Consider the following 91445-nt stretch of genomic DNA (forward strand, 5'->3'; position numbering starts at 1 on the left):
TCACTTGCTCGCCATTGGGGAGCCGGTTGGCCACGATTCTTTGCGCTTCGACGGAGACCAGCGACTCCGCACTGGCCGTGCAGACGCGAATGGGCGTGTGAATGGCTTCGGGAAACCCCGGGGCGTGAATCGTTTCCATGGAGATGATCCCCTGTCTCGCCCAGCCGAACGTTGGGGCGCCGAGCTCGAGCTGGGGTTGCGCTTTGACCTGGGCCACGAAACGGGCAAAGCGCTCGGGGTCGTGGGTGAGTACGTTGCCTTCAAATTTGCGATCGGATTCGCTGTAGTCCCCGCCGCCCGGAATGTACGAAGTGCCCAGCCGAAGCACGTTTGTGGCCCCCCCGACCAGGCGCAGGAGTTTGGGTGTCCGAGCGAACTTGCCGATCCCCCACATGGGTGCCGAAAAAACCGCCGATTCACAGGAATCGGGAAATTCGCCCAGGTAGCGCATGCCGATGTTGCCTCCCATCGAATGACACAAGAGGCGATAGGGTGCGGGGCAGTTGGGTTCGACAAACTCAACCATCGTCTGACGAAGGTCTGAAACGTAAAGGTCGAAGTCTTCAACGTGACCCTTGTGACGAGACGCGAGCGGGCGATCCGACATCCCCTGACCTCGCCAATCGAGAGTTGCGACGGTGTAGTCGCGCTCGTGCAGGTTGCGAATGACTTCGAAGTACTTCTCGATGAACTCGGTGCGGCCGTTCAGTACGACGACGGTTCCGCGACTGGTGTTCGGGGGGGCAAAGCGAGCGACGCGGAACCGCGTTCGATCCGCAGCGGTGAGCCATTCTGAAACCGCACCATTCGGTACGGGATCTTCATTGGTGATCACGAATGTCATGTCTCTTGTATAGCGAACAGGAGCCTGCGCCCCCTACCAGACGAAGGGAATCAAGATCTTTCGTTGCCGCGGGTAATCGGGAAACGTCTCTTGGTACCAGGCGTGAGTGGATACGGCTCGCGGGATCAAGTTCGCCATGGTGATCGCCAGGACGTAGACCCCGGCCAGGCTCCAGGTGAAGACAGAGAAACCGACCCAGAACAAGATCTCGGTGAGATAGCTGGGATTGCTCACGTAGCGAAACAGCCCGCCGTTGGGAATGCGATAACGCTTGATTCCCCGGGCGATTTCCTCTTGGGTTCGCAGTTGGCGCACGATGTAGTCCGAGTGAAGATTGGCGAGAAACGCCGCGTAGTAGAGTGCAATGCCGAAGATGAAGCGGGGGTCGGCAAACCAGGCAAAGCCCAGGTGTCCCGCATGGTTCGATGCCCAGGTCGCGTTCAGGTAGCCGTGGATGCTGGTCACGACCCAACCGATGACGACCAGCATCAGGCTGAAACTGCTTTTCTGGCCGACCGGAACCCGCATCAGTGCGGGCATGATGAACCCTCGGTTTGCGTAGTGGACGAGCCAGACGAAGAGCACGCAGAGTGCAAAGGGCGTGGCGGCGTTGGGTCCCTGCAGAAAAAAGTAGACGAAGCTCAGCGAGGCGGGCAGTTCCATCAAGAACCAGCCGAGCCGGGGGTCGAGGCTCACTCCGAAACTCTCGTCGGCGAAGCGACCGTAGGGGGTGCGGACGAATATCGCCGAAATCGCCGTGAGCGCGACAATTGCAAACCCGATCGTCAGGGTCGTATCGTAGGCGGTGTCTCCAGTGTATTCGATCAAGCTTCGCAACCCTCTCGCGATGGATGATTCATCGACGCTGTGGCCGGTGAGTTCCGCCAATGCTTCGATTTCTGAATCGCTGACCCAGACATTCCCCGGGCCTCGATCGGTCTGTTCGCTGCTGACGCGAAGTTCCCGACCTTCGGCTGGCTTGTCAAATCAGCCAGCGTCACACCATTCAGCTATTTCCAGCGAGCCGTGCGCGGGTCTATAATCGAGCATCATCCATTCATTCATTCGATCTGCCCAGGGAGGAGCCACCGTGAAGCTTTCAGACTATGGCCGAGACATGGCCCATGTGAACCTTTCCGAGTCCAGTTGGGAAATGCGACCGACTCCCGAAGAATGGACCCAGAAATACATCGGCGCCCGGGGGCTGGGGGTGCGCTACGTGCTCGAAGCGGGGCCCGAGGTCGACCCCTTGTCTCCCGAGAACCGGCTGTGCTTTCTCAACGGTCCAGTCTCCGGATCAGAAATCAACATGAGTGGCCGCTGGGCCTGCGTGACGAAATCTCCTCTCACCGGAACCGTCACCGACAGCCATATGGGAGGATGGACCGCCGCGCGAGTTCGCTGGGCGGGTTTCGACGGGATCATCGTCGAAGGCAAGGCGGAACGGCCGGTGTATCTCTTTGTCGAAGACGGACAGATCGAGATCTGCGACGCCGCGGACGTCTGGGGCAAGGACATCCACGCGACCGTCGAACACTTCGAACAGCAGTATGGTGCGAAGAACTTGAGCGTCTGTGCGATCGGCCGCGCGGGTGAAAACCAATCGCGGTTCGCGGCCTGGGTGAACGAAGACGACCGCGCCTTTGGCCGCGGCGGGACCGGAGCCGTCGGCGGCTCGAAGAACCTCAAGGCGATCGTGATCCGCGCCTCGCGCAAGAAGAGCGAGGTCGAAGATGTTGATGCCTATCGCGCTGCGCGTACTCGTGGACTGGACGCCATTCGCGACGAAGCCAATATTACGAGTCCCAAAAAGGGTGGCCTCTCAGTCTACGGCACCAATGTGATTACCAACATCACCAATACAATCGGCGCCCTGGGTACCCGCAATTCTCAGCTGACTTCCTTTGGCGAGCGCGCAGAAGGATTGAGTGGCGAGTATGTGAAGGAACATCTGCTCACCGGCGATCCCACCTGCCACGCGTGTCCGGTTGCGTGCAAGAAAGAAGTCGAGATCAAGGACGGACCCTACGCTGGACTGAAAATGGAGAGCCTCGAATACGAGCCCGCGTGGTCCCTGGGCGCGAATTGCGACAATGGTGACATCCGAGTCGTCGCCAAGTTGATCGACCAGTGCAACGACTACGGTCTCGATCCGATCGAACTCGGCAATTTGTTCGCCATGACCATGGAAGCCACGGAACGGGGCTTCATCAAGGACAGCGACGGCGAGGGATTGGCCTGGGGAGACGGCGAAGCCATGGTGGCGATGACCGAAATGCTCGCCAATCGTGAGGGACTGGGAGCGGTGCTCGCCGACGGGACGGCCCGAGCGGCTGAACACTTCGGACATCCCGAGATTGCCATGGTGGTCAAGGGGCAGTCCGTTGCGGCCTATGACCCTCGCGGAATGAAGGGCATGGGGTTGGGTTACGCCACCAGCAACCGCGGAGCTTGCCACTTGCGCGGCTACGTTGCCGCGAGTGAGTTGGGCGTCATTCCCGGAGTGTCGGATCCACTGGACTGGAAGGGCAAGGCCGAACTCGTAAAGGTGTTCCAGGATCTGCACGCTTTTTCCGACAGCATGGATCTGTGCAAGTTTTCGGCATTTGCCATGGGCGCCGATCACTATGCAGAGCAGTACGCAACGGCCATGGGGATCGACTTCAGCGCCGACGACGTCATGCTCGCGGGCGAACGCATCTACAACCTCGAGCGCTACTACAACAACCTGGCGGGGTTTCGCGAAGGTTCGGACCAGTTGCCCGATCGTTTTACGCGCGAACCCTCAACCCACGGTGGTTCAAAGGGACACGTCTGCGAACTCGACTTGATGTTGCCGGAGTACTACCAGCTGCGAGGTTGGGACGAGGGTGTGGCGGGCGAAAGCAAACTCAAGGAACTCGGCATCCTCTAACCTCCCGCCACGGCCGGAAAGAAGTCGATGCGATCGTCGCGCGCCGAAAGCTGCGTCTCGAGTCCGCGATCGAGAAATACGCAGCCTCGCCCGTTGACAAAGATGTGGACGTGTTTTGATAGCGCTCCGTCTGTGTCGAGCATTTCGCTGCGCAAGCCCGGATGATCGACCAGCACCCGATCCAACAGGCGCTGTACGGTGGTTCCATCTGCCAGTTCGAGGTCGATGTGCTTGCAACCGACGATATCTCGAAATGTCGCGTAGAAGTACACGCGCATGGGTGGCCTCCGGCAGGTCGCGCTGATCACGCGATCGAAGCGCTTCCCCAGTAGTTGAACCCTGCGAACCTCGGCGTTGACGGCAGATACATCGTCTCCATCTTCGCAATGGAAAAGCCCGCGTCCTCGAGGCAAGTCGGTATCGGTCGATTCAAATTGCAGCCACCTGCGATCCGCTTCCAGACGGGATTGATCCGCGCTTGCCAGCGACGCACCGATTCGTCGGGCGCTTCACCATGTTCGCTGAAAAGCAGGGTACCGCCGGGCTTGAGCACCCGGCGCATCTGGGCGAGGGCCGCTCGGAAGTCGGAGATGGTGCAAAGGGTGTAGGTGAGGACCACGGTGTCGACGCTGTTGTCGTCGAGCGGGACTTCTTCGCCGGGTAGATCCAGCCAACGCACTTCGACAGGCGAGGCGTCGAGGTTCTCTTGCGCCTTGCGGCGCATTCCTTGACTGGGTTCGAGTCCGAAGACGAGTTCGACCTTGCTCGGATCGTAGAATTGAAGGTTGAGGCCGGTGCCCATCCCAATCTCGAGCACGCGGCCCCGTGCGTGGGGGACGACCTTCTCGCGCTGTTTGCAAATGGGAGCCGTGCCGCAGGCAATGCCGATGAAGTGGGGCAGAACACGGTCTTGGTAAAATCCCATGCAGATCTCCTTCGGGCGCTCGGTCGGAAGGATATCGCAGATTCTCCAGTGCGAATTGGGCACGGAACCAACTAAAAAATGTGAAGTTTTAATTTCGCTCCGCATCGCGGTAGAATCGCGACCTCGACCCAAAACCAGCGCCCATCAAACCCCCAACGCGTCGAAAGTCCTTAGGAGGAACCATCATGCCCACCCTACATGGAGTCGCTGGATCGCCATATGTACGCAAGGTGATCGTCGCACTCGCTGAAAAGGGAATTGAATACGAGCACGTCAACGTCATGCCATTTGGTCAGTCCGAGGAATACTTCGCCATCAGTCCATTGGGCAAGATTCCGTGTTACGAAGACCAGGGAGCCGCAATTCCCGATTCGTCGGTGATCATCGGTTACCTCGAACAAGTACATCCGACGCCGGCTCTTTATCCAGCGGATCCGATCGAACGCGCCCAGGCGCTGTTTTTCGAGGAGTATGCGGACACGAAGCTCGTCGAAGTTTTGCTCACGGTGTTTCGCCAGCGCTTCATAAACCCAAACTTCTTCCAGCAGGATCCGGATGAAGAAATCGTCAAGGAAGCTCTCGAGGTGAAGATTCCACCGGTTCTCGATTATCTCGAAGCGCAAATCGCCGACAAACCGTTCCTGGTCGGAGGGCACTTTTCGGTGGCGGACATTGCGGTCGCCAGTCCATTCGTGAACTTCGCCATAGCCAAAGAGACGGTGGATGCGAGCCGCTGGCCGCAGCTCGCCGACTATGTCGAGCGCATACACGCCCGTCCGGCGTACAAGACGGCAATCGAGGCGTAGGATCGACGGGGCGCGCAGCGGGATCCAGGTCGGTTGACTTCGGGGTACTGGTTCGCCTCCAGTATCCGTCAGTCTCCCTTGAAATCCGGTGTTCGCTTTTCGACAAACGCCTTCATTGCCTCCTTGAGATCGTTCGAACCCAGGTTGGCGACCATCGTCCAGAGTCCATTGAGCAGCAGACTCTGGTCGGTGGTCAGGTTCTCTCCCTGCTGCAGCATGAACTTGGTCCCGCGCACTGCCAGCGGTGGGTTTTCTGCAATTTCATTCGCCAGCTTGTGAGCGGCTTCGACAACGGCCTGCTGGTCGGCAAACACTTCGTTGACGAGCCCGATTTTTTCGGCCCGAGCGGCGTCGATGTCTCTGCCGGTATAGGCGAGTTCCGCGACGTGTCCCTTGCTGATGATTCCCGGGAGTCGCTGCAAGGTTCCGACATCGGCGGTAATGCCGATCTTGGTTTCGCGGATGCCGAAGAGCGCGTCCGCCGAAGCGAGTCGAATATCACAGGCGGTCACGAGATCGATTCCGCCGCCGATGCAATGGCTGTGAATCGCAGCGATGACCGGAACGGGACAGTTGGCCACTGAAGTAATGGCGGCCTGAAAGGACCGCGTGACTTTAATCTGGCGCATGTTGGCTGTCGCCTGAGAGGTAGGTTTCTCACTGTCGATCCCGACGCCGCCACCGTTGATGGCGGTGAGGTCGAGTCCGACGCAGAAGCTCTTGCCTCGGGCAGCCATTACGATCGCGCGCACATCGGGGTCATCGCCCAACTCCGCCATGGCGAGGGGAAGATCGTGCCAGAACTCGTAAGCCATGGCGTTGCGCTTCTCGGGTCGATCGAGCCACAAGGTGGCGACGTGGCCGCTGCGTTCGATCGAAAAAACGTCGGAAGAAAAATTCATTCGGGCTCCTGGAGGCTCTCGGGTCAACGAACCAGAGCCGAACCATAGCTCGGCCAGATGCTCTCAGAGAAGAACCTCGGGGAGTTCCTGTTCCCGCGCACCTCTGCGCGTCTGCAGGTCTCCTTGCCGGCGAAACCGCGCGCCACGCCGCCAATTCTGTCATGCTTGCCAGATGACAGAGCAACCGGTGCAGGCATCGTTCAATTCCGACGCTGAGAATTCGATCCATTCCAGCAAAGCCAAGGACGCAGCGCCGAGCAGCCGGTCCCAGGCGTTGGTCTGGTTCAAGAAAATCGCCCCCTGGGCGATTGCCGCGGCGATTCTGTATGCGCTGTTCAGCGGCGTCCCGATGGCAGATACCTGGCAGGCGATGCGCTCCGCGCGCCTCGAAGTGTTCATTCCGGCGATGATGCTCGCGGTACTGCTTTGGTTTCTCATCGACTCCGCAGCGTTCGCGTTCTTGTTCACCCGGTTCAATGAGAAGCTCGATTGGAGCGAAGCCCGATCGTTGCGGGGCATGACCTATCTCTTGACCCCGATCAATTGGAATCTCGGCACCGCAGCGGTGATCCTTCACTTGCGCAGTTCGAAGCGGATTGGCGCCCTCGCTTCGACCAGTTCGATGGCCTTCTATCAGTTGATCGACGGTGTGGTTTTGGCCAGCTACGTGGGCCTCGGCGCGATGCTGCTGCCTGCGTCTCCCGAGGCCGAGTCGTTGCGAAGAATTTCGCTCGGCATTGTGATCTTTCTGGCCGGGTCGATGTGGATCTCCATGGGGTCTCGTCCTCGCTGGGGATGGCTTACGCGCTTTCGCAATTTCGGTTTCTTCCGCTCCCACCAGGCGGCGACTCTTCGGGACCTGGCCGTGTTGAGCCTGATGAAAGGCGTCTATTTTGCGGTATTCATCGGCGTCTACTGGTTGGGCTGCCTGTCGTTCGACATCGATCTGCCGCTGCAAATCGCAGTGGCGGCGACGCCGGCCATTCTGATCGCGGGTTCGCTGCCGATCACTCCGGCGGGCCTGGGTACCCAACAAGCGGCCATGCTCTACTTCTTTGCGCCGTACGGGGACGAGGCGTCGATTCTCGCGTTCGGTCTCACGTTTCCGGTGGCGTTGATTCTGTTCCGCCTGCTGGTGGGTCTTCCGTATCTCAAGGATTTGCCGAAGTTGCGCAAGGCGATGGCCGAACGAAACGCTCAGTCTTGAACTATTCGTGGAGCTTCGAGAGCGGGTTTTCGGCGAAGCGGGGAAAGCGGTTTTTGTATTCGGTGTGGACCCAGAAGTCGAACGCGTCGGAGACATCGCAGGTTCGGAGACCCGGGTAAGTGCCTTCGAGACCGGCTGCGCCGATCGCGCGTCCCTGGGACATGACGCGAAAACTGGTTTCGAGGACCAGATCCGGGCGGGCGAAGTAGACGATGGATTCACCGCGGGCGAGGTTTGAGAGTTTGTCTTTGACCTCGTTCTCAAGACATGCTGGGGCACAGAGATGAATTTCGTGAGGTCGTTGATCTTGCGGCAACAGGGCGGCCGCTTCGATGACCTGACGGCAGCCGAGCGAGTGGGCGACGACTCGTACCCGGCGGTTGTCTGATGCCAGCGATGCGAGGCACTTGGCAAGATCATCGGCGCGGGTGCTGGCTTGTAGGCTTGCCTGCAGAAACTGTGCGACGAAGCGGGCGCTGAGTACGGCGGCCTGTTCCGCCAGGAACCATCCCGCAGTGGAGAGCGGCGAAATGCGCCGTGCGTGACGGATCATTCGGTAGATGTCCCAGGCCGTCTTGGCGCCGCTGGCCAGGGGCACGGCAACGCCCCCGAGATTGCCCGAATCCCAGTGGTAGCCGAGTGCTGCCGTCGCCCAATGATGCGTCTCCACCAGCGCGCGATGCCCGACCAGCCAGTGATCGAAGCGCTCGGGGTTTTCGCCTCGTGCGAGGAACCCCTTCACGTAAACCGTAACCTCCCGGCCGTCTGCTGCGTTCGGGGTGAGGGGAATTAGATGTTCGATCACGAACGTTCTACCTTGCGCCGAAGCGGCGGCAACTCGTGTTCGTTGTGCATGGGCATAAGGGTAGGGTACCTTCGAGACGCATCGTGAATACACAGCATGGCTTGATCACAATCATTCATACGAGTTTTGTGGCCGTCGAGGGGCTTACCGAGTTGTTCGCCGAACTCGCACCGCAAGTGACCCTGCGACACATCGTTGACGATAGCCTGTTGGAGGAAGTGCTGAGCAACGGTTGCGTGACGCCCGGGGTGAGAAAGCGACTCGGCGCCTACCTCGCAGCCGCCGAGCAGATGGGCAGCGACCTCATCTTCAGCCAGTGCTCCTCCGTAGGGGAGGCGGTCGACGAAGCGTCGGGCGAAATCGCGATTCCGGTCGTCCGGATCGACACCAGGATGGCAGAACTCGCATGCGAAGCGGGTACGCGTATTGGTGTTGTCGCCACCCTGGGAACGACCTTGGAACCGACATCAGCGTTGATCGAAAAGACGGCCGCCACGATGTCACGTTCCGTCGTGCTGGAGCGAGTGCTGGTCGAGGGGGCGTTCGACGATCTCCGAGCGGGTGATCTCGAGCAACACAACGCCAAGATAGTCGACGCGGTGCGCGCACTTGCGAAACGGGTCGACGTGGTGGTGTGCGCCCAAGGAAGCATGGCGGCGATCGTGCCCTTGCTCGGAGAGACTCCGGTTGCAGTTCTGACGAGCCCGCGAACCGGCGTGGCCCACGCGATCGAGGTGTTGAACGATCGACTCGCCTCCCGGCGGGCGGCGGAATCCTGACGCTCTAGAGGGTCGCTTGCTCGAGTCCGAATCAATGCAAGAAGCCATCGGGTGGGCGAGGCGGGGGCGGTTTCGTCCGGGACCCAACGAAGTGCGGCAACTTCGGGACGCCTGAAGCGCGATTTGACGTGAGCGGTCGTTTTGAGGGAGAATGTTTTCGCGTCCTTCCGATCGGAGTCCCTCCCCGTGCAAATCACGATGGTCAAAAAGCGCCTTGCGAACGGCAACCCTTGCGACAAGTGCGCGCAGACCGAAGAGATGTTGCGAAGGCGGGGGTTCTGGGATCGGATCGACGAGGTGGTCTGGGTCATCGAGGGAGACGACCAGTCCGAGGGCGCGAAGCTGGGCAAGACTCATGGCGTCGAGGTCGCTCCATTCTTCATTCTGAATCACGAGGACGGCAGCGTTGCGGTCTATACAAGTCCCCTGCGCTTGATTCGGGACCATTTCTCGGCGCCGGCCCCCGAGTCCGTGGCCCCCCCGGAGATCGTCGCTTCGCCCTCGATGAACGCCGATGAAATTTCCGAACTCAACCAGCGATTTTCACAAGCCGCCAACGCCGCCGACCTGGTTCGGTTCGCACTCGAGCGTTTCAAAGATCGATGCGCGATCCCATTGACGGGCGCCGAAGACGTGGTTCTGCTCGACATGGCGTCCAAGACAGGCCTCCCCTTTCGCGCCTTCTTCGTCGATTCGGGGCGCCAGCACAACGAGACCTACGCGCTGATCGACAAACTGCGGCAGCACTACGGAATTGAAATCGCCTGTACGCTCCCCAACCCTGAAAAGCTCGTCGCGCTACTCAATGAGAAGGGGCAGAACAGCTTCTTGCGGGACGGCCACCGGGAGTGTTGTGAAATTCGCCGGGCAGAACCGCTTTCGCGCGCGTTGCAGGACTGCGATGCGTGGATCGGACTGCAAACGATCGGCCGCGAGCTTTCTGCACCGCCCGCGTCGGAAGTCGCCGCGCTGGATTTGCTGCATCGCGGGGCGAGGGGCCCGCTCATTCGATTCAGTCCCCTTGCGAATTGGGATTCCAACAAAATTTGGAGCTATGTTCGCAAGCACGAAGTTCCCCACAACGAATTGTACGCGGCGGGCTATCGGCTGATCGGTTGTCAACCGTGCACACGCCCGGTTCGTCCCGATCAGGCAGATCGCGAAGGGCTTTGGTGGTGGGAAGACGAACCCGATACACCCGAGAGTCGGCGACAAACTGGTGATGGGATCTAACAAAATAATTCCGAATCGGATCGACTAGCTCTCTTCGATACTGATCTCAGTACCGAGGGTATGTCGCGACCCAGGTGCCACATCGATTTGATCATCAAAGGCATTGGCAGCTTCGATACAGAGCATGCTCTGGTAACCCTCGTCATCGAAGTCCGACATGGCTCGCGCCTTGTCCGCGCCCGGGTTCCACAGCACTGTGGTTCGGCTGCCGCGCTTTGCTACCCGTAGCCGCCGCTTCAGCACCGGATCCACGAGTACGAGCGAGTCTTCTGTCTCGATATAGACGCGATCGGTTTCGCCGCTGATTTCGGCGGCTCCCTCTTGAAGCTTGCGCACGAAGCCGTCGACCTTGTCGAGGTAGACGGCCTTTGCGAGTCCCTCGACCTTCACCTGCTCGATGTCTCCAACCCGCAGGTAGCTGTGCAGTGCGGCTCCGTAGGTGGCTTCGACCTTTGATGTGTTGTGCATCGTGAGTTGAACGCTGAGCGATTTGCCCATCTCCACCGTGAGCGAAAGCGAAAAGGCTTCGGGCCAAAGGGCGCTGGTTGCGGTTGCATTGCCCAGGCCGAATTCGATGCCACAGCCTCCATCGACCAACTGGTAGGTTCGTTCTACAGAAAACAGGCTGATCCGCGCGAAGCCGTGGGCCGGTTTTTCCGGGTCGCTCGAGTGGTCCCCAAACCAGGGCCAACAAATTGGGATCCCACCTCGGATCGCCTTGTCGTCGCGAAAGTGGCTCGATTCGCTCATCCAGAGAACCGGTTCTTGACCACTGGGTGTCCACGAAAGCACATGGCCCCCGTGCAACGTGATCTCCCCAGACGACTCCTCGGTCTCGATGCGCGCGGTAATGAGTCCGCCAGGCCCGCTGTGAAATTTGAGCCGCTCCCCAATGGCGTGTTGCGCGTTCAGTTTCTCTATCACATCGCTTCCTTTTCTATTTCCATGGGGGACAGGGTGGATGAATATTGCCGTGTGCATTCTAGCCGTTTCAGAGTAGCCGATGCTCTCGGTAAATCAGCCGAGGCAGACTGGTGTGTCGCCGTTGATCGCATTTAGCAATGCTAGTGCGAAGACTTCGCCTGATGGGTAGTCTTCCTCGATCCTTTCCCGGTCGGACCGGATTTGGCGTCGGAGCACCTGAAAACCCGTGGATTGTTCGCTGAGCGAAATCGATAAACCCCTCTACCGGGTCTGGCTTCACTCCCCGAGTGTCTTTGGGACCGAAACCGAAACCATTCTTGCGTACAAGATCGCGAAGGAAATTCAGGGGATTCCTTCGCGGGTATTGAAGGCCCTGCGTGCACAGCCGGGGGTCGATCCGGATTTGCGGCGGCGGGTAGAAGAGTTCGTCGAGAACGACGACAGTCTGACCTTCATAGAAGACGGCGCGGTGCGGAGTATCGCGCTGCTTGCGACGAAGGTCAGGCTGTCGGATTGAGGGAGCAACGCTTCGATGGATCGCAGTGGAAATGCAAGGTTCGCGACCCTTCGCGACGCCCTGGAACGTCAAGTCGAGAATCGAAGATTGTGGCTGAGCGTCGCAGTGCTGTTGTGTCTCGCTCACTTTGCGCGCTTGTATGACCCCAATCAGGCGCTGCTAACCGACACCCGCTACTTCACCTTCTTCGGAATGGAAGTTGCGAAGGGTGCGGTTCCTCACCTCGATTTCTTTGACAACAAGACCCAGCTTGCGAGTCTGGTGGCGGGTGGGTTCGTGTGGTTCGGCGACGTTTTGGGCCGGGGGGCCGTCGAATCCATTCGCCTCGGCAACCTTGGCCTCGCCGCCTTTGGGGGTGTGCTGCTGTTCCTGCTTCACCGCATTTTTGCGGCGGGGCGCTCGATTCCTGGCCTGCTCGGACTGTTGCCGTACCTGGGCCTTACCTACATCGGAACCCTGGCGGCCACCGGGTCCATTCCCAAATTGATCATGGCAGTGAGTGCAACCGCGGCCGCCCTTGCGGTCGCGCGAGGCCGATGGTTTGTCGCCGGGCTGGTTTCGGCAATTGCACCACTCGATTGGCAGATCGGATTATTCGCTTGCGTCGGAGTGGCGGCGGCCGCCGCGATTGATGCGAACCCACGGCGAGCGCTGATGCAAAGTGCGCTTGGGATTGCAGCCGTGGCGGCGATCTTCATCGGCTACTTCGCGCTCAACGGTGCGCTCGAATTGATGCTCGCCCACACCGTGGGGGCATCGTTTGCGCGGGGTGCCGAGGCTGGAGGACCGTTCTTCAAATTCGCAGCAATTCAACGGGGGTTGCTGTGGCATTGCGCCGGCGAATTCTGGTTGATCGGTCTGGGCATGATCGGCACAGTGATCCTTCCGTTCTGGTTTCGCAGCGAGCGCTTTCGCAGCATGCGCAAGCCGCTGCTGGTGGTCGCCGTCTTTCACTATGGCATTGTGGCCTTCAGCTGCATCGACTTCCAGGGGTCGGGAGACACCATGCTCTTGCTGCACAGTGTGGCGTTCTTTGCTGGAGTTACGCTCGTGTCGCTGTACCTGGGCCTTGACGAATACCAGCAGCGACAGACCGGCATGACGAACCCATGGCTCGGTGCCATGGTGGTTGCGATCGTGCTCGTGTTGACGCGTCCAGTTTTTTCCGAGCCCGCCAAATTGTGGACGCCCGATTCGCCGGTCAGCGTCACGCTCCAGGATCAATTGACCATGGCGCGGAGGCTCGCTCCGATACTCAAAGATCGAAGTCTGCTGGTACTCGGTCCAGCCGAGATGTTGGTCTTGGGTGGTTTCTCGCACGAATCCATCTATGTCTTCTGGAACGACGCCACAAAATTCGAGTATGCGCGAACGCATCCGGACAAGTCTTCGAATCTCCTCGCCGACCTGGTGGCAGAGTTGAAACCCGGCGTGATTCTCGCGAGCCGGTACCAGAGCCTGCCCCCCGACATTCCCTATCGAGGAGTCGATCTAGGCACGCCCGGTGGTTACGCGGTCAGGGTCTTTGTCCGCCTGGCGGCTTCCGATGAATCCCCAGGTGACGCCACGGGGAATTTGTCTCCTTCTCTTGCGCCCACCCCCCGCGCCACACGCGTGGTACTCATCACACTCGATACCCTGAGACGCGACAGCTTCGAACCCAATGCTGAAATCGGCGAAGCCGGGTCGAGTGCCATGCCCCTCACCCGGGACTGGGCGCACAATGGAGTCGTCTTCGACCGCCACTACGCGGCGAGTTCCACTACCCAACCCACCCACGCGAGCCTGCTGACGGGGCTGCATCCCTGGCAGCACGGAGTCTCTCGCAATGGACAGGCCCTCGCCGCCGAGCACACCACCTTGGCAGAAGTCTTTTCCCAACACGGATTTCATACGGGAGCCGTCGTCTCGTCTTTTCCGCTGCACCGAAGCTTCGGGTTCGATCAAGGGTTCGATCGCTTCGACGATTCTTTTGAGATCCCGGTCACCATGGAATGGTCGGGACGTGCGGTACCCAATGGCGCCTTTTACTCACTCGGGAGCTCCATCACCGCAAAGGCATTGGCGATGCTGGACCAGCTCGAAGGGCCGCAGCAATTTTTCTGGTTTCACTACTTTGATCTTCACGAACCGTATGGCGATGCAGATGCAGAGGGCAGGGACGATGTCGTGAAGCTCGCAGAAATCTATGCGCGTCTCGAGAGCGGCGACCCCAATGTAGTCTCAATGGTGGAGCATGCAAAGCGGCGTTACGAAGACGACGCCCGAGTTCTCGACCGTGAACTCGATCAATTGATTCGCCGCTTGTATCGCGACGCCGAAACGGTCGACACCCATCTGCTGGTCGTTTCCGATCATGGCGAAAGCTTCGGAGAGTTGGGCTCCCTGGGACACGGAAAGCGCCTGAGCGACGAGTTGATCCATGTCCCGTGTTTCATGATTTCGCCCAGGCTCGATCCAGGACGCATCGACGTACCGGTCGGCTCGATCGATGTCCCTGTCACCCTGCTGTCTCTTGCGGGGTTCTCCGATGATTCGGGTCTGACGAGTTCCGGGCGAGACATGACCAGGGCTTTGCCGAGCACGCGCAGCGTCTTCGGCATGCGGAGGACATTCGCCGAGCCCTTCCATGAGTTGCGTCTCGACGGTCGGCGACACTTGCTTCTGGATCCCGTCTTCTTCGTTGCGAATTCTGGGGGAGTCACGATCGGAAACGCCGAACAGATCATCAGAGGGCCGGACCTGGAAGACTCGAACGTTCGCTCACTGTTCAAAGTGTTCGCGCAGGAACACGCCAACGCTGGTTCCGGTTCGGTATTGAGCGAGGAGTCGAGAGCGGCGCTAGAAGCACTGGGCTACGTGCAATAACGAATCGAGAACGTTCGAGTCAGGGTCTTGCGAGTAGACGTGGGAGTTGTCGTTCAGCCGTTGACTCACTGCAGATAACCCAGGGCTTCGAGGGTGGCGCGCAACTCGTCGTTGATCAGCTCCACGTTGGCGTGGCGTTGGGGATGGGCAGTTGACCACGCTTCCAACTGCTCGCGCAGTTCGAGGACCACGCTGCGGTTCTCCGTCGCTACGTTTCGGGTCTCAGCCGGGTCACTCGGCAAGTGGTAGAGCTCTTCGTGGCTACCGCGTAGCAAATACTTCCAGACACTTGTGCGCAGGCCGATCAACTCTTCGGCAATCAAGAGGTCGCGAGTCGCGGTTCCCATCACGCTGTGGAGTCGTCGAACCCTGCGATTTTTCGCTCCGCTATTCGAGTACAGCGGATGCTGGAGGAAAGCCGCGTCCCGCGCCGGGTCCCCTTTGTCAAAGAGTTTGCGGCCCAGGAATTCGGCTGGGACCGGCAGGTCGGCCAAGGCCAGCAGCGTAGGGGCCACGTCGAGGATTTCGACAACCTCGCTGCGGCGAACGCCGGCGGCAACGCGACCCTTGGCGCGAAAGATCAGCGGGATGCGCGCTGCCCCTTCGTATAGACAGTCGGAGTGCTCGAAGAAGATTCCCTTCTCGAAGCACTCCCCGTGGTCGGCCGTCAAGGCCATTGCCGTGCGTTCAGCCGAAGCCGAGGCATCGAGAGCCTTCATCAGTCTTCCGATCCAATGATCCGTGTATTCAATCTCTCCCTGGTAGAGCGAGATGGCGCGTTCCACCGCCTCCTCGGGCAAATCTCCGCCGTGTTGCTCCGCAAGGGCCATCAAGTTTTCAATGCTGGCTTCTTGCAGTGTCCTGGCGATGGGTCCGTCCGCCACGGGTGCGAATTCGGCGGGTGGTGCGTACGGCGTATGGGGGTCAAAGAAATGGACCCAGATAAAAAATGGTTTATCTCGGGGCCGCTCGCCGAGCCAATTTACCGCCGCGCTGACCACATGTTCCGCAGATCGAGTTCTCGCGGTGCGTGGGAAATCAAAATGTTCAAAGCCGCGTTCCGCCCCGGAGTCGGGGCCGAGCAGCGTGACGCTAACAAAGGCCGCCGTGGCATAGCCGTGTTCGCGGAACACTTCGGCCAGGGTACGAAAGCTCTGTTCCAGCGAAATCTTGTTGTTCACCACGCCGTGATCCCGCGGATAGAGCGAAGTGAAGAGCGAGTAGTGGGAGGGGCGGGTCATCTGCATTGGGCTGATCGCAGCCTCGAACAGGGTTCCCTGGCTGGCGAGCTTCGCAATGTTTGGAGTCGCCTTGGACTTTTCGCGATAAGGTCCAGTACGGTCGGCACGCAGGGTGTCGACGGTGATCAACACCACGTTGGTCGCGCTGGATTCGACGAGTGGAGTTGACTCTGAACACGCGCAAAGAGAACTCATGAGTCCAAGGACGAGGGCGGTGGTCAGTGCGGACTTGGTCTCCGCACGTCGGCGCATCCAGAAGACGTAGACGATCCCCAGGAGCGTGAGCACGCTCATGGCCGCGCCCACAAAGAAGGCCCGCGGGCGGTAGGCGAGTTCCACGGTCTCACGCGCGATGGGAAGATTGATCCCGATCACGCCGTCGAATTCGGCAAGCGAGAGCGGTTCGCCTCCCACGACCTGCCAGCCCGGGTCATAGTTGATGTTCAGCTTCAGCAACCCGCCGCCGCCGTCGGTCGAAACCCGAACTCGATTGGGCGTCAAAGAGAGTCCAGTGATGGTTCCATTTCCGCTCGCAATCGCCGCTTCGCCCCAATAGCCGGGATCCTCCGCCGACAGCGCGGCAGAGGGAAAGGGAAGGGTCTTGAACGCCCAGCGCATGCCGCGGTTTTCGAGAACCGCCGGATAACTGCCACTCGGCCAATTGGGATGCACGTCGTAGAGCGCCGCTTTGCGATAACGCTCGATGAACGGCGAGTAACTGTAGTGCTGGCGGAAGTCTCCACGGGTTTCGAGTTCGAGGGGTGGAATCGAGAACGCCACCTTGAAGATCGCACCGTTCACAAAAATGAGATTGGCCGCGACGGCAATGCAGATGATCAGGGAGGCGATGCGCGCTCGAGTTGGATTGGCCAGTTTTTCGCGCAGCACCCCGAGCCCCACCCCGGCAAGCAGTGCAATACAGAGCAGCGCGTAGACGTTGAATCGGCTCGGAACCCGCAGCATCGAGAGTCCCGGTAGCTGATGAAGGAAGTGCCAAAGATCGATCGGTGCCGCGGGCCCCAGGCTGACCCACAGTGCAAAGAAGCCGCTCAAAATCCACGATACATGCTTGCGCGGTACTGCATAGATCGCGAGACCGACCAGCAGCAGAGGGACGATGCCGACGTAGCTGCCCACGTTCAGGACATAGGGCATCCACAGTTGGGGATCATGGGCCTGGGCTCGAGACAAGAACATCTGAAAGAACGAATCGAGGGCGCCGGGAGTAAAGGGCGCGCCGTAGAACGGGTCTTCGTTGGTCTCGCGTGGATATCGCCCGACCAGTTCGAAGACTGGAATCAGCTTGATTGCCGCGAGGCCCACCGCCACACCCCCAATGGAGACGAGCCCGACGAGCGGGCGCAAGCCTCGCATTTCGACGGACCGAGCGATTGCGTACACGGCGAGAAAAACTCCAAAGAAGGCAAACTGGTACGGCCCGCCGTCGAGCACGATCAGACTGTAGAAGATGCCTCCGCAACACGCGGCGCGCGCACTCGGCTGTTCGATAAAACGATCGATGGCGACCAGCACGAAGGGAACCCAGGCGATGGCGATCCATTCGAACTGACCGTGAGTGAGTCGCTGGGCGTAGACCGCAGCAAATGAGAACACGATTGCCGAGAGACAGGCTTCAATTTCTCCCAGTCCGCGGCTTCGGGCGAGCCTGAACATGCCGAGTTGCGCGATGGCCAGATAAATGAAGATGCAGAGCTTGATTCCGACCAGGGTTCCAAACAGGAGGATCGGCAAAAAACTCGGAGACCAGACGTGATTGAGGGTGTTGCCCGCGAGGCTGATGCCACCGCCCAGATAGGGATTCCAGAGTGGGATCTGGCCGTAGTCTACGAGAGTCGTGCGCGCGACTTCGAGCAGGGTTTGCTGGTAGTCCCAATCCCAGAAACCCCAGTTGTGAAAGTGCGCGATCACCCAGCGCAGGAAAACGGCGTCCAGCACCAGGAAGATCAGCGAGAGTTTGAGGGCGCGTTGCCGTTCCACGGTCAGGGGGTATCCCGAGTGGTGTCGGTTGATTTGGCTTTGGCGGAATTGGATTCGGGCGGCAGATAGCCGAGGGCTTCGAGCGCGCGGCGCGATTCATCGTCGAGGAGAAGCTGGACTTCCTCGACCGCCGGGAGCGCCGGCAGTTCCAGCATGAATTCGCGGTAGCGATCGATCATCGCCTGCACGCGTTCGGTTTGTTGCTCGGCGAGATTGCGTAGCTCCCCAGGATCTTCCCGGAGGTCATAGAGCTCTGGGCCGGAACGCGGGATCACCAGCCGGTAGCGCCCGTCCGTCACGCCGAACCAGCGCAGGGGACTATCCGCCTTGTGGAGCGAATGGGGGAAGATCCTTTCATCGGGCAAGGAGCGGGAAATCAAGCTAATCCCGCGAGCCGCGACGGCAGGCAAGCCAAAGGCGTCGAGCACACTCGGCAAGAAGTCGAGGTGGCCCACCAGGCTTTGGGTCGACGGCTTCGGCATGTCCATCGGGTAGCGGATGACGAGGGGAACGCGCACTTCTTCGTCGTATAAATTTGCCTCGTGGGTGAACCAGTAATTGTGTTCGCCGAGAGACTCTCCGTGATCGGAGGTAAAGACGACAAGGCTGTCGTCAAAGACGTCGTGCGCTGCGAGCCAGTCGAGCAGCCTCCCCACTTCGTTGTCGAAAAAACGAATCTCTTCGTCGTAGCGATCACGATAGAAGCCAGGGCGGCGCTCGCCGTCGAGGATTTGATAGTGCGGGATCTGGCCGTACCCGTGCTGGGTCTGACCGAGTTGGGGCAACAAGCCGCCGGTCCCCTTGCTCTCGAAGATTCCGCGGTACCGATCGGGTGGGGTGTAGGGGCCGTGGGGATCCTGGTAGTGGACCCACAGAAAAAAGCGTTCCGGCGCTTGCTGGTTTTGTTCGAGCCAGGCGATCGCCGCGTCCGTGGTGGCATCGGCAGGTCGCTCGAAGTGCCCCTTGCGCAAACCCGCACTGCTGCCCATTTGATCGTCGTAGTGTCCAAAGCCCTGGGCAATGCCCACGTCGCCTAGCAGTTTGTCCGCGCGGCGCAGGGCCCAGTTCGAAACGATCGCGGCGCTCTTGATGTTGGCATTGCCGAGAATCTCGGCCAACGTGGTCACGCTTTGCGGCATCAGCGTGCGGTTGCCTCCGGCCACCCCCAGTTCATCAGGCATGCGACTGGTGAGCAGGCTGCTGAGCGCGGGGTTGGTATGGGGAGCCGTGGCGTAGGCCCGCTCGAATACGACGGAGTTCTGGGCGAATGCGTCGAGGTTCGGGCTGACGTCGCGATCGTATCCGTACATCCCGAGGTGATCTGCACGCAAGGTGTCGCAGCTGATCAGGATGACGGCGCGAACCGGTTCGTGAGTTGCTTCGGCGCAGGCCAGCGGTCCCAGCATCGCATTCGCGCAGAGGCCAACCGTCGCAACGCGCCTGGCGTCGAAACACGGCACGACGGAGTAGCAGATGCTCGCGAATCGAATTGCCGCTCTGATCAATTGGCTTTCCATTTCTAGACGAACCGACGGGGCGATGATAGCTCGGAGTTGGGTCGAGGACTCGACCCCGTCCCGCTCCATTCCCCATTTGCCATACCCGAAACTCCAGGATCTGGCATGCTTGTGTAGTTTCCCAAACCGCGACTGGATGAGATGGCCAAACCCTGGAAGACCCTCGATCGCGAAGACACGCCCCACGGTGTCCTCGAATTGCGAAAGCGGGACGAACACGAGTTCTTGATTACGATCGCCGGGCGCGTGCTGATGAACAGTCACGCCAACCGCTCGGAATTGACCCTCGCAACGTGTGTATGTGAGAAACTCGAGGGTTGCGCCGCACCCAGACTCCTGCTCGGAGGGCTGGGTATGGGGTGCACACTGTTGGCGGCGGTCGAGGGACTTCCCGACCAAGCATCGATCGAGGTCAGTGAAATCACACCCATCGTGGCGCGTTGGTGCGCCGGTCCCCTCGCCGGAATCAATCACAGCGCGCTCGACGATCCGCGGGTGCGGCTCAAGATCGAGGATGTGTCTCGAACCATCGCCAAACGCGCCGACGATCGGAACGAACCCCGGTTCGACGCCATCGTGCTCGATTTGTACGAGGGCCCTCACGCGAACACCAATGCCAAGCGCGATCCCTTCTATGGAGCCATCGCCCTCGACGCCACCCGGCGGGCTCTCGCCGTCGGCGGGCTTTTTGCAATCTGGTCCGAAGCGCCCGATGTGGCCTTCGAAAAACGGGTCAAGACGATCGGCTTCGAACTCGAGTTGATCCGTTCGGGAAAGGGTGGCCGCCGGCACACGGTATACCTGGCCCAGCGCAGTCGCTGAAACTCGGGAACGCCTGGCAGCTTGCTAGGGAACCGAAATTGGTGCGCGGATGACTCGGTCTCCGGCGAACGAGCCGATCACCAACTCGCCTCCGACATCGATGGCAACGGTTCCGCCACCCATCGGCGCACCGCGGTTCGCAAAGATCACATCGCCTTCCAGGCTGACCGGATCGAGGGCCCGGATTTCGAAGGCCATCGGGCAGGCACCCGCTGCGAGATTCATGCACGGTTCATATTCCGAAAAACCGCCGACGTGGGAGGCGACCAGCAGGCGGCCGTCCTTTGCCCAGCTGAGATTGTCCGGAGACTCGACTTCGGCGCTCGCGAGGGTCTCGCCCGAAGCCCGCGAGATGCGTCGAACCTCGTTTCCCATGTAGAGATTGAGGTAGATCTCGCTGCCGTCCGCCGACACCTCGATGCCGTTGGGGAAGGGCCCTTCGGTGCCCGAAACGATTTCGAATCCGGTGCTCTGCTGCCATTCGTATACGACTCCGGTGTCGCCGCCCATCAGGGCGCGGATCGTTCCCCAGATCAAGCTGTGTCGTTCCATCATGTGAGTGGCGAGGAACCCGCCGTCGGGCAGATTGACGACGTCGTTGAAGTAGGCACCCCTGGGCGGAATCGCGCAGCCCCGCCAGATGACGAGGACGTTGACGCTTTCTGGAAGTACTTCGAAAAATTCGATTGATTCGCGATCTCCGTGGTTCACGACCAACAGCTGAAGTCGTCCGTCACCGCGCGGGGCCATGTCGATACCGTGGGGATTGAATGGACGCGGGGGGCCCGGGCAGGTGGGATCGCCCCAGCCCGTGGCGGGTTTTGCTTCCGCGTTGCTCGTGGCGAGGGGGGCAAGGGGATAGACGAGCTGAATCTGCTCATCTTCGAGATCCAGCACCACGAGGCTGCCTCTGACCTCGGGGTCGGTCATCGAACCAAACTGACTCACCACCAGCCTGTGACCATCTTCGAGCAAGCTCAGGTCTTCGGGGTTGTGAAACCCGCAAATCGGATGGATCCCGCGTTCGTCCCGACAGCTGAGAATCGGTTCAGCACCCTCCGAGCAACCACTGGAACCCAGGGCCGCGGAGAAAAGAACGACAAGAAGCAGAACCTGGGGCAAAGCTCGCGTCATTTCGGAGTGGCCTCAGTGAGCTCGGGCTCAGCCAATGCCCAGTTTAAAAGGGGACGTCGTCAAAGCCCGGCGGCGGTTCGTCGGGCAAGGGCGGTTCGTCACCACCGGGTCCGCCAGCCGCACTGGCGCGGTCGATGGTCCAGACGTCGAGACTGTTGAAGTACTTGATCTCGCCCTGCGGACTGTTCCATTCTCGGCCGCGCAGACTGAATTCGAGGCGCACATCGTCCCCCAGACCGAATGCGTCGAGGTTTTCGCAGCGGTCTCCCGTCAGCTGAAACAAGACGAGTTGCGGGTATTTGGGGTTGTCGGCGAGTTCGATCACGAATTCGCGCTTGCGGAAGCGTTCCGTGATCTGTTTGGCTTCGAAGATGGCGTGTAGTTTGCCGCGGATTTCAATTCCCATGATCCGGAGCATAAGCGGATCTCGAATCGAATCCCAGTCCAGCGATGGGATTGTGGGCAAGCAAACGCAAAATCACGCAGGCACGACGAAGCCCAGGACTGCGCCGAAGTGGAATGCGCTCCCCGCAAGAACGAATCCGTGCCAGATCGCATGGTTGAAGGGCAGGCTGTCCCAGAGGTAGAAGGCGATGCCCACCGTGTAGGACACCCCTCCCAGCACCAGCAGGATCGCACCGCCGGTTTCGACGCTCCCCAACAAGGGGCCCCCGGCGAAGACCATCATCCAGGCCATCAGGTTGTAGATCACCAGGGCCCCGAAGCGTCCCTCGCTTTTCTGAACGAATTCGTACGCGATTCCGATCGCCGCCAAGGTCCATTCTGCGGTCAACAGGTACAACCCATCGGGCCACTGCATCTTGGCCAGGGTGAACGGGGTGTAGGTTCCGGCGATCAGGAAGTAGATCGCAAGGTGATCCATTCGCTGGAAGATTCGTTTGCGCGCGGGTTGGTGGGAGCCGTGGTACAGGGTGGAGGCCGCATAGACGAGCACCAGGGATGCACTGAAGACGGTGCATCCAATGCCGTGCCACACATCACCTCGAGTCCATGCGGCAGACACCAGGATCGCGGATCCGATCATACTGGCGATGAGCCCGAAACCGTGGGTCAGCGCGTGCACAAACTCTTCGCGTTCCTCGAGATCGATGATCTCCTGTGCCAGATCTACTGCACCACTCAATGCGAGAAACCTCCAGACGTTGCTGTCTGATCGGTAGAACTGCGGTGAAACTGTCGAAGGGAACGAAGGGAGTGTCGTCGCCAGGGAGAATCACTTTGCCGGCGATGGGAAACGAGAATCCGTACTGGGGCTCAACGGCTGCGGTCGCGGGCGCGAACGGAACACAGAAGGTGGAAGAATGGCCCGGGAAAAAGTTTTTCTTGATCGAGTCGAAGTCCGCCCGTTACCCGGGCATCGGGGCGATCAGCGGGTCATCGCCGTTTCGATCAGGATCTCCGCGATGGCACTGCCCACCCAGGCCAGCGGTGGAATGACGACGTAGATCGCCATCCGGGAAAACGCAGTGGTATCGAGGGGCCACTCGCGCGAGCGTTCAATCGACTTCCGTTGGCGCAACAGGTCGCTCAGATAGTGCAGTGAATCTGCTTTGAGTTCGCGGTCTGCCGCCGCGATGGCCGCATTCAGTTTCTCGAGCGCCCGTTTCTTGGCTGCACGCACGTTCTGCCGGATTCCGAGCATGGGCAGCAACAGCAGTACGAACGCCGCTGGCAGGCCCACCGCAAAGGCGTTGCGATAGTTGACCCAGCGTAACTCGGCGTCGAGAGATTGGAACACCGTAAAGGTCAAGGTGATGGTGACGATCGCCAGGCTGAGCGTGCCGATCCGACCAAAAGGAAGCAGCGAGTCGGGACGCAGGAGGTCAACCTTTGCATGCTGTCGGCCAAGTTGACCCAGTGAGTTCGAATTGAGAATATTGCGTACCAAGACGTGGGCCACTACCAACCATACGGCGAGGTTCCCGATGACGATGCTGAGCGAAGCAAACATCGTCGGCTGTCCGAGGTCGTTCACGATCGGATTCCACGGAATGTTAAAACAGCCAAAGACCACGCCCAGGATCGACACCGCAATGTTCTGAGAGGAACTCAGCGAGAAAACCTTCATTCGCAAGGGTGCGGTCGTTTCTCGGGACAGCGTGCCGGATTCAATCAACTGGTCCAAGGTGACGTGAGTCTGGCGTTTCGCGTAGCGCGAGGCTGCGAACAGGAACGCAATCGTCGTCGAAAGAGCGAGGACGGTTCCGGTCGCTCGAATGGGGTCCATCCAAAAACCCGCGGACTCTTCAAGAGACAATGTTCCGGACAGCCAGAAAAAGACGAGCAGCAGTGAGAGCGAAAGCATCCCCAGGGCGAGCGGCGACAGCGAGTCGGCTGTGCGCTTCACGGATTGGGCTGCGGTTGTCGTCTCGGCCATTTCGGAATTAGAGTTCGAGCCCGATCACCATCAGCCCAGACGCCGCAACGGCGGCGCCGGCCATGGCGTGGGCGTAGCGTTCTGCGGCGCCGAACCGGATTTTTCGCGCACCCAGCAGGCCCACGGTCGTGACGACCAACATGGTCGCGACCGTGACGATTCCAAATACCAGAATGGTGGCCAGGGCGATGTCCCAGCGACCACGGCTGGCCGGCAGCATGAACATCGGGATCAGCGGCTCGCAGGGCCCCAGCACGAAGAGCAAGAAGAGCGCCCAAAAAGTTCTGGGTTGCGCGGGATCGTCGTTGCTGTGATCGTGGGGTGTCGTTCCGTGGCGATGCAGGTGAACCTGGTCACCGTGGGCATGGGGGAGGTAGCCCGACGATTTGACCAGTGCGCGCCGCAAACCCCAGGCAAGATAGGCGAGGCCGAAGAGGACCATCGCCCAGGCCGCAAAGTTCCCGCGACTCGATTCCAGGGCTTCGATGTTTCCAATCGCCGCACCGGCCGCAAGTCCGAGTGTTCCGAGCAGCGCCGAGCCCATCACATGGGCGACGCCGCACGCCGCGACGGTCGCGAGGGTTCGACGCAGGCTCCAGTTCTGGACTCTCGCCAAGGTGACGAAGGGTACCCAGTGGTCGGGACCGAGCAGGGTGTGGACGAATCCGATCGCGGCCGCGGCCGTGAGCACACTGATCGCGAGGCCGTCGGAGAGGTCCATCACGCGAAGTTGAGTCCGCAGTCTGGACACTCGAGTGCGTCGATCTGGAGTGGGCTCTCACACGCGGGACAGACTTCATCGGCAGTCGCATCGGGCGCGGCTTCCTCTGCTGCTTCTCCGCGAATGTGCGCGAAAACAGCAGTGTCGATCGCCATTGCCTTCTCGAGAGTGTTTGGGAGTACCCAGGTCCCGAAGACATCGACGCCGTCAAATTTTCCCCGGGCGATTCCTCCGTCGGCTTCGCTGCGCGTGTCGGGCTCTACCCGATGGCGAATCTCCACTTCTTCGAGTGCCGCCGACAGTGCGCGGGTCCAAGGAAGCGGGCCGACACGCACGCATTCGAGTTCCGCTGTGGGCGGAAACTCTGCTGGAGCCGTTGGGATTTCAAGTTCGTCGGGGAACACCAGCGGCACCCTGCAGTCGACGCATTCGCTCGGGACGAGAGTGTATTCCTCCCCGCATTCTGGACAGATCTTGACCTGATGAGACATTCCCGGCTCCAGCTCGTTTCAATAAACATGCAAAGCTTACGAGATTGCGCAGCGAGATGCAGCGCAACCCGCACCAGCCTTACTCAAGGGTCGGTTCCAATTCCATCAGCTCGAGGCCTGTGTTCGGATTCGAGTGACGATCATCACAGTCTATTTGGAAGAATCCGACGAGAAGGGTGATCTCGACACCGGGCCAGGGCCAGCAGGACGTCGATTCGCCGGATCGCTGCGACTTTTGTCCCGAGCGGACTCAACCCAATCGCGCAGCCGGTCGATCTCTATGCCGAGACCCCCTGTGTTGGAAACCAACTTGAGAACCATGTTGAGAAAGGGAGTACGAAGATGAAGTTTTTTCCCGTGGCAAGCCGACTCGCTTTGCTCGTCGGTCTCTTCACTGTCTTGCTTCCTCAGCTCGCAGCCGCTGGCGGCGTCGGGGCGTATTTCGATTTTTCACGCGGAGACCAGACGGTCAAACTGTCGTTCGGCGATCAGAGCTTCAATAACGACCGGTTCGGAGTTGGGGTTGTGCTCGATACGAACGTGGCGCGCAACGAACTGCTCAACGTGCGCGTGAGTCTCGGGTATGTGTACACCGATAATACGGTCGGCGACAAAGCACACGGGGGCGCGTTCGACCTCGGGATCGGTGCGGGTTTCTGGCGTACTCCCAAGTTCCGTCTCTGGGCGGCTCCCATCGCTCATATTGGGGTCGACTATTACGATAGTTCGGGGGCGCAGATATTGGATCTCGGGTTCGGTGGGGGACTGCGAATCGGGCTCAACTGGCACGTCAGTCCTCGCGTTTCGGTATCGCCCTCGATTGCGTATCAGTATCTATACATTCGCGAGACCTTCACCGACGATTTTGGCAAGAATCAAGATAACGGTAGTGAGCAACTCATCACTGCACGCTTCACGTTCTTGTTCCGCGATCTCCGTGATGTGTACCGGACTCGGCCACGCTCCCGATCCCGGTGAAAGCAGATCTACGCGTCGGCAGCCGCCCCTTCCGCCCGACAGCGAGAGCATCTGAATTTCACATAGTACACATAGTCGATTGACTTCAATTCGCAGTGTGATTTATCATCGGCTTCCCGACGGACACGGAGCGGAGGAAGACTTTGATGCGAATGAAGACGAGTCCCTTGTGGCGATTTGCGCTTTGTCTGGCGTTGCTGGGGCTGGGGTTGCAGCCGGGGACGGCCCGTGCCGGTGGCTACGGGGGTTACCTGGAGGGCGATCTTACGTTCGCCAAGCTCAAGGACGGCGACCTTCACCGGGACTTCGATGCCATGATGGGCGGTCTGGGTTTGCTCTACGACGGCAACATCGCCGGGAATGAACTGCTCAACTATCGACTCGCCTTCGGCTATCGGCTGGGACGTCGCATCATCGATGGACAGCGCAACGAAACGGTAAACGGCCTTACCTTCGATCAAACCCTCGGATTCGGGCTGTTGCGCAATTCGCGGATCCGAATCTGGGGCGGACCTTCTCTGCGCATCGATGTCGATTGGTATTCCAGCTCGGGAGACCGCGACATTGTGGACGCCTCGATCGGCGTGGGGCCGCGAGTCGGGATCAACTATCACCTGAATGACCGGATCTCGCTCACGACCTCGATCGCTTATCACTTCATGTACTTGTCCGAGAACATCGAATCGAATGGAGCCAACGAGACGTTCGACGGCCCCCAACACATCGTCGGCTTGCGAGTGGGTGTGCTCTGGCGAGGCGAAGACGATCTTTGGAAATAGACGATCTCTGGGGCGAGTAGAAGTGCGGGTTCAGTCGCGCGACGACATGAAGATCCGCAACACGTACCAGAACATCATGGCCACCGAAGCGAATAGCCGAAGCGCCGCGCCGACGTAGCGATCTTCTGGGTACTCGCGCAGGATGTTCGACGTGTCGTACAAGATCGAAGCACCCGCCAGGCCCACCATCGCTACTGAAAAGAACGTTCCCAATTCGAACCCGAACAACACCGAACTCACGATGGCGACCATCGCGATGATGCCGCCAAACATCATCGCGCTGCGCAGGAACGAAAAATCCTTGCGGGTGATGAATGCCACTGCGGTCAAGCCGGCAAAGCCTGCCATCGTGACGAAAGCGGCATTCTGGATCACGCCCGGGAAACTCGTGTTGGCGATGTAGAGCATTGGAACGAAGATGATCCCTTCGAAGACCACGAACCCCGCGAGGGCTGCGTACTGCGCGCCAATGCTTTTGGAGGTATGGGCCACTCGGGTGGCGACCCAACTCACGAGGATGAAGCCACCCAGTACGATCAACCACGATCCACCGAGCAAAGTCTGGGCGATCGGTTCCGCCAGACCGGATGAAAACAGCCAGACCTCAAACAGGGTAAAAGCGACGATGGCGCCCATCAGGTGGTTGTAGGTCTTGCTGATGAATGCAGCTCGAGTGGCCGTGTCGCGCTGGCCGATCGGGATGGGTTGGCTGTAAACGTCGAAGCTATTGCTCATGGATGCGTCCTCGTTGCGTGAGAGCCGCTGCTCTTGCCTCCAGCATACTTTAGCTTGCGCTGCTCTACGACTTTCTGATCGGTTGGAGGTCGCCCGAAGTAAAGCCCCCTGCGCAGGGTCAAAACTATGCGAAACTGGGCGGCGCACAGAAGATCGGAAAATCTAAAGATCGAAAGGAGAGCAGGATGTCGGATCGCGACCCGAAAACCGCGAAAGCGCTCGAAGAACATTGGTCCGCGACCAAGACCAGCAACAACGAAATGTGGCAAGAGAAGCGCCGTCTCGCGGCGGCGATGAGGCTCGTGATCGAGCGACTGGTTCCCAGCAATGCGCCCACCGAAGAGCTGAGGACGGCCGCCGACGGTCTCGAACGCTATGCCGAGGCCTTGCGCGCGCACCCGCGCCTGGAAACGGGGATGGGGCATTCTGAATCTGCAACCGCCGGAAACATCGGAGCGTTCTTCGACCAAAGTCCGATGATCGGGCTTGCGAATCCGCTGGCGCCGCCAATCACCATTGGCAGATCGGGTGAACGAACTGCATTTGCCACAGTCCGCTTCGGTTCGGCCTACGAGGGACCTCCCGGAACGGTGCACGGTGGATACGTGGCGGCTGCCTTCGACGAAGTGCTCGGATTCGTGCAATCGCTGTCGGGTAATCCGGGAATGACCGGGACGCTGACCGTTCGCTATCGCAAGCCGACGCCACTGCACGAAGAGCTGAAATTTGAGGCCGAGTGGGTTCGTAGCGAGGGGCGCAAGATCTTTTGCGAAGGCAAAGTTTTCGCGGATGGTGTGCTGACGGCCGAAGCTGAGGCCATCTTTGTAAGCATCCCGGTAGAACGCATGAAGGAGCTGATGAAGCAACGTCAGGCACGGGAACAGGAACGCTTGGGCTGAGTTCCAGCGCGACGGCGAGGGATCGTCGACAGACTGCTAGACTGCGCGGCGGAGGAATTGCGAGGTGTCGAAACCCAACGAGTCGGCCGCCGATCTGGATCTGGTGCGAGGTGAATTGATCGCCCTGCAGGAACGGATTTGCGATGCGCTCGAAGCCGAAGACGGAGCCGCCCGATTTGGGCGCGAAGAACTGCCGAGGCCGGGGGGCGGATTGTCCAGGCCCTGGGTCCTGTCGGACGGCGAGGTGATCGAGCGCGCGGCCGTCAACTTTACCCACACGACCGGCTCGCAAATGCCGGCTGCCGCCACCGAGCGCCGTCCGGAACTCGCAGGATGCGACTATCACGCGGTCTCGATCTCGCTGATCGTGCATCCCCGCAACCCCTATGCTCCGACCAGCCACGCAAACTTCCGCTTCTTTATCGCAGAGAGCCCAGCGGCAGGCGAGAGCGGCGCAGGCTCGGACCCGATCTGGTGGTTCGGTGGTGGCTACGACCTCACGCCGTACTACGGGTTTGCAGAGGACGCGGTTCATTGGCATCGCAGCGCCCGGGATGCCTGTGCTCCCCACGGTTCGGATCTCTACGCGAAGCTGAAGAAAGATTGCGACACCTACTTCTATCTGCCCCACCGCGGAGAAGCCCGGGGAATTGGCGGGCTGTTCTTTGACGATCTGGCCGATGGCGGGTTCGAGCGCTGCCATGCACTCTGGTACGGGATTGCCGATTCGTTTCTGGACGCCTATCGACCCATTTTGGCAGCTCGCAAGAACACTCCCTACGGCGATCGCGAACGGGACTTCCAGCAAATTCGCCGCGGCCGCTACGTCGAGTTCAATCTGCTCTACGATCGAGGTACACGCTTCGGACTCGAGGCGGGTGCCCGACCCGAATCCGTGCTCGCCTCGCTCCCACCGACCGTGCAATGGCGTTACGACTTCAAACCCGAACCCGGAAGCCCCGAGGCAGCGCTCTGCGAAGAGTTCCTGGCGCCGAAAGACTGGTTGTCGGACGAAAGGGAGGCTTGACGCCGAAATGTCTCGCGTGAAGGATTCGACCGTTGTACGTACAAGTGGCATCGTCCTCTGCCTGATCGGCTGCGCGACGTTTGGCGTGGTCGAGCTCTGGAACCGGAGCGGCGACTATCCCCCAGAAGCGATTCTCGAGCGTGTTTCTGGCACAGTGGTACTGGGGCAGCTGAGAACGATCACAACGCGAACGTCGATGGAGAAGTGGGTCGTGATCGATCTCTACTCCGACCAGAAGCAAAAGCATGAAGAAGAGCGCTGGGTACTTCCCCGGCATACGCCCGAATGGGTCGAAGTCGTCTCATCCCTGGAAGCGGGTGTGAAGGTGAGCGGCCGCGCCCTGGCCGCGCCCGAAAGACTGCGCTGGAGCGACATGCCTGTTCGCGTGATCTGGTCTCTCTCGAGAGAAGGCTCCAGCGAAGAGTCGGGCGCAGATGTCGAGCTCGTGACCTACGCGGAGGTCATCGCAGTCGAAGAGGCGTTGCGATACCAGTCGCCGATCGTCGGTTGGTTGATGATCGCTCTGGGCGGCGCGCTGCTGTTGGGTTCCCGCCTGGGCGTAGGAGCAGGTCGAGATCTGACTACCGCGTCGTAGTGGCTCCTGCGCGATCGAAGATCGCAAGGTTTTCCACGTGTTCGCTGTGCCGCACCAGCGCATAGCTCGACAGCGCAGCCAGACGCAGCTCGCTTGTATCGAGCAACGTCGCGCAATCGTGCAGGAACGATTTCAACCCACAGCTCAGGTAGATGAAGCGCTCCGGTGGGTTCTTGCACAGCGTGCTGAGGAGTTCCGAGTCGAGTCCCTTGCGCGGAGGATCTGCGATCACGACGTTCGCGCTTTCGAGCAGCGAGGTCGCGTCGCCGGCGGCACCTGAATGGAGTTGGATGCGCGACTGCATGTCTGCGTCCAATTGATCGATCCCCAGCGATAAGCCGTACCGCGCATGATCTCCAATCTCGTTGAAGGCGATGTGTTGGCAGTGTGCAACCAAGCCGAGCCCGATCGCGCCGCAGCCGGCGTAGAACTCGGCGATGCGCGCGTTTTCGGGGATCGCGCGGTGTATGTCTTCGACCACTGTATCTGCGAGATCGAGATTGCTCTGGCCGAACGCGCCCGGCGGAAAGAACACCGAGGCTCCGCCAATTTGTTCGCGCACCGCGGACGGTCCGGAGAGTTGTTCCCAGTGCGGCCCCAGGATCGTGTTGGTCCGCTCGGGGTTGCCGTTCCACCAAAGGCTGTGGAGGACACTATCGAGTTCGCGCTGGAGATGCTGTAACAGGGGTTGCAGTGGAGTTGCGTCGGTGTGGTTGCCCACCAGAGTGAGCTGGGCCAGTTGACTCGCCCGTTCGACCACAATCTGGACACTTCGCAACTCACCTGCGTGGGGCAGGTCGGCGTAGGGTTGGGTGCCGGTTGTTTTGATGCCGCGCTTGACCGCGGCCGCGATCTGATTGATCAGCGGGTGATGTACGAGACAGCCGGGAATATCGACAATACGGTGTGAGTCCGCCTGAAAGATGCCGATCTTGGGTGACTTCGAGCGTCCGCGTACGGCGAGTCTTGCCCGGTACCGAAAGCCCGTCGAGGCGCCCAGGGCCAGTTCCGGAATGGGAATGCCAGCCCGAGCTGCCAGTTCTCGCAGGCCACTCTCGGCGCGCTGGGGGAACCCGTCTTCAAACAGGCGCGGACACCCGGGACAGGGCGGTCGATGAGTGCAAGCGGTGAGTTCAATAGACATCTATTATCTCGTGGCGCCGATCTTACAGTGTTTCGTTGCGACGAGTCTTGGGTCAGGCTCCTAGCTTCCGCAATGCGTCAATGAACGCATTCAAGGTCTTTGTGCGCGACAGCCCCTGCGAATCCGGGAGTCTATATTTTGAGCACCGCCGCGCTGTATCGCGAAGGCGAGCGTTTCTTGCCAACCACGCGAGAAGAGATGGACGCCCTCGGTTGGGATCAGCCCGACGTTGTCTTCGTCTCCGGGGACGCCTATGTCGACCATCCGTCGTTCGCAGCTTCGATTCTCGGGCGCTGGCTCGAACACCACGACTTCAAGGTGGCGATCCTCGCACAACCGGACTGGAAGAGCGCGGATGCCTGGCGCGTGATGGGCGCCCCCAAGTTGTTTTACGCGGTCAGCGCGGGTGCGATGGATTCGATGATCAACCACTACACGGCCAATCGGAAGCGCCGCAATGCAGATGCCTATTCTCCGGGAGGGGCCATCGAGTGTCGCCCGGACCGGGCGAACGCAGTCTACGCCCAACGCTGCCGCGAGGCATTCAAAGGGGTTCCGGTGGTGGCCGGGGGAGTGGAAGCTTCCCTGCGTCGAGTGTCTCACTACGACTATTGGTCAGACAAGGTAATGCCCAGCAGTCTGGTGTCGTCGAAGGCCGATCTCGTGGCCTATGGAAACGGCGAAGCGTCCATTCTCGAGATTGCGACGCGTTTGCGAGATGGCGAATCGATTCGAGATCTGCGGAACATGCGCGGCGTGGCCTACCTGCTGGGCAAGAACGAAACATTGCAAGACCATCAATGGCACGATGCCGCTTGTGACAACAAGACGGTGGTGCTCCCAAGCCACGAAGATATCGTGCGCGACGACGAACTCTTCGCTCGGGCAACGCGTATCCTGCACCGGGAAACGAATCCGCTGAACGCGCGGCGCCTGGTACAGGCCCATGGAGATCGCCGAGTCGTGATCAATCCGCCTCCGCTGCCGCTCGACCAGGACGGCATGGATGCCGTTTACGATCTTCCTTACGTGCGCAAGCCCCATCCCCTCTACGCCAGCGCAGGGCCGATTCCCGCCTGGCAGACCATCGCCGACTCGGTGCAGATCATGCGTGGTTGTTTCGGGGGCTGCACCTTCTGCTCCATCACGCTGCATCAAGGTCGAACGATTCAGAGTCGAAGTCGAGCTTCGGTATTGAAGGAGATTGAGGGCATTGCGGCGAATCCCGACTTCAAGGGACACATCAGCGATCTCGGGGGGCCTACTGCGAACATGTATCGCATGCGCTGTTCGAAACCCGAAGTCGAAGCGAAATGTCGACGGCTGTCGTGCGTGAGCCCGAAGGTGTGCAAACTGCTCGACACGGATCACGCTCCCCTGGTCGATCTCATGCGACGGAGTCGTGAGGTTTCCGGGGTGAAGAAGGTGCACATCGCATCGGGAATTCGCATGGATCTGGCGCGCAACGAGCCGCAGTACTTGGACGATCTGGTAAAACATCACGTCGGCGGCCACCTCAAGGTTGCGCCCGAGCACGTGAGCGATCGCGTGTTGGCCATGATGAAAAAACCGCCGCAGCGCACCTTCGAAGAGTTTGCCGAGCGTTTTCAGAAAGCCTCGCAGAAGGCGGGCAAGGATCAGTACCTGGTGCCGTACTTCATCGCCAGCCACCCTGGCAGTGGCATCCTGGAGATGGTCGAGTTGGCATTGTTTCTGAAACGAAACGGCTATCGTCCGCGACAGGTACAAGATTTCATTCCGGCGCCGATGGACATCGCCACGTGCATGTATCACACCGGGATCAACCCGGAGTCGATGGAGCGGGTGAGCGTGGCCAAGGGAGACAAGCAGCGCGCCCTACAGCGTGCATTGTTGCAGTACTTCAAGCCGGAGAACTACGATCTGGTAAAGCGTGCATTGGTCGAGGTGGGGCGCGAGGACTTGATCGGCGACGAGCCCGATTGTCTGATCCCGACTCGCCGGCCCCGGGGTGCCGACGCGGCAGCCTCGAGCCCCAGGGCGAATCGGGAGCGCAAGCGCGACGGCTACCGATGGGCCGCCCGAAAAGGCCAGAAGCGATAACAACTCGACGAATCGAACGCGCTCACCTCAGGCCGGACTCCGGCGGGCTGGGGACAAAAAGAAGAGGGAAGAAAATAGTCCATGGCCATGAAGCAGGAACAGGAACCCGCAAAGAGCGAAATCACCGAGGTCGCAGAAAATGTGCTGCGGCTCGAACTCGACATCTCGCTGCCCGGACTCGGGCACGTCAACTGCTACGCATTGGTAGACAAGGACGGCGTGGCGCTTGTCGACCCGGGGCTGCCGGGGCCCGCGACGTACGAAACGCTCGTCTCGCGTCTCAAGCAGGCGCAGTTGGCAGTCAAAGACATCCACACGGTCATCGTCACCCATTCGCATCCCGATCATTTTGGTGGCGCCGCCCGCCTGGCCGAGGAGTCGGGGGCAAGGGTGGTTGGCCACGAAGACTTCAGCTTTGGTCCGGCACCACACGATCATTCAGATGTTTCGGTCGACGATCTGGCCGCCCATGAGGACGCCGGCCACTCCGAAGAGGCCGACGACGCAGACGAAGAAGCGATCCGCGAAGTCAAGAAAATGGAGGTCTCGACTTACGAGGCTGCGACGATTGCACACCGGAGCAAGGGCACGCCCTGGGGCGGCGCGAGCGCGAGGCCTCCGTTCGGCATGCTGCTCAAGTGGAAATTCTTTCAGCTGATCGGAAAGTCGAAGTGGTATCCGACCATTTCACATCACGTCAAAGACCGCGATGTGTTGAAGCTGGCCGGACGCGATTGGTTCGTGGTCCACACCCCGGGCCACACCGCGGATCACATTTGCCTCCACGATCCGGAGAACCGGCTGTTCCTCGCCGGCGATCACATCCTGCCTACCATCACCCCGCACATCTCAGGCGTGACCCAGCGCGCAGATCCGTTGAATGCGTTCTTCGAGTCCCTCGATCTCGTGGCGGACACCCCCGACGTCGAAAATGTCTTTCCCGCCCACGGTCATCCTTTCGACGATCTGGCTCTGCGCGCCAAGGCCATCAAACAACATCACTACGAGCGCCTCGACAAGCTCAAGAGCATTGGTGCTGAAATTGGGCCCTCAACAGTCACGGACTACATGCAGGAGCTGTTCAGGAAGCGCAGCTGGGGTGCGATGGCGGAGAGTGAAACTTACGCCCACCTCGAACACCTGCGGCTGATCGGTGATGCCGAGTGTCACGAGAGCGACGATCACAAGCTCATCTATTCGACCGGTTAGTCGATACGCAGGGGCGAGGAAGCAGCGACACACGAGGGCACAGCCAAAGATCTTCGCAAATGCGCATTCCGACGGCAGTGCGAAGCTACCAGGCTCGAATAAGCGTGCTTCTGTGTGAGTTTACGGTTCTTTCCTGATCTGATTTGTGAGACACTGGGAACCCAGTTGCATATTTGAATTTGGCCTGAGTGAAACATTGATGCGAGCTCCGCGAACAAATTTCGGCCATCTCATCTGGCTGGTTTCAGGACTGATGGTCGCGTTGGCGCCCGCAGCGCAAGCGAGTCCTGCGGCCGACGATCCGAGAACCCAGGCGTTGAGAGAAGCGCTAGCTCAGCAAATCCCCAGCGAAGGAATTCGTATTTCGGTCGTGATGCGGGAACCCGATGCCGGGATTTCCAGGGCCCAGCGCCGCGAAACCATTCGTGCCAGACGAGAGCGGGTACTCGCGCGGTTGAACCGGGGCTTCTTCAGCGTCGGCCATCGGTACCAATGGCTCAGTGGATTCAGCGGTTGGGCGGACGTTCGGGCGATCGAATCGCTGGTGCTCGATGCCGAAGTGGTATCCATCGATATCGACCGCATCGCCTACGCGGCACTCGCCCAGGGCAGGGTGCTGGTCGGCGCGGACATCGCCGAGGCTCTCGGCGTGACCGGCAGTGGGGTGACGGTGGCGGTGATCGACTCGGGCATCGATACCGATCATCCCGATTTGTCCTCGAGTCTGATCGCCGAAGCTTGTTTCTGTGACGACGCGATTGGGGCTTTTGGTTGCTGCCCCAACGGAAAAGATACACAAACCGGAACGGGTGCGGCCGAAGACGACTACGGACACGGCACGGGGGTTTGCGGGGTCATCGTTTCGAGTTCGGTCAGTAATCCCGGCGTTGCCACGGACGCATCGATCGCTGCCATCAAGGTGCTCGGTGCCAACGGATCGGGCAATTTTTCAGATATCGCAAGTGGCCTCGACTGGGTGATCAGCAACCGCGTTACCTATGGCATCAAGATCGTCAATCTCAGCGTGAGCGATTCGGGACAGTACGACAACGCGACAGTGTCCCCGTGTACTGGAAGCAATACGGCCAACGCCATCGTCCAGCTCAAAGGCCTCGGGGTGTCGGTATTCGCCGCTTCGGGAAACAACGGCCACGACAATGGCATTTCATTTCCGGCCTGCGCCCCCGCTGCATTTTCGGTGGGGGGTGTCTACGACGCAACGTTTTCCTCGGTGAATTGGGGTGCCTGCTCCGATGTCCCCGCCCCCGTGGACTCCTTCGTTTGCCACACCAATAGCGGTTCGCTGCTCGACATTTTGGCGCCTTCATACAGGGCGACAATTCCAGCTATTGGAGGTGGAACGCAAAACATCGGCGGCACATCGATTGCCTCGCCCTATGCCGTTGGACAGGCTGCTCTGCTACTGGACGCGGATGCGAGCCTGACGCCGGACCAGATCCTGAGTTCGCTCGAGATCGGCGCTCCGCTGGTGACGAACCCGGACAACGGCCTGTCCTTCCCCCGCACCCGAGTCGATCTCGCCGTGGCGCAGATCCTGGGCGTGTGCGGCAACGGAATCCTCGAAGCTGGCGAAGCTTGTGATGACGGCAACACCATCCCGGGTGACTGTTGCGACGGCATTTGCCAGATTGAGGCGATGGGAAGTTCGTGTGACGATGCCGACGTCTGCACGGACGGCGACATCTGCGTCGGGGCTATCTGCACTTCTGGTCCAGTCCTCGATTGCGACGATCTGAACGAATGCACTGCCGACGGTTGCGACGAAGTGACGGGGTGCTTCCATGAAGCGATCGAAGGTTGTGAGCCGCCGCTGGTTCCCGGACTCTCACCTTCGGGTCTCTTACTGCTCGTCGGTTTCATGTTCGCTACCGCGCTTTGGGCCTTTCGCATTCGCGAACACGGCTGACCGCTGGATCAATCGGTCCATACTCAATGCGAGTTTGATCCCTGAACCCCGGAGGGAGAGGTTTTTCGTCCTTTAACCTGGGAGGCGGTAGACTTGCCCGCGGCGACTTTGATGTTGCTGCAGCTCGCGGTCTCCCGGACTCCCATCCTATCAAGGACTCCAGCATGAGCGAACACCAGGGCTTCGACCACAGTGTAGATCTCGTCATCGTCGGCAGTGGTGCCGGTGCCATGACCGCTGCGATTCGCGCGAAGGATCTCGGCGGTGACGTCTTGTTGATCGAGAAGACCGAACTCTACGGTGGCTCGTCCGCGATGAGCGGTGGTTCCCTGTGGATTCCCTGCAATCACCTGATGCTCGAGGACGGCATCGTCGACGATACACCCGAAGAAGCCCTCGAGTACCTGGTAAACACCACCGAGGGACAGGTGTCAAAGCACAAGCTCGAGGTCTATGTCGAGCAGTCGGCCCTGATGTTCGAGTATTTGCACGACCACGCGCGGCTCAACATGTTTTCAATGCCGGGTTATGTCGACTACTACCCCGAAGTTCCGGGCGGCAAGCCGGGGGGTCGGGCGTGCGAACCCCATCGTTTTGACGCGCGCCTGCTCGGCGATGAGTTCTACAATATGCGCGAGCCCGCGCTTCAGGAATTGATCATGGGCCGCGTCGCGATGTCCGCCACCGAAGCCCACGACATCCTGACCAGTGCTCCGGGCTACATCAAAATGCTCTTGAAGATCGTATTTCGATATTGCCTCGACATTGTCGGACGCTTCAAGAGTTCGCGCGATCGTTCACTCGCCCTGGGCAACGCGCTGATGGGGCAACTCCGGCTCTCGCTACTGGACCGCAACGTGCCGATCTGGCTCGAGTGCGCCTTCGAGGAGTTCATCCTCGAAAATGGCAAGGTAGTGGGGGTGATCGCGAACAAGCAGGGCAAACGAATTCGCATCGAAGGCAAGCACGGTGTGCTGCTCGCCGCCGGTGGTTTTGAAAGCAATGACGCAATGCGGAAGCAGTATCTGCCCAGTCCCACCAAGGCCGAATGGACCTGTGCGAACCCGGGCAATACCGGTGAAGTGATTCAACGGGGCCAGGAGTTGGGGGCGGCCGTGGGCTTCATGGACGGCGCGTGGTGGGGCCCTGTGACGGTGGTCCCCGGTGAAGAACGAGCGCGCATGCTGGTCGTCGAAAAGGGACTGCCCGGCTCAATGATGGTCAATTCGAAGGGCGAGCGCTTCCTCAACGAATCGGCGCCCTATGACGACATCTGCAAGGACGCCTATAGCAGGGATACTCCCGACGCCGTCACCGTGCCGTGTTGGTTCGTATTCCACGATCCGTTCCGAAAGAAGTACCCGGTGGGTCCCCTGATCCCCGGCATGCCGATCCCGAAAGCGTTCTTGCGGTCGAGGTACATCTTGAAGTCGGATACGATCGCAGGTCTGGCGGCCGAGATGGGTGTGGATGCAGCCGGACTCGAGGCCAGCGTCGAAAAGATCAACGCCTACTCGCACAACGGGAAGGACCCCGAGTTTGGCCGGGGAGACAGCGCCTACGATCGGTACTACGGAGATTCGACGGTCACCCCCAACCCGTGTCTGGGCCCGATCGACCATGCACCGTATTACGCAATCGAAATATACCCGGGAGATCTCGGAACCCGGGGCGGCCTGCGGGTCGATGCGGAAGCGCGGGTGCTCACGGAGTCCGGTGAACCTATCGAAGGTCTCTACGCAGTCGGGAACTGTTCTGCAGCGGTGATGGGTCCGACTTACCCGGGTGCCGGTGGGACCCTGGGACCGACCATGACCTTTGGCTATGTCGTCGCGGAGAAGCTGTTCGGCAAAAATTGATCGTCCGGTGTTGATCGACGTATTGAACGACTCACTAATTGGTCGTCGAAAATCCGCCGTCCACCGGCAACACGTTGCCGGTCACGTAGGCGCCGGCCTTTGAGGCCAGGTAGATCGCAACCCCCGCCATGTCGTCAGGTTCGCCAATCCGCTTCATCGGACACTGGTCGGCGATCGCCTCTCCGAAGGACTCGAGGGTCGCCGCCATCATCTTGCTCTGGAAGGGCCCCGGGGCCACGGCGTTCACGGTGATCTTGGGTGCGAGTTTGCGCGCCAGTACCCGAGTCAGGTGGTGAATGGCCGCTTTGCTGGCCGAATACGAGTAGGTGTCCATTTGCGAGACTCTGAGGCCATCGATCGATCCGATGTTGATCACCCGGCTCGGGTCGCCTTCACTGGCTGCGGCCTCGAGCATCGGTGTGAGGGCCTGGGTGAGGAAGAAGGGAGCCTTGAGGTTGAGGTCGAGGACTTTGTCCCAGCCGGACGCCGGAAATTCGCTGTAGGGGGCTCCCCAGTTGGCTCCCGCGTTGTTGACCAGGATGTCGAGATTGCTTTCCCGCTCCTTGATCTCGTCGGCGAGGGCCTGGCAACCTTCCTGGGTGGACAAGTTGGCGGGGATCGCGACACAAGTCCCGAGCTTCGAAAGTTCTTTCTGGGTTTCCGCACAGGCGGATTCAGAACGCGATGCAACGTAGACCCGAACCCCGGCTTCGATGTAGCCCTGGGCAATCATCAAGCCGATGCCTCGGGTTCCGCCGGTGACGAGTGCGGTCTTGCCTTCGATTGAAAAGAGTTGGTTCACGTTGGCACTCCAGTCCTTGTCGAGTTGTTTTGTATGGCGGAGAAGATAGATCGTCAACGGATGGCTGGCAGCCAGGCGATTGCCCACGCGAGGGCAAGGGTAGCCGTGCTCAACAAGCCAGTGAGGAGCTGAACGAGAACACGCGGAGGCTCCGGACTCAGCATCGGTGCAAATAAAACCCCCAAGCCCATTCCGCAGAGCAGGCCGTAGACGTGAGCGCCGAAGTCTACTTCGCTGCCTCCGGAGCCGAGCATTGCGAGCAAGCCGATGCCTGCGCCGATGGGCACCCAGGCCCCTCGCCAGGGCAGGGCCAGGCGCTGGCGGCGCCAGGCCTCGATGCCACACAAGAGCCCCACGACCCCAAATACTGCAGTGGATGCGCCGATCGAGTTGTGTCCCGTCTGGTGGTGAATTGCGTCGGCGAGGTTTCCGAGCGCGCCGGAGGCCAGGGCTCCGGCCAGGGCCACGCCGGCCCCAACCCGTCCCGCGAGCGAGGCGAGGAAAAGTCCACCGATCAACGTGTTGCCGAGGGCGTGGGCGAGGTCTTTGTGCAGTGTCAGGGCGGTGAAAATGCGCCACAGTTCGCCGCGCAGAATGTAGTACGCGTTCGCGCTGCCGACCCGGTGCGCCAATGCCTCGTCGCCATGACGCTCGAGGAGCAAGTAGAGCGCCAGCACGAGTAGCGCCAAAGCATAGGCGACGGCGATGTCGCCCGGGCGCCGGGTATTGGGCAGTTGCGCCTCCGGCGGAGTGGGACGGGGTCGATTTTCGTTGACCCACAGCGCGATGATCTCCCGGGCAGTCTGGCTGTCTTCGCTGGCTACGACTACCGCGTAGCCCGAATCCGTGCGCAGGACCTGAGCGGAAATGCCTTGGGACTTGAGCACCAGGGCCCAGGTATCGGCCCGGCTGCGCGTCGTCGCAAGCGGGAAGCCGTCTGCCTCTGGCGTGGCGGGAGTCGCGGTCAAATTCGCTTCGGGGTCACTCACCCGGCGAGTATAACCGCGTGTTGAATCTGTCGATTGGAACTGGAGCGATGCTTGCGGTCTCCGACTTCTGTCTGATAGCGTTTCAATGACGAGAGGTTCCGCTCTTCCTTGCGGATTCTCATTTGGGGGCAACATGAATAGACTACTCAGCACCGTGGCGCTGGCACTCGCTTGCCAGTTTTTGATGACTTCAATCGTGAGCGCGCAAGCGGTTCCGGCGAATCCCGCAAGCCCCGCCAGATCCGCCGACCCCGTGAAACTCTGGTCCTTTCGCGGGGGACTCGGCTTTACCGCGGACCCGGACTCGTTTTTGATCAACTTCGAAGCCGACCGTCTCATGCGCGATGAGGTCGCGGTCGGGTTTGCGATTCAACTCGGTTTAGATGACAACCTCATGCTCGTCTCCCCCATGGTGTTCACTCGCTATCTGTTCGACTGGTCGGGTCAAACAAGCGAATTCGCCAGGAAGGTCAAACCCTACGCCCAAGCTGGGATGGGGCTTACACACCTCGATAAGGACAAGGGCAGCAAAAGCGGGACTGATACTGAGTTCTTGATGAGTTTTGGGGCCGGGTTGGATTATCCGCTGAACGATTCAATCGATATCGGCAGCCGGATGTTGCTCAACATCATTCCGTCCAAGGTCGGGGGCGACCGAATCTACTTCAGCTGGGAGATGATATCGGTTCGCTATAGGTGGTAACCCCGAGTCGCGCCAAGACGGCGTCGTCATGACTTTGACTCTGCTAGTAATAATGTCAGTAATAATGCTAGCTACATGAATAGGTGTCGTGTTAGCCTGCGACCGGCCGGACAGAGCCTGGAGAGACCGGCCCGGATGGCTCATGGCGCAAGGCGACACCGGATCCCCGACAGAACCGACGTCTGCATCGTCGAAAGCATCGACATCGTCGAAGAACGATGATGCGATCTGGCAGACGGAGATTGCCCGCCTGCTCGAGCGATTCCTGCCCGACAGTTTGCGCAGTTCCAGTCCCGAGGAGCGAAGTCAGGCTCGGGTTCTGACTGGAATGCTGCTGGTCATGCTCGGGGGCTCGGTTCTGGTCGTCGCCGGACAGGTGGTCAACGGAACAGCGTTCGGACTCAAGCTGGGGCTCGCAATCGCCGGGGGCTGGACTGCCTTTCTGATCGCCATTCGGGCGGGGGTTCGCATTCGGACCCTGAGTCAAGGCGTGCTTGGGTACATCTACCTGGTGAGCGTTGGTGTCACGTTCGCGAGCGGAGGCGAGGCAACTTTTGCCGTACTCATCGCATGTCTTCTCCCGATCTTTGCTTTTATCCTGGAAGGGGCAGGCCGGGCAACGCGCTGGACGATCGCGGTATTGGCTGGCGTGGGATTGACGGCCCTGTACGCATCCACGACCGATACGAATCTGTTTGGCGGCGAAATTCTCCCGTGGAATCAGATGCGTTTTGCTTCGATCACCGCCATGGTTTCGTTTGTCTATCTGGTCGCGCTAACGATCGAAAGAGTCGTAGGCATTGCGTCCAAAGAGGCGCAAGAATCGAAGGCTCAGCTCGCGACGCAGAATGCTCATTACCGGCTCCTGATCGAAAACATGGGCGATTTGTTGATGGAGTACGATGATAAAAGCTCTTGCCTCTATACCAGCCCCAACAGCCTCGAGATCATCGGTCGGAGCGACCACGATTTGTTGGGCGATCAGTACGTCGAGCATATCCACCCCGACGATCTGCGCGACATCAGGGCTGCGCTTCCACGCTTGTTGGAGCGGCCCGGCGTGACCCAGTGCCGCAAGGTGCGAATTCGCCATGCTGGCGGTCATTGGGTGCACGGGCAGGTGACCGCCCGATCCTTCAAGACGCAGCTCGGAAAGACTCACTGTGTGACAATTTTTCGCGACGTCAGCGAATTGCGCAGAGCGGAACTCACGGTTCGGCACGCTGAGCGACTCTCCTCAGCGGGTACACTGGCCGCAGGGGTCGCGCATCAGATCAACAACCCCGTCGGATCGATCCGCCTGGCCTCCGAACTCGCACTGCGGTGTGCGAAGGAGGGAGACTGGAGGGCGGTCGAAACTCTGCTCGAAGAGAATGTCGACCAGGCCACACGGTGTTGTGAGATCATCAAGAGCCTGCTGCAGTTTGCCGCTCACGAAAGCACGATCAAGGTGACGCAGGACCTGGTCGAAATCATCGAGCGCGCCAGACACTTCACCATCAGCTACGCGAGAGAGCGGGGGATCGAGATCGACATCGTAGGAGATCGTGGGCCGCTGTGGGTCAATGTGTGTGCGATCGAGATCGAGCAGGTACTGGTCAATCTGACCCGCAACGCGATCGAGTCTCGTCCCGTCTCCCAGCGCGTTGAGATTGTTGTGTCGCGCATTGGAGACGTGGCCCGCGTCGAGGTGAGGGACGACGGTTGCGGAATCGCCGAGAGCGATCGCGCTCAGGTCTTTGATCCGTTCTTCACGACGCGAATGAACGAGGGCGGAAGCGGGCTCGGGCTCAGCGTGGTCCATGGGATTGTTCGCGATCACGGCGGTGTGATCGAACTCGAAAGTGCCGAAGGGAAGGGGACTTGTGGGCGGATGGAGCTTCCGCTCGTGGATGAGGTTTTGGACGGGGCTTCGTTGGACTGAGTATGGTCGATGTCAGTCTCCGGTGGGCCGCGCGCTCATTGGGGCCAGAATCGGCGACGAAGTGGAGGTTGTCGTGGGCGATCGCGAATGGACCGTGGTCGACCCGATCTGACAATCGCAGTACCGAGCACAGTACCGAGCGATCCAGTCACAGAACGCGAGTGAGTCGGGCCTTCGCTTCCGCCGCGTTGAATTACTAGAATCTGGGCGCAAGCAGAAACTCCAATCTGGAGGCGCTCAGATGCCCGCGCCGATCGGCAGAGATCTAGAAGCAATTCGCAGACGACTCGAGGCGTGGTTTGCAAGCGTACTTCCCGCCGACGCGAGTGGAATCGAGGTGGGCGAAGTAGGTGGCCCCGGCGGCACCGGGTTTTCCAGCGACACCCTGATCTTCGACCTCTGTTATCGATCTGGCGGAGTGAATGTAGAACGGGGTCTGGTCGCCCGGATCAAGCCCAGCGGGTTTCAGTTGTTTCCAGAGTACGACCTTCCGTCTCAGTACGCTGTCATGCATGCGCTGCGCGATAGCGGAATCCCCGTTCCCGCCATGTTGTGGGAAGAGCGCACTGGCGATGCGATCGGCGATCCCTTCTACGTCATGGAAAAAATCGACGGGCTGTGCCCCGCGGACAATCCACCGTATACCGCCGAAGGTTGGCTCAAACAGATGAGTCGCGAGGACCAGTCGACCTTGTGGAACGGCTACATCGACATTCTCGTCAAGATTCACGCCCTCGATCCCGCCGAGTTGAAGCTCGACTTTCTGGCCAAGCCCGAACTGGGCCAAACACCCTTGGACCAGGAGCTCGCGTATTACGAAAATTTCTATCGCTGGGCGTATCCAGAGGGCGGTCATCCCTGCGTTGATCCCTCGCTGGCCTGGCTGCGCGAGAACCGCCCGCCGGAACCCGAAATAAAGTCCCTGGTCTGGGGCGATGCGCGCATCGGTAACATGATCTTTCAGGGGCCGCACTGCGCTGCGGTGATCGACTGGGAAATGGCGCGGCTGGGTGATCCGATGATGGATCTCGCCTGGGGACTCTTTCTGGGTCGCTTCCACGCCGAGGGCATGGGCTATCCGATGTTGCCGGGGTTCTTGAACCGCGAAGAGACCATCGAGCGCTACGTCGCCCTGAGCGGCACCAGCGCGGAACACGTCGAGTACTACGAAATTCTCGCGGGAATGCGCTTTACGGTGATCTTGATCCGTTTGGGCCGGCAGATGAAGCACTACGAAGTCATGCCACAGGATGCCAACTTCGAGATCGACAATCCGGTTTCCAACTTACACCGCAAGCAACTCGAAGCCATCGGAGTTCTGTAACGATCTATAACGAGGAGAGGGAGTGGAACGCCTAGACCAGATCGAAAAGTGTGTGGATTGGACCGAGCCTCTTCACGAAATTGCCCGGGAACAAACCGGACTGGAAGACTTCGGAGACACCCACTATCTCCCAGGCCTGCGGGTCTTGCTCGAGCAGTACGACATAGGCTGCAACCTTTCGCAGGTTGGCCAGTACGCCGTGCGTTTGAAGTTGATCCACGTGTTGAAGCGACGCTTGCTCTCCGAGCAGGCCTTCAAAGACGATCCGACAATTTTTGACAACCCCATCGAAAAGCCCCTGGTGATTACCGGGCTGATTCGCACCGGGAGCACCGCGCTCCATTATCTGTTGGCCGCAGATCCCAATCGTCAATCGTTGCCGTTTTGGTTGGCCGAGCATCCTCAGCCGCGGCCGCCCGAAGCCGAATGGGAAGCGCATCCAGATTTTCAGGCTTCCAAGTCGAACATCGACATGATGTGGCAGGCCAATCCGCGCTTGAAGGCCGTGCACTTCATGGATCCGGGCTGGCCGGAAGAGTGCGGACATATGATGGCCCACACCTTCACCGACGATTATTGGGAAGGCGGCTTGCGCGTGCCGCACTACATCAATTGGTACAAGAACACCAACCTGGTGGAGACCTACCGCCGGCACAAGAAGTTGTTGCAGTTGATCGGCTCGAGTCGCAGAGGCATGCCTTGGCTGCTCAAGTATCCCGTTCACATCAAACATCTGGATCACTTTCTCGAGGTCTACCCGGACGCCCGGGTGATCTGGACCCACCGCGATCCATCCAAGGTGATGTCTTCCTACGCGAGCCTGTTGGCCGGGTTTCGCAGCATCAATTCAGATGTGATCGATCCCGACGACATCGTCCGTGAGCAAATGGAACTCTGGGCAGCGGGGGTGGAGCGCGCAATCGAAGTGAGGCGTGACCGGGCCCCGTCCCAGTTTTACGACCTCTACTTCGAAGACTTCGTCGCCGATCCGGTAGCGTCCGCAGAGCGCATCTACAGTCACTTCGGGATCGATTGGACGCCGGAAGGGGAGTCTGCCATGCGCGCACACAAAGAAGACAATCCGCAGGAGAAGCACGGCAAGCACGATCACTCTCTCGATGCAATCAAGGTGAGCCGGGAAGAGATGCTCGAACGCTTCGCGAAGTACATCAGCCATTTCAATGTAAAGACTTGAAGACCAGAAACGGTGAATGCACATGACGTTCCACAAGATTCCAAGAGCCGAGCGCGAGGCAGAACTCCTCGAGAAATGCGCGACCTATCTGCCGAGCGGCGTGCGCAACGCATCCTACAACCCCGACTACATGATGGTGATCAAGCAGGCGAGGGGATCGCGCATTACAGACTGCTCGGGCAACGAATACATCGACTATCTATTGGGGTCCGGGCCCATGTTTCTGGGACACGCCCATCCCGCGGTGTTGAAGGCGGTTGAGGAGCAACTTCAGCGCGGTACCTCGTATTTGATGGTCAGCGAATCCGCCATCGAGTTGGCGGAAGAAATCGTCAATGCAGTCCCGTGTGCCGAACAGGTGAGCTTTCACAATTCTGGGAGCGAAGCCACCTTCTACGCCATGCGCGTGGCGCGGGCGTTTCGCAAGCGCGACAAGATTCTGAAATTTGAAGGGGCCTACCACGGCATGGGCGATTCGGCGCTCATGAGTACCCAATGGACCCAGGATCCCCCGGCCTTCCCCGAAGCGCATGCGGACTCTGCCGGAATTCCCGCATCGGCTCGGGGCGAAACCTTGATCGCGCCCTACAACGATTTCGAAACTTCCTGCGCCATCATCGAGAAGCACGCCGACGAGCTGGCGTGCGTCATTGTCGAACCCATGCACCGCACGATTCCGCCGAAGCCGGGCTTCCTGCAGGGGTTGCGCTCGCTGACGACCCATCTCGAAATCCCGTTGATTTTTGACGAGGTGGTGACGGGGTTCCGCCTGGCCCTCGGTGGCGCGCAAGAACTCTACGGGGTGACACCCGATCTGTGCGCCATCGGCAAAACGATTTCGGGCGGTCATCCCTTCGGTGTTCTCTGTGGCAAGAGCGAGATGATGTCGATGGCCTCACCCATGCGCATATTGACGGGAGACTGGGCGCGATTGAGCGGCACCTTCAGCGGCAACCCCATCTGTTGTCGCGCCGCGCTCGCCATCATCGAAGAATTGAAGAAGCCCGGCTTCTACGAGACGGTGGAACGCAAAGGCAACCGGCTGCGCGCCGGACTCGAGGATGCGTTGTCGCGTGCAGGGATACCGGCCCAGGTGATGGGTGAAGCCACGGTCTTTCAGCCCTGGTTCAGCGAGGAAGTCGTGGTCGACCACCGCTCGACCCTCGCGGCCAACTCGAGCCTGAATCTCCGCTTCATCGACCTGCTGCTCGACCGGGGGATCGTAAAGGCCCACGAGAAGTTCTTCATGTCCGCCGCCCACAGCGACGAGGACATCGACTACACGATCGAAGCGATCACGAGTGCGGCCGCTGAGTTGGCGGGGGCCTGAGCGAATTTCGGCGATCGACTCAGGCGGCCTCGAACAAGGCCGCAAACCCCTGGCCGCCGCCAATGCACATCGTCACGATCCCGTATCGCTTCCCCTCGCGCTTCAGCTGGCGCAACAAGCTCCCGGTCATGCGTGAACCCGTCATGCCGAAGGGATGGCCGATGGAAATCGAGCCGCCCTGGGGATTCAGCACATCGTCGGGGATTTCGAGTTCGCGCTTGCAGTAGAGCAACTGGGAGGCGAAGGCTTCGTTGAGTTCGACAATGCCGATGTCGGCCATGGTCAGGCCGTGGCGCTTCAAAAGCTTTGGAACCGCGAAGACCGGACCGATGCCCATTTCTTCGGGGCCACAACCCGCGACTGCGCTGCCGCGGTAAATGCCCAGGGGTTCGATGCCGAGTTCCTTGGCCTTGCTGGCGGACATGAGCAAGGTCGAAGATGCGCCGTCGGAGAGTTGCGAGGCGTTGCCCGCGGTGACGGTCCCGCCGTCCTCGGGCTTCTTGAACACGGGTTTGAGGCCGCTCAGTCCTTCGAGGGTGGTCGTCGGTCGGTTGCACTCGTCGATCTCGAGCAGGAATTCTTCTTCGTAGGGGTCCTTGTCCTTCTGGATGACCTTGCGCGTCACCTTCAAGGGCGTGATTTCTTCGGCGATGTGGCCCTGTTCGACGGCCTTGGCGTAGCGCTGCTGGCTCTGCACCGCGTACTCGTCCTGGGCTTCGCGGCTGATGCCGTAGCGCTCGGCGACGATTTCGGCGGTGATGCCCATCGGATAGTAGAGGCCCGGAAAGCGCTCGGCGGCGGCGGCGTTGGCGAGCCGGGTCGTGTTCTGGCTGCCGTCCTGCATCATGGTGATGGTCTCGACTCCGGCGCCGATTGCAATGCTCGCCCCTTCATTGATGATCGAGTGGGCGGCCATCATGATGGCTTGCGATCCCGATGAGCAGAAACGATTGACCGTCGTCGCGGCAACTTCCTTGGGCAGGCCCGCTGCGATTGTGGCGACGCGGGCGGTGTTCATCCCCTGACAACCTTCGGGAAAGCCACAGCCCACGATCACATCTTCGATTTCCAGCGGATCGAGGCCCTCGATCCCTTCGACCACACTCCGGATCGTGTGCGCGAGGAAGTCCACGGGTTCGGTGTTGTTCAAGGAACCGCGATTTGCCTTGGCGAGGGCTGTGCGCTTGCTGTCGACAATGACTGCTTCTTGGGTCATGGGGTTTCACTCCTCGGGAATTGAAATTGAGGGGAACAAGCATAACGCTTTGACTCCGAGCTGCCTGATGCAATGCCCGGGTTTCGCTGTTGTTTCGGGTGCGCCGCGCCAACGCGGTTCGGCGAACCTCGTCATTCCCGCAACCAAACTAGAAGAGCATGTGGTCGAGCGAATAGGCGCCCGGGCCCAGCAGGACGATCACGAGGCAGATGGCCGCGAGGTTGACCACGTACTCTGCTCCCGGAGGTTCGTTGGTGATCAGATAACCGCAGCCTTTGTGGCCGAGTCGCGCAGCGACCATCATGGTGCCGATCAACAGGATGCAAGCAGGACGCGTCATGACTCCGAGTGCAATCGCCGTCCCACCGATGATCTCAGAGAGCATCGCCATGCGAGCCTGGACCGGTGCCATGGGGACGTTCAGGCTTTCGAGCCATTCGACGAAGCCCTCCATGTTTCCCGTTCCGACGACACCGAGCTTGCCGAGACCGTGTACGACGAAACAACTGCCGATGAAGACTCGCATGATCAAGATCGCCAGGTCGGTGATTTCCGGGCTGGTTTGGGTCAGTAGCGAAGCGAGATCCATGGGGTCGTGTTCTCCGTGTGCTCTATTCGTAGGTGGATGGGGTTGCAAAGGCCAGGGCGCGAGGATAGGCCGATAACGACAGCTCGCCGAGGGTGTCCCTTTCGGGTGCGGGGGTCGGCGATGATGGGGTGGGGCGGGGCTCGTTGCTCCAGATTCAGCAGCTGGACAAATGAAAGCGGGCGCAGTTCGCGCGGTAGAACCGCATGGAACTGCGCCCGCTATTTCAACCGAGTCTCCGAAAACACATCACCATCTTCGGTAGCGACACGACTGACCGGGAAACCACAAAATCCTCCTCCAGACGAACAGTGTGGCGATCACGGATTTCGAAGCGGCCCCCTTCCCAAGGTTTGCTTCTCATAAAGGAAGTGGACGTGAGGGGTCTGGTGGTGTCACGAAATGTGGTCGGAAAGATGCATTTGTGGCAAAAATAACTTCAACAAACGCAAAAAAAACCAATTGGAGACAATCTTCACTACAGAATGTGTGTAATTTGCCACAAATGATGCGTCATGCCATGCAACACAAACGGAGTTTCCGTTCTCAGCCGACAGCGGGTCCATCCCGGGGGAGTCGCATTTCGTCGACCATGCTCTGAATGGCGGCTTCTGGAGGCGGGGTGACGCGGCTGATCACAAGGGTCGTCACAAAGTTCAGCAGCATCCCAATCGATCCAATTCCCTCCGGGCTGATGCCGAAGAACCACTGCGACGAGCCGGCTTCCGGTGCCAGCAGTTTGAAGTAGATGATGTAGCTGGCGGTGAACAGGATACCGACCAGCATGCCAGCGATCGCCCCCTGACGATTGGTTCGCTTGTCAAATACCCCAAGCACCAGCACGGGAAAGAAACTCGCGGCAGCCAGGCCAAAGGCGAATGCGACGACTTGTGCGACGTATCCCGGCGGGTGAATGCCAAAGTATCCCGCGACGACGACCGCGAAGGCGGCTGAGATTCGCGCCGCCCGCAGTTCTTGCTTTTCGTTCAGATCCTTCCACATGAACGACTTCAATAGATCGTGGGAGATCGACGACGAGATCACCAGCAGCAGACCGGCTGCGGTGGACAGCGCTGCGGCCAACCCACCCGCCGCCACCAATGCGATCACCCAGTTGGGCAAGCCGGCGATCTCGGGGTTTGCAAGCACGATGATGTCAGGGTCCACGTCGAGTTCGTTGATTTTTGGGTCGCCGTCCATGTTGATGATGCCGTCGCCGTTCTTGTCGTTGAACGAGATCAGCCCCGTCCGCTCCCAGCTGCGGAACCACTCCGGCACCTCGCTGTACGCGTGGCCATTCAGGGTCTGGATCAAATTGACACGCGCGAAGCTCGCGACGGCCGGGGCGGTCGTGTAGAGGATGCCGATGAAGAGCAGGGCCCAGACGGCGCTCCAACGGGCCGCGGCGGCGTTGCGCACCGTATAGAAGCGTACGATCACGTGAGGAAGCCCGGCGGTACCGACCATCAACGCCAGGGTGATCGCGAGCACGTCCACCATGGACTTCTTGCCCCCCACCCAGGCCGCGGTGTATTCGGGAAGACCGAGGTCGCGTTGAATCGCGTCGAGGGTTTCGAGCAGATAGCGCCCCGCATTGGGGCCATCGCTGAGGGTGGCTCCAAAGCCAAGTTGCGGAATCCAGCTGCCCGTGAGCTGGTGGGAAATTGCGACTGCCGGAATCATGAAGGCGACGATCAACACGCAGTACTGGGCCACCTGGGTGTAGGTTATGCCGCGCATGCCGCCTACGACGGCGTACACGAACACGAGACCGACACCAATGAGGACCCCCGTGTCGACGGGTACCTCGAGAAAGCGCGAGAAGACCACGCCCACGCCGCGCATCTGGCCGGCGACGTAGGTGAATGAAATGAAGATCGCGCAAAAAACCGCGACCACGCGCGCAAACTGAGAGTCGTATCGATCTCCCACGAATTCGGGCACGGTGAAGCGGCCGAATTTTCGCAAATAGGGCGCGAGCAGGAGTGCGAGCAGCACGTAGCCTCCCGTCCAGCCCATCAGGTAGATGCCGCCCTGGTAGCCCATGAAGGAGATCAGCCCGGCCATGGATATGAACGAGGCTGCGCTCATCCAGTCGGCAGCGGTCGCCATGCCGTTGGCTACGGCGGGGACCCCTCGTCCAGCCACGTAGAAACTCGACGTGCTGGATGCCCGGCTCCAGATCGCAACGCAGATGTAGAGCGCAAAGCTCAGGCCGACCGTGATGTACGTCCAGGTGAGGATGCTCAAAGCAGGCGTCTCATTCGAAACCGTACTCGCGATCGAGTCGACGCATGCCGATCGCGTAGACCAATACGAGGACGAAGAAGACGTAGATCGATCCCTGTTGCGCAAACCAGAAGCCCAGCGGGAAACCGCCGAGATGGAACCGATTCAAGGGTTCGACAAAGACGATCCCCAGTCCAAAGGGCACGCTGAACCAGACCGCCAACAGCGTGGCCATCAGGCGAAGATTCGCTCGCCAGTAAGCCTTGGCCTGTTCCGACTCGTGGCCCGGCTCCGATGCTTCCGTCACTCCACCCCCCCCTCGCGCCCTGCGCTTCAGTAGCCGCAGATTGAACTGAAGGCGAGGGAATCGGTCAAGCCGTGTAGTTTTCGTTCGAGCCAGGTTTCTCTGGCTCAGTCGTGATTCCAGTACCTCGCGCCACGGTATGCAGACCAGACCGATGCTGCGTGAATCAGGATGCCCGGCACCAGGATGGCCCAGTAGCCAAAGCTGGCCGCCAGAAACCAGATCGCGCCAGCGGCCAGCCGGCCGTTGTAGACCTGCCCCAAGCCGGGGATCAACACCGACAGCACCGCTGCAATTCCGGGCATTGGGCTGCGCCGGACGCGAGGTCGGTCTTCGTACTTGTAGTCGTACTCATGGTCGAAGTCGTGATCGCAGTAGTTGTCCATGAAGAGGGGTGACGCAAGCCGCGTGCCCAACTCGCGCGCACTTGGGTGCGCTCTAGCCGCTTGAAAGAGCGCTAGAAGGTGCAATGGAGATCCGACACTGCAGGCTCATCGCTGCAGTGCGGTCTACTCAGCATCATGAAAGATCACCCCCAGCGCAATCCGCTCACCGTGACGAACCCGACTGACCCCATGCTTCATGACTGCCCGATACGCGCCACGTCCCCCGATGATCGGTCGAAACTGATTCGCAAAAATCAGTCCCTCGCCTCGACACAACGTCAACGCTTCCACGCGAGTTTGCTGCCGCGGTCGCTGTTCACCAATCAAGAACTCGCCGCCCGAAAATACCGGCTTCTCATCAACCGGTGATGCCGAGAGCAGGCAAGCCAGCTGAAGTGGAAACGCGACTGCACCATAAACGTCTTGATGCATGCAGTTGAATCCATCGGCCTCGTAATGCAGCAACAAGGGAGTCGGCCGATGTTGACCCTCGCGATGACACTTCGCCAGGAACGGCGCGAGCCGCGATGGGTATCGCTCCTTCCGCTTCAACGCATCGTTCCAATCGTTCGCAACCCGCGCCAGGCGCGAATAGACATGGGTGCGCAAGGTGCGTACAAGGGCCGGAAGCGGGTTGGCGAAATATCGATAGCTCCCCTCGCCATAGCGACGGGGGCCCATTTCGATGAAGCTGCGAAAACGATCGCGTTCTGGATAGAGCGAGATCAGTTCATCGCATTGGACACGGGTCAAGAGTCCGGGAAGCCGGGCGTAGCCCTGGGCGTCGAGGGAAGCACGCACGGCCGCCCAGTCGTAACCGGCAATCCGCCCGAGCAGCTCCTCTCGAGGACTACCCGATTCCGTGCTCGCCTTGAAGCGAGTTCGCTTCGATGAAATGGACACCGCCCTAGTAAACCCGATGGGAGATCTCCTCGATGGGCCCGACTCGCCCGAATCGGACCTCTCATTTGTGGCCGTTGCCCTCGACTGGGACTATTCGGAAGAAACTTCCCAACCGAGCCAGCGCTCGACGTAGCTGAAGAGACTCTGCACCAGCAGGGCGAGCAGCGCAGCGGGAATCGCGCCTTCTAGAATCAGTGCGGTGTCGTCGAGGCGAATGCCGGTCAGAATTGGCTGGCCGTAGCCTCCGGCGCCGATCAGCGCGGCCAGCGTCGCGGTGCCCACGTTGATGACCGCGGCTGTCTTGATGCCGGCCAGGATTGAATGGCTGGCAAGGGGTATTTCGATCCAGGCTAGGCGACGACTTCTGGGCAAGCCCAGAGCGAGGGCCGAATCGCGCAGCGCGGGATCGATCCCGGTGAGTCCGGCGTGGGTGTTTCGTACGATCGGAAGCAGGCTGTAGAGAAACAGCGCCACCACTGCGGGTTTGGCGCCAATGCCGAACAACGGAATCATGAAAACGAATAGTGCCAGGGACGGGAGTGTCTGAAGAACTCCACTGATTGCGAGTACGGCGGTGCCAAGGGCCGGGAATTGGGCGCCGGCAATTCCCAGCGGGATCGCGACCGCGATCGCCGCCGACAGAGAGAGGGTGACCAACGTCAAGTGTTCGAGGGTCGTTCGCGCGATCCGGGTAAAGCGTGTGTCGGTCTCGCTCTGGGTCGTGACGCCGAGAAACTCAGCGGCGGCAACGGCTTCGCTCTTGCGCTCCAGTTTGACCCTCGCGTTCATTGCGATCATCGAGTCTGCGGAGATCGCGCCCGACAACGAAGCCAGGGATCGAAGTAGCGCTGGAGAACGCACTGCCAAATCTCGGCGGTAGATGAACAGTGCTTTGTACTCCGGGAAGTAGCGACGATCGTCTTTCAGGACGGCGAGGTCGTAGTACGCGATGTCGGCGTCCGTGCTGTAGAGATCGATGGCGTCGATGTCGCCACTTTCGAGCGCGCGATAGGCGAGGTCGTGGTCCATCCCCCGAACAAAATCCGGCGCCAGGCCGTATCGGTTGGCGAGTCCCGGCCAACCATCCTCGCGATCCATGAATTCGTTGCTAAAGCCGAATCTGAGTTGTGGATGTCGTGCGAGGTCGCTGATCTTCACCAGGCCCAGCGCGCGTGCCTTGGCTTTCAGAATCCCGATCGCGTAGGTGTTTTCGAATCCCAGCGGTGCCAAGGCAGCCAGATCAAATTCTTCTAGCGCCCTCGAGAGATCGTCGTGGGATTCGATCGAAGAAGCGTTGGTGGCGAGCAACTCGTAGATCAGGGTGCCGGTGTATTCCGGGTAGACATCGATCTCTCCCCGCCGCAAGGCTTCGAAGAGAATTCGGCTCCCCCCGAGTTCTCGCCGATGTGCGATCGCAATACCATCTCGCTCGGCTGCAATTCGCGCGAGTTCGCCGAGTACGACGGATTCGGTAAACGACTTGGAGCCGACGGTAAGCTCCGTCTTGCCTGCCGCGCCTGCCGTGGACCCGGCCAGCGCGATGGTGCAGGCCAGGCTGAATGCGATTCGTTTCACCCGTCGTTCCTCTGCCCAGGCTCGCCGCCGAGTTGGTGTTGCGCCCGCAAGAAGAGGGCGACGAAGTCGCTCGCGGGATTGCGCCGCAGGCTGTCGAGGTCTCCGCGTTGTTCGATCTGCCCGTCGCGCAAGAGAATCAGTTCGTCGGCGAGGAAGTTGGCTTCGTTCAAGTCATGGGTCACCAGGACCACGGTCTTCTCGAGACGGCGAAAAATTGCACGCAACTCGTTCTGAAGATCAAAGCGAATCAGTGGATCGAGGGCGCCCAACGGTTCGTCCATCAGCACCACCGCGGGGTCGAGCATCAGGGCGCGCATCAATGCGACCCGTTGGCGCTGTCCACCGGAGAGTTGCGCGGGCCGCCGACGCAATCCGGACTGTGGGAAATGGGTGAGTTCACATAACTCGGCGATTCGCTGGCGTCGCCGCCCGCTCGACCAACCCATGTGTCGCGCCAATACTCCGATATTGTCGCCACTGTCCAGATGGGGAAAGAGTCCGCCCTCCTGAATGACGTATCCAACCTGTTGACGAATTTCTTCTAAATTGTTTTCGCCGACCGACTCGTCACCAAAAAAGATCTGGCCTCGGTCCGGCTGCTCGAGCCCGAGCATGAGGCGCAACAGAGTCGACTTCCCGCAGCCACTCGCACCGATCAAGGCGAGGGTCTTCCCGCGAGGGATCTCGAGGTCGATCCCCGCGACGGCGACGATGTCGCCGAAGCGTTTTTCGACGTTTCGCAAGCTAAACATGGACCTGCAGAGGGTTGCCCAGGGGCGGCGGTTCGTCCAACCGTGAATCAGGGCTAAACTGGCGCGTCGAGGAGGTGCTGATGGATCGACGTACATTTCTTCGCAATTCTGCGGCGGCGACGATTGCGGCGACTTCGCTTCCAATAGAGGCGGCGGCGGACGCGGCCACCCGAGCTACGAGCCGAGACAGTCGCGTGCAGCGATACCGCAGGCTGGGTCGAACGAATATCGAAATGTCGGACATTTCCTTTGGGTCGTCCAGTCTGAAGGATGCCGATACCGTGCGCTATGCGCTCGACCGGGGCGTCAACTATTTTGACACGGCGGAGATGTACGGCGAAGGACGCGTCGAACGGTTGATCGGCGAAGCGCTGCAGGGGAAGCGCGATAGCGTCTACATCGCTTCAAAGGTGATGGCCGCGTTCGACGACCGCAAAGAAGACATGATGCGCGCCCTCGAATCCAGCCTGGGACGTTTGCGCACCGACTACGTCGACATCTACTTCAACCACGCAGTCAACGATGTGCGGCGAATGAAGAATCCCGAGTGGCACGAATTCGTCGCGTTGGCCAAGGCTCAGGGAAAGATCCGCTTTTCCGGCATGAGTGGCCACGGCGGAAGACTGCAGGAATGCCTCGAGATGGCGATCGGGGGAGACTGGGTCGACGTCATCCTGGTGGCGCACAATTTTGGCTCTGATCCCGCTTTCTACGAACGATATACCCGGGGATTCGACTTCGTGGCCAACCAGACGGGTCTGCCCCGCCTGTTGAAGCTGGCGCGCCAGAGAAACATCGGCACGATCGCGATGAAGACACTGATGGGCGCGCGTTTGAACGACATGCGTGCGTACGAATGGGGTGGGGCGACCTTCGCGCAGGCGGCCTTTCGCTGGGTGTTCAGCGGGAACCATGTCGACGCTCTGGTTGTCTCGATGACGGACAAGTCACTCGTTGACGAGTATCTCGGAGCGTCGGGGCAGAGCAAAGTGCGGGCGGCGGATCGTCGCTTGCTGGACGCCTACGTGAGCGCCAACAGTGGGGCCTACTGTCGCAACGGTTGCTCACAGTGTAGTTCGAGTTGTCCGGCCGGTGTGCAGATCGCCGATGTTCTGCGGGCGCGAATGTATCAAGTCGATTATCACAATCCGGAGGTCGCGAGCCAGAGCTACGCTGCGCTGGCGAGGGACGCCAGTTCGTGTGTGACCTGCACCCAGCCTGTTTGCCTGAGTTCCTGCCCATTTGATCTTCCCATTCCCAATCTGACCCGAGAGGCTGAAGAATTGCTCGGTTGATGCGCACGGGCGCACAACCTGTATTCCGGAGTGTCACCCTATGAAGCAAGTCAACATTCACGCACCAGGGCGCGTAGAGATCGACGAAGTACCCGAACCAACCCTGGGCCCACGCGATGCGATTATTCGTGTCTCGGCGTGTGGCATCTGCGGCAGTGATCTCGGTTACATCAAACTCGGGGGACTGGCGGGTCCCAGCGATACCCCCATGCCGCTCGGACACGAGTTCGCCGGCATCGTCGAATCCGTTGGATCAGAGGTCGACGGAATTGCCCTCGGCGCTCGGGTTGTAGTGAACCCGATGAGCAATCAAAACCAGATTGGAAACGGAGGCGCACAGGGAGCCTTTGCGCCTCGGATCCTGGTGCCCAATGTCGCGGATGGGAATGCGCTATTCGAGATTCCCGAGAACTTGCCAATGGACCTGGCCGCGTTGGCTGAGCCCTTGAGCGTCGGCTTGCAGGGAGTCGATCGAATGAATCCGCAGCCCGGAGAGAAGGCCGTGATCTTCGGTGCCGGTCCCATCGGTCTTTGTGCCGTTGCGAGTCTGAGGTTTCGAGGAATCGAAGACATCATTTCGGTCGATCTCTCTCGGCGTCGACTCGAAATTGCGCGCAAACTCGGTGCGAAGGCAACCCTGGTGCCCGGTTCCGACGATGTCTGGGCGGCCATTCGCGATCTACATGGGACGGCTCCTCTGTTTGGCACGCCGATGGCGGGTACCGACTTCTATATCGAAGCGTCTGGCGCGGGCGTCGTGATCGAAGAGGTCATCACCAATGCAAAGAGTGAGACGCGACTCTCGGTGTTGGGTCTTCACCGAACACCCATCCCGATCAATTTCCTCGTGCTGCTGTTGAAGTCGATGACGATCGTGGGATCGATGGCGTACCCCGATGACTGGAGCGAGACTCTCGAGTTGCTCGGCAGCACGGATCTCTCTCCCATGATCACGCACCGGTTCGCGTTGGACGAGTTCCACGCGGCCCTGGCCATGGCACAGAGTGCCGAGCAGGGCGCCAAGGTGATGATCGTCAATCACTGAATCAGATCAGAACAGGAGTTCCAAATGAGTGAGAGAAGTTCGGATTCGGATCGCGTGCGGTTCGACTTTTCGGATTGTCGTGTGCTGGTTACTGGTGGGTCTTCCGGGATCGGCCATGGGATCGCGAGTGCCTTTGCCGACGCGGGTGCCGACGTGCTGATCACTGGACGAAGGGCGAAGGCCAGCGAATACGACCTCGATCTATCGGGCTTTGACTATCAGCAATTGGAAATGACCGACGGAGACGGGATCGCCGCTCTAGCGGATGGGCTCGAGGGCCTGGACATCCTGGTCAACAATGCCGGAGCCAATCTTCCGGGTGGCCGGAACGAGTACATCCCCGCGGTTTTCGAAGAAGTGGTCGCGATCAATCTGTTCGGTTCCTATCGGATGGTGGCCGCGTGCAAGGAGAAACTGGCGGCCAGTCAACTGGACGGCGGCGCGAGCGTCATCAACCTGGCTTCGATGTCGTCTTATTTCGCTGTGCCCATTGTCCCGGGTTACGGCGCGGCCAAGGCCGCCATCGTTCAGATGACGAAGAATCTGGCGGTGGCCTGGGTGAGGGATGGAATCCGCGTGAACGCCATCGCCCCCGGTCTGATCGAATCCAATATGACCGCGGCGATGAAGGGTGTAGATGTTCTCGAAAAGCCTCAGTTGGATCGTACGCCCATGGGACGCTGGGGAACGCCCGAAGACATCGCTCCGGCGGTGTTGTTCTTGTCGAGCCCTGCCGCCCGTTTCATTACTGGGCAGACGCTGCCGGTAGACGGGGGCTATTCGGTTTCGTAGCTCAGCGATCTCGACCTGCAACCCGAATTTCAACCTGACTTCGCAGCTGATCACGCGCATCGCGCAGCGCTTCTCCCTCCCACTGTCGATACAACTCAGCTTTGACCTGGTCGTGAATCTCGTCCAGTTCCGGGAACTGTTCATCTGTACGCTCATGCACCCAGACCGCGTGTTCGCCATAGCTCGAAGCCACCGGACCGCTCCACACCCCGATCGGTAGTTCAAACGCCATCGATGCAAATTGGGTCCCCAGTCGTTCACCCAGTCGACGTTGGGACCACGACGGTAGGTTGGCTTGAAGTAGAAATGGATCCCCTCTCGTCGCGACTTGTTCGAGGGCCGTCTCGGGGTTCAGCGCTGATTCTTTCAGTAATTCGACGAGCGTGAGTGCATCTTCATGAAGTGCCACTCCTCGGCGATCGCGGCTCAAGTGGACCTGGGTCAGGCGGATTCGAGCTGGACGCAGAAAACTGGAACGATGGGCTGCGAGGTACTCCTGCAGTTGCGCTTCGGTGGGTTCACGACTGCGTGCGCGTTCGGCGAGCATGAGTCGCATCCGTTCGAGCAGGCGTCTGCGCACCACGATATCGCTGTGTTCCATGTCGAGCGCGTAGGCTTCGTTCAGGATCTGGGCGTCGCTGCCGCTGTTGCCGGGATCGAGGAAGCGGAGATTTTGAATCAATCTACGTTGGATTACGGGATCATCGCGATCCCAACCGAGGCTGCGCGCGACGCGCACGAGTAGCGCATCGTCGATGAACTGATCGATCAGCCGGTCGAGTTCTGCGGGATTCGGATCGCGCCCCGTACTGCGTTGCCATTGACGGGTCAGCTGGGCAACGTCCTCAGCCCTCACCTCGAGGACTTCGGGGGATACTTCGCGATTGCCGGCAGCCCAGAACAACAGTCCGCCTATCGCGATGAAGTGAAGTAGAGGAGATCGCAAGAGTTCGCGCAAGTGACGGGTCGATCTTGCAGGGGCGGGAGCGCCGGATTGGCTCATCAATCCGGGGTGTACCAGATGGGCGAAGTCCACGCGCGCTCTTGAATGATCCGCTGATGACTTTCTTCACAGCAGGGTTCGAAGCCAGCGGGAACGTTCCCGGGATCCTGACAGCGGATATGGTTGGCCGTGCAGAGCTTCTGACTCCAACGACAGGTCGGGTTCTCCACGACCCGGGCGTAGTAGAAGGACGGTTGCCGCGCGTCGAAATCGGGATCGCGCCAGACTCCGCAAAGCGTGTCGAACCCGGGACCCCAGGTCCGGCACGAGTCGAGGTCGACCCCGGATCCGTTGTTGGAATCTCCCGCGATGGTGTAGACCCGTTCCTGACGTCTCCCGTTTTCGAGCCATCCCTTGATGATCTGTACTTGTTGCAGGGGAGTGCCCGGTGTCGCAGTTGTGCCGGGATCGCGCAGTGCTGATATGGCGAACACGGGGGCTGGTGCCAGTTCGGAAGCGTCCGTCGCACTTTCGGGTGGCGGCCCGAGATCGCCGCCCATGGGCACTCCGCCGTCGTATCCCTTGCGAGCGAAGGCTTCGTCGCCGCAGAGGTCTTGTGGATAATCCCAGCCGCCAAAAAATCTCACCTGCATGCGAGGGCCGCTGGTTCCGTAGGTCTCCTTGCGCTGCATACCCGCAAACAAGGCGCTGCGCGAGTTTTCCTCGGCCCACACCACTGCGAGACCGCCGGGATTGAATTCGAGGTAGTCCGGTACGCCCCGGATCACTTCGTCGCCCGCGGGCTTTCCCGCGCCCCCGTGCCCGGGAAAGCTCGAAGATTCGCTGACCAGACCAGGGGTACCGAGGTGGGTGTCGGTGCTGGCGACGAAGCCAAATTTGAAAGGATTGACGTCCAGTCGGCTCTCGATTCGGAGTCCCTCTTTCAAGATGTTGCGAATGAACTGTCTGGCCACCGGAGGGGAGGCGGTCGCCGGGATATATTCTCCCGTAAAGTTATTCAGCTTCAGTTTTTCGAAGCGACACAGTTCGTCTTCGGTGTCGAGGCCAAACATGCACTCGCTCTCGCCCTTGTGCTGCATGATCTCCACCAGCAACTCATACTCGGCGCGGCCACTCGCTTCCGTGATTCCGATGGGAGAGCCGTCGGGCAGGTGTGTGCGGAACATCCGGCCCGCTGAAAGATTCGAGTTGTGCGGGATCACCAGAACATCGCAGCCGGTACCGGCGTTGCGGCAGCTCGCGCCCAGTCCCGCCCAGAAATCCACCAGTTTGGGGGCTTCGATGAAGCTCAGGGGAATGTCCGGAACGATGTCGTTGGCGAATATGACGTTGCGATGAAAATTGTTGCCCATGCCCGCGCCGCCGGTCCATTCATAAGCGTGGAACGTCGTGAAGCGACAGGCGGCGCTGCGATCGTAAGCCGCCTCGCTGGCTTCCCAGTTTTCCTTCCACGGTATTCGTGAAGCCTCCAGGCAGATCGCGCCGTCCTTGCCGCAAAAATCGTGGCGTTGTGCGCGACTCGCCTGGGCATTCATCCAAAAATACGCGACGCGAGGGAAGTTGCGATAAATGCGACAGACAAGGGAGTCGTAGCCCTGCATGCCCGGCGAATTGCAGATGCGAGTTTCTCCGAGCAGTTCGGCGTGATCCGTGACCGCCGCAAAGTCGAGGGGACGTTCGAGTCGGACGCTACGGGTGGGGCGACCCCCTTCGCTGTAGGGTTGAATGCCAATCTGCTCACCCCAGGCGAAGCGGTAGGCGTCGGCCGGACGGGTGCGCGTGCCCATGGTGCTGGCATCGAGAGAAAAGCTGGTATGGACGTGAAGGTCTCCAAAGAACGCGCGGCGCGTAGAGACGCGGTCGGAGCACGACTCGCGTTCTCGGGTTCCTTCGAGTATTGAGCTGGCTGGCGCAACGCGGGGCGTGAGCATTGCGATCGAGACCACGACCCACGTCAGCAGATGGACACCAACTCTCATGGCGAAATTCCTTGGGTCCAATGACGTTCGCGAGCATGGTGAGTTGTGTAATCGTGGCGGTGTGATCATGATCGGTCCGAAGGCAGGCTCGGCGCTCGAGTCCATCTACTCCGGGCCGCATATTAGCAGGCTCGATGGATGCTTCTCGCAGGGTGTGCGAGGGCAGGGCGAAAGAAGTCTAGAGAGTTCTAGAGAAGCTCGAGGTAGGGAAGAGTAGCCATCGCAAACCCGATTGCAGTCATGACGGGCAATGACACCGGGTTCGAGCCTCGGTACGACCGTATGGCTGCGAACGGGATTCCGATCAAGGCGGCGAGCAGTAGCAACAATGGCAGTGTCTTGATGCCTACGATGGCACCAATGCTCGCGACGGCGATCAAGGTTCCACGGCGCAAGTATCCGGCTCCGCAGAGCGGAAGGAAGAGGCCCCCTGCGACGATGGCGCCAGCGACTCCCTGCAAGAGTGCAGGGGTGTCGGCGGTGAGTCCGAGAAACCCGAGTCGCGCAATCAAGAACAGCCCGCCCCACCATTCCGGCACGTCGAACGTCCGGACCTCCTCCTCGATGGCGAAGCTGAGAAACAACAGAGGCCAGAGCAATTCGGAGATCGCGCCGGGGATCGCGGTTGCAATCAGACAACCCGTCACCGCCATGGCTAGAGAAATGGCCACAAGGGGGCTGCGTTCACCCGCGTAGCGAGTGACGTCTACAGCGCTCGTTTGGATTGAATCCAACGAGCTTTCGGCGATCGAAGACATCGTCATGATTGACCGTTCAATGGTTTTCGTACCTCAGCCGCGAGGTTGCAACACAAGGATACCCAGCTGAGTGTAGCTCGTAGATGCTCGAGTGACGAAATTTTTGAAAGAAACTCGCGCCGACTCGCTTACGTGATGGAGTTGCGCACAGGAGTCGTTCGTGTGCACTCGACTTGCGTGTACAACTTCTGTCGCGCTGACTTGAAAATAGACCAACTAAGTTTCAAGACCAATCGGTGTCCTTGTTCGCATGAACATGGAAGAGTTGGATCCCACGCGAAGATGGTTCGAAGCTATACAGATATGCGTGTTGGGCGAGGGCTTTTGCTCAAGAACGAGTACGATCGGCCCGACATTCAATTTGAGCAGTTCGTTGCGGTGTTGCTGCTACGTAGTGTGCGTACGGCGTTGAAGGGGATGCTGGCATGGCAGAGTCTGAAATCTTTGACTACGTATGCGAACAGTTGGACGAGCGCACCACACTCGATCGCCTCGAATCCCGCGGCACCGTTCGCATCACACTCAAGGAGGCCGGACTGGACGCCGGAACCGTGAATGTCGAACAAATGGCCGTGGTTGTCCTGAGGTTGCTGCCGACACATCTCGATAGTCGCGGCATCAGCGATGGTGAAGGCCACTGCCAGGCCATCGAGAAGGGGCTTGGCACCCTCGAAGCTGACGTGGCGGCAGATACGCCCGATGGCGTGTTCGAGAGATTCGGCAGCTGAACTCACTGCTTGAACCCAGAGGCGCCGAGATCGTGTGCGATGTTGCCCACGTCCATCGCCCGGACTTTCAGTCTTAGATTTGATCGGCAGCGTCTCCAGTCGCCCCATCAGACCGCCGTCTACCTTCATGTCGAGTTTCGATTGACCGGACCGTTCGGTCCACACGCCGGTTCAGTTACATCAAGCTTGCCCCAGATTCAGAGCTAACATGGGCCTCTTGAAATTGTTCGTGGGAGTACGTGGTGAATTTTGACCTCACAGAGGAGCAGGAATTGCTCCAGGAAACCGTTCGCGGCTTTGTCGCCAATGAGTGTCCACCACCACGGTTGCGCGAAATTTTTGATTCCGGTGAGGGAACGGATCCGGCCCTTTGGCAGGGGATGGCTGAGATGGGACTCGCGGGACTCATGATTCCCGAGGAGTATGGCGGCGCTGGGATGGAACTCCTCGAATTGGCGCTCGTTGCCGAGGCACTCGGAAGCGGTGTCCTGCCCGGCCCGTTTCTCGGACATTCACTCGCCGCGTTGGCGCTGATGCTCGCGGGCAGCGACGTCCAGAAGCGCCAGTGGCTACCGCGCCTGGCAACCGGCGATGTGATCGGGACCTACGCGGTCGCCGAAGAAGACAGCCAGTGGGAGCCTTCGGAGTGGAGCGTCACAGAGCGCGCTGGCAAGCTCAACGGCACAAAACTCTACGTTCCCCACGCAGACATAGCAGATCTGATCGTCGTGGGATGTTCGGGTGGTGGCTTGGCGTTGGTCGAGCGAGAGACCCGGGGCGTGAGTCTCGAAAACATGCAGGGGATCGATCGCACCCGACCGATATTCAAAATCGTCTTCGACGCAGCGGATGCAGAGGCTCTCGAGTCGGGGGAGGCCGCGAGCCAGCGGGTTCGCGATGCCGCGCTGGTCTTGCTGGCCGCAGACAGCTTTGGCGTCGCGTCCAGCCTGATTCGTATGTCTGTCGACTACGCCAAGACCCGCGAGCAGTTCGGCACGATCATTGGACAGTTCCAGAGCGTGAAGCATCAACTCGCCAGGCTGTCCACGGACATCGAGCCCACCCGCGCGTTGGTCTGGTACGCCGCTCATGCGTTCGACCATCTTCCCGAAGACGCGGAGCGCGCCGCCGCGATTGTGAACTCACACCTCACCGATCGCGCCATGCACACCGCGCGTGAATCGGTTGAGCTGCACGGCGGCCTGGGCTTTACCTGGGAGTGCGATGTCCAGATGTGGTACAAGCGCGCGATGTTCAACCGGTCTGCGTTTGGGACCCCCGATGTCGTTCGCGGTCGCGTTGCCACGCTCGGAGGTTGGTAACTCCATGAACCTCAGATACAGCAAAGAGTACGACACCTACCGCCAGAGCCTTCAGGAGTTTCTTAAGGGTTGGCCCCTGCAAGGCGACGAGGCCGAACTTCCAAAGCAGAAGCAGGAGCAACTCTTTCGCCAGCGCGGGGTCGAGGCTGGTTACGTCTACTTCGCAATTCCCAAAGAGTACGGCGGCGCAGGGCAGCAGCCCGACGTCTTGAAGAGCGCGATCATCACCGAGGAATACGCCAGAGTCGGAGCGCCGGGCAACTGTGTCAGTCAGGGCCCCGCACTGTTGGCTCCGACTTTGATCGAGTTTGGGACCGAAGAGCAGAAGCGCGAGTTTGTGCGTCCCACCTTGCGTGGCGATCTGCGCTGGTGCCAGGGCTATAGCGAGCCGGGCGCGGGTAGTGATCTCGCATCTCTGCAGTGCAGCGCAGTGCTCGATGGTGACGAATGGGTGATCAACGGTCAGAAGATATGGACCAGCAACGCGCAGGAAGCCGACTATATGTTCGGTCTGTTCCGCACGGAACCGAAAGCTAGCAAGCACGCCGGTATTTCGTATTTGCTCGTCGACTTGAAGCAACCGGAGATCGAAGTGCGGCCGCTCAAGCAGATGACCGGGGCGCTGGACTTCAACGAAGTCTTCTTTACCGATGCCCGTGCTCCCGCTGGCAATATCGTAGGCAAGCGTGGAGAGGGCTGGGCGGTGTCCCGGTCGACACTCAAACACGAGCGCAATTTGATCGGCAATCCGAACATGATGCGAGCGCACTTCAACAGCACCATCGCCCTGGCTCGCCGCAGCCAACGCGGTGGTCGGCCCGCGATCGAAGATCCGTTGATTCGCAACCGCCTGGCCGAGATCGAGGGTTACGTTCGCACCGCGGAGGTTTCGCACCTGCGTCAATTGACGGCAGAGGCCAAGGGCGAGGAGCTCAAGGTGATGCTCCCCATGATGATGAACAAGCTCTACTCAACCGACACGATGCAGAAGATCATGACCCTGGCCTATGACCTGCTGGGTGCCGACGGCATGCTCGCACCCACCGCCGAGGACATCGCGAGTTACGCCCGCACCCACACCTCGACCGGGTTCGTCGAGCAATACATCTTTTCTCAAGGCCCGGCGATCGCCGGTGGCACGACGAATATTCAGCTCAACATCATAGGGGAACGGGGTCTCGGCCTGCCTCGCGATCTTCGCGTCCCGAAATAGTTCACGTTTCGCCGTTAGAAGAGCGTGATCCCGGCAAGCGCGAAGGCTACGCCCACAACGCCTCCCACGATCTGAATGACCACGCCCGGCCACAGGCTCAGGGATCGTTCGCGGATCATGGCCAACGCGGCGCCCGCAGCCAGCGCTGTCGCGCCGATGACGGCGACCTCCAGAAGGCCTTGTGGGAACGGATCCGCTGCGGTGATGTTCCACGCCAGTGCCGCTGTCGTGTAGACCAACATGTAAAAGAAGGTCGAAACCGACGCTGCCCGCGAGAACATCCAGGGGCCTGCGACTCGCTGGATCGGGCCCTGAAACAGGAACCATCCATGCACCGCGCCGCGGAACCAGGCTTCGCAGGCAATGGCGGCCAGTGTCGTGACGCCGAGCGCGATGAGCAGGGACGCGGGCTCGAGTGCGAGTCCGTGTGGGGCCCATACGTTTGCCGGAACGGAGCACGCGATCACGATGGGTGCGAGGTAGAGCCAGTCGTGTCCGGCGGGTCTGCGCCAACCGAACATCCACAAGCGACCTCCGGAAGCGCTGAGAGACGCGGGAAGAGCAATCGTGAGCGTCACCAACGACATTGCGATCAATCCGGCGCCCCCTGCGGTCATCGCTTCCAGGGCGCCGCCGCGCGGTTGCGAGATCATCGTCGCGATGAACGCGGCGAATCCGCAGGCGACGACCAGGCTCGCGGTCAGGAACGACGTCGCGAGCCAGGGCCAAACTCGCTCGCGTTTGCTTGTGAGTCGATAGGCTTGCCGAAGGACACGCAAAATTTCGCTCGGCGGGAGTTGGGTTCCCGATACCCGGGGCGAACCGCCAATGTCGTCGGAGCCTCCCCAGCGATTGCTGGCGGGCCGACCGTTGACCGCGGGATCGACGATGTTGAGCAGATCGTAAGTCGCTCCGAGATCAAAGTTCAAAATCGCAGAGACCCGGCGCAAAGTGTAATGACGATATTTCCCGTCTTTCCATTTTTCGAGAGCGATGATTCCGAGTTGGTCACCAAAACGATTTTTGAGTCTGCGCTCAGCTTCATAAATTCCGGACTGGTCCCTGCAGGCCACCGCGACCTTGCGATCTGCGATTTCCAGATGTCCCAAAATTTCTTCGATGCTGGTGTGGTCCTGAAAATCGGCTCTTGTGTAAACGAGTCGATCGATTTCCCCCAACATGGCCGCGGCGAATTCGCGCCAATCGAGGTCGGGCCACCGCTCCTTGGTGCGATATTCCTTTTCCCGGGTGTAGAGGTTGTCGAGTCGGCCGCGGGCTTCGCGCAAGGTGTTCTGGGTGAGGCCACAGAAGTCGGCGAGTTCGGAGCCGTTTGCGTCGATCGCACCCTCGAGTCGCAGCAGGGGCAGCAGCACGTCCTTGGATCGGCTGCTGAGCTTCGGGACCCTGCGGAAGTTCAACAGCACCCAGATTGCAAACAAAGTGTCGAGATCGGGTTCGCTCGCGAAGAGCGTCCAGTCTCCTTCGTCGAGCTCAATGCCGTTCACCACCAGCACCAGTGCCTGCTCGCAGGTCGCCAGCGTGAAGGGACGGATGACCCCTTGATGGTGATCCAGGTTGTAGAATCGGGACCTGTTGTCGAGCTTGGGCGGAAAGTGGCCGGCGCCATCCAGGAAAATCACGCGGCCGCCCATTCCGCGAGCGTCCGATTCTGAAAACGTTTGCTTCGGATCGATGCAGACGCGAACCCGGGGCGCGTCGTCGCAGTGCAGGAAGTAGCCGTCTTCCGACTTGCGAACCTCGTAACGGTCCGGCACTGCAGGAGGAATCCCCGGAGTTTCCGACAGCGCGGACTCGGCCAGAGGACTGCGATGGGTGCCCAGCCAGGGCCGCCGCTTCTCCGCTGGCGTATCCGCACGCTGCGAATCGATCTCGCTGCCAGCCGGCCGCGGTACTTGTAGCGGCAGATCGGGGGTCCACTTTCTTCGATCAGTCATAGGCGGTGCCAGAGTGTGCCCGACTTGTCTCTTCGCTTCCCGTGAAGCGCGACCAAAAAAACCCTTTGTCGCAAGGTTGCACCGCAAGCCTCCGAGATGGAAGGGGATTTTTCTGATGACCTGTGGGGAGTCGCGGACCTGGGGGTTCGAGAAGCGTGGGAAATCAAGGCGGATCGCACTTCGCGTGTCGCGGACGCCGAAGCTTCCGAACCACTTCTCTATGTCGTTCGCGTCTTCGGTAAAGAGACGCGCCCTGAAACACGGCGCAGTTCAGGAAGGCAGGCGGCTCAGTATTTTGTCTGCGGCGATTCTCGGTGTGAGGTCGGGTGCGATCTGTTTGCCGACTTCCCGGGCTCGATGCGAGAGGAACTCGTTATCGAGAACGCTCGCGATCAACTCACTCAATCGATTCGCCGTCAAACGCGCCCGTGGAAGTGGCGCCGGTGCGAGACCCAGGTTCATGATTCGCTTGCCCCACCAGTACTGATCGAGAAGATGGGGAACGATGACCTGCGGCACGCCCGCTTGTGCGACGCGAGTGGTGGTGCCGGCGCCCCCGTGGTGGACAACCGCAGCGCAACGCGGAAAGAGCGAGGCATGAGAGACCGGGCCGGTGCGAATGACGTTTTCGGGAAGGGCGCCTTCCCCGAGCCCGGCCCAGCCTTCGGATACGATCGCGCGGCAACCGACACGTTCGATTGCTTGCAAAATCAAGCGTGTCGTCGCTACAGGGGTGGCATCGGTCATGCTGCCGAAACCGACATAGACCGGCGGGCTTCCCTGCGCGAGGAAATTTTCGAGTTTCTCGGGTAGGGGTTCGATGTCGTGGTCGTGGATGCAACCGAGCTGCTCCACGGGCATGCTGCATTCAGAGGGAACCGGCGCCAGCAATGGATCGGTCGCGAGGATCGGGTGCTCCGACAAGATATGGCTGTAGCCGTGTCCTGTTTTTCCGAGGCCGAGATATTTTTTGCGCGCGCGATTGAGTCCAAAACGAGTCAGTGCGTCGAACGGCCCGAGCAACATCCGCCAGGCAATCTTGTTTGCCCAGGGCGGCAGAGCCTGGCTGGGAATGAACGGCGGACTGTGTTCTTGCGAAGGCAGCATGACGGGGCAGAACATGACGTAGCGATAGGGGATGCCGTGCAACTCGGCGACACTTCCCCCTGCGAACTGCACTCCAGCTCCCAGAATCAGATCCGCATCCTCGGTGGCATCCGGAAGTCGCGTGAACTGCTTGTGCATGCTGTCTTTGAAATACTCGAACTGCGCCCGATTGGCCCCGAGTCCCCGGCTCGATATCGCGGTTGCGACTCTGCCCAGAAACTCCCGAGTGTCGCTTCCTACTTCGCGGTACTCGAAGTTGTTGGTTGCTGCGAACGTCGCGAAGTTGCGAGGGCCGCAGAATACGACCTCATGCCCGGCAGCCTGGAAGGCATTGCCGAGGGAGAACATGGGGTAGACATCGCCGCGAGTACCTTCGACAGCAAGAGCAATGCGCATCGGTGAGCCTCCGCAAAAGGGTTCCCCTCCCTCTCCCGCAGTCACTGCCCACTTCTATCGCGAGCGCGAGGAATGAGCTTTAGAGGTAATTGGGCGGGGGGTTGCTGCCGTCGCTACATCCGCAACAGGCGTGCGACTGACGTGCAAGTAGAACCCTGCATGCACAAACATTGAAACCACCGGAAGCCCGGGGTCCTTGGTGTGTCGACTCACGAGAAGGTAAAGGGGTGCATAGTTCATGATCTCGAACTTGAGATCACTCGTAGGATCCAAGGCGTTCGCGACGAGATTCCAGTCGAGGGCGGAAGCGTCTCATTTGAAGTTACTGATCGGTCGCATCGCGCGCGCCGCCTATGGGTGCGCAGGCAATGGCGAATGAACACGTTGCCGCGATCGGAATCCAGTAGGTCCAGGCGATCAACGTCTCGCCCAAAAACACGGGGTGGAGGAAAAGCGCGAGACCAACCAAACCGCCCGCAATCAATCCAAGGACCGCTGCAGAGTCTCGTCCCGAGGGTCGCAGCAAGATTCCCCGTGCGAAGATGCCGAGCAGGCCTCCGTAGAGGATTGACATCGAAGAGAGCGCAAACTCGATGAGTGATGGAAGCGAACCCTCTGCCTGCAGATATTGATGATACGTAGACATCGATAACGCCGATGCGATCAACAGGATTCCCGTGACTGTCGAGGCGCGTCGCAGGCGCCTTGCGAGTTCTGGCTGGGCTTCCGTGCCGGAGGGGTGGGCGACGATGTCGACCACCCAGGTCGTGGCAATCGCACAGATCGCAGAATCGAGGCTGCTCATCGCCGCTGCGAACAAGCCCGCAAAGACGAGTCCTCGGGCTCCCGCCGACAATTCGTGAAGTGCGTAGGTCGGCAGGATTTGATCCGTTGCCGCAACGTCGTAAGGGGGAGCGATCGAATAATAATGCGCGATTCCGGTTCCCACGAAGAGGAACATCAGAGTCAGGGGAAAGTTGAGCAGAGCCGAGCCGGTCAGCGCGCGGGCTCCAGCAGATGCGGTGCGTGTCGTGAGCAGGCGCTGCACCATGTCATGGTCGGTGGCGTGGGTGGCGAGGGTCAAGAAGAAGCCGCCGATCAACGCGGTTCCAAGGCCCGCACTCGTTGTCAGGGTGAAGAACGGCGTCCACTGGAAGATGTTCGTCTTCTCATTTGCCGCGCCCCAGTTGAATACTGCCGTTGCGCCGCCGTCGACACTCGTGACGCTCCACAACAGCGCGCACACTGCGGCTACGAAGACCGCACCCTGGAGCGCATCCGTCCAGATGACCGAGCGGATGCCGCCGACGCGGGTGTATGCGATGGCCAGGATGCCGCAGCCAACGATGGTCCATTCGATCGTCTGTCCAGCTACGATCGAAAAGGCGAGGGCGGCGATGAACAGCCGCACGCCCGACGCGAGGATTCTCCCCGAGGCGAAGGCGATCGCAGCGGCGCGGCGCGTCTGCGGACCGAAGGATGATTCGAGGAATCCGTAGACGGTGACGACTTTGAGTCTGTGATATAGCGGGATCACCCAGCGGGCGAGGACGAGCTTGCCGAGCAGCGCGCCGAAGGCGAGTTGGAGGTAGCTCCAATTGCCCGTGTAGGCCGCTACCGGAACACCGATGAAGGTCGCCGCGGAAAGTTCGGTTGCGACCATCGACAGCAGTACCGCCCAGCCCGGTACCGCGCGTTGCCCGAGCAGCAGGTCCTGTGCCGTTGAATGTCGGCGCGCCGCGAACATTCCGATTCCCAGGACCGAACCCGCGTAGATGACAATGACGATGTAGTCAAAGTCACTCATGATGCTTGGAAGTTTTCAAAAGTTGTCCAGAGATTGTCGTCGCATCGAGCAAGATCCCCCCTTTTTTGTCGAGCTAACACCCGAGCAAAATTCATCTCGATACCCGGTGATAGACTATCGCGCCGCCCCCGGGGAGTGTGCAAATTTGAACCGCGAACTTTTTCGAGAATCGATGCTCAACTTGCACACCAATCCTATAGAATGAATTGATCCAAGAGGGCACTGATGCGACCTGAAAACGAAGACACCAAGTTGGACGTAGACGACGAGGCTTATTTCGACGATACCGAACGCAAGCCTCGTCACCGCTTCGACGAGAAGTTGTTGCAAGCGCCGATCAGCGTTTTGTCGCGACGGATTCCGATGGTGTTTACCGAGTCCGACACGGTTCAGACCGCAGTACGCGCGATGCAGGCGGAACATCGAGGCGTCGTGTTGATTTCTGAGGATGGCACCCGGCAGACTGAGTTGACCGGCATCTTTACCGAACGAGACGTGCTGCTGCGGGTCGTGGATCGCGGTCGCGATCCGAGCACGGTATGTCTGCGGGAAGTCATGGCGAAGAACCCCGAATCACTGCTGCGCACTGCGCCGGTCGCAGCGGTGTTGAACAAGATGTCCGTCGGGGGTTTCCGTCACGTACCGATCGTCGATTCTCGGGGCAGGCCCGTGTTCGTCGTATCCATGCGCGATGCGGTCGAGTATCTCGTCGATTCGTTCCCGACCGAAATCTCCAATCTTCCACCCCAGGATGGCCCCGAGCGCTACCGAACCCGGGACGGTGCCTGAGTCACTGTTGTCTGCTCAACAGTTTCCCTGAGCAGGATCTGGCTCGGGTTCCGGATCGCTTCTGCCTTCGAAGCTTACAGCCCAACATCCGTTCTCCGATAGAGACTACTGTCCGTGCGCTCATTGCACGGGTGTGGGCGGGAACGATGGAAACAGAATTCATTGGACGTCAACCGATCGTAAATCGCAACCAAGCGATTTTGGGATATCGACTGCTGTACGGCGGTGCATCGGATGTCCAGTACGACCCGACCCAAAAGAAGATCGCGATCCAGACTCCCGAACGAAATCTCGCACTCCAGTTCGAAGAAGTCTTGAGCGGCGCCACGGGATTCGTCGAGGTGGACATCGAGGCGTTGAACAGCGAGTTCGTCGATGCGCTCGAACCCCAGCAGTTCGTCATCGAGATTGGTTCACTCGAGGGTCACGATGCAAAGGCGGTTGCAAAGCGCTGTCGTGAACTGCGCAAGCGCGGACTCAGAATTTGCCTCGGCAACTATCAACGCCGAGACAACCGACAGATCCTGCTCGAACACGCCAGCTACATCAAGATTGACGCGATTGCGACGTCGGACTCGGAGGTCAGGACCATCGTCCGACGCATGCGAAGCAGCAACGTCAAGATCATGGCTTCTCGAGTCGATCTCCCCTCGCAGTTCGACAACCTGGTCGATCGCGGAATTGATCTATTTCAGGGCTACTTCTACGCCCGGCACGATCCGGAAACGGAGCGGGAGTTGAGCCCGGATCGGGCGACGATCGTCGATTTGCTGACCCGGTCCAGTACCGGAGTCGAACTGAGCGAGATCGACGACGCCTTCAAGCGAAACGCAAACCTCAGCGTCAGCTTGTTGCGGCTCGTCAACGGCCTGCAACTCGCGCGCTCGAACAAAATTGACACCGTCAGCCAGGCGCTTGTGATGATCGGAACCCACGGGTTGTCTCGCTGGCTCAATATTCTCTTGTTTGCAGGGGGGGCAGAAGACGGGCCGCCGAGTCCGCTATTCAAGCTGGCCTCGACCCGCGGCAGACTGATGGAATTGCTTCAGCTCGACCTCCTGGGTCCGGATCCCGATCGCGAGCAGCTGGGGATCGCAAATCGCGCCTTCTTGATCGGGATGCTTTCTCTTGCCCACGTAGTCCTGGGCGTATCGGAACAGAAGGCTCTCGACGAACTCAACTTGAGCAAGGAAATCCGTTCTGCACTCGATTCGTATCAAGGGCAGGCCGGCGTTCTCCTGCGACTCACCAAATGCATCGAGGCATCGGATCACGATACCGCCCAGGAGATCCGCGACGCACTGGGTCTCAGCCGAGAGCAGCTCAAAAAGGCCCAGCTCGAGAGCTTCAGCTGGGTGAACGCGCTCTAGGAGCCTGCGCCTTCTGCCGCGCAGATTCCTAGCCGGGATCAGGTCGTTTCGACGCCCCGGGTCATGATGACCTTCCCCGACCGGATCAGCTCACTCAACTCGAAGGGCTTCAACAAGAGAATCAAGGCATCGATCTTGTCGCTGCTGCCATAGGCCCGAACCACCAGGCTCTCGGTTCCGTAGTCCACCACCCGCGCCTTGAACTGGTCGACGATCTGCAAGATCTGGGTGCGCTCGTCGATGCTGCACTCAATTTTCAGCAGGGCGATCTCGGCCTCGATGATCGCCGCGCCCGTGTGGTCGAACGCGTGGACCACGTCCACCAGCTTGGCCAACTGCTTGATGATCTGTTGCAGGGTCGAGGGATCGCCGGAGCAGGTGATGGTCATGCGCGAAAAACCACCGCGCGCGCCCGGGCTCACCACCAGGCTTTCGATGTTGTAACCCCGTCGGGCAAAGACTATCGCGACACGCACCAGAACGCCCGGCCGGTCGTGGACGAACAGCGAAATGGTATGCACCTGGTCCTCGGCGATTGTCGAGGGCTGTTGCGGCAGCGAGGTGCTGGGTTCGAGAGTCTGCGGTGCGCTCATTTCAGGTGCTCCCCGTGGGCTTTGCAAGCTTGTGCTTTGGCTTCTCGATCAACATACCGCTGAGCGGTGCGCCGGCTGGGATCATCGGAAACACGTTGTCTTCCTTGACGACTTCGGCGACCACCACGCAGGGCCCCTCGTTGTAGTCATGTGCTTCTTGCAGGATGCGATCGACGTCGGCAGATCGCTTGATGCGGAACGCCTTGACGCCGTACGCCCGGGCAAGCTTGACGAAGTCGGGGTTGCCCTCGAGGTCCACGCCAGAATATCTGTTTTCGAAAAACATCTCCTGCCACTGTCGAACCATGCCGAGAAAGTTGTTGTTGATGATGAGGCATTTAATGGGGAGTTTGTGAATCTGCGCCGTCGCTAGCTCGGCCTGAGTCATCTGGAAGCCTCCGTCGCCACAGACCGCCCACACGGCTTTGTTCGGGCAGCCGAACTGAGCACCGATCGCCGAGGGCAGGCCAAAGCCCATCGTGCCCGCGCCCCCGGAACTGATCCAGTGCCGGTTGTTCGTCGAAAGACAAAATTGCGCGGCCCACATCTGATGCTGGCCGACGTCGGTCGTAATGATCGCGTGCCCCTGAGTCACGTGGTGCAGGCGGTCGAGCACGTGTTGTGTGCGCAGGCCACCTTGCTTCGGGTACTTCAGCGGATATTGCTTGCGCCACGCAGCGCATTGATCGAGCCAGTCTTCGGTGTCGGCGGGCTCGATCAACGGCAACAGGTCTTCGATCACGAGCCGGGCGTCCCCTTCGATGAAGAGATCGGGCTGCAAGATCTTGTTGTTCTCCGCGGGATCGATGTCGACGTGGATCTTCACGGCGTCGACACAGAATTCGTCGAGCTTGCCGGTGATGCGATCGTCCCAGCGCGCGCCAATCGACATGATCAGGTCACAACCGCAGACGGCCTTGTTCGCATAGGCTGTGCCGTGCATGCCCAACATCCCGAGGTGCAGAGGGTGAGTCTCGTCGGTGGCACCCTTGCCGAGCAATGTGTTGACGATCGGCGTGCGCAGTTTTTCCGCCAGGCTCATGATCACTTTGCCCGCGCCGGAAATCACAGCGCCATTCCCCACGTAGAGCACCGGTCGTTTGGAGGCTTTGAGCAATTCCGCGGCTTGTTCGATCTGGCTCGCCTCGGCCCGCCCGGGAATTCGGTAGCCGGGGAGTTCGAGTTCGTTCTCGTCCACGAAGGGGGCATCGCATTCGCCCTGGGTGACGTCCTTCGGCAAATCGATCAAGACGGGGCCCGGCCGACCGGTGGTTGCGATGTAAAACGCTTCCTTGGTCACCCGGGGCACATCCGCCGCATCTCTCACCAGGTAGCTGTGCTTCACGACCGGGTAGGTGAGCCCGGTGACATCGGCTTCCTGAAACGCGTCTGAGCCCAGCAGAGAAACCAGCTGCTGGCCGCACAGTACGATGATGGGCACCGAATCCATGTGCGCTGTGAGCAGGCCTGTAATCGTGTTCGTCGCACCCGGGCCGGAGGTGACGAGCACGACTCCCGGCCGCCCGGTCGCTCGGGCATAACCGTCCGCCATATGGGTGGCGCCTTGTTCGTGTCGCGTGAGGACGAGTTTGATGCGCGAATCGACAAGAGCATCGAAAATAGGCATCGCAGCGCCACCCGAGAGTCCAAAGATGTACTCCACTCCCTCTCTTTCGAGGCATTGGATGAGTTTCTCTGCTCCAGTCGGAAGTTGAGTATCCATGTTCTGAGTTTTTCCGTAGTTTGTGAGGCAAATTGTACTTATTCAGAAGGGCGTAAGACCAATAAATACATCAATCGAACTCTTATTGGCTTACATCGGAATAATTTCAGTCAATATCGCGAATTTTTGGACCGAGATCCATCAGAATCCATAAAATATCGATCAAAATCGTCTATTTTTGCAATAACTTCGATATTTCGAGTCTCAAAGCCTTCAAGAATCGTGATCAATATCTTTAAGTTGAGTTCTCGGTCTCTTTTGGCGAACCCGATGTAGCAGACGAGGCGCGAATTCCGCCTTTCTTCACATCTTCAAAGGGCCATCTAGTGCCTTTTTGGCAGGAACACTCCCAGAATGCATCGGTCGCGGGTCTGTTTTAGACCGGAAGGGGCAATTCTCACCGCCGATTCAAAGCTCCGTGGCCGAAATACCCTTCAAAGCATGAACGGGACCGTTGTGCCCCGTCAAAGCCAGCGGTGGAGTGATGGATTGGATTCCCTGATCAGCTCGGTTCTCGAAAGCCTGATGCGACATGAAGCCCCGTCGCTTCGGTCGCTGGAAATTGCGGGGGAGCAGGATCCCAGCGGAGCAGCTCGCGCGCTCCTGCAGGCGGCCAGCCTCGAAGAACTCGCGGCGAGTCGCGCTTCCTGGGTGCCCGCGTTGATGGTCTCGGCGCGTCCCGGACTGGGCGCATCCCGGCTCTACGAACTCGCGCAGGCCTACACCAAGCAAACTGGCGAGCATCTCGATCCCGCCCGCATGCCGGCGTTGGCCCTGGTTCTCGGCTCCAGTGAGCGGATGGGTCGGCTGCTGGTAGACAACCCCGAATGGGCGGACGATCTGGTCGGCGATCCCCCGGCTCCTCCCGATCTCTCTGGTTCGGCACCCAGTTTCGAAGCCGTTCGCGAATCGCAGTCTCGCGGCATGTTGAGCACCGTTGCGCGAGAACTCATCGGCTGCCCTCTCGAGACCACGTTCGCCGAACTGACCGGTCTGGCCGAGGTCTGCCTGGAAACCGCGCTTCAATGTGCGAGCGCCGAAACCGGGGTAGTGGCCCCCGCCATGTTCGCCCTCGGTCAGTTTGGGGGCTGTGAATTGGGTCTGTCGCCGGAGGTGGATCTTCTCTTCATCGACCTCAGGGACGGCGAGCTGTGCGCGGAGCGCCGTGCTCAGGTCGATTTGCTGCTCGACCATCTTCAGCGCGAACTCGCTGCGACTTGCGGGCGGGGGGCCTCCTATCAAGTGGATTTCTCCCAGCGACCCAACGGTGTTGTGGCGCTCGGAATTGGCGCTGCGCTCGACTACTTCAGCGGCGAAGCTCCCCTCGCCGAGCGGCGTCTCTTCGAACGGATTCGGCCTCTGCAAGCTGATCCGGCGCTCGCCGAGGAGTTGCTTTGCGGCCTGGCGCAAGGCTCCGGCTCAGCCGGCTTGCAGGGTTTGATCGACGACGAGCTGAAGGACCGGGCGGAACGCGCCGCCAAGCAGGCGAAAGACGATCTGATCCGGGGGAACGGGGGCGTCCGCGACATCGAGGCCATTGTTCACATCCAGCGGGCTGCGGCGGCGGAACCGCTCAAATCCGGAGAAGGGCGCTCAATCCTGTCTACGCTCTACCAACTTGGCGCATCCGGGGTCATGGCTTCGGAGGCGTCAGCAGAGCTTGCGGACGCCTATTCTTGGCTGCGTCGTGCCGAACATTCCATGCAACTCGTGGACTCGGGTTCCTCCCGTTGCATCCCCGCCGATCCCCAGGGGCAAATCGTTCTTGCGCGCTGTATGGGCTATCGAGAACCCGAGGCGAGTCGAGCTCGCGAGCGACTGCTCGCAGACAGGCAACAGATCCAGCAAGAAGTCCAAGATCAATTCGAAAAATGCTTGCTCGCTCCGGAGCGCTGAGCTGCGCGTCTGCGTTTCCGCGGCCTATCGCCTGGGTCGCTCTTCGAGGTTGATTTCAGGGAGCGGGCTGCCGATCAAAACGATAAGCTGGGCGGTGTTGTTGGAGCGTTTTTTGCAAGCGGTGGACCAACCTGAACGTTTACCGCACTTCGAAGGGCATTTGGGCAGGTAGATAGGAGCGACGCAACGTGGAAAAACTGAGCAGAGCTGGCGATTCCCCGCACGTGCATGTTTCCCGAGCGATCGGTCCGCGTATCGCGACAGTGATTTTGTTGGTCAGCCTCGGTCTCGCAACCGCGTCCCCGGCTCTCGCTGATCCCTACGACAAGGAACGAGCAGGCCATCCACTTCGCGTCGCGGCCTATGTCCTGTATCCGATCGGAGCGCTGATCGATATCCTGATCATGCGTCCCGCCCATTGGCTGATCAGTCAGGAGCCCTTCAAGGGCGCTGTGGGTCATAAGGACTGATCTACTGTGAATTCGCGAGAGCGATTCGATCAACGAAAACCCTTGACGGACGGCGATTGAATTCCAATGACACCCAAAGGCATGGAGCTTGCGTCATTGGCACGGGTACGAAAATTGCAGCGATTGCGTCAAGGGAAGCGTCGAATCCGCGCCGAACTGGCGACACCCACAGGCCGGCGACCGCAGTGGACACTGGGGGCCGGCTCTTTCGTCTCGATCGTTCTGCTCGCCCTTGCGCTCGCGGCTGCGACGAGCGCCGATCCGACGCCGAGCCTCGATGTCGAAGGCATGACCTTCGTGGCGAGCCGCGAAGACGGCGACGCTGTGATTCTTCACGCCGAACATGCTCGATTCGACACCAAGGCCAAGAAGGCGTACTTGCTGGTCGTGGACGCAACGATTCCGTCGAAATCGGAGCAGTCGGGTTTCACGATGCGCTGTGATTCGGGGGTCGTAGATCTCGAAAGCAACGACTTCGAGGCGATTGGTAACGTCAAGGGGCAGGCCGACAGCGGCGAGATCTTCCAGACCGACTGGGTGCGTTACGACCACGCAAATGGGATTCTATTCACAGAATCACCGGTACTGATCACTGACGGGGGCACCACGATCCGCGGCGGCGGCTTCCGTTACGACGTCAGCGAACGCCGCTTCCAGATGACCGGCGGTGCGCAAGTCGTTCAGACAGTAAACGACGATACTGCGAAAGAGGAGAATGTCCCTTGAGCGTTTCCTTCTCAAAGGCGGTCCTGATCGGTTGCGGCCTGGTTGTCTCGTTGGTCGCGGTTTGTACGGCAGACGAATCGCCGACCATTCTCGTGAAGCCAGTTTCCGACGCGCGCGAGCAGCCGTCCAATTCGGTCTCGAGTCTGGAAGCACGGACTGCCGGGGAAGAGTCCCCCGCAGCGGTCGCGGCGGCACCCGAGACTTCGAAACTTCCGTCGCCGACGACCCTGGGGAGTCGGACCAATTTTCTGAAAGTCAGTCGCGATGAACCCATCGAAATCGTCTCCGATGAACTCGAAGTCGTTGCGGTGGGCGACGCGAGAAAATTTACCTTCACCAATCATGTACACGTGGTGCAGGGGGATATGCAGTTGTTCGCCGGCCATTTGGAGGCGATTTATCCCGCAGGTGCATCCCAGCCCGAGCGACTCGATGCCCGCCGGAATGTGCGTCTGCTCGAAGGCGATCTCGAAGTGCGCTGCAACGAGGTGACCTACTTGCGCGAAGACGGATTGGTGATCTGCCGGGGCGACGCTCTGCTACTGCAGGGTTGTGACGAAGTCCGCGGCGAGCAGATCGAGTTCTACCTCGACCAGGAGCGCGTCAAGGTTCTGGGTGCGGCATCGGTTTTGTTGCGGTTCGAGCGAGACGTCGAGTCGGATTGCGCAGCCAGGAGCAACGGTTGATGGGAGAGACGCTCGTCGCAGAGGGACTGGTGAAACGCTACGGGGAAAAGCGGGCGGTTCACGGCGTAAGCCTGACCGTCTCGGCTGGCGAAGTGGTGGGGCTGTTGGGTCCGAATGGAGCGGGCAAGACCACGACCTTCAACATGATTGCGGGCAGTGTGCGCCCGACCGAAGGTCGCATCTTCCTGGGAGAGCGCGAAATCACTCATCTCCCGATGTATCGCCGGGCCAGGCTGGGGCTGACCTATCTCCCCCAGGAGCCTTCAATTTTCCGCAAGCTCTCGGTGGCGGACAATGTCAACGCGATACTTGAAACCGTCGAACCCAACCGGTCGAAGCGCCGGGAGCGGTTGGCGCAGTTGCTCGCAGAACTCGGTCTGACCAAACTGGCTTCGAATCGCGGTGATACCCTGTCCGGCGGTGAGCGACGCCGAGTAGAAATCACTCGGGCTCTGGTACTCGATCCGCGTTTCATCCTGCTCGACGAGCCCTTCGCGGGGGTGGATCCGATCGCCGTAATCGATATTCAAAAAATCATTGAACAGCTGAAAGATCGAGGGATCGGAGTGGTCATCACGGATCACAATGTGCGTGAAACACTTTCGATCTGCGATCGGGCGTACATCATCAAGGATGGTGAAATTTTGAGACTCGGTACTCCAGCGGAAATCGCAGACGATCCGCGGGTGCGCGAAGTCTACCTGGGCCAGAACTTTCGGCTCAACTGACGAGCGGTGAAATTGAAATTGGAAGCGCAACACATGGTTTTCGAAGTTCCGGATAGAGTAGGGAGCGCTTAGAACGTGGCGATCGAACTGAGACTTCAGCTCAAGTTGACGCAGCAACTGGTGATGACTCCCCAATTGCAGCAGGCCATCAAGCTATTGCAGTTGAACCGACTCGAACTCGTGAACGAGGTGCAAAAGGAACTCACCGAGAATCCTGTGCTCGAGGAAGTCGAGGGAGAAGACGAGCCCACGCCCGGCGAAATCGCCGACATGACTCCCGGTGAAGAGCGCACCGAACCAGAGACCGGGTCCCGGGATTTGAACGAAGACCCCGTGGCTGCGGATCTCGAAGGATTGCCCAAGGAATTTCTCAATTCCCTGGAAACTGGGCCACAAGTCGAAGGCGACGCGGCGTCGGTCGAGGCGCCAAGAACCGAAGCGGAGACTGCCGCTGCCGATGTCGAAGCCACGAACGCCGAGAAGATCGCCGACGTCGAATGGGACGACTACATGGACGCCAACCCCCAGACGGGATTGGCGCCAATCAACCGTGACGACGATCAGCGGCGATCGCTCGAAGCCACGCTCACCCGCCGGCCGACCTTGGCGGAGCATCTCGAGTGGCAATTGCAACTGTCCGTATTCACGGACGCTGAGCGCGAAGCGGCTCGTTGGATCATTGGAAATCTCGACGACGACGGGTATCTGCAAGCGACCGTCGAAGATGTTGCGCGCCAGTCCGGCGTCCCGTTCGAGCATGTCGAGAGCGCATTGGTTCTGGTACAGAAGCTGGACCCGACGGGAGTCGCCGCTCGCGATCTTCGCGAGTGTTTGCTGCTCCAACTCGAAGTGGCCGAAATAGACAACCCGCTGGTCTTGCGCATCGTGCGCGATTATTTCGAGTTGCTCAAGAAGCGGGACTTCCGCGGACTGACTCGAAATCTAGGCGTGGCCATCGAAGAGATTGCCGTCGCCTGCAAACTGATTGCGCAACTCGAGCCGCGTCCGGGTCGAGCATTTTCCGGCGACGATCCGATCTACATCACCCCGGACATTTATGTCTACAAGGTGGCAAATGAATTTCACATTCTGCTCAACGAGGATGGGCTACCCAAGCTCCGGATCAACAGCGTCTACAAGGATGTCGTCGCCAAAGATGAACATGCCTCGAAGGACGCCAAGGAATATGTCCACGAGAAGCTGCGGGCTGCAATTTGGCTGATTCGTTCGATTCATCAGCGACAGCGTACGATCTACCGGGTGATGGAGAGCATCATTCGCTACCAGGGAGATTTCTTCGACCGCGGAATCAATTTTTTGCGGCCGCTGAATCTGCGCGACGTGGCCGATGACATCGAAATGCACGAGTCGACCGTCAGCCGGGTTACCACCAATAAATACGTCCACACGCCCCAGGGTATTTTCGAACTCAAATACTTTTTCAATTCGAGTATCGGGTCGGTGGTCGGAAATGCGGTGGCGAGCGAGAGCGTAAAAGCGAAGATTCGCAAAATTATCGCCAATGAGGACTCACGGCGGCCGCTGTCCGACCAGCGGATCGCTGAGATGCTGAAATCGGCCAATATCGACATTGCCCGGCGTACAGTGACGAAATATCGCGAAGCGATGAACGTTTTGTCCTCGACGAAGCGTCGTCAAGTGGGATAGCCTGCGCGCGCCCACAGGAGTAGCCACGTGAAGATCATGGACATCCTCGTCAAGGACGCAGTGATTTTGGACCTCGAGTCCAAAGCGAAGGACGGCATCTTGGACGAAATGAGTCAAGCCCTGGCCGCAGCCGAGCCCTCGGTTCCTGCGGATCGCCTGCTGAGCGTGCTGATCGAGCGCGAAGGGCTCCAGAGCACGGGGATCGGCGAGGGCGTCGCAATTCCACACGGCAAGATGGCCGGCCTCGATCGCTTGCTGGCCTCCTTCGCGCGCAGCAAGGACGGCGTCGATTTTGACTCGATCGACGGGCAACCCACCCAGCTCTATTTTCTTCTCGTCGTACCCGAGCATTCAGGCGGCCAGCATCTGAAGGCCCTGGCACGTATTTCGCGCTTCTTCCGAGACCCTGCTTTTCGCGAAAAGTTGCTCGAAGCGACCAGCACGGAGGACATCTTCCGCGCGATCGACGAAGAAGACGCAAAGTTCTAGACGACTGAAAAGTTCAATCTAGATCTCGATCGAGTTCCGCGGAGGAGTCGGTTGGAAACCCAAATTCACGGCGCTCTCGTCGAAGTGTTGGGGCTGGGCATCGTGCTCACCGGACCCAGTGGTATCGGTAAGAGCGAATGCGTCCTGGAACTCGTACAGCGCGGTCATCGCCTGGTGGCCGACGATGTAGTGAGACTTCGAGCGGTCCGATCGTCCGATGGTCTGTCCTACCTGATGGGAACCTCGCCCGACGCAATTCGCCACTATCTCGAGATCCGAGGAATCGGTTTGCTTTGCATTTCGGACCTGTACGGGAAAGAAGCCGTGCTCAACGAGCACCGTGTCAATTTGGTGTGTCGGCTGGAAAAGTGGCGGCTCGGGGTAGAATACGAGCGCATTGGGCTCGATCGCCCGTTGGAACTCCTCGCAGGGATCTCGATTCCCACCCTGACCATTCCGGTGCGTCCGGCTACCAGTTCCGCAGTCCTGGTCGAGGTCGCGGGCAGAGACGAGCTGCAGCGGCTGGCGGGGAACAACGCGGCCAAACGCCTCGATCAGAGGCTCAAGAAGGGCGTCAAGTAAGCGTGCACAGCGACGATGTAGAGCAGAAGGTCGTGTTCGTGAGCGGGCTGTCGGGCAGTGGCAAGACCACCGCAATGGCCGCGTTGGAGGACCTGGGCTTCTACTGCGTGGACAATCTGCCCGCCGAACTCACCGAACAGTTCCTGGACCTCTGTCACAAAACGACACCGCCCATCGCGAAGATCGCCCTGGCACTGGACGCTCGAGAAGAATCGTTCTTGCGCTACTTCCCGACGGCGGTGGCGGATCTTCGCGCCCAGGGAGCCGTGGTCGAAGTTATTTTTCTCGAGTGCAGCAATATCGTGCTGGAAAAGCGCTACCGCGAAACTCGCCGGGTCCATCCCTTGTCCCCCAGCGGTAGCGTCGAAGAGGGCATCCAACGCGAACGCGAAGTATTGGCAGATGTTACGCGGCTCGCCGACGTCATCATCGATACTTCGGAGATGAATGTTCATCGATTGAAAGAGGTGATGGTGCGAAACATCATCGGCACCCATCGACAGACTCTCGTCAACCTGGTCTCTTTCGGCTTTCGTCACGGAACTCCCCACAACCTCGAACTGCTGTTTGATTTGCGCTGCCTGCCGAATCCCTTTTTCGAGGAGCACCTCAAAGATCGCACCGGTCTCGACACGGAAGTCGCAAATTACGTGCTCGAAAGCGAACGCGGTGCGAACCTGTTCCGGCGGATTCTGGAACTCATCGACTACCTGCTCCCGCTCAACGACGAAGAGGGCAAGGCGTATCTGACGATTGGTGTAGGCTGTACCGGCGGCCAGCATCGATCCGTCGCCTTCGCCGGTGCATTGTCCGAGGCCCTGAGAAAGCGGGGACGCGAGACCAACCTCGAGCACCGGGACGTGGCGCGATCGGGTGCGGTTGATGGTAAGACGAACGCCAGGGGGGAGAACTGAAGCATGAAAATCGGGGTGGTAATCGTCACGCATTATCAACTCGGCGAGCAGATGCTGCAGGCGCTGCACTCGATCATTCCGAAGGCATCCGATTTCTATGCCGTTTCGGTATCGCCGGACCAGACGGTGGACGAGATGCGCGCGGCGATTTCGGAGAAACTTGCCGAGGCGGAGAATGGCCAGGGCGTGTTGATCTTGACCGACATGTTCGGCGGGACGCCCTCCAATATCGCGTTGTCATTTTTGGGCGAGATGAATGTTGAAGTCGTCACGGGGATCAATCTGCCGATGCTGATCAAACTGGCAACGCTGCGCGACGAGAAATCACTTGAAGACCTTGCGACCTTCATCAAGGACTACGGCCAACGCAATATTTCGGTTGCGAGCAAGTTGGTTTCGGAGAGCGAATCATGAGCCAGATCGCGGAAGGCGATTTCGTCGTCCGTTCGGCCCTGGGGTTGCACGCGCGTCCGGCTGGCCGCTTCGTCGCGCTCGCCACGGATTTCGAAAGCGAAATCAGTGTGGGGAAGGGCGACGAGTGGGTAAACGGGAGCAGCGTGCTTTCGATTCTCTCGCTTGCGGCGGCCGAGGGGACTGTGCTCAAGATTCGCGCGGAGGGGGATGACGCGGAGCGGGCGGTGAAGGTTTTGGGGGCGTTGATTGAGTCGGAGGAAGAGCTTCCGGTTTCGGCGCCCGGGTAAAGCTTGTTGGGGGTGGTTCTCAAAGCTTGCGCCGCGTCTGGGGCGAGAGAGGCTTCCGGCGAATGGCTGGTTTTTTTGGGGCGTTTCTTTGGGGTGTTGCCGATGTGGAACCCACTGGCGTTGGGGCAGAGCCGGGTTGGATTTCGCTTTACTTCGCCGGAAGCCTCTCTCGCCCCAGCCGCTCCTCGGTAAGTGCGGTACCGCTCCTTGGTAGGCGGGTGCCGCTCCTTGATAGGTGGGGAGAATCGGCGTTGGTTGTGGGAATCACGGGGGAATCGATTGTAGTGGGGGGTATCTTTCTCTACCCTGCGACTCCGCGAATTTAATGGAGAATCACAATGGCTGCGCGGCTATTTTTTACGTCCGAATCCGTTTCAATGGGTCACCCGGACAAGATGTGCGATCAAATTTCTGACGCGGTGCTGGACGCCTTCCTGGCCCAGGACCCGCACTCCCGTGTCGCCTGTGAAACGGCCACGACTACGGGCGTGGTGCTGCTGTTGGGCGAAGTCACGACCAATGCGACAGTCGACCTTCCCGCGTTGGTTCGCGGCGTGGTGCACGACATCGGATACACCAGCTCCGAGATGGGCTTTGACGCGGCCACCTGTGCGGTTCAAGTCGCGCTGGGCAAACAATCCCCGGATATCTCCCAGGGTGTGAGCGAAGGCGAAGGGCTGCACAAGGAGCAGGGCGCCGGGGACCAGGGCATGATGTTCGGGTTCGCGTGCAACGAGACTCCAGAGTTGATGCCCGCGCCCATCCGTTATGCCCACCGATTGATCGAGACCCTTCGCGGCTCGCTCGAGAGTGGAGAGATCAGCTACCTGAGGCCCGACGCGAAGTCTCAAGTGACCGTGCAGTACGACGACGACGACAATCCCGTGCGCATCGACACAGTTGTGATCTCGACCCAGCACGATCCGGACGCATCCCACGAACAGATTCGCAAGGACATCATCGAGCAGGTGATCCACCCCGGCCTGCCCTCCAAGATGATCGACAACGACACGATCTTCCACGTCAATCCAACCGGGCGCTTCGTGGTCGGTGGGCCCATGGGCGATGCCGGTCTCACGGGCCGCAAGATCATCGTCGACACCTACGGTGGTATGGGACGCCACGGTGGCGGGGCGTTCTCCGGCAAGGATCCTTCGAAGGTCGATCGGAGTGCCGCGTACGCCTCGCGCTACGTAGCCAAGAACCTGGTCAAGGCCGGCGTTGCGACTCGCTGCGAGGTGCAACTCGCCTACGCGATCGGAGTGGCCGAGCCCGTTTCAATTCGGGTCGATCACTTCGGTACCGGCAGCATGAATCACTCGCAACTCGAGCAGCTGGTCCGCAAGCACTTTGACCTCACCCCGCGTGGCATCGATGAAGCCCTCAATCTGCGGCGCCCGATTTATCGAGCGACCTCTTACCACGGTCACTTCGGTCGCGAAGATGCCGGCTTTCCGTGGGAAGAGACCGACAAGGCGGAAGCGATCGCGAACGATCTGTAGGAATCGCTGGGTACCCCAAGTCCTGCGGTCGTCATTGCCGATCCCCCGCCGCACTCCCCTTAGGAACCAGTCGATTGACTTTGCGACGTGACGCGCTCGTCGTGCGGTTTGCTTGCGCGGTGGTGTTCGCGCTGGCTGGCCAGGGTGTGGCCTGGGCCGGGTCGGATGATTCGCGGCCGGTGCGCGTCAGGATCGCCGAGAAGCAGCAGCGAGTCTCGATCGTGGATGCGGTGGGAACCACGCTTTGGCTGGTGGCCGATCGGTCAGACACGATCACGGTGAACGGCAAGCTGGCAGGTCCGCTCTGGCGCAGTCGGGACCGTGCTGGGATCGCGGGCCCTTTTCGCTTGGCGACTCGCCCCGGCGGCGAAAAATTCGAGTTGCGCGGTCATTTGGAAGTGCATCGAAGCCCCGCCGGTCTTTTGGTGATCAACGAAGTTTCTCTGGAAAATTATGTAGTTGGGACCCTAGGCGGCGAGATGTATGCGTCCTGGGAACCCGCCGCGCTGCAGGCCCAGGCCGTGGCTTGCCGCAGCTACGCGCTGTACCAGATCGCCGCGCAGCAGGGCGGACGATTCGATCTCGGCGCCGACGTCCTCAGCCAGCGGTATCTGGGGATTCGGGGCGAATCGGACGCGGCCTGGACCGCGGTGAGGGCCACCACAGGTGTCATCATCGGCTACGCTGGGCGCCCGGCGCTGGCGGCCTTCCATTCGGCTTCGGGTGGACGGACTGCAAGTGCCAGCGAAGTCTGGGGGACTTCGATTCCGTATTTGAGAAGCTTGCCAGTCGCGAACGAGGACAATTCACCGGATACCTATTGGCGCGCAACAATTTCCGGCAAAACCCTTGGTCGTGCCCTGGCCCAACTCGGACACGAGATCGGCTCGATCGAAGACGCCGTTGTCGTAAAGCGGTCTCCGAGCGGTCGCGTTGGCAAGTTGAGGTTTCGGGGCACCCACGGGCGTGCGACAGTCACCGGGCGCGAATTACGACAGCTGCTCGGCGGCACCACAATCAAGAGCACCCGATTCGAGGTGCGTTGGGATAAGGGCGAGATGATCTTCGCGGGTTCGGGCAGCGGCCATGGCGTGGGGATGAGCCAGTGGGCGGCCCAGGCCATGGCGGAAGAAGGCGCAGACTATCGAGAGATCTTAGGGACTTTCTATCCCGGGACGAGCCTGCTCACAGTCGAAGAACAAGGACGGCGGTTTGCAATTCTACCCGTCGGGGCACAATCCAGGGTAGAACAGGAAACGATCATGCACGACGACAAGCACGATGAAAAGAAGGGAGATCGACCGAGATGAACTTCTACCCGACGCTGCCCATGGAGGCGGCAGCCGCACAGGGTGGGAGCATTCCATTCTTTCTGCCCATGATCTTGATTGGGCTGATTTTCTATTTCCTCGTAATTCGTCCTCAAAACAAGAAACAGAAGGATCACGACGCTGCACTCAAGACCGCGGGGAAGGGCGACCTGGTCGTGAGCCGGGGCGGACTCCACGGCAAAGTCGTATCCGTCGGTGATGACACCTTCGTGATCGAAGTCGGTACGGTCAAGGGAAGTGCGCTCAAAGTCACGGTGGATCAGAGAAGCATTGAAAAACTCACCAAGGCTGGTGCCGGGGTGAGTGACGCGAAGGGCAAGGGGGGCGGAGGATCGTGAGTTCGCTGAATGTACGTATTGTGCTGGTCGGCGCATTGGTGCTGTTGTTTTCGTTTATCACGGCTTCTAACTTCATCGACAAAGAGCAGCGCCTTGCAAGCCCATTCTGGCCGGACAACGGTCTGCGACTGGGGCTAGATCTCCAGGGCGGGATCCACTGGGTGGTCGGGGTGGAATTGGATGTTGCGATCCAGCACGAGCTCGAGTTTCAACGCGACGGCATGGCGAACTTTCTCGAAGAAGATGGCGTCGTGCTGACGTCCAAGCGCCTCGAAGAAGGGCGATTGATTCTCGTCGCGGGCAGCGACGAGGACGCAGCCAAAATCCGGGACTACGCGAGCAAGACCGGGATCCTCAACGAAGAGGGCAGCGAGGGCAACGAGCTGAGCTTTGTGCTCACCGACGATTGGACCCGGGAAATACGCGAGCGCACCATGGCCCAGGTGCTCGAGGTGTTGCGCCGTCGCATCGACGATCCCGTGCGCGGGATCCCTGATTCAGTGGTGACCCGCCAGGGCAAGGATCGGGTTCTGGTGCAGATCCCGGGTGGCCAGATCGATCGGGGCCGCGCGGCCAAGTTGCTGAAGAGCACGGGTTTTCTCGAATTCAAAATCGTGCTCGACAGCGCGGGCAGCGAGCAGGCTTTGCTGGAGAAGTACCCGAACGGTCTGCCCGAGGACCAGATGATCGCGACCGAAACCGATGCCGAGAGCAATCAAGTCGTTGTTGCTTATTTGGTACGCAAGACACCGGACCTTACCGGAGACTACCTGGTCGACGCGCGGGTGGGCTTCGACCAGAGGCAGCGTTCGTTGGTCAACTTCACCTTCAATGCTGAAGGGGGCCGAATCTTCGGCGATCTGACCGAGGCGAATATTCAAAAACCCTTGGCGATCATTCTGGACAACAACGTCTACAGCGCTCCCATGATTCAGAGCCGCATCAGCATGCGCGGCCAGATTACTGGACGCTTCACCTCTCAAGATGCGGCCGACCTGGCGGTGGTGCTGCGCGCGGGCTCGCTCTCCGTGCCGGTGGTGATTGAAGAGGAGCGGACCATCGGCCCGGCCCTGGGACAAGATTCGATCGATCAAGGCGCCCTGGCCTGCGCGGTCGGTTTCGCGTTGATCCTGGTCTTCGCCGTGATCTACTACCGCATGTCCGGGGTGTACGCCGCGGTCGCACTGACGACCAACCTGGTTTTGTTGATCGGATTGATGTCGCTGTTCGAGGCGACGCTGACTCTGCCGGGAATCGCGGGTCTGGTGCTGACGGTGGGCATGGCGGTCGACGCCAACGTGATCATTTTCGAGCGCATTCGCGAAGAACTCAGGCTCGGCAAGAGCGTGCGCGCCGCGATTGCGAAGGGCTTCGAGAAAGCGCGCTGGACCATACTCGACGCAAACATTACGACCCTGGTCACGGCCTTGGTGCTGTTCGAATACGGCACCGGCCCCATCAAGGGATTCGCGGTGACACTCTCGATCGGAATCGTGACCAGCGTATTTGCGGCGCTGGTGGTGACGCGGCTGATGTTCGAGATCTACCCGGGGTCGCGGACTTCGATCGAGCTCTCGATCTAATGTCGCTCCTGGGCCATAGGCAAACCCTTTTGCGGAGGCACACGTGTCGTTCGAGCTGGTAAAACCGGGAACCAACATAGACTTCATTGGAAAGCGACGAATTTGCTTCGGACTTTCCGTCGGCATGATTTTGGCGTCCCTCATCGCGACCCAGACGATTGGGGTGAAGCTCGGAATCGACTTCGCCGGAGGCACTGAGATCCAGGTGCAATTCGATCCGGGGGTGATAGTCAGCGAAGGGCCGATCCGTGAGATTGTAAACGCGGTAGAGGGCATCGATGATCCGAGCGTCGTGCGCTACGGCGATGCAATCCAGAACGAATACCTGGTCAAGTTCAAGGGCGCGATCAAGGTTGGCGATGCCTCGGTGGGCAAAGACAAGGTCGAAATGATCCAGCAGGCCCTGAGCAGCGAAATCGGTCCGCTGACGGTACGGCGGGTGGAATTTGTCGGGCCGCGGGTAGGTGCTGAATTGCGCGACGACGGTCTGCAGGCGCTGTTCTGGGCGAGCGTCGTGGTGCTGATCTACATCGCGTTCCGCTTTAGCTCGCGCTTTGCACCGGGTGCAATCCTGGCCGTGCTCCACGACTTGCTGATCACCGCCGGGATCTTCGTCATGCTCGGTCTCGAGTTCGACCTGCGAATTCTGGCCGCCATGCTCGCGATCCTGGGCTACAGCCTGAACGACACGATCATTATCTACGATCGGGTGCGCGAGAATCTCGCGCTTCACACCAAGCACAACCTGGCGGAAGTTCTGAATCTGAGCATCAACCAGACGCTATCGCGCACCGTACTGACTTCCGGCACGACCTTGATGACGCTTGGGGCGCTCTATCTTCTCGGTGGAGAAGTCATTCGCCCATTCGCCTTCGCGATGATGCTGGGCGTGATCGTCGGGACGTATTCGTCGATTTACATCGCGTCGCCGACGCTTCTGTTGCTGGAAACCTGGTTTCAGGAATCCGACAAGTAGAAGCGCTAACCCTCGATTGACGCGAGAATTGGCACCGGACTTCCAGGCCGGGTTTCTCAGGCGCTTTTGCGCGCCTGCTCTTCCAGGGACGGGGGCCGCTTTGGATCTTGCGACTGTGCGGCGGCCACCGGTGTCTTCGTCATCGAGATGCCACCGTTCACGACGGCTCCTTCTTGAATCAGAAGTTTGGGTGCGCTGATGTCCCCTTCGACGATTGCGGAGGCCTGGACTTCAACCCGCTGACTGGCAGTGAGGTTGCCCGCGGTCTGCCCAATGACGATGATCGACTTGGCTTCGATGTCGGCCGTGATGCGGCCCTCGGCGCCAATCGTGATTTCGTTGTTGGGAAGTTGTACGCGCCCGTCAACCTTGCCCTCGATGATGAGATCTTCGTCTCCGGAAAGGTCCCCCTTGATAACGATCGACTTCCCAATAGTTGCCACGTTCGTTCCTCCGGTAGGCGGCGCATTGCCGCGTTTTAGGCCCGCCCGATCCTGGGAGCCTTCACTCCTACGACCGGCCCGCGAGCCACTCTCCTTCGCGCCTGCAGTCGCGTCGTTTCTCGATGTTTGATTCTGGGTAGCGGAACGACCCGAATCCGATTTCTCTGACGCTTCTGCCGCAGCGGGGGAATTGCTTTTGGGGGGTGCTGATTTCTTTCCGCCAAAAAGACTCAATTTGGCTCCTCCGTCGAATGCGTTCAGGCGTCGGGAGCTTATCGCAGCGGTTGCACGTCGGCGATGAGGGGGGCGCCCAACTCCCGATTTCTCCAGACCCGCGGCCCATCGATCAGGGGAGGATGGGTTCGAGAAGCTGATCGAACGAAAAAGACTCTCTTTCGAAGCCGTTTTTGAGCCCCGCAATGGAACCGACAACAATGTTGTGGGTTCGCAAGATGGTTCCCTGCGCTCGATCGAGGTCGCTCGCAGAGGTCTGATAGAGATGAAGCGCATTGATTTTTGCCACCTCGGCCTCGACCAGCTCCGATTCTTTCTGCAGCACATCAAACGGCGTTGATTCGCCGTGTTCGAGGCGAATTCGTTCGGCCCGAAGCTGCTCCTCAGCGGCAACGCGCTGGCGCTCCGAGGCATCGATTCCCTTGCGAGACGCCTTGAGCAGGCGGATGTCCCGCCGGATTTCTAGGATGATTTGTTGGTGTAATCGGGTGAGCTGCGTTTTGGAGCGGCGAAGTTCTAGTCGGGCCTTTGAAACGCTGTGGCGGGGACCGTAGTTTCCGAGCGGAATCGAGAACGATCCGCCGAGCCTATATTCCTTTCCGCCGCTGTTGCTGAACCAGCTGTTGTGGGTGTCGGAAAAGCCTCCGCCCGTGTCTGTCGCCGTTCCGAACACCAAATCGTCGTTTCCCTTCCCTTCGATGCCAGAAGTTCTGTATGAGGCGTTGAAATCTAGTTGTGGAAGGCGCTGATTCTTTCGAAACCGAACGAGCATCTCGTTTTGTTCGATCCGCAGTTCGAGAGACGCAAGGTCCGGTCGGTGTTTCATCGCTAGATCAGTTGCAAGCTCCGGGTCCACACGTCCGTCGCCGTATTCTGAAAGATCGTCTGTGGGGCGGACACTGGCGCGTGTGGACGGTGTCAAGCGGACCCCAAACACAATGTCGATCAAAGTGTCTTGAGAATTCTGATATATCGCATCGGCGCGGATTACATCGAGCTCTCGTGCTGCGACTCCCGCTTCCGATTGGATGACTTCGACCTTGGCCTTTACACCCACCTCGTACTGCGTTCGCGTTTGTTCGAGCAAGGCTATGCTTGTCTGAAGGCTCTTCTGCGCAACACGAAGTTGCTCTTCATTGGCAACAAGACTCCAGTATGCAGACACAGTGTCGCGTACAGTGTTCATCGTGATCGCCCGAAAGTCTTCTAGCGATGCCGCGTGAATAGAACTCGAAACCGATACCTGTGTCCACGGTTCGTTCCAAACCAGACCCTTGAGCAACGGAACTCTTGCGGCAAAGGCCAGGCCCGAATCATATTGGGGGGTAAAGCTAGCGATGCCGCTGTTGCTGTTTGTTTTGCCCGCGAAATAGTCAATTGAGAGATCTGCGCCGAGATATGGAAGCAATCCGCCGATCCCTGCTCCTCCGGATGTTGAGGAAGTCCTAAGGACCGAGTTAGAATTCAAAGATGAGGTATTGGGAGAGCGTGTGCTGTCATACATCAAGTCCCCAGTGAGCGTGGGGTCATAGGCGCCCCAGGCGATCTCCACATCCTGTTCCGCGATCAGCGGCGCATGCCGCGCGACCTCGACCCCAAGGTTGTTTTCAATCGCGAGATTCACCGCGGATCTGAGCGACAGCTTGATTGACATCGCCTCGTCGACGGCGTTTGACTCGACGGCCGGTTCCGGCATCGTCGCGGATTCGGTCGCGCCCTCCTCGGGGACGGCATCCATCTCCGGTTCTGCGTTGGCGGTAAGGGCCACCGCGAGCAGGATCGGGACAATTCGGAAATGAGCGTGGGTTGCGAATAGCATGGGATTCCTCCAAAACGAGACTCAC

Annotated in this window: 84 protein-coding genes (1 of these 84 cut by a window edge); 47 read left to right on the forward strand and 37 right to left on the reverse strand. The window is 59.9% G+C overall.

What is annotated here, in order from left to right; all coding sequences use genetic code 11:
* Positions 1-835: the 5' portion of an alpha/beta hydrolase gene (locus IH881_00290; protein MCH7866104.1), read on the reverse strand. The gene continues 83 nt to the left of window position 1, outside the view; 835 of the gene's 918 nt are visible here — the first part of the coding sequence; its start codon is at positions 833-835; its stop codon lies beyond the left edge, outside the window.
* A 42-nt stretch (positions 836-877) separates the two neighbouring features.
* Positions 878-1672: a DUF1295 domain-containing protein gene (locus IH881_00295; GenBank protein ID MCH7866105.1), complete on the reverse strand. Its 795-nt coding sequence runs from the start codon at positions 1670-1672 to the stop codon at positions 878-880.
* Between the two features lie 289 nt (positions 1673-1961).
* On the opposite strand from IH881_00295, the gene IH881_00300 reads away from it, so the two are divergent.
* Positions 1962-3758, forward strand: a complete 1797-nt coding sequence (locus IH881_00300; GenBank protein MCH7866106.1) for an aldehyde ferredoxin oxidoreductase family protein — start codon at positions 1962-1964, stop codon at positions 3756-3758.
* Here the strand turns inward: IH881_00300 and IH881_00305 are convergent.
* Entirely contained in the window at positions 3755-4036 is a 282-nt protein-coding gene (locus IH881_00305) for a MoaD/ThiS family protein (GenBank protein MCH7866107.1), read from the reverse strand. The two genes, IH881_00300 and IH881_00305, sit on opposite strands and share 4 nt — an antisense overlap.
* Before the next feature lie 26 nt (positions 4037-4062).
* Positions 4063-4683, reverse strand: a complete 621-nt coding sequence (locus IH881_00310) for a class I SAM-dependent methyltransferase (GenBank protein MCH7866108.1) — start codon at positions 4681-4683, stop codon at positions 4063-4065.
* Positions 4684-4868: 185 nt separating this feature from the next.
* On the opposite strand from IH881_00310, the gene IH881_00315 reads away from it, so the two are divergent.
* A complete protein-coding gene (locus tag IH881_00315) occupies positions 4869-5489 on the forward strand; it encodes a glutathione S-transferase family protein (GenBank protein MCH7866109.1) in 621 nt (206 codons plus the stop codon).
* 68 nt (positions 5490-5557) lie between these two features.
* Here IH881_00315 and IH881_00320 read toward each other — a convergent pair whose 3' ends face one another.
* Positions 5558-6391: a crotonase/enoyl-CoA hydratase family protein gene (locus IH881_00320; GenBank protein ID MCH7866110.1), complete on the reverse strand. Its 834-nt coding sequence runs from the start codon at positions 6389-6391 to the stop codon at positions 5558-5560.
* A 187-nt stretch (positions 6392-6578) separates the two neighbouring features.
* Here IH881_00320 and IH881_00325 point away from each other — a divergent pair, with 187 nt between their 5' ends.
* Positions 6579-7598 (forward strand): flippase-like domain-containing protein, encoded by a 1020-nt coding sequence (locus IH881_00325; GenBank protein MCH7866111.1) that lies wholly within the window; start codon positions 6579-6581, stop codon positions 7596-7598.
* 1 nt (position 7599) lies between these two features.
* On the opposite strand, the gene IH881_00330 is transcribed toward IH881_00325, so the two are convergent.
* On the reverse strand, positions 7600-8403 hold the full coding sequence (locus IH881_00330; GenBank protein MCH7866112.1) for an alpha/beta hydrolase: 804 nt from the start codon (positions 8401-8403) through the stop codon (positions 7600-7602).
* Between the two features lie 101 nt (positions 8404-8504).
* Here IH881_00330 and IH881_00335 point away from each other — a divergent pair, with 101 nt between their 5' ends.
* Positions 8505-9182 (forward strand): Asp/Glu racemase, encoded by a 678-nt coding sequence (locus IH881_00335; protein MCH7866113.1) that lies wholly within the window; start codon positions 8505-8507, stop codon positions 9180-9182.
* Positions 9183-9368: 186 nt separating this feature from the next.
* On the forward strand, positions 9369-10415 hold the full coding sequence (locus IH881_00340) for a phosphoadenylyl-sulfate reductase (GenBank protein ID MCH7866114.1): 1047 nt from the start codon (positions 9369-9371) through the stop codon (positions 10413-10415).
* 24 nt (positions 10416-10439) lie between these two features.
* On the opposite strand, the gene IH881_00345 is transcribed toward IH881_00340, so the two are convergent.
* Positions 10440-11339 (reverse strand): D-hexose-6-phosphate mutarotase, encoded by a 900-nt coding sequence (locus IH881_00345; protein MCH7866115.1) that lies wholly within the window; start codon positions 11337-11339, stop codon positions 10440-10442.
* Positions 11340-11565: 226 nt separating this feature from the next.
* Between IH881_00345 and IH881_00350 the strand changes: the two genes are divergently transcribed.
* Both IH881_00350 and IH881_00355 read left to right on the forward strand, forming a co-directional pair.
* Positions 11566-11856, forward strand: coding sequence for a hypothetical protein (locus tag IH881_00350; GenBank protein MCH7866116.1), 291 nt, complete (start codon positions 11566-11568; stop codon positions 11854-11856).
* Between the two features lie 15 nt (positions 11857-11871).
* Entirely contained in the window at positions 11872-14724 is a 2853-nt protein-coding gene (locus tag IH881_00355; protein ID MCH7866117.1) for a sulfatase, read from the forward strand.
* Between the two features lie 65 nt (positions 14725-14789).
* Here the strand turns inward: IH881_00355 and IH881_00360 are convergent, their stop codons facing one another.
* Together IH881_00360 and IH881_00365 are read right to left on the reverse strand one after the other, a co-directional pair.
* A complete protein-coding gene (locus IH881_00360; protein ID MCH7866118.1) occupies positions 14790-17963 on the reverse strand; it encodes a sulfatase-like hydrolase/transferase in 3174 nt (1057 codons plus the stop codon).
* Positions 17964-17965: 2 nt separating this feature from the next.
* The gene (locus IH881_00365) at positions 17966-19468 is read right to left on the reverse strand and encodes a sulfatase (GenBank protein MCH7866119.1); all 1503 of its coding nucleotides are present in this window, start codon (positions 19466-19468) and stop codon (positions 17966-17968) included.
* Positions 19469-19621: 153 nt separating this feature from the next.
* On the opposite strand from IH881_00365, the gene IH881_00370 reads away from it, so the two are divergent.
* Entirely contained in the window at positions 19622-20302 is a 681-nt protein-coding gene (locus IH881_00370) for a spermidine synthase (GenBank protein MCH7866120.1), read from the forward strand.
* Positions 20303-20326: 24 nt separating this feature from the next.
* Here IH881_00370 and IH881_00375 read toward each other — a convergent pair whose 3' ends face one another.
* The 6 genes from IH881_00375 to IH881_00400 all read right to left on the reverse strand — a co-directional run bounded on the left by IH881_00375 (position 20327) and on the right by IH881_00400 (position 25046).
* Positions 20327-21436: a hypothetical protein gene (locus IH881_00375; protein MCH7866121.1), complete on the reverse strand. Its 1110-nt coding sequence runs from the start codon at positions 21434-21436 to the stop codon at positions 20327-20329.
* A gap of 43 nt (positions 21437-21479) precedes the next feature.
* Positions 21480-21854: a DUF3127 domain-containing protein gene (locus tag IH881_00380; GenBank protein ID MCH7866122.1), complete on the reverse strand. Its 375-nt coding sequence runs from the start codon at positions 21852-21854 to the stop codon at positions 21480-21482.
* A 60-nt stretch (positions 21855-21914) separates the two neighbouring features.
* A complete protein-coding gene (locus tag IH881_00385; GenBank protein ID MCH7866123.1) occupies positions 21915-22580 on the reverse strand; it encodes a hemolysin III family protein in 666 nt (221 codons plus the stop codon).
* 243 nt (positions 22581-22823) lie between these two features.
* Complete coding sequence (locus IH881_00390) at positions 22824-23834, reverse strand: hypothetical protein (protein ID MCH7866124.1); 1011 nt, start codon at positions 23832-23834, stop codon at positions 22824-22826.
* 7 nt (positions 23835-23841) lie between these two features.
* Positions 23842-24585 carry a sulfite exporter TauE/SafE family protein gene (locus IH881_00395; protein ID MCH7866125.1) on the reverse strand — a complete coding sequence of 248 codons (744 nt, stop codon included), beginning with the start codon at positions 24583-24585 and terminating at the stop codon, positions 23842-23844.
* Positions 24555-25046 carry a hypothetical protein gene (locus tag IH881_00400; GenBank protein ID MCH7866126.1) on the reverse strand — a complete coding sequence of 164 codons (492 nt, stop codon included), beginning with the start codon at positions 25044-25046 and terminating at the stop codon, positions 24555-24557. The genes IH881_00395 and IH881_00400 overlap by 31 nt, the downstream gene beginning before the upstream one ends.
* A gap of 342 nt (positions 25047-25388) precedes the next feature.
* On the opposite strand from IH881_00400, the gene IH881_00405 reads away from it, so the two are divergent.
* Entirely contained in the window at positions 25389-26024 is a 636-nt protein-coding gene (locus IH881_00405) for a hypothetical protein (GenBank protein MCH7866127.1), read from the forward strand.
* A gap of 152 nt (positions 26025-26176) precedes the next feature.
* Positions 26177-26803 (forward strand): hypothetical protein, encoded by a 627-nt coding sequence (locus IH881_00410; GenBank protein MCH7866128.1) that lies wholly within the window; start codon positions 26177-26179, stop codon positions 26801-26803.
* 30 nt (positions 26804-26833) lie between these two features.
* Here IH881_00410 and IH881_00415 read toward each other — a convergent pair whose 3' ends face one another.
* Positions 26834-27538, reverse strand: a complete 705-nt coding sequence (locus tag IH881_00415) for a US12 family protein (protein ID MCH7866129.1) — start codon at positions 27536-27538, stop codon at positions 26834-26836.
* Positions 27539-27723: 185 nt separating this feature from the next.
* Here IH881_00415 and IH881_00420 point away from each other — a divergent pair, with 185 nt between their 5' ends.
* From IH881_00420 to IH881_00430, 3 genes are all read left to right on the forward strand, one after another.
* The gene (locus IH881_00420) at positions 27724-28437 is read left to right on the forward strand and encodes a PaaI family thioesterase (GenBank protein MCH7866130.1); all 714 of its coding nucleotides are present in this window, start codon (positions 27724-27726) and stop codon (positions 28435-28437) included.
* 64 nt (positions 28438-28501) lie between these two features.
* The gene (gene hemF / locus IH881_00425) at positions 28502-29464 is read left to right on the forward strand and encodes an oxygen-dependent coproporphyrinogen oxidase (protein ID MCH7866131.1); all 963 of its coding nucleotides are present in this window, start codon (positions 28502-28504) and stop codon (positions 29462-29464) included.
* A gap of 16 nt (positions 29465-29480) precedes the next feature.
* Complete coding sequence (locus IH881_00430) at positions 29481-30059, forward strand: hypothetical protein (protein ID MCH7866132.1); 579 nt, start codon at positions 29481-29483, stop codon at positions 30057-30059.
* Here IH881_00430 and IH881_00435 read toward each other — a convergent pair.
* A complete protein-coding gene (locus IH881_00435; protein MCH7866133.1) occupies positions 30046-31203 on the reverse strand; it encodes a class I SAM-dependent RNA methyltransferase in 1158 nt (385 codons plus the stop codon). The two genes, IH881_00430 and IH881_00435, sit on opposite strands and share 14 nt — an antisense overlap.
* Positions 31204-31302: 99 nt before the next feature.
* Here IH881_00435 and IH881_00440 point away from each other — a divergent pair, with 99 nt between their 5' ends.
* From IH881_00440 to IH881_00455, 4 genes are all read left to right on the forward strand, one after another.
* Positions 31303-33285, forward strand: a complete 1983-nt coding sequence (locus IH881_00440) for a YgiQ family radical SAM protein (protein MCH7866134.1) — start codon at positions 31303-31305, stop codon at positions 33283-33285.
* 81 nt (positions 33286-33366) lie between these two features.
* Entirely contained in the window at positions 33367-34494 is a 1128-nt protein-coding gene (locus IH881_00445) for an MBL fold metallo-hydrolase (GenBank protein MCH7866135.1), read from the forward strand.
* A gap of 199 nt (positions 34495-34693) precedes the next feature.
* Complete coding sequence (locus IH881_00450; GenBank protein MCH7866136.1) at positions 34694-36421, forward strand: S8 family serine peptidase; 1728 nt, start codon at positions 34694-34696, stop codon at positions 36419-36421.
* Between the two features lie 164 nt (positions 36422-36585).
* Positions 36586-38280 carry an FAD-binding protein gene (locus tag IH881_00455; protein ID MCH7866137.1) on the forward strand — a complete coding sequence of 565 codons (1695 nt, stop codon included), beginning with the start codon at positions 36586-36588 and terminating at the stop codon, positions 38278-38280.
* 34 nt (positions 38281-38314) lie between these two features.
* Here IH881_00455 and IH881_00460 read toward each other — a convergent pair whose 3' ends face one another.
* Both IH881_00460 and IH881_00465 read right to left on the reverse strand, forming a co-directional pair.
* Positions 38315-39082, reverse strand: coding sequence for an SDR family oxidoreductase (locus IH881_00460; protein ID MCH7866138.1), 768 nt, complete (start codon positions 39080-39082; stop codon positions 38315-38317).
* 53 nt (positions 39083-39135) lie between these two features.
* Entirely contained in the window at positions 39136-40071 is a 936-nt protein-coding gene (locus tag IH881_00465) for a rhomboid family intramembrane serine protease (GenBank protein ID MCH7866139.1), read from the reverse strand.
* Between the two features lie 133 nt (positions 40072-40204).
* Here IH881_00465 and IH881_00470 point away from each other — a divergent pair, with 133 nt between their 5' ends.
* The 6 genes from IH881_00470 to IH881_00495 all read left to right on the forward strand — a co-directional run bounded on the left by IH881_00470 (position 40205) and on the right by IH881_00495 (position 46547).
* A complete protein-coding gene (locus tag IH881_00470; GenBank protein ID MCH7866140.1) occupies positions 40205-40774 on the forward strand; it encodes an outer membrane beta-barrel protein in 570 nt (189 codons plus the stop codon).
* 142 nt (positions 40775-40916) lie between these two features.
* Positions 40917-42698 (forward strand): PAS domain S-box protein, encoded by a 1782-nt coding sequence (locus tag IH881_00475; GenBank protein MCH7866141.1) that lies wholly within the window; start codon positions 40917-40919, stop codon positions 42696-42698.
* Positions 42699-42720: 22 nt separating this feature from the next.
* Positions 42721-42810 carry a hypothetical protein gene (locus IH881_00480; protein ID MCH7866142.1) on the forward strand — a complete coding sequence of 30 codons (90 nt, stop codon included), beginning with the start codon at positions 42721-42723 and terminating at the stop codon, positions 42808-42810.
* A 129-nt stretch (positions 42811-42939) separates the two neighbouring features.
* A complete protein-coding gene (locus IH881_00485; protein MCH7866143.1) occupies positions 42940-44022 on the forward strand; it encodes a phosphotransferase family protein in 1083 nt (360 codons plus the stop codon).
* 22 nt (positions 44023-44044) lie between these two features.
* Positions 44045-45217: a sulfotransferase gene (locus tag IH881_00490; protein MCH7866144.1), complete on the forward strand. Its 1173-nt coding sequence runs from the start codon at positions 44045-44047 to the stop codon at positions 45215-45217.
* Between the two features lie 22 nt (positions 45218-45239).
* A complete protein-coding gene (locus IH881_00495; GenBank protein ID MCH7866145.1) occupies positions 45240-46547 on the forward strand; it encodes an aminotransferase class III-fold pyridoxal phosphate-dependent enzyme in 1308 nt (435 codons plus the stop codon).
* Between the two features lie 19 nt (positions 46548-46566).
* Here the strand turns inward: IH881_00495 and IH881_00500 are convergent, their stop codons facing one another.
* The 8 genes from IH881_00500 to IH881_00535 form a co-directional block, all read right to left on the reverse strand.
* Positions 46567-47763, reverse strand: a complete 1197-nt coding sequence (locus IH881_00500) for a thiolase family protein (GenBank protein ID MCH7866146.1) — start codon at positions 47761-47763, stop codon at positions 46567-46569.
* Positions 47764-47911: 148 nt separating this feature from the next.
* Positions 47912-48352, reverse strand: a complete 441-nt coding sequence (locus IH881_00505) for a DoxX family protein (GenBank protein MCH7866147.1) — start codon at positions 48350-48352, stop codon at positions 47912-47914.
* 543 nt (positions 48353-48895) lie between these two features.
* Positions 48896-50599 carry a cation acetate symporter gene (locus IH881_00510; protein MCH7866148.1) on the reverse strand — a complete coding sequence of 568 codons (1704 nt, stop codon included), beginning with the start codon at positions 50597-50599 and terminating at the stop codon, positions 48896-48898.
* A gap of 10 nt (positions 50600-50609) precedes the next feature.
* Positions 50610-50813: a DUF4212 domain-containing protein gene (locus tag IH881_00515; GenBank protein MCH7866149.1), complete on the reverse strand. Its 204-nt coding sequence runs from the start codon at positions 50811-50813 to the stop codon at positions 50610-50612.
* Between the two features lie 176 nt (positions 50814-50989).
* Positions 50990-51268 carry a hypothetical protein gene (locus tag IH881_00520; protein MCH7866150.1) on the reverse strand — a complete coding sequence of 93 codons (279 nt, stop codon included), beginning with the start codon at positions 51266-51268 and terminating at the stop codon, positions 50990-50992.
* Positions 51269-51391: 123 nt separating this feature from the next.
* Positions 51392-52165, reverse strand: coding sequence for a 2OG-Fe(II) oxygenase (locus IH881_00525; GenBank protein MCH7866151.1), 774 nt, complete (start codon positions 52163-52165; stop codon positions 51392-51394).
* Positions 52166-52261: 96 nt separating this feature from the next.
* Positions 52262-53725: an ABC transporter permease subunit gene (locus IH881_00530; protein MCH7866152.1), complete on the reverse strand. Its 1464-nt coding sequence runs from the start codon at positions 53723-53725 to the stop codon at positions 52262-52264.
* 17 nt (positions 53726-53742) lie between these two features.
* The gene (locus tag IH881_00535) at positions 53743-54498 is read right to left on the reverse strand and encodes an ATP-binding cassette domain-containing protein (GenBank protein ID MCH7866153.1); all 756 of its coding nucleotides are present in this window, start codon (positions 54496-54498) and stop codon (positions 53743-53745) included.
* 80 nt (positions 54499-54578) lie between these two features.
* Here IH881_00535 and IH881_00540 point away from each other — a divergent pair, with 80 nt between their 5' ends.
* The 3 genes from IH881_00540 to IH881_00550 are packed head-to-tail and all read left to right on the forward strand — an operon-like array spanning position 54579 to position 57630.
* Entirely contained in the window at positions 54579-55793 is a 1215-nt protein-coding gene (locus tag IH881_00540; GenBank protein MCH7866154.1) for an aldo/keto reductase, read from the forward strand.
* Between the two features lie 40 nt (positions 55794-55833).
* The gene (locus IH881_00545) at positions 55834-56838 is read left to right on the forward strand and encodes an alcohol dehydrogenase catalytic domain-containing protein (GenBank protein ID MCH7866155.1); all 1005 of its coding nucleotides are present in this window, start codon (positions 55834-55836) and stop codon (positions 56836-56838) included.
* A 24-nt stretch (positions 56839-56862) separates the two neighbouring features.
* A complete protein-coding gene (locus tag IH881_00550) occupies positions 56863-57630 on the forward strand; it encodes an SDR family oxidoreductase (GenBank protein MCH7866156.1) in 768 nt (255 codons plus the stop codon).
* Position 57631: 1 nt separating this feature from the next.
* Here IH881_00550 and IH881_00555 read toward each other — a convergent pair whose 3' ends face one another.
* From IH881_00555 to IH881_00565, 3 genes are all read right to left on the reverse strand, one after another.
* Positions 57632-58666 carry a peptidyl-prolyl cis-trans isomerase gene (locus tag IH881_00555; protein ID MCH7866157.1) on the reverse strand — a complete coding sequence of 345 codons (1035 nt, stop codon included), beginning with the start codon at positions 58664-58666 and terminating at the stop codon, positions 57632-57634.
* On the reverse strand, positions 58633-60573 hold the full coding sequence (locus IH881_00560) for a DUF3604 domain-containing protein (GenBank protein ID MCH7866158.1): 1941 nt from the start codon (positions 60571-60573) through the stop codon (positions 58633-58635). The genes IH881_00555 and IH881_00560 overlap by 34 nt, the downstream gene beginning before the upstream one ends.
* Positions 60574-60761: 188 nt before the next feature.
* Positions 60762-61337, reverse strand: coding sequence for a hypothetical protein (locus tag IH881_00565; protein MCH7866159.1), 576 nt, complete (start codon positions 61335-61337; stop codon positions 60762-60764).
* Positions 61338-61756: 419 nt separating this feature from the next.
* Here IH881_00565 and IH881_00570 point away from each other — a divergent pair, with 419 nt between their 5' ends.
* From IH881_00570 to IH881_00580, 3 genes are all read left to right on the forward strand, one after another.
* Positions 61757-62059: a hypothetical protein gene (locus IH881_00570; GenBank protein MCH7866160.1), complete on the forward strand. Its 303-nt coding sequence runs from the start codon at positions 61757-61759 to the stop codon at positions 62057-62059.
* 242 nt (positions 62060-62301) lie between these two features.
* Positions 62302-63381: an acyl-CoA/acyl-ACP dehydrogenase gene (locus tag IH881_00575; GenBank protein ID MCH7866161.1), complete on the forward strand. Its 1080-nt coding sequence runs from the start codon at positions 62302-62304 to the stop codon at positions 63379-63381.
* Between the two features lie 4 nt (positions 63382-63385).
* Complete coding sequence (locus IH881_00580; protein ID MCH7866162.1) at positions 63386-64594, forward strand: acyl-CoA dehydrogenase family protein; 1209 nt, start codon at positions 63386-63388, stop codon at positions 64592-64594.
* A gap of 14 nt (positions 64595-64608) precedes the next feature.
* Here the strand turns inward: IH881_00580 and IH881_00585 are convergent, their stop codons facing one another.
* The 3 genes from IH881_00585 to IH881_00595 form a co-directional block, all read right to left on the reverse strand.
* Positions 64609-66549 (reverse strand): hypothetical protein, encoded by a 1941-nt coding sequence (locus tag IH881_00585; protein ID MCH7866163.1) that lies wholly within the window; start codon positions 66547-66549, stop codon positions 64609-64611.
* A gap of 270 nt (positions 66550-66819) precedes the next feature.
* The gene (locus tag IH881_00590; protein ID MCH7866164.1) at positions 66820-68052 is read right to left on the reverse strand and encodes a glycosyltransferase family 1 protein; all 1233 of its coding nucleotides are present in this window, start codon (positions 68050-68052) and stop codon (positions 66820-66822) included.
* Positions 68053-68374: 322 nt separating this feature from the next.
* Positions 68375-69859 (reverse strand): hypothetical protein, encoded by a 1485-nt coding sequence (locus IH881_00595; protein ID MCH7866165.1) that lies wholly within the window; start codon positions 69857-69859, stop codon positions 68375-68377.
* A gap of 225 nt (positions 69860-70084) precedes the next feature.
* On the opposite strand from IH881_00595, the gene IH881_00600 reads away from it, so the two are divergent.
* Complete coding sequence (locus IH881_00600; GenBank protein MCH7866166.1) at positions 70085-70648, forward strand: CBS domain-containing protein; 564 nt, start codon at positions 70085-70087, stop codon at positions 70646-70648.
* Between the two features lie 146 nt (positions 70649-70794).
* Positions 70795-72018, forward strand: coding sequence for an EAL domain-containing protein (locus IH881_00605; protein MCH7866167.1), 1224 nt, complete (start codon positions 70795-70797; stop codon positions 72016-72018).
* A 38-nt stretch (positions 72019-72056) separates the two neighbouring features.
* Here the strand turns inward: IH881_00605 and ilvN are convergent, their stop codons facing one another.
* Both ilvN and ilvB read right to left on the reverse strand, forming a co-directional pair.
* Positions 72057-72611 carry an acetolactate synthase small subunit gene (ilvN, locus tag IH881_00610; GenBank protein ID MCH7866168.1) on the reverse strand — a complete coding sequence of 185 codons (555 nt, stop codon included), beginning with the start codon at positions 72609-72611 and terminating at the stop codon, positions 72057-72059.
* A 1-nt stretch (position 72612) separates the two neighbouring features.
* Positions 72613-74334, reverse strand: coding sequence for a biosynthetic-type acetolactate synthase large subunit (ilvB, locus tag IH881_00615; GenBank protein MCH7866169.1), 1722 nt, complete (start codon positions 74332-74334; stop codon positions 72613-72615).
* A 489-nt stretch (positions 74335-74823) separates the two neighbouring features.
* Between ilvB and IH881_00620 the strand changes: the two genes are divergently transcribed.
* The 16 genes from IH881_00620 to secF all read left to right on the forward strand — a co-directional run bounded on the left by IH881_00620 (position 74824) and on the right by secF (position 88924).
* The gene (locus IH881_00620; protein ID MCH7866170.1) at positions 74824-76230 is read left to right on the forward strand and encodes a hypothetical protein; all 1407 of its coding nucleotides are present in this window, start codon (positions 74824-74826) and stop codon (positions 76228-76230) included.
* Positions 76231-76418: 188 nt separating this feature from the next.
* The gene (locus IH881_00625; GenBank protein ID MCH7866171.1) at positions 76419-76700 is read left to right on the forward strand and encodes a hypothetical protein; all 282 of its coding nucleotides are present in this window, start codon (positions 76419-76421) and stop codon (positions 76698-76700) included.
* 66 nt (positions 76701-76766) lie between these two features.
* On the forward strand, positions 76767-77426 hold the full coding sequence (lptC, locus tag IH881_00630; GenBank protein MCH7866172.1) for an LPS export ABC transporter periplasmic protein LptC: 660 nt from the start codon (positions 76767-76769) through the stop codon (positions 77424-77426).
* Entirely contained in the window at positions 77423-78112 is a 690-nt protein-coding gene (locus IH881_00635) for a hypothetical protein (protein ID MCH7866173.1), read from the forward strand. Before lptC ends, IH881_00635 begins: the two co-directional genes overlap by 4 nt.
* Positions 78112-78840 carry an LPS export ABC transporter ATP-binding protein gene (gene lptB / locus IH881_00640; GenBank protein MCH7866174.1) on the forward strand — a complete coding sequence of 243 codons (729 nt, stop codon included), beginning with the start codon at positions 78112-78114 and terminating at the stop codon, positions 78838-78840. The genes IH881_00635 and lptB overlap by 1 nt, the downstream gene beginning before the upstream one ends.
* Positions 78841-78915: 75 nt before the next feature.
* Positions 78916-80508 carry an RNA polymerase factor sigma-54 gene (rpoN, locus tag IH881_00645; protein ID MCH7866175.1) on the forward strand — a complete coding sequence of 531 codons (1593 nt, stop codon included), beginning with the start codon at positions 78916-78918 and terminating at the stop codon, positions 80506-80508.
* Between the two features lie 27 nt (positions 80509-80535).
* On the forward strand, positions 80536-80997 hold the full coding sequence (locus tag IH881_00650) for a PTS sugar transporter subunit IIA (GenBank protein ID MCH7866176.1): 462 nt from the start codon (positions 80536-80538) through the stop codon (positions 80995-80997).
* Between the two features lie 51 nt (positions 80998-81048).
* Positions 81049-81579, forward strand: a complete 531-nt coding sequence (locus IH881_00655) for a hypothetical protein (GenBank protein MCH7866177.1) — start codon at positions 81049-81051, stop codon at positions 81577-81579.
* A gap of 2 nt (positions 81580-81581) precedes the next feature.
* Entirely contained in the window at positions 81582-82493 is a 912-nt protein-coding gene (gene rapZ / locus IH881_00660) for an RNase adapter RapZ (GenBank protein ID MCH7866178.1), read from the forward strand.
* 3 nt (positions 82494-82496) lie between these two features.
* A complete protein-coding gene (locus tag IH881_00665) occupies positions 82497-82907 on the forward strand; it encodes a PTS sugar transporter subunit IIA (protein MCH7866179.1) in 411 nt (136 codons plus the stop codon).
* Positions 82904-83194 carry an HPr family phosphocarrier protein gene (locus IH881_00670; GenBank protein MCH7866180.1) on the forward strand — a complete coding sequence of 97 codons (291 nt, stop codon included), beginning with the start codon at positions 82904-82906 and terminating at the stop codon, positions 83192-83194. Before IH881_00665 ends, IH881_00670 begins: the two co-directional genes overlap by 4 nt.
* 338 nt (positions 83195-83532) lie before the next feature.
* A complete protein-coding gene (locus IH881_00675; protein MCH7866181.1) occupies positions 83533-84696 on the forward strand; it encodes a methionine adenosyltransferase in 1164 nt (387 codons plus the stop codon).
* A gap of 74 nt (positions 84697-84770) precedes the next feature.
* Positions 84771-86006 carry a SpoIID/LytB domain-containing protein gene (locus tag IH881_00680; GenBank protein MCH7866182.1) on the forward strand — a complete coding sequence of 412 codons (1236 nt, stop codon included), beginning with the start codon at positions 84771-84773 and terminating at the stop codon, positions 86004-86006.
* A complete protein-coding gene (gene yajC / locus IH881_00685) occupies positions 86003-86365 on the forward strand; it encodes a preprotein translocase subunit YajC (protein MCH7866183.1) in 363 nt (120 codons plus the stop codon). The genes IH881_00680 and yajC overlap by 4 nt, the downstream gene beginning before the upstream one ends.
* Entirely contained in the window at positions 86362-87948 is a 1587-nt protein-coding gene (gene secD / locus IH881_00690) for a protein translocase subunit SecD (protein ID MCH7866184.1), read from the forward strand. Before yajC ends, secD begins: the two co-directional genes overlap by 4 nt.
* 43 nt (positions 87949-87991) lie before the next feature.
* The gene (gene secF / locus IH881_00695; protein MCH7866185.1) at positions 87992-88924 is read left to right on the forward strand and encodes a protein translocase subunit SecF; all 933 of its coding nucleotides are present in this window, start codon (positions 87992-87994) and stop codon (positions 88922-88924) included.
* 56 nt (positions 88925-88980) lie between these two features.
* Here secF and IH881_00700 read toward each other — a convergent pair whose 3' ends face one another.
* Both IH881_00700 and IH881_00705 read right to left on the reverse strand, forming a co-directional pair.
* A complete protein-coding gene (locus IH881_00700) occupies positions 88981-89367 on the reverse strand; it encodes a polymer-forming cytoskeletal protein (GenBank protein ID MCH7866186.1) in 387 nt (128 codons plus the stop codon).
* Between the two features lie 346 nt (positions 89368-89713).
* Entirely contained in the window at positions 89714-91420 is a 1707-nt protein-coding gene (locus IH881_00705; protein MCH7866187.1) for a TolC family protein, read from the reverse strand.
* Positions 91421-91445 lie beyond the last annotated feature (25 nt).

The organism is Myxococcales bacterium (genome assembly GCA_022563535.1).
GTDB lineage: Bacteria > Myxococcota_A > UBA9160 > UBA9160 > UBA4427 > DUBZ01.

Bases quoted from the DNA above. Each gene is read 5' to 3' on its own strand.
- IH881_00300 (MCH7866106.1), top strand. From the start codon at position 1,962: ATGGCCCATGTGAACCTTTCCGAGTCCAGTTGGGAAATGCGACCGACT.
- IH881_00305 (MCH7866107.1), bottom strand. From the start codon at position 4,036: ATGCGCGTGTACTTCTACGCGACATTTCGAGATATCGTCGGTTGCAAG.
- IH881_00310 (MCH7866108.1), bottom strand. From the start codon at position 4,683: ATGGGATTTTACCAAGACCGTGTTCTGCCCCACTTCATCGGCATTGCC.
- IH881_00315 (MCH7866109.1), top strand. From the start codon at position 4,869: ATGCCCACCCTACATGGAGTCGCTGGATCGCCATATGTACGCAAGGTG.
- IH881_00320 (MCH7866110.1), bottom strand. From the start codon at position 6,391: ATGAATTTTTCTTCCGACGTTTTTTCGATCGAACGCAGCGGCCACGTC.
- IH881_00355 (MCH7866117.1), top strand. From the start codon at position 11,872: ATGGATCGCAGTGGAAATGCAAGGTTCGCGACCCTTCGCGACGCCCTG.
- IH881_00370 (MCH7866120.1), top strand. From the start codon at position 19,622: ATGGCCAAACCCTGGAAGACCCTCGATCGCGAAGACACGCCCCACGGT.
- IH881_00375 (MCH7866121.1), bottom strand. From the start codon at position 21,436: ATGACGCGAGCTTTGCCCCAGGTTCTGCTTCTTGTCGTTCTTTTCTCC.
- IH881_00380 (MCH7866122.1), bottom strand. From the start codon at position 21,854: ATGCTCCGGATCATGGGAATTGAAATCCGCGGCAAACTACACGCCATC.
- IH881_00390 (MCH7866124.1), bottom strand. From the start codon at position 23,834: ATGGCCGAGACGACAACCGCAGCCCAATCCGTGAAGCGCACAGCCGAC.
- IH881_00400 (MCH7866126.1), bottom strand. From the start codon at position 25,046: ATGTCTCATCAGGTCAAGATCTGTCCAGAATGCGGGGAGGAATACACT.
- IH881_00405 (MCH7866127.1), top strand. From the start codon at position 25,389: ATGAAGTTTTTTCCCGTGGCAAGCCGACTCGCTTTGCTCGTCGGTCTC.
- IH881_00410 (MCH7866128.1), top strand. From the start codon at position 26,177: ATGAAGACGAGTCCCTTGTGGCGATTTGCGCTTTGTCTGGCGTTGCTG.
- IH881_00415 (MCH7866129.1), bottom strand. From the start codon at position 27,538: ATGAGCAATAGCTTCGACGTTTACAGCCAACCCATCCCGATCGGCCAG.
- IH881_00420 (MCH7866130.1), top strand. From the start codon at position 27,724: ATGTCGGATCGCGACCCGAAAACCGCGAAAGCGCTCGAAGAACATTGG.
- IH881_00435 (MCH7866133.1), bottom strand. From the start codon at position 31,203: ATGTCTATTGAACTCACCGCTTGCACTCATCGACCGCCCTGTCCCGGG.
- IH881_00445 (MCH7866135.1), top strand. From the start codon at position 33,367: ATGGCCATGAAGCAGGAACAGGAACCCGCAAAGAGCGAAATCACCGAG.
- IH881_00450 (MCH7866136.1), top strand. From the start codon at position 34,694: ATGCGAGCTCCGCGAACAAATTTCGGCCATCTCATCTGGCTGGTTTCA.
- IH881_00455 (MCH7866137.1), top strand. From the start codon at position 36,586: ATGAGCGAACACCAGGGCTTCGACCACAGTGTAGATCTCGTCATCGTC.
- IH881_00470 (MCH7866140.1), top strand. From the start codon at position 40,205: ATGAATAGACTACTCAGCACCGTGGCGCTGGCACTCGCTTGCCAGTTT.
- IH881_00475 (MCH7866141.1), top strand. From the start codon at position 40,917: ATGGCGCAAGGCGACACCGGATCCCCGACAGAACCGACGTCTGCATCG.
- IH881_00485 (MCH7866143.1), top strand. From the start codon at position 42,940: ATGCCCGCGCCGATCGGCAGAGATCTAGAAGCAATTCGCAGACGACTC.
- IH881_00495 (MCH7866145.1), top strand. From the start codon at position 45,240: ATGACGTTCCACAAGATTCCAAGAGCCGAGCGCGAGGCAGAACTCCTC.
- IH881_00500 (MCH7866146.1), bottom strand. From the start codon at position 47,763: ATGACCCAAGAAGCAGTCATTGTCGACAGCAAGCGCACAGCCCTCGCC.
- IH881_00505 (MCH7866147.1), bottom strand. From the start codon at position 48,352: ATGGATCTCGCTTCGCTACTGACCCAAACCAGCCCGGAAATCACCGAC.
- IH881_00515 (MCH7866149.1), bottom strand. From the start codon at position 50,813: ATGGCCACGCTGTTGGCGGTCTGGTTCAGCGTGCCCTTTGGACTGGGG.
- IH881_00520 (MCH7866150.1), bottom strand. From the start codon at position 51,268: ATGGACAACTACTGCGATCACGACTTCGACCATGAGTACGACTACAAG.
- IH881_00535 (MCH7866153.1), bottom strand. From the start codon at position 54,498: ATGTTTAGCTTGCGAAACGTCGAAAAACGCTTCGGCGACATCGTCGCC.
- IH881_00540 (MCH7866154.1), top strand. From the start codon at position 54,579: ATGGATCGACGTACATTTCTTCGCAATTCTGCGGCGGCGACGATTGCG.
- IH881_00545 (MCH7866155.1), top strand. From the start codon at position 55,834: ATGAAGCAAGTCAACATTCACGCACCAGGGCGCGTAGAGATCGACGAA.
- IH881_00550 (MCH7866156.1), top strand. From the start codon at position 56,863: ATGAGTGAGAGAAGTTCGGATTCGGATCGCGTGCGGTTCGACTTTTCG.
- IH881_00560 (MCH7866158.1), bottom strand. From the start codon at position 60,573: ATGAGAGTTGGTGTCCATCTGCTGACGTGGGTCGTGGTCTCGATCGCA.
- IH881_00565 (MCH7866159.1), bottom strand. From the start codon at position 61,337: ATGACGATGTCTTCGATCGCCGAAAGCTCGTTGGATTCAATCCAAACG.
- IH881_00570 (MCH7866160.1), top strand. From the start codon at position 61,757: ATGGCAGAGTCTGAAATCTTTGACTACGTATGCGAACAGTTGGACGAG.
- IH881_00580 (MCH7866162.1), top strand. From the start codon at position 63,386: ATGAACCTCAGATACAGCAAAGAGTACGACACCTACCGCCAGAGCCTT.
- IH881_00585 (MCH7866163.1), bottom strand. From the start codon at position 66,549: ATGACTGATCGAAGAAAGTGGACCCCCGATCTGCCGCTACAAGTACCG.
- IH881_00590 (MCH7866164.1), bottom strand. From the start codon at position 68,052: ATGCGCATTGCTCTTGCTGTCGAAGGTACTCGCGGCGATGTCTACCCC.
- IH881_00595 (MCH7866165.1), bottom strand. From the start codon at position 69,859: ATGAGTGACTTTGACTACATCGTCATTGTCATCTACGCGGGTTCGGTC.
- IH881_00600 (MCH7866166.1), top strand. From the start codon at position 70,085: ATGCGACCTGAAAACGAAGACACCAAGTTGGACGTAGACGACGAGGCT.
- IH881_00605 (MCH7866167.1), top strand. From the start codon at position 70,795: ATGGAAACAGAATTCATTGGACGTCAACCGATCGTAAATCGCAACCAA.
- ilvN (MCH7866168.1), bottom strand. From the start codon at position 72,611: ATGAGCGCACCGCAGACTCTCGAACCCAGCACCTCGCTGCCGCAACAG.
- ilvB (MCH7866169.1), bottom strand. From the start codon at position 74,334: ATGGATACTCAACTTCCGACTGGAGCAGAGAAACTCATCCAATGCCTC.
- lptC (MCH7866172.1), top strand. From the start codon at position 76,767: ATGACACCCAAAGGCATGGAGCTTGCGTCATTGGCACGGGTACGAAAA.
- lptB (MCH7866174.1), top strand. From the start codon at position 78,112: ATGGGAGAGACGCTCGTCGCAGAGGGACTGGTGAAACGCTACGGGGAA.
- IH881_00665 (MCH7866179.1), top strand. From the start codon at position 82,497: ATGAAAATCGGGGTGGTAATCGTCACGCATTATCAACTCGGCGAGCAG.
- IH881_00670 (MCH7866180.1), top strand. From the start codon at position 82,904: ATGAGCCAGATCGCGGAAGGCGATTTCGTCGTCCGTTCGGCCCTGGGG.
- IH881_00675 (MCH7866181.1), top strand. From the start codon at position 83,533: ATGGCTGCGCGGCTATTTTTTACGTCCGAATCCGTTTCAATGGGTCAC.
- yajC (MCH7866183.1), top strand. From the start codon at position 86,003: ATGAACTTCTACCCGACGCTGCCCATGGAGGCGGCAGCCGCACAGGGT.
- IH881_00705 (MCH7866187.1), bottom strand. From the start codon at position 91,420: ATGCTATTCGCAACCCACGCTCATTTCCGAATTGTCCCGATCCTGCTC.